The organism is Gardnerella greenwoodii 00703Dmash, assembly GCF_000263635.1.
Classification (GTDB): Bacteria; Actinomycetota; Actinomycetes; order Actinomycetales; family Bifidobacteriaceae; genus Bifidobacterium; species Bifidobacterium greenwoodii.
The window spans coordinates 1-115,343 of record NZ_ADEV01000003.1; the positions used below are offsets into that span (position 1 = coordinate 1).

Annotated in this window: 70 protein-coding genes, 3 tRNA genes, 2 pseudogenes and 1 riboswitch (1 of these 76 running past the window's edge); of the genes and pseudogenes, 13 read left to right on the forward strand and 62 right to left on the reverse strand. The window is 45.6% G+C overall.

The window, feature by feature from the left end:
• The 13 genes and pseudogenes from NG78_RS05745 to NG78_RS05690 form a co-directional block, all read right to left on the reverse strand.
• Positions 1 to 2,571: pseudogene (locus tag NG78_RS05745) on the reverse strand (GA module); the annotation flags it as partial.
• A gap of 107 nt (positions 2,572 to 2,678) precedes the next feature.
• On the reverse strand, positions 2,679 to 2,846 hold the full coding sequence (locus NG78_RS06150; protein WP_004136789.1) for a hypothetical protein: 168 nt from the start codon (positions 2,844 to 2,846) through the stop codon (positions 2,679 to 2,681).
• A 282-nt stretch (positions 2,847 to 3,128) separates the two neighbouring features.
• On the reverse strand, positions 3,129 to 4,805 hold the full coding sequence (gene ettA / locus NG78_RS05740) for an energy-dependent translational throttle protein EttA (protein ID WP_004133659.1): 1,677 nt from the start codon (positions 4,803 to 4,805) through the stop codon (positions 3,129 to 3,131).
• Between the two features lie 117 nt (positions 4,806 to 4,922).
• A complete protein-coding gene (locus tag NG78_RS05735; RefSeq protein ID WP_004133660.1) occupies positions 4,923 to 5,429 on the reverse strand; it encodes a DUF3180 domain-containing protein in 507 nt (168 codons plus the stop codon).
• Positions 5,429 to 6,838, reverse strand: a complete 1,410-nt coding sequence (locus NG78_RS05730) for a hypothetical protein (protein WP_004133662.1) — start codon at positions 6,836 to 6,838, stop codon at positions 5,429 to 5,431. Before NG78_RS05730 ends, NG78_RS05735 begins: the two co-directional genes overlap by 1 nt.
• Positions 6,839 to 7,032: 194 nt before the next feature.
• Complete coding sequence (gene ftsH, locus NG78_RS05725; RefSeq protein ID WP_004133664.1) at positions 7,033 to 9,177, reverse strand: ATP-dependent zinc metalloprotease FtsH; 2,145 nt, start codon at positions 9,175 to 9,177, stop codon at positions 7,033 to 7,035.
• A 90-nt stretch (positions 9,178 to 9,267) separates the two neighbouring features.
• Entirely contained in the window at positions 9,268 to 9,822 is a 555-nt protein-coding gene (gene hpt, locus NG78_RS05720; RefSeq protein ID WP_004133666.1) for a hypoxanthine phosphoribosyltransferase, read from the reverse strand.
• Positions 9,797 to 10,915, reverse strand: coding sequence for a tRNA lysidine(34) synthetase TilS (gene tilS / locus NG78_RS05715; protein WP_032837625.1), 1,119 nt, complete (start codon positions 10,913 to 10,915; stop codon positions 9,797 to 9,799). Before tilS ends, hpt begins: the two co-directional genes overlap by 26 nt.
• Positions 10,916 to 10,963: 48 nt before the next feature.
• On the reverse strand, positions 10,964 to 12,745 hold the full coding sequence (locus NG78_RS05710; protein WP_004133669.1) for a D-alanyl-D-alanine carboxypeptidase: 1,782 nt from the start codon (positions 12,743 to 12,745) through the stop codon (positions 10,964 to 10,966).
• A gap of 74 nt (positions 12,746 to 12,819) precedes the next feature.
• Positions 12,820 to 14,472, reverse strand: coding sequence for a hypothetical protein (locus tag NG78_RS05705; protein ID WP_004133672.1), 1,653 nt, complete (start codon positions 14,470 to 14,472; stop codon positions 12,820 to 12,822).
• 20 nt (positions 14,473 to 14,492) lie between these two features.
• Positions 14,493 to 15,404: an ABC transporter ATP-binding protein gene (locus NG78_RS05700; protein WP_004133673.1), complete on the reverse strand. Its 912-nt coding sequence runs from the start codon at positions 15,402 to 15,404 to the stop codon at positions 14,493 to 14,495.
• A gap of 469 nt (positions 15,405 to 15,873) precedes the next feature.
• Positions 15,874 to 17,100, reverse strand: a complete 1,227-nt coding sequence (locus NG78_RS05695; RefSeq protein WP_004133674.1) for a glycosyltransferase family 2 protein — start codon at positions 17,098 to 17,100, stop codon at positions 15,874 to 15,876.
• Positions 17,097 to 18,653: an AI-2E family transporter gene (locus NG78_RS05690; RefSeq protein ID WP_176605910.1), complete on the reverse strand. Its 1,557-nt coding sequence runs from the start codon at positions 18,651 to 18,653 to the stop codon at positions 17,097 to 17,099. Before NG78_RS05690 ends, NG78_RS05695 begins: the two co-directional genes overlap by 4 nt.
• Positions 18,654 to 18,884: 231 nt before the next feature.
• On the opposite strand from NG78_RS05690, the gene glnA reads away from it, so the two are divergent.
• On the forward strand, positions 18,885 to 20,321 hold the full coding sequence (glnA, locus tag NG78_RS05685; protein ID WP_004127691.1) for a type I glutamate--ammonia ligase: 1,437 nt from the start codon (positions 18,885 to 18,887) through the stop codon (positions 20,319 to 20,321).
• Positions 20,322 to 20,402: 81 nt separating this feature from the next.
• Here the strand turns inward: glnA and NG78_RS05680 are convergent, their stop codons facing one another.
• The 13 genes from NG78_RS05680 to NG78_RS05620 all read right to left on the reverse strand — a co-directional run bounded on the left by NG78_RS05680 (position 20,403) and on the right by NG78_RS05620 (position 45,404).
• Complete coding sequence (locus NG78_RS05680; protein WP_004133676.1) at positions 20,403 to 21,044, reverse strand: ABC transporter ATP-binding protein; 642 nt, start codon at positions 21,042 to 21,044, stop codon at positions 20,403 to 20,405.
• A gap of 106 nt (positions 21,045 to 21,150) precedes the next feature.
• Positions 21,151 to 22,470, reverse strand: coding sequence for an ABC transporter permease (locus NG78_RS05675; protein WP_004133677.1), 1,320 nt, complete (start codon positions 22,468 to 22,470; stop codon positions 21,151 to 21,153).
• A 78-nt stretch (positions 22,471 to 22,548) separates the two neighbouring features.
• Entirely contained in the window at positions 22,549 to 23,919 is a 1,371-nt protein-coding gene (locus tag NG78_RS05670) for an ABC transporter permease (RefSeq protein WP_004133678.1), read from the reverse strand.
• 148 nt (positions 23,920 to 24,067) lie between these two features.
• Positions 24,068 to 25,942: a hypothetical protein gene (locus tag NG78_RS05665; protein ID WP_004133680.1), complete on the reverse strand. Its 1,875-nt coding sequence runs from the start codon at positions 25,940 to 25,942 to the stop codon at positions 24,068 to 24,070.
• A 183-nt stretch (positions 25,943 to 26,125) separates the two neighbouring features.
• Positions 26,126 to 26,779, reverse strand: coding sequence for a peptide deformylase (locus NG78_RS05660; RefSeq protein ID WP_004127356.1), 654 nt, complete (start codon positions 26,777 to 26,779; stop codon positions 26,126 to 26,128).
• A 177-nt stretch (positions 26,780 to 26,956) separates the two neighbouring features.
• Positions 26,957 to 28,369, reverse strand: a complete 1,413-nt coding sequence (gene glmM, locus NG78_RS05655; protein WP_004133683.1) for a phosphoglucosamine mutase — start codon at positions 28,367 to 28,369, stop codon at positions 26,957 to 26,959.
• A gap of 109 nt (positions 28,370 to 28,478) precedes the next feature.
• Positions 28,479 to 31,094: an aminopeptidase N gene (gene pepN, locus NG78_RS05650; protein ID WP_004133684.1), complete on the reverse strand. Its 2,616-nt coding sequence runs from the start codon at positions 31,092 to 31,094 to the stop codon at positions 28,479 to 28,481.
• Between the two features lie 102 nt (positions 31,095 to 31,196).
• Complete coding sequence (locus NG78_RS05645) at positions 31,197 to 32,993, reverse strand: ribonuclease J (RefSeq protein ID WP_004133687.1); 1,797 nt, start codon at positions 32,991 to 32,993, stop codon at positions 31,197 to 31,199.
• A 90-nt stretch (positions 32,994 to 33,083) separates the two neighbouring features.
• Positions 33,084 to 34,529: an MFS transporter gene (locus tag NG78_RS05640; protein ID WP_004133688.1), complete on the reverse strand. Its 1,446-nt coding sequence runs from the start codon at positions 34,527 to 34,529 to the stop codon at positions 33,084 to 33,086.
• 108 nt (positions 34,530 to 34,637) lie between these two features.
• Positions 34,638 to 35,336 (reverse strand): GNAT family N-acetyltransferase, encoded by a 699-nt coding sequence (locus NG78_RS05635; RefSeq protein WP_004133689.1) that lies wholly within the window; start codon positions 35,334 to 35,336, stop codon positions 34,638 to 34,640.
• 187 nt (positions 35,337 to 35,523) lie between these two features.
• The gene (locus tag NG78_RS05630; protein WP_004133690.1) at positions 35,524 to 39,828 is read right to left on the reverse strand and encodes an ATP-dependent DNA helicase; all 4,305 of its coding nucleotides are present in this window, start codon (positions 39,826 to 39,828) and stop codon (positions 35,524 to 35,526) included.
• Positions 39,825 to 44,531, reverse strand: a complete 4,707-nt coding sequence (locus NG78_RS05625) for a PD-(D/E)XK nuclease family protein (RefSeq protein ID WP_004133691.1) — start codon at positions 44,529 to 44,531, stop codon at positions 39,825 to 39,827. Before NG78_RS05625 ends, NG78_RS05630 begins: the two co-directional genes overlap by 4 nt.
• A 45-nt stretch (positions 44,532 to 44,576) precedes the next feature.
• Positions 44,577 to 45,404, reverse strand: a complete 828-nt coding sequence (locus NG78_RS05620; RefSeq protein ID WP_004133692.1) for a Pr6Pr family membrane protein — start codon at positions 45,402 to 45,404, stop codon at positions 44,577 to 44,579.
• Positions 45,405 to 45,906: 502 nt separating this feature from the next.
• Positions 45,907 to 46,016: riboswitch (TPP riboswitch) on the forward strand.
• Positions 46,017 to 46,149: 133 nt separating this feature from the next.
• Between NG78_RS05620 and thiM the strand changes: the two genes are divergently transcribed.
• Positions 46,150 to 47,616 (forward strand): hydroxyethylthiazole kinase, encoded by a 1,467-nt coding sequence (gene thiM / locus NG78_RS05615; RefSeq protein WP_230454141.1) that lies wholly within the window; start codon positions 46,150 to 46,152, stop codon positions 47,614 to 47,616.
• 36 nt (positions 47,617 to 47,652) lie between these two features.
• Here the strand turns inward: thiM and NG78_RS05610 are convergent, their stop codons facing one another.
• From NG78_RS05610 to glf, 7 genes are all read right to left on the reverse strand, one after another.
• Entirely contained in the window at positions 47,653 to 49,017 is a 1,365-nt protein-coding gene (locus tag NG78_RS05610) for a PFL family protein (protein ID WP_004133696.1), read from the reverse strand.
• Between the two features lie 60 nt (positions 49,018 to 49,077).
• On the reverse strand, positions 49,078 to 49,404 hold the full coding sequence (locus NG78_RS0105780; protein ID WP_004133698.1) for an ACT domain-containing protein: 327 nt from the start codon (positions 49,402 to 49,404) through the stop codon (positions 49,078 to 49,080).
• Between the two features lie 89 nt (positions 49,405 to 49,493).
• Positions 49,494 to 50,507, reverse strand: a complete 1,014-nt coding sequence (locus NG78_RS05605) for a ribose-phosphate diphosphokinase (protein WP_004133700.1) — start codon at positions 50,505 to 50,507, stop codon at positions 49,494 to 49,496.
• 142 nt (positions 50,508 to 50,649) lie between these two features.
• Entirely contained in the window at positions 50,650 to 51,660 is a 1,011-nt protein-coding gene (locus tag NG78_RS05600; RefSeq protein ID WP_004133702.1) for a ribokinase, read from the reverse strand.
• Positions 51,661 to 51,702: 42 nt separating this feature from the next.
• Positions 51,703 to 52,701 carry a DMT family transporter gene (locus NG78_RS05595; RefSeq protein WP_004133703.1) on the reverse strand — a complete coding sequence of 333 codons (999 nt, stop codon included), beginning with the start codon at positions 52,699 to 52,701 and terminating at the stop codon, positions 51,703 to 51,705.
• Positions 52,702 to 52,864: 163 nt separating this feature from the next.
• Positions 52,865 to 52,949: transfer RNA gene (locus NG78_RS05590), tRNA-Ser, on the reverse strand.
• A 163-nt stretch (positions 52,950 to 53,112) separates the two neighbouring features.
• Entirely contained in the window at positions 53,113 to 54,345 is a 1,233-nt protein-coding gene (glf, locus tag NG78_RS05585) for a UDP-galactopyranose mutase (RefSeq protein ID WP_004133706.1), read from the reverse strand.
• 89 nt (positions 54,346 to 54,434) lie between these two features.
• On the opposite strand from glf, the gene NG78_RS05580 reads away from it, so the two are divergent.
• A complete protein-coding gene (locus NG78_RS05580; RefSeq protein WP_050543410.1) occupies positions 54,435 to 56,537 on the forward strand; it encodes a glycosyltransferase in 2,103 nt (700 codons plus the stop codon).
• A 97-nt stretch (positions 56,538 to 56,634) separates the two neighbouring features.
• Here the strand turns inward: NG78_RS05580 and NG78_RS05575 are convergent, their stop codons facing one another.
• Both NG78_RS05575 and NG78_RS05570 read right to left on the reverse strand, forming a co-directional pair.
• On the reverse strand, positions 56,635 to 57,921 hold the full coding sequence (locus tag NG78_RS05575) for an ABC transporter ATP-binding protein (protein ID WP_004133708.1): 1,287 nt from the start codon (positions 57,919 to 57,921) through the stop codon (positions 56,635 to 56,637).
• Between the two features lie 62 nt (positions 57,922 to 57,983).
• Complete coding sequence (locus NG78_RS05570) at positions 57,984 to 58,808, reverse strand: ABC transporter permease (RefSeq protein ID WP_004133710.1); 825 nt, start codon at positions 58,806 to 58,808, stop codon at positions 57,984 to 57,986.
• A gap of 181 nt (positions 58,809 to 58,989) precedes the next feature.
• Here NG78_RS05570 and NG78_RS05565 point away from each other — a divergent pair, with 181 nt between their 5' ends.
• A complete protein-coding gene (locus tag NG78_RS05565) occupies positions 58,990 to 61,377 on the forward strand; it encodes a glycosyltransferase family 2 protein (protein WP_032837627.1) in 2,388 nt (795 codons plus the stop codon).
• 76 nt (positions 61,378 to 61,453) lie between these two features.
• Here NG78_RS05565 and NG78_RS05560 read toward each other — a convergent pair whose 3' ends face one another.
• A complete protein-coding gene (locus NG78_RS05560; protein WP_004133714.1) occupies positions 61,454 to 62,587 on the reverse strand; it encodes a LicD family protein in 1,134 nt (377 codons plus the stop codon).
• A 268-nt stretch (positions 62,588 to 62,855) separates the two neighbouring features.
• Here NG78_RS05560 and NG78_RS05555 point away from each other — a divergent pair, with 268 nt between their 5' ends.
• Together NG78_RS05555 and NG78_RS0105785 are read left to right on the forward strand one after the other, a co-directional pair.
• Positions 62,856 to 64,646: an NTP transferase domain-containing protein gene (locus NG78_RS05555; protein ID WP_004133716.1), complete on the forward strand. Its 1,791-nt coding sequence runs from the start codon at positions 62,856 to 62,858 to the stop codon at positions 64,644 to 64,646.
• 19 nt (positions 64,647 to 64,665) lie between these two features.
• Entirely contained in the window at positions 64,666 to 65,664 is a 999-nt protein-coding gene (locus NG78_RS0105785; RefSeq protein WP_032837629.1) for an EamA family transporter, read from the forward strand.
• Here NG78_RS0105785 and NG78_RS05550 read toward each other — a convergent pair.
• Positions 65,599 to 67,275, reverse strand: a complete 1,677-nt coding sequence (locus NG78_RS05550) for a glycosyltransferase family 39 protein (RefSeq protein WP_004133719.1) — start codon at positions 67,273 to 67,275, stop codon at positions 65,599 to 65,601. The two genes, NG78_RS0105785 and NG78_RS05550, sit on opposite strands and share 66 nt — an antisense overlap.
• Before the next feature lie 93 nt (positions 67,276 to 67,368).
• Entirely contained in the window at positions 67,369 to 68,349 is a 981-nt protein-coding gene (locus NG78_RS05545) for a glycosyltransferase family 2 protein (RefSeq protein WP_004133721.1), read from the reverse strand.
• 129 nt (positions 68,350 to 68,478) lie between these two features.
• On the opposite strand from NG78_RS05545, the pseudogene NG78_RS06185 reads away from it, so the two are divergent.
• Positions 68,479 to 69,384: pseudogene (locus NG78_RS06185) on the forward strand (glycoside hydrolase family 25 protein); the annotation flags it as partial.
• Positions 69,385 to 69,620: 236 nt separating this feature from the next.
• Entirely contained in the window at positions 69,621 to 70,301 is a 681-nt protein-coding gene (locus NG78_RS06190) for an LGFP repeat-containing protein (RefSeq protein WP_230454139.1), read from the forward strand.
• A 344-nt stretch (positions 70,302 to 70,645) separates the two neighbouring features.
• Here NG78_RS06190 and NG78_RS05535 read toward each other — a convergent pair whose 3' ends face one another.
• Both NG78_RS05535 and NG78_RS05530 read right to left on the reverse strand, forming a co-directional pair.
• Positions 70,646 to 72,841, reverse strand: a complete 2,196-nt coding sequence (locus NG78_RS05535; protein WP_004133726.1) for a hypothetical protein — start codon at positions 72,839 to 72,841, stop codon at positions 70,646 to 70,648.
• A 120-nt stretch (positions 72,842 to 72,961) separates the two neighbouring features.
• Positions 72,962 to 73,035 (reverse strand) — tRNA-Gly (locus NG78_RS05530).
• 146 nt (positions 73,036 to 73,181) lie between these two features.
• Between NG78_RS05530 and NG78_RS05525 the strand changes: the two genes are divergently transcribed.
• Positions 73,182 to 73,772 (forward strand): holo-ACP synthase, encoded by a 591-nt coding sequence (locus NG78_RS05525; RefSeq protein ID WP_004133728.1) that lies wholly within the window; start codon positions 73,182 to 73,184, stop codon positions 73,770 to 73,772.
• 547 nt (positions 73,773 to 74,319) lie between these two features.
• Here NG78_RS05525 and NG78_RS05520 read toward each other — a convergent pair.
• The 3 genes from NG78_RS05520 to NG78_RS05510 form a co-directional block, all read right to left on the reverse strand.
• Entirely contained in the window at positions 74,320 to 83,865 is a 9,546-nt protein-coding gene (locus tag NG78_RS05520) for a type I polyketide synthase (RefSeq protein WP_004133730.1), read from the reverse strand.
• Positions 83,866 to 83,962: 97 nt separating this feature from the next.
• Positions 83,963 to 85,609 carry an acyl-CoA carboxylase subunit beta gene (locus tag NG78_RS05515; RefSeq protein WP_004133732.1) on the reverse strand — a complete coding sequence of 549 codons (1,647 nt, stop codon included), beginning with the start codon at positions 85,607 to 85,609 and terminating at the stop codon, positions 83,963 to 83,965.
• The gene (locus tag NG78_RS05510; RefSeq protein ID WP_004133735.1) at positions 85,606 to 87,546 is read right to left on the reverse strand and encodes an ATP-binding protein; all 1,941 of its coding nucleotides are present in this window, start codon (positions 87,544 to 87,546) and stop codon (positions 85,606 to 85,608) included. Before NG78_RS05510 ends, NG78_RS05515 begins: the two co-directional genes overlap by 4 nt.
• A gap of 219 nt (positions 87,547 to 87,765) precedes the next feature.
• On the opposite strand from NG78_RS05510, the gene NG78_RS05505 reads away from it, so the two are divergent.
• Positions 87,766 to 88,422, forward strand: a complete 657-nt coding sequence (locus NG78_RS05505) for a biotin transporter BioY (RefSeq protein WP_004133737.1) — start codon at positions 87,766 to 87,768, stop codon at positions 88,420 to 88,422.
• Positions 88,423 to 88,758: 336 nt separating this feature from the next.
• Here the strand turns inward: NG78_RS05505 and NG78_RS05500 are convergent, their stop codons facing one another.
• Positions 88,759 to 89,646: a biotin--[acetyl-CoA-carboxylase] ligase gene (locus NG78_RS05500; protein WP_004133739.1), complete on the reverse strand. Its 888-nt coding sequence runs from the start codon at positions 89,644 to 89,646 to the stop codon at positions 88,759 to 88,761.
• A 329-nt stretch (positions 89,647 to 89,975) separates the two neighbouring features.
• On the opposite strand from NG78_RS05500, the gene NG78_RS05495 reads away from it, so the two are divergent.
• Positions 89,976 to 92,120: a DUF6020 family protein gene (locus NG78_RS05495; RefSeq protein ID WP_004133744.1), complete on the forward strand. Its 2,145-nt coding sequence runs from the start codon at positions 89,976 to 89,978 to the stop codon at positions 92,118 to 92,120.
• Positions 92,083 to 93,468, forward strand: a complete 1,386-nt coding sequence (locus NG78_RS05490; RefSeq protein WP_004133746.1) for a PucR family transcriptional regulator — start codon at positions 92,083 to 92,085, stop codon at positions 93,466 to 93,468. The genes NG78_RS05495 and NG78_RS05490 overlap by 38 nt, the downstream gene beginning before the upstream one ends.
• Before the next feature lie 423 nt (positions 93,469 to 93,891).
• On the opposite strand, the gene NG78_RS05485 is transcribed toward NG78_RS05490, so the two are convergent.
• From NG78_RS05485 to NG78_RS05430, 12 genes are all read right to left on the reverse strand, one after another.
• Positions 93,892 to 95,055 (reverse strand): hypothetical protein, encoded by a 1,164-nt coding sequence (locus tag NG78_RS05485; protein ID WP_004133748.1) that lies wholly within the window; start codon positions 95,053 to 95,055, stop codon positions 93,892 to 93,894.
• A gap of 622 nt (positions 95,056 to 95,677) precedes the next feature.
• Complete coding sequence (rplA, locus tag NG78_RS05480) at positions 95,678 to 96,373, reverse strand: 50S ribosomal protein L1 (protein WP_004133752.1); 696 nt, start codon at positions 96,371 to 96,373, stop codon at positions 95,678 to 95,680.
• A 15-nt stretch (positions 96,374 to 96,388) separates the two neighbouring features.
• On the reverse strand, positions 96,389 to 96,820 hold the full coding sequence (gene rplK, locus NG78_RS05475; RefSeq protein WP_004118588.1) for a 50S ribosomal protein L11: 432 nt from the start codon (positions 96,818 to 96,820) through the stop codon (positions 96,389 to 96,391).
• Positions 96,821 to 97,108: 288 nt separating this feature from the next.
• Positions 97,109 to 97,966 carry a transcription termination/antitermination protein NusG gene (gene nusG, locus NG78_RS05470; RefSeq protein ID WP_004133755.1) on the reverse strand — a complete coding sequence of 286 codons (858 nt, stop codon included), beginning with the start codon at positions 97,964 to 97,966 and terminating at the stop codon, positions 97,109 to 97,111.
• A gap of 26 nt (positions 97,967 to 97,992) precedes the next feature.
• Entirely contained in the window at positions 97,993 to 98,220 is a 228-nt protein-coding gene (gene secE, locus NG78_RS05465; RefSeq protein ID WP_004128616.1) for a preprotein translocase subunit SecE, read from the reverse strand.
• A gap of 37 nt (positions 98,221 to 98,257) precedes the next feature.
• Positions 98,258 to 98,333, reverse strand: a tRNA-Trp gene (locus tag NG78_RS05460).
• 117 nt (positions 98,334 to 98,450) lie between these two features.
• Positions 98,451 to 99,689: a pyridoxal phosphate-dependent aminotransferase gene (locus tag NG78_RS05455; RefSeq protein WP_155114921.1), complete on the reverse strand. Its 1,239-nt coding sequence runs from the start codon at positions 99,687 to 99,689 to the stop codon at positions 98,451 to 98,453.
• Positions 99,690 to 99,866: 177 nt separating this feature from the next.
• A complete protein-coding gene (gene proB / locus NG78_RS05450; protein ID WP_004133760.1) occupies positions 99,867 to 101,012 on the reverse strand; it encodes a glutamate 5-kinase in 1,146 nt (381 codons plus the stop codon).
• Positions 101,013 to 101,033: 21 nt separating this feature from the next.
• On the reverse strand, positions 101,034 to 102,716 hold the full coding sequence (gene obgE / locus NG78_RS05445; protein ID WP_004133762.1) for a GTPase ObgE: 1,683 nt from the start codon (positions 102,714 to 102,716) through the stop codon (positions 101,034 to 101,036).
• A gap of 101 nt (positions 102,717 to 102,817) precedes the next feature.
• The gene (gene rpmA, locus NG78_RS05440; RefSeq protein WP_004133764.1) at positions 102,818 to 103,069 is read right to left on the reverse strand and encodes a 50S ribosomal protein L27; all 252 of its coding nucleotides are present in this window, start codon (positions 103,067 to 103,069) and stop codon (positions 102,818 to 102,820) included.
• A 33-nt stretch (positions 103,070 to 103,102) separates the two neighbouring features.
• Positions 103,103 to 103,411: a 50S ribosomal protein L21 gene (gene rplU / locus NG78_RS05435; RefSeq protein ID WP_004129104.1), complete on the reverse strand. Its 309-nt coding sequence runs from the start codon at positions 103,409 to 103,411 to the stop codon at positions 103,103 to 103,105.
• A gap of 190 nt (positions 103,412 to 103,601) precedes the next feature.
• A complete protein-coding gene (locus NG78_RS05430) occupies positions 103,602 to 106,811 on the reverse strand; it encodes an Rne/Rng family ribonuclease (RefSeq protein ID WP_004133766.1) in 3,210 nt (1,069 codons plus the stop codon).
• Positions 106,812 to 107,259: 448 nt separating this feature from the next.
• On the opposite strand from NG78_RS05430, the gene NG78_RS05425 reads away from it, so the two are divergent.
• A complete protein-coding gene (locus tag NG78_RS05425; protein WP_004133770.1) occupies positions 107,260 to 108,201 on the forward strand; it encodes an AEC family transporter in 942 nt (313 codons plus the stop codon).
• Between the two features lie 131 nt (positions 108,202 to 108,332).
• Here NG78_RS05425 and NG78_RS05420 read toward each other — a convergent pair whose 3' ends face one another.
• From NG78_RS05420 to NG78_RS05395, 6 genes are all read right to left on the reverse strand, one after another.
• Positions 108,333 to 109,775, reverse strand: a complete 1,443-nt coding sequence (locus NG78_RS05420) for a Maf family nucleotide pyrophosphatase (RefSeq protein ID WP_004133771.1) — start codon at positions 109,773 to 109,775, stop codon at positions 108,333 to 108,335.
• 33 nt (positions 109,776 to 109,808) lie between these two features.
• Entirely contained in the window at positions 109,809 to 110,774 is a 966-nt protein-coding gene (gene thrB / locus NG78_RS05415; RefSeq protein ID WP_004133772.1) for a homoserine kinase, read from the reverse strand.
• Positions 110,775 to 110,798: 24 nt separating this feature from the next.
• Positions 110,799 to 112,196, reverse strand: a complete 1,398-nt coding sequence (locus NG78_RS05410) for a homoserine dehydrogenase (RefSeq protein ID WP_004133773.1) — start codon at positions 112,194 to 112,196, stop codon at positions 110,799 to 110,801.
• Positions 112,197 to 112,261: 65 nt separating this feature from the next.
• Positions 112,262 to 113,263 carry a CPBP family intramembrane glutamic endopeptidase gene (locus NG78_RS05405; RefSeq protein WP_004133774.1) on the reverse strand — a complete coding sequence of 334 codons (1,002 nt, stop codon included), beginning with the start codon at positions 113,261 to 113,263 and terminating at the stop codon, positions 112,262 to 112,264.
• 50 nt (positions 113,264 to 113,313) lie between these two features.
• Positions 113,314 to 114,456 carry a D-alanine--D-alanine ligase family protein gene (locus NG78_RS05400; RefSeq protein WP_004133776.1) on the reverse strand — a complete coding sequence of 381 codons (1,143 nt, stop codon included), beginning with the start codon at positions 114,454 to 114,456 and terminating at the stop codon, positions 113,314 to 113,316.
• A gap of 77 nt (positions 114,457 to 114,533) precedes the next feature.
• Positions 114,534 to 115,343: the 3' portion of an NAD(P)H-dependent glycerol-3-phosphate dehydrogenase gene (locus NG78_RS05395; protein ID WP_004133777.1), read on the reverse strand. Its footprint extends 186 nt past the window's final position; 810 of the gene's 996 nt are visible here — the last part of the coding sequence; the start codon falls outside the window, past its right edge; the stop codon is at positions 114,534 to 114,536.

The window sequence follows — 115,343 nt, forward strand, 5'->3', positions numbered from 1 at the left end:
AAGCTCCAAGCAGGAAGTACCTGCCTTTGGAGTCCAACCCTTACCTGTTAGAGTTGCGATGTTTCCAACAGCGAAGGTAAGATTATCAATCTTATCAGTTGCGCTTGCCTTACTATCATCGTAATTGGCGTGCAAGAATTGCTTAACTGCAGCTTGGAAATCCTCATCAGGAATAGTATCTGGATTATCAACCCCGTACGGATTTGTATTGTACTTATACACAGCCTTTGTGGCGTCGGTAAGCTGGCGAATGAGCTTGCGAAGCTCCTTTTCGTCATTCATGCTGTCAATCTTGCTATCATTGAGCTGACCAGCATCTTTGATACCAGAACGCTCGAGATCATTGTTGCTCAGCTTGTCAGTATCACGCTTCTGTTGAAGCAAAGCTTTTGCTTGCTTCTTCAAGTCTTCAAGAGTTGTATCTTTCTGAGGCTTAGCAACATAAAGCTCACTAATTGGCACAGTAAACAAAACCTTAGGGCTATTGTCACCTGATTCATATCCATTAACACTTACAGTTCCATCGGAGTTAGATTTGATAGAGGTCACGCCAGCATTGCTATTTAGACCTTTTACATAACGCTGTAAGCCATTTGTATTTGCAACTGGCATATTGCTTCGATTAAGACTGTACGAGCCAGATTGAACATTAGCTACAAGCAAATTGGCATCATAATTCGCATTAATGAAGTTAACAAGCGCCTGCAAATGCTCTTGTGAGTTTGTACTATTTGGATTATCAACCTGAACAGGATTAATCTTATACCTATAATAAGGCATATTAGTTGGAGAATGAGGATTAGCGGTATCTGGCTGCTGAGTATTCTGATTACTAACCTTCTGCTTAAAGAACACGCTCATTGGATATACAGCGTCTTTGTATCCTTGAGCCTTAAAGGTAATGTAACCACTACCGTCTTTAACACTGTATTCAACACTTGTGATGTTTACTTTTGTGTCTGGGCTCTTAGAGTCTTTACCTTTCTCGCCAGTATACATAGATTTAACGCCATCAATCTGCTGTTTATTATTTGTTAAATCATCATCGGTCATATTAAACGGATTAAAATTAACCTGAGTAGGTGTCTTCGGCACATCAACCGTAAACATTTTTTCATCAGTAGGAGTTTGTGGTTCTGGAGTTTGCTTCTTCTTTTCCTTAAGGAACTGCCACGCGTCGATGGTGGTGGTGGAGCCATCTTTCCAGGTGATGGTTACGTCGCCGGTATCAGAAACCTTAACAGGTGCTTGGTTGCTGTTCTTTTCCTTTGACTCATCATAAGGAGTAATGCCAGTGTTGGCATCATCAAAAGCCTTGATAATTTGGTTTATTTCGTCTGTCTTAAGCTGCTTCAGATTATCAACAGTAATCGTGTCCGGCACAACGTAAGGAGCCCAATCGGCGATAGTTGCTCCCTGATACACGAGTTCAGAGGCAGGAATTTCAAGCTTTGAATCATCTTCGTACGTTACAACGAGCTTCGTGCCGTCATCGTTGAACTTAATCGAGTCATTGCCAGACTTCAGATGATCATTAAAGTCATTGTTGTTCTTATTCTTTTCCTTGAACGCCTTAAGAACAGTCTTCTTGTCCTCATCGGTGAGCTTATCCGGCTTCACCACAGGCGTGCGCTCAGGCATCTGTGGCTTATACTTATCGCTATCGGATTCGCCCTTTGCAACAAGAATGCTTGCAGGAATTGTGCGAGTCGTCTTGTCCTTAAAGGTAATAGTGGCAGAACCGTTATCATTTATAACAATGCCATCTTGATCGTCTTTAACTAATTTATCAAACAGAGTTTGAGCACCAGCTTCACCGCGGTTTGCATCCTCAATAGCCTGCTTAACTTTACCCTTTTCGCCATTGTTAAGCTTCTTAAGATTCTTAACAAGTGTCACATCAGGATACTTAAGCGTCAAATGATCTGCAATCTTTGGCGTATTGTGCTTTTGACCAGCCGCATAATGCCAATTACCAGCAAAACGATACACGCCAGCCGCAAAACGAAGCGGATGCTCATCGCGCTTTTCCCAAGCATCTTGAGTCATTTCTGCAACGTAGGTCATATCGTAGTAGCGCGTACCTGCAGACTCCCAGTCTACAAAAATGCCTTGCAAGCCGGCGGTTTCCTTCTGATAATCTTCCCACTGCTTTTCAGTATTACCGACTTTGTCGTACCCCTTGCTTCCTTTATCATCAAGGCCAAGCAGCTGCTTCCAACCCTTGCTGGCGAGCACTTTACTATCCTTAAAGTAGAAGTTGGAAATATTACTCCAGTCTTCCGGCTTATTGTAGGTCTTCTGCGAAACCTGGCCGTATCCTTTATTATTTGTAAACTTAAACTGCGAAGAACCAACTGGAGTAAATGGTTGCTTTTCCCCCTCTTTTGTCAGTTTTTCAACGCGCGTATAAGTAATATCCTGAACGTTCTGCAAGCCCTTTGGAACACCAAACCACCACATTGGGCGGAATCGCCAATCGTCGGCCGTGCCGTCCTTTTGGTTGCAATTAGAAAGATAATGAACGCGAACAAACTTGCCAAGCGGGTTTTTGCCTGTCGTACCGCCCACCTTAGCATTCTCAAGTGTGTCGTAATAATCCACCTCAATGTGGAAACGAGCTTCGCTATAACTTGCGTCTGTTTTATAACCGTAATAAATGTTGTTGCCAGTGCCGTCTACATAACCGTCAGCGTATGCAGGAGTAGAAACGAATACCCCCCCCCGAGCACCATAGCACCTGCAAGCATAGCTGCGCACACGCTCTTAGAAATAGGTGCATACTTAGCATTTTGAGCAGACTTTACTAAAGCAGCAAAATTATTCGCTTCATTAATCTTCTTCATTTTTTCTTCACTCCGTTTATTCGACTATCACTGCTTAATGCGTATTTCGGCAGCAGTAGAAAAATTAGCGTTTATAACAATAGTCTTCAACCGCAGTATAAATGCTTTGGTTATAACAGTTATAACATTGTTTATAACTTTTGATATAAGCCAAATGACTTAATACTGCGGTTGAAAATAGTACAGTGTGTATAATACTCAAAATTTTATACATTTCAAGTATTACAATTTTGTGACTTTCGTCACCTTATGCGCAAATCAGCAAATCAGCAAATCAACAAATCAGCGCGTAAGCTTCCTGTGCAAACGATGCGGACGAGCAGCTTCCTCACCCAAGCGCGCAATCTTGTTTTCTTCGTACGCTTGGAAGTTACCTTCGAACCAGTACCATTTTGCAGGATTCTCGTCGTCGCCTTCCCACGCAAGAATATGCGTAGCAACGCGGTCAAGGAACCAGCGATCGTGCGAAACAACCACCGCGCAGCCTGGGAACTCAATCAAAGCATTTTCCAAGCTTTCCAAAGTCTCAACATCCAAATCGTTCGTAGGCTCATCAAGAAGAAGCAAGTTTCCACCCTGCTTAAGAGTCAAAGCCAAGTTCAAACGGTTACGCTCACCGCCGGAAAGCACTCCCGTAAGCTTCTGCTGATCCGAACCCTTAAAACCAAAGCTTGCAACGTACGCGCGCGTAGGAATTTCAACTCCTGCAACCTCAATATAATCAAGGCCACCAGAAACAGCTTCCCACAAGTTCTTGTTTGGATCCAAGCCAGCGCGATTCTGGTCAACGTAAGAAATCTTCACCGTATCGCCAACAATAAGCTCGCCGCCGGAAAGCGGTTCCAAGCCCACAATCGTCTTAAACAGCGTAGACTTACCAACGCCGTTCGGGCCAATCACGCCAACAATACCGTTACGCGGTAAGGTAAACGACAAATCGTCGATTAGCACGCGGTCGCCAAAAGCCTTGTGAATATGCTTTGCTTCCAAAACTTGAGAACCCAAGCGTGGGCCTGCTGGAATCTGAATTTCGGAAAAGTCAAGCTTCTTAGAATTGCGTGCTTCCTGCTCCATTTGATCGTAGCGTTCCAAACGCGCCTTGTTCTTTGCTTGGCGAGCTTTCGGCGAACTACGCACCCAGTCAAGTTCGTTCTTCAAACGCTTGGCGAGCTTGGCATCCTTTAAGCCCTGAATCTCCATACGCTTGGCTTTGGTTTCCAAGTACGTGGAATAGTTGCCCTTGTATGGGTAAAGCTGGCCGCGATCAACTTCGCAAATCCACTCTGCAACATTGTCCATAAAGTAACGATCGTGCGTTACTGCAATAACAGCGCCTTCATACTTGTGCAAGAACTGTTCCAGCCACAAAATAGATTCCGCATCCAAGTGGTTTGTAGGCTCGTCCAAAAGAAGCAAGTCTGGAGCTTCAAGCAAAAGCTTGCACAATGCCACTCGACGCCTCTCACCACCAGAGCACACAGAAACGGGAGAATCCGGATCTGGGCATTGCAAAGCGTCCATAGCCTGCTCAAGTTGCGAGTCCAAATCCCAACCGTTTGCTGCATCAATCTCGGTTTGCAGCTTGCCCATTTCTTCCATTAAGGCATCAAAATCAGCGTCAGGATTTGCCATTTCTTCGCCGATTTGGTTAAAACGCGCTACTTTTTGCGCAATCTCACCAAATGCCATCTTAATATTTTCGCCAACTGTTTTAGTTTCGTCCAGCGGCGGCTCCTGCTGCAAAATACCTACCGTATAGCCCGGAGTCAAAGAAGCTTCGCCGTTGGTAACATTTTCCAAACCGGCCATAATTTTCAGCAGCGTAGACTTACCCATGCCGTTCGGGCCAACAACACCAATTTTTGCGCCCGGAAGGAAGCTTAAAGTAACGTCGTCGAGAATTACGCGATCTCCATAAGACTTACGCGCTTTAATCATCTGATAGATAAATTCAGCCAAAGTAATATACCATCCTTATAAACGTTGAAATTCCAGCGTTTACTGCTTTATTAAAAGCAATAAGTTATTGAGCGAAACTAAATAGCATTACGTAAAACTAAATAGTTATACGCAAAACTAGCAGGTTGCCGGCGTACGGTCAGACTTTTTTGTAGACTCCGCACCATCTTCTGGCGGCAACTGGCAAAGAAACTCGCCCAAAATGCCAACAAGCATATCTACAAAGCAAACAAATCCTGCAATAGAACACTCGCGCACAACAACCGAGTTATAAAACACCATTTCGCTGTGCGGCAAACTCATTAACAGCTGACCTATATACCAGCCAGCCAAAATAGCTCCAGCCATTCCCAATGACTTCGACAACATCAAAGCGGCAACAGCAAACTGCGGACTTGTGTGCTTATTGTTTTTCTTAGCTTTTTCACTAACACTTAAGTGAGTTTGCAAAGCCATAACAAATGTTGCAACACCGGCAACTACCATGATTGACACAACAACCCACGGCGCTCCGGCAAGAGACATAGCACTAGACTCTGTTGACGACACAAGAAATGCGCCTAGTACAAAGCCAAACAGCAGACCTAATACCAGATACCACCAAGGTGTACGATACGCTTTCATTAATAATCATCCCCTAAAAGCCATTGATCTGAGTATATACCAACAGTTTGAGTATCTAAAGCAAGAGCTAAAGAATACGAAAGCGGGTTGTGATCCAAAGCAGCGTCCGACTCAATTTGCATCCATGGCATAAGTTCAGGTGATTTAGGATCCACTGTTACCATTTCCGCAATTTCTTGTGGCAGCCCTTCCGGATTTATTGATTCAGTTTCCGTAGCAGGTGCTCCGTATGAACGAGAGCCTAGAACGCGAAGAGTTATTTTGTCTTTATCTGAACAAGAAACAATACGAACTAAACGCAACATTTCATACTCGTCGACAGTTGAGGAAAGAAGGAAAACGCAAGTGTAGTAGTCAGCATCAAGCGCATTTGCAACATATAACGCAGATATGCCGTCTACACGAGTTTTTCCATCTTGCTCAAGAAGTGCAACTATTTTCAGCATAGCAGAACGCGTAGCATGATTAGCGACACCCCTCATTGAGATTACCAAAGTTGTGCGCATTTGAAGCGGGTCTACGTCGAAAAATCGGTGTCTTTCTTCGCCCGCAGCCATTTCGTTTCCTGGATTATTTAATTGGTTTTCGTCCAGATTTTCGTACAGCTTTTCGTACAGCTTTTCGTACAGGTTTTCACCCAGGTTTTCGCAAGTATTTTCGCAAGTATTTTCGCCGTCATTCTCGCAAGTCTTCTCGCATGCATTTTCGCAAGAATTCTCAACTTTTTCAGCCTCGCCGTCAGCACTGCAAGACTTATTAGCAGCGTCACCTTCTGCAGAATTACCCATATAATCTTCAGCTGCAGCATTCGCAATATCTATAGCTGCTTGAGCCGCTGCAGCAGCTTCTGCATCTTCAATACGCTTATTTTCTTCTTCGTTCTGTTCTATAAGCTTACGGAAGTAGTCTGCATTCGGACTATCTTCTAAATCATCAATATCAACTTTTCCACTTCTAACAGCAACATGCGCAATACTTTCGGGAACTGCTCTGTTAGACATGTCGTACTCTCTTTTAGCAACACGATGCACAGTAATAGCAACGTCGTCAACTTCGCTTTGCAAGCCGTAGTAGTTGCTGCGAACCGAAGCGCGAACAGTAACATCTGCTTCCACAACCTGCCATGTGCGCATAACAGAATCCGCAACCTTATTAGTTATAAGCTCCAAGGCGATTGATGGATTATCTTCAATTTCATCATCGTGCTCGCACTGCCTTAACGAAAAAGCAAGACGATCCGTCAATTGAGGAATATCAATTGCGTGAGTATCGTTACCAGCAAACGCTCTGCTCAAATCAACTTTTAGAACCGCGTCAATGCGAATATTCGTGTATAAGCCAATAACAATGTCGTTAACATTAGGCCTCACACCGTTAAGCCGTATAAGGCTATAACTATTTTCTTCCACTGCTTTTCTCCCCGCCTATACGAGAAAGCGCACAATAGCAATATTTACGATTGCTGTTGTGCTGCTTTCTCAGTTTTAATATTCGATTTTTACTTTTTTGCTTTACTTTTGATTTGCGCTTTTGTTTTTGACTTTGTTTGCGCAAACCAGCGTTTTGTTACATTCTACTAGATGCAAAATGAAAATACCTAATTTTACTCAGATTTTCCTTCTACATTTCGTCTTAAACTTTCCGGAATTTCCACAGGCGGAATATCTGAATCCGGACGCTGGTCGTTAGAAAGCCAAAGAGTACGCTCCGGAGCCTTACGAATCTTACTAAAGATTTCCTTAAGCTCCTTCTCGTTAAGCGTTTCTTTTTCAAGAAGCTGACGAACAAGCTCGTCCAAAACGTCGCGATTATTGTTAATAATCTCCCACGCTTCAGTATGAGCAGTTTCAATAAGCTTATGAACTTCCTCATCAATAACTTCAGCCGTGCGGTTCGAGAACTTGCGTGGCTGCAAAGAGTCAAGAGATCCGGAAGCGTCATCGTCCGCATCCATCCACTTAACTGCTCCAAGCTTTGCAGAGAAACCAAACTCCACAACCATCTTTCGAGCAATAGCCGTAGCTTTTTCAATATCGTTAGAAGCTCCGGTTGTTGGATCGTGGAACACAACTTCTTCAGCAGTGCGTCCGCCCATAGCGTAAGCCATTTGATCAAGAAGCTCGTTGCGCGACTGCGAATAACGATCCGTAGTTGGCATAACAGCCGTGTAGCCAAGTGCGTGGCCTCGTGGCAAAATAGTCACCTTTGTAACAGGATCCGTATTGTGCAAAGCCGCTGCAACCAAAGCGTGACCACCCTCGTGGTAAGCGGTATTACGCAACTCGTCCAAAGCCATTCCCTTAGACTTTCTGCGAGGACCCGCCTGAACGCGGTCAATTGCCTCATCAATAGCGCGATTATCAATGTATTGCGCGCCTGAACGAGCACAAAGCAAAGCAGCTTCGTTAAGAACGTTAGCCAAATCTGCGCCCGTAAAACCAGGAGTGCGCACAGCAACCATATGAAGATCAACGTCTGGAACAAAAGGCTTGCCCTTTGCGTGAACCTTCAAAATTGCTTCGCGGCCTTCCAAATCAGGAGCCTCAACAGCCACCTGACGGTCAAAACGGCCAGGGCGAAGAAGTGCGGAATCGAGCACATCCGGACGGTTAGTTGCGGCAATAATAATCAAATTAGTGTCGTTGTCGAAGCCGTCCATTTCCACAAGAAGCTGATTAAGAGTCTGCTCGCGCTCATCGTGGCCGCCAGTCATGCCGCTTCCGCGACGACGACCAACAGCATCAATCTCATCAATAAAGATGATTGCAGGAGCATTCTTCTTAGCTTCGTCAAAAAGCTCACGAACACGAGACGCGCCCAAGCCTACGAACATTTCAACGAAGTCAGAACCTGCCATTGCGTAGAACGGCACTCCAGCTTCGCCTGCAATAGCGCGCGCAAGCAATGTTTTACCAGTTCCTGGAGGGCCGTAAAGAAGAACGCCTCGAGGAATACGCGCACCCAAAGCCTTGTAGCGCGAAGGATCCTTTAAGAAGTCCTTAATTTCCTCAACCTCTTCAACAGCAGCCTGCTCACCGGCAACATCTGCAAACTTAGTCTTAGGAGTTTGACCTTCAACAAGCTTTCCACGGCCGCGACCGCCGCCCATTCCAAGCATTCCGCCGCCGGCACCGCCAATGCGACTAAACATGAACCAAATCATGCCAAGGAAGAAAAGAATAGGCACAAGCGAAGTTACAAGATAGGAGAAAATTCCGGAAGATTGCAAGTTTGCAGTCCAACCATTAGACGGCTTGGCTTTTTCAACTTCCTGAATAATCGACTTGCCTTGAGCAATAGTGTAGTAGAATTGCACATCTTTGCCGTAATCATGCTTCTGCTTATCTCGCTTACTATACTTACTAAACTTTTTGTCGAGAGTAAGCTTCACAAGCTGCTTGTTATCAATAATTTCGGCATAGTTTGCTTTATGCGAGCGCAATAACTCAATACCGTCTTGGGTATCAATAGTTTGCGAACCTGTTTTTGCAAACATTTGGAAGCCGACTACAGCAAGAAGTACTAGCAGAACAATCCACGTCCATGGAGACTGCCAGATTGGGCGACGAGACTTATTGTTGCCGTCTTTGCCGTCTTTGCCGTCGTTATTGCCTTTATTATTGTTGTTACGCTGGCCGTTATTTCGCGAATTCCTAGGGTTTAGCGGGGTTAAGAACGGGTTATTTCCGTTATTTCCGCGCCCAGGGCCGCCCATTGGGCCTTGCGGTGTCATAGGAGAAGCGCCCATGTAATAAGGCTCCTTTCAAACTCCCTAATTTCTATAAAAATTCAGGTAAGAATTTTGAATAAAGAATAAAGTAAGCTCTATACACGAAGCTTAATCGCCATAAACTGATGGCTTTAATACTGCAATACTATTGAGATTGCGGTAACGCTCGTCGTAATCCATACCAAAGCCGACGACGAAAGCATCCGGAATTTCAAATCCCGTGTAGTCGATTTTAACGTCAACTTCGCGGCGAGCTGGTTTGCTTAGCAGCGCAAAAACTTTAACGCTGTTAGCTCCGCGACCCTTCAACTCGTTTACCAACCAATCGAGAGTTCGACCGGAATCAACAATATCTTCAACAATAAGAATATCTTTGCCACGAACATCCGTACTTAAATCTTCACGAACCTTAATCTGCCCGCTAGTTTGAGTACCACTGCCGTAGCTTGACAAACTCATAAAGTCCATTGGCGCATTAACGCTCAGCTCTTGAGAAAAAATAGCAAGCGTATTAACAGCGCCTTTAAGCACTGCTACGAGCAAAATATTACGATTTTTGTAATCTTCGCTCACTTGCTTTGCAACCTCACGAATACGCTTCATAAGGTCTTCGTGGCTGATTAATTCATAGTCAATGTCATCTCGTATATCTGCAACTTGCATGTTCACTATCTTGGCATAAACGAATGACGATGTTACGAGCGTGCCGCAACGCTTCATAATGATTCGGTAGCGAAATAGGCTTTTGTCCGTGCCAATTTACGCAAAGTTCGTCGATTGCTTTTATGTGACTTGCGCTAAAACGCAGTAAAAGCGCTGTTAAAGCTCTTGCTATAACACGACGGCGAATTGAAGGGTGATACTGGGATAATTTTTTTGCGTCCAAAACTATTTCTTGAGATTTTTCGTTAGATTGCAAAATAGTTTCGTAAGCTTCGTCTACTTTAGAATTTATGTAGTCAAGATCATCTTGAGCAAAATCGGCGCCTCTGGAAAGTATAGTAACCATATCTGCTTGTAAAAAGCGCGAAATATATGGCATAAGAGTGTGCCTAATCCTAGAGCGCAAAGGGTAATTTTCACAAAGCTCAAGATTTTGTGCAGACGTGTCTCCATTAGTAGGATCATCCCACCAAGAAATTCCCAAATCTTCGCAAATTCCAGTAGTTTGATTGCGTGTAAGCTCAATAAGAGGACGCGCGAAACGCACGTTTTGGCGCAAGGTTACAGCTTTCATACCAGCAACTGCTTCTAATCCTGCAGAATCTTTTAAGCCAATAAGAACTGTTTCTGCTTGATCGTTAGCAGTGTGAGCTAGTAGAACTACGGCTGCTTTCTGAATTTTTGCGACTTCAATAATAGCTTCGTAGCGCGCAAACCTTGCTGCAGATTCTTCACCTTCGCCAGAATCTTTTACTTGAACAGACTTAATAAAAACGTATTTTTCGTTTATTCCAGCCTGAATACAGCGTTTAGCAGCTTCGCCGGCAACTTGTGTTGAATTAGGTTGAATATGGTGGTCAACAATTACTACGCCGCAACGAAGCCCTCGAGATGCGCAAACAATTGCACTAAGCGCTGTAAGAGCGAGCGAATCCCTGCCTCCGGAGCAAGCAACAAGAACTAAAGGAGCATCGATTGCAGTCTCATGCGTGCCGTGCTCGTTAAAACACGAATCTTGGCTTTGAAGCGAAAGCTTGTCGAAGCAACGATTTATTGCGCCGATTCCTGCGCGCATACAAGACGAGTAAACCATATCGTCTAGTGTAGCGCGACTAATAGCAGAAAATCATCAAGAAAAATATTAGAGGTTTGGAAGCTGAGCCATGAACTTGTTAATTGCCACAAAAGCTCCCCAAAAATCGTAGGGTTGATTTGCAACAACAGCGAAAGTTAAAACGCCACCGCTTTTTCGAGATACGTTTCCAGACATGGAACTTACTTCGCTTAATGAACCTGTTTTTACGCGCAAAAGTCCTGCAGCAGACTCATCCGCCAAACGCTTCCTAGAAGTGCCAACTAAGCCCGGCAATGACAATCCTTCAGAAGAAGCAGCTCCCCCAGAATCTGCCTTAATATTTAGCACCTGAACTTTTGCCAAAGTTGTAACAAGAACATGAGATTTTGGAGACAATCCCGAGCAATCAGACATATGCAATCCGCGCGTGCTGATTTTAAGCTTATGCAATCCCTCTTCTACAGCCTGAACTGCACCCTCTGGAGAATTGCTTTTATGAGCCGCAATAGCAGTTAAACGGCCAAATTCTTCTGCCAAAGTGTTATCTGAAAGTCGAAGCATATAAGACATAACTTCATTAAGAGGCGCTGAAGAAACTTGCGCAAGAAGACGCGAATTTTCAGATATTAGCGGGCGCGTTTCGCTTACTTCAATTTCAGGATTTTGAGAATCTTCCGACTTATTTTCATCTTCGGAATTTTTGCTACTATTCGAGGAATTTTCAGTAGAATTTTCCGCATTTTTATCTGTTTTATCGGAATAATTTCGTACTTCAATTCCTTGCTTAATAAGCAGCCTTGCAAAAACTTGGCCTACGCTTAAAGCTGGATGCGGATCCGAAAGCGGAAAATCTGTTATTGCATCGGCATCAATACCAAGAACTTGAAGATCACGCTGACGAGCATCGTCAATAGCCATAGACGAAGTTTCGGCATAAAAACGGCGCTCAGTATCCGTTTCGTAAACAAGAGCAGGAGCGCGCTTTGCTCCAAATAGAGAATCGTCAAGCGAAAGAGAAACTTCGTGAATATTATCTAGCTTTAAGGCGGCTGCAGTTCTTTTAGCTAAAGTTGTTAAACCAGCCCTACCGTTTACGTGAGACCAATCGTTTTCGCCAACACCAAGAAGCATATCGCCATTGCCGCGAAGCACAATTTTGCGCAAGTTTGAGCCGGACTTTGATCCAGACTTTGAGCCGTGCGATTTAGCAGAATCTTTAGCTGATTTAGGCAGCAAAAATACTTGAGTATCAAGAGTTGAGCCCATATCCAACGTTCTTGAAGCAACGGCTGCAGTTAGGGTTTTAAGAGTTGACGCAGGCTCTCGAGGAGTATTCGCTTCGTGAGATGCAATCACACTTCCATTAGCATCCATAATTACTACAGAAGTATTATCGCTTATTGAAGGATCGGCAATTAAAGCGTCAATAAGCTTCTGAGATTGCTCGCGATCAATAGGCTTTCCGTAAGTTGCACCTTTTGCTAAAGAAGGAACACTAAGCAAAGAGCGCGGAGAAGACACAACAGTTGATTTGTGTTGCAAGCGCAAAGTTAACGGACCTGGCAAAATATCGCATACGTCAAGCGAAACGTATGTAACCATAACAATAAGGCTAAGTATTGCAGCCAAACTTGCAATAAGAAAACGCCAACGAGATGGATACCGGCTTCTTAAAACCATAGCAGCGTATTTGCTTGGTTTTTTAGAATCGATTGATTCCAACGAATCGATTGATTTTATGGAGTCACTTGATTTTAGAGAATCGATTGGTTCTGGCGAATCGCTTGATTTTGGCGTGCTCGCATTAGAAGCATTTAAGGCATCGTCTGAGCCTTTACTACTTTTCATGCGAGCACACCTTTAAATCGATTGCAAATACCGCGCTTAACTATACATTGCGCTTGCAACAAAGCGTGCGTAAGTTACGCAGTAATAGACGCGAATCTGCGCAAGTTTTCAACAATGCGAATCATGCGCTTATCCATTACTTTGCCGCCAAGAATCACGCCAACAACTAGAACAACCAAGCCGTTTACTATGAACAGAATGCTTGCAATCCACAAAAGATTCATGTTAATAGCCAAAAATGCCATAGCTGCAGCAATAGATGGAATCATGCATACTGCAGCAAGAAGCGTAAAACCTATTGGAGCAAGGGATCTAGCGCCTGCAGAACCTTGCGGCCTAGAAAATGGCTTTTCGATTGACGCTACAGGGTACATTGCAATGCACGAAGAAACTGAGCCAATACCTATGGAAGCAAAAGCTACTCCGATTGGTGAAAGAATCTGGAACATAACCGCATTTACACTTTGTTGAATATTTGCTACAAGGAAAAGGAAAACGTAAAATCCTACTCCAAGAAGAGCAAAATACACAACGCAAATCACGGACCAAACTATTGAATGCGCTAATCGATCGTTCACGCCTTTTACGCCAATAATCGCGTGCATAGTAAAAGCTGTGCCATCGTAAGCAATATTGTTTCCAACAACCATGCCAATCATCAAAGCAGCATACATAAGCCAGCCAGATACGCCTAAACCATCTGCCAAACCCTTAAAGCCTATGGAACCAGTAAGACTTGCAGTTGGAACTATCAGCATAAAAAGAGGCATAAGAAGCAAAAATAGCTGGCGCATATCTCTTCTCATAACGCTAATAATTCGTGCAATAATCGCACCGACTGTGTTGTCTGGAACTGCTGCAAATAAGCCAATTCCCTTAGTTTTAACAACTGTTTTTTGTTCACTGCGCAGTAGCTTAGGTTCTAATTTTGCACAGAACACGGAGATTGCAAAGCAAACAGCAATCGTTACAACGCAAATAAGGAAGCGAGTAGCAAGGGCAAGCCAATTTCCATTAATAGCATCGAGCGGCAAAGCCATAGCTGCACTTAATGGCGTAAAAGCAGATACAGAGCACAAACTTGAGCTGATCAAAATTTTATTTTGTGAACTACCATGCCCGTTCATTGATGCAACAAAAATCATGTACGCTATAAAAATAGCAAAGTAAAAAATGTTTCTTGAATGCTTGTTTATTAAAATAGTGTCTAAAAGTTCAATAAGCATTTTGCTTAAAGACACGATTGTTGCAACGTAAAGCGGAGCCGCGATTACGCTTACTAAAACTGGCACAATTCCAAAGCTTCGGTACGCTAAAGACCACAAAACAAGCGCGATTGTGCTGCTTATAGAAAGCGCTCCAAAAAGAGAGCCAAGAAGCATACCAGCTTGCTGCTTTACGTAAGGAATGCCGTAAAGCGCAAAACTACGCGACTTTAGTGTTGTGTCACTTCCAAACATAAACAGGTTTATAAAAAGCGTAAAAATTGACACAATAGACGCAACCATTATTGGAAGAGCTTGGAATTCCTGCCAATTTTTAGTATCTGGAAGCATGCCTGGATCAAGATACTTTCCTGCTTCCCAGCCTGCAAAGCCAAGAGCGCATATAAGCGCAAGTCCAAAAACAATTGCTATGCCAAAGCCGATTTTTTGCCAAATAGACTTTCGCATAACAGAAAAAGTAAGCGCCCAGCGAAGGCGAACCATTGTAAAAATCATAGACATGATTACTTACCGCCTTTCGCTCACGCGTTGTAATTACTTGCGATTGGTGTTGCGCTATTGCCGCCGTTAAGCCAGTCGATACGCGCAGCAGCGTGGCGTCCGCCAACAAGCTCCATAAAGCGATCTTCAAGATTCTTGCCTTGAGCCACCTCTTCAAGAGTTCCAGCAGCTGCAACATGACCTTCGTTAATAATTGCCACGTGCGAGCACATTTTTTCGACTAATTCCATAACGTGCGAAGAAATAATCACCGTTCCACCAGTAGAAACATATTCGGCCAGAATATCCTTCAAATTTGCGCTAGAAACAGGGTCCACTGCCTCAAAAGGCTCATCGAGCACAAGCACGCGCGGGCTGTGAATCATAGCTGTTGCAAGGCAAATCTTCTTAGTCATACCAGTTGAATAGTCAGAAACCATAGTGTTTGCAGCTTCTGTTAAGTCGAATGCAGAAAGCAGGTCGTTTGCGCGCTTTACGGATTCCGCGCGGCTCATATCGCGAAGCATGCCAGCGTAAGTTAAAAGCTGAAGGCCGGTAATAGTTTTAAAAATTTCGTCCGCTTGTGGCATTAAACCGATTGCGCGCTTAGCACTATTTACGTCACTCCAAACGTCGTTGCCAAAAATCGAAGCAGAGCCAGCATCTGGCATAAGCAAACCCGTAAGCATTTTAATCGTGGTAGTTTTACCAGCACCGTTAGGGCCAACCAATCCGTAGAAAGATCCTGCTGGAATGTCTAAGGAAAGATTATCTACAGCAACTTTTTTGCCGAAAGTCTTAACAAATCCGCGAATAGAAACCGCTGGAACTTCTTCGCTGTCAGCTGCGTAAGTGTTTGCGCCAAAAACTGGAATGCCCTCAGCAGAAGCATTTCCGGACGGATACTCAGACGGATACTCAGACAGATACTCAGACGAAACAGAATCTACCATAGAAACCTCGCAGTATACAGATAAACGCACGCATTGCGCCACATTATGCGCAATCGCACGTTTACACCAGGGCTTCTATTATCTCATACTCGCGATTTTTCAGCAATCCCCCCCCCTCATCACACCACCACCTGTTCCGTACGCTAACTCCAATGTACTAATATTCGCGTGGTGAGATTTGAGATTTTTCGCACTGAGAGAGGCGAACGTCAGAGCCGTAGGCTGCTGATTCGTCGAGCGAAGAAGAAAAATCGAAAAATCTCTGCGATGTGCACGGTTATTAACGAATTAGCATGCAGAGTTTGGGGGATTTCTTTACGAGCACTAAAAGAGGACTGAGAAGCTACATTCTTTAAAGATAGGCGAACACACTAAACGCCTTTAACAGCCAGAGCGCCCGAAGGACGGGACGTGCGAGGAGAGAAATCCCCCAAAACTCGCGCAACACTAGAGAATTTCATTCTTTCGCTCAGTGACCGGTGTGCTGAATCGGCTTCCACTCACTCTTGGAGAAAATAGCTTGGAACGCAATAGGCACGTACGAAAGCATAAAAATCGGGAAGCTAAGAGCGTACGCAAATAGCTCCTTATTCGTGGCCCCAAGCTTATCGTGCTCAACTAAAATCGTAAGCGACACGAACACCATCATTCCAAAAACGCTTGTAACAGTAGTGGTTATGAGGTTTAGCGAGGACTCTATTTGACTCGTCCACGTTACGAAGCCGAATGCGGCGAACACGAATCCCAAAATTAATCGTATAATCGCCAACACCATGAATGGGCAAAGCATAAGCGTAAAGTCCACGGAGGAAAAATCGCGTTCTCGAATACCGTGGCGAATAAGAGCGGCTCCGTAGTAGCGGAATACTTGCAAAAAGCCTTTACTCCAGCGAAGGCGCTGCCTCCAACTTTGTCTAAACGACACTGGCTGCTCGTCGTAAAGCACAGCCGAACCGCAGTAGCCAACCTTGTCTCCGTGAAGAATTGAATCCATTGTAAACTCAAGGTCTTCGGTAAGAAGATGGAATTTCCATCCGCGATTTCTGTGCATAATTTCGCGAGAGAACATGAAGCCGGTGCCGCCTGCGTGGCAGCTGGAGCCAAAAAGCATGCGAGAGTTGTTAGTAAAGCGCGACTCTCGAATAAACCAAAGCGCAGATCCGGAAGAAACCCAGTTGTCGGAAAGATTTACGGAATTTCGGTAGCTGGTTAAAATCTGGTAGCCAGCGTGGAAGCCTTTGTTCATCTCCTCAAAATAGTGAAGGTCGAGTTTATTGTCGGCGTCAAAAACGAAGTAAGCGTCGTAAACCTTATCCGCACCAATTTTCATAATGTGGTCAAGCAAATAGCTGAGCGCAAAACCTTTGCCAATATGCTCTTTATCGAAGCGCTCGATTACGTTGCATCCAGCGTCTCGCCCAACTTTGGCGGTTTCGTCTGTGCAGTTGTCGGCAACAAGCCAAATATCAATTAGATCATGCGGGTAGGTTTGCGTTTGAATACAGTGAATAAGATTTCCGATTACAGCTTCCTCATTTCGGGCAGAAATAAGAACTGCGTAATGCTTATCCATTGGAGCGTCTGGAAAAACAATAGGCTTAGCAAATAGCGACGCCACAGCGCACACGCCCTGGTAGGCAACGCTGCTTATGCCAATAATTATTACTAATACGTCAAATATTGATAGAAAAATCATCGCTTCCAACCGCTCCGTGGATTATTTTTTACGTTATTTTTTACGTTTTTAGTATTTTTTTCGCTACTAGCGCACTGCTGACTACTAGAGCGCTGCTCGCTACTAGCTCGCTGCTGTCGATTCGCGCGCTTGCGACTATTCAAAGCAAGGTCTTTATTTACTTGATCTAATATTTCGCGAGAAATCGGCATCGTTTCTAAAGCTTCAAGCTGATCTGAATCAGAAGAAGTTGCGTTATCGTTATTTGCATCTTCCGAATCAGCCACATACGCTTGCTTATACCAGTACAAAATATCTTCATTCATAGAAACGCGCGAACTCGTGCCCTTCATAACGCGCTGAACACTATCGCTTACAGGCTTCATAAAGTTGCATCTAATAGATTCAAAGCACCTTACCATAATCGACTTATGCTCAGGCTTTGGATCGTCCATAAGAGGCGAAGAAACCAGATAATACTGCTTAGTGCAAACCTTAAAAATCGCCTGCAAACTTGCAGTAACCGGCAAAGCCAAGAACGCTCCAAGAGCGCCAAAAACAGCGCCCAATATAAGAACAGAAAGAAACGCAACAGCAGGATTCAAATCCATAGTCTTTTCGGAAATCTTAGGAGAAATCACCATATTTTCAATCTGCTGATAAATCGTAATAAAAATTAACGTTGCAAGAGCTGCACCAAAACCTTTAGAACCCCAAGCAAAAAGAATCGGCAAAGCACCACCAAGATAAGTACCAACAGTTGGTACAAATTGCGAAACAATTCCACAGAACAAAGACAAAGGCAGCCAGTAAGGAACGCCCATTATTACGAGGAAAATTGCAGTTCCAGCTGCGTTGATTGCGGCTAAAATAATTCGCGAAAACAGGAAGCTGGAAATCTGCTCCTGTACAACCGACCAAATAAATAGGAATCTGCGCTGAGACTGAGGATTCATCCAGCGGCACATGCTTCTGCGCATTTTAGGGCCGGCTGCAGAAATGTAGTAAGTCACCATAAGAATTGTGAGCAAATCAAGCAAGAAGGTGAGCACACCCCACGTTGTATTCAAAGCTTGACCAGCAAAATCAACCACCCAAGAAGTTTGCACATGCTTCAAAATTTCCATACCAAGCTGCTCAATATTCGGCATTCTAAAACCAGTGGAATGAAGCACAAATCCAGCAAACTGATTGTATAAATCTGGCAAACCCAAAACCATAGAAACAGCCTGCTGAGCAAACAAATTACCAAACAAGCCCAAAAGTAAGCCAATAATAACAAGAAGACTTGTTAGCGTAAAACCGGAAGCAACACCACGACGCCAGCCGTGCTTAACTAATTTGATTACAAGAGGCTCCATTGCGAGCGCTATAAAAATTGAAACAATAACGTCGAAAACAATGAAGGAAATACTTCCCCATGCAAACCATAAGAAAATCGACAAAAAAGCAACAATTGCAACGTAAATAAGCGCGCGCCCAAGCCAGTCTGGCGGACGCCTATCGTCACCTTTTGCAGGGAAAAGCGAAGCTAAATCTAGCTTATTTCCGCCCTGCTCACTTTGATTATGCATTTCATGCTCACGCGGCGATTGCGACTGCGACTGCGATTGCGGCTCTTGATACGTCATACTCACTATTGTACTTGCGCGAACTGATGAACAGTATTTACGGCATGTAACGGCTCGTACACAAAAACAACAGCATGTAACACAAACGTAACGAGATAGTCGAGTCGCTGAAATCCAAAAATAAATCTAAAGTTCTAAACTCGTTAATGAGTTTTAAGAAAGGAATGTGTTTCCATGACCACTTTGCAAACGAAAGAAGACGCCGCAGCCCTTATTGAAAAGGAAGGCATCGAGTATGTTTCTGTGCGATTTACTGATTTGATTGGCGTGCAGCAGCATTTTACCGTTCCAGCCGACGAGTTCTTGCACAGCGCATTTACTGACGGAATGGCTTTTGACGGCTCCTCAATGCAGGGCTTCCAGGCTATTAACGAATCCGATATGAAGCTTATTCCGGATGTTGATACTGCTTATATTGATCCATTCCGCAAGCATAAGACTTTAAACGTTGCTTTTTCGATTGTGGACCCTGTAACAGACGAGCCTTATTCTAGGGATCCTCGTCAGGTTGCTATTAAAGCTGAAGCTTATTTGAAGGCTACCGGAATTGCAGATACCGCAAGCTTTGCGCCGGAAGCCGAGTTCTTTATTTTCGACAAGGTTCGTTTTGCAAACGACATGCAGCGTTCCTTCTACGAGGTTGATTCTAACGAAGCTCCTTGGAATTCGGGCATTGATACCGAAGACGATGGCAGCAACAACATTGGTTTTAAGAATCGCGTAAAGCACGGCTACTTCCCTGTTCCGCCTGTTGATCACAACCAAGATTTGCGCGACGACATGGTTTACAATCTTCAAAAGGTTGGTTTGATTCTTGAGCGCTCCCACCACGAAGTTGGCGGTGCAGGTCAGCAGGAAATCAACTACCGTTACAATACGCTTGTTCACGCTGGCGACGATTTGATGAAGTACAAGTATGTGGTTCACGAAACCGCTGCTTTGGCAGGCAAGGCTGCAACCTTTATGCCTAAGCCAATTGCTGGAGACAACGGCACCGGCATGCACTGCCATCAGTCGCTTTGGAAAGACGGCAAGCCATTGTTCTATGCGGAAACTGGTTATGCTCAGCTTTCCGATATTGCGCGCTGGTACATTGGCGGCTTGATTAAGCACGCTTCTTCCGTACTTGCATTTACGAATCCTTCGCTTAACTCTTACCATCGCCTGGTTCCAGGCTACGAAGCTCCAGTCAACTTGGTTTACTCTGCTCGTAACCGTTCTGCAGCTATTCGTATTCCTCTTGCTGGAGATGCTCCTGCTGCTAAGCGCATTGAGTTCCGCGCTCCTGATCCTTCTTGCAACCCATTCTTGGCATTCTCTGCTCAGCTGATGGCAGGCTTGGATGGCATTATGAACCACATTGAGCCTCCTGCCCCTGTTGATAAGGATTTGTACGAGCTTCCTCCAGAAGAGCACGATGGAATTAAGCAGGTTCCTTCTTCGCTTGGTGAGGCTTTGCAGGCTTTGGAAGAAGATCACGACTTCCTTATGCAAGGCGATGTGTTTACTAGCGATTTGATTGATACTTGGCTTGATTTGAAGCATGGTGAAATGGATATGGCTCGCTTGGCTCCAACGCCTTTGGAGTATGAGCTTTACTTCCACATCTGATTTGCAGCTAAGTTAAGATAAGCTAAGCTACTCTAACGAAAAGCCGGCCCTACGATTTCGCGGGGTCGGCTTTTTTATTAATCAAGCAGACTGTCGCGTCAGCTTCTTATTTTCTAGCACGTATTTCACATCAGCTTCAGACGCAACTTTCGAATCGTGCGTAACAACAATCACACATTTGCCATGCTCGCTAGCAAGATTCTTTAATATTGAAATAACTTCTTTAGTTGTTGCAGGGTCAAGGCTGCCCGTAGGCTCATCAGCCAAAATTACCGGCGCAGAAGATACCAAAGCTCGCCCAATTGCAACACGCTGCTGCTGTCCGCCGGAAAGTTGCGTAACATTGCGATTTACTTCTTCCTCCGTCAACCCAAGATCTACTAGAACTTGAGCGTCCGCACGCGAATTTACTAATCGCAAATTTTCTAATGGTGTCAAATAGTCAATAAGATTAAAATTCTGGAAAACAAGCGAGATATGCTTTTTGCGATGACCGCAATATCCTGTTTTTGCAATATTTTCACCGTTAAAAAGCACTTCTCCACTATACGGAGTATCTAATCCAGCTAAAAGCGAAAGCATAGTAGACTTTCCAGCTCCGGAAGCTCCCATAATGCTGTACATTTTGCCAGTTTCAAATTCCGCATTAACGTCATTTAGTACTGCAATATTTGCAGGTCCATAAGTGTACTTCACATTTTTTAATTGCAATAAATCCGACATAATAATCTCCTTATTCTTGCATTATTTAAATACGATTTGTGCGTTTGCATGATTTGCATGATTACGATTTCAGCAAAAAATGCGCATTTGCAACTAGATTTATCTGCTAACTCATAGCACTTAGTATTTGCCGAGGCTTCTTTATAAACATAGGTATTACAGAAATAATTAACGCCACTATTGAAATAAGCAAACCAATAACAAAAGCAATAAATGTTTGAGTCAAAGGCAATACTGCAACACCATCCGCAATAAATGACGAATTTGCACTATGCAAAATCGCAGAACCAATAACTCCAGAAAAAGCAGCACCCAAGCCCAGCGAAATAATAAATGACACAATGTTAAGTATCACTATTTCAACAAGCAATTGGCTAACTATTACTGCTTTCGACAATCCAATAGACATAAGTACGCCAATCTCGTGCATACGTGCCCTAACCCAGAACACTAGTACAAGTCCAAGCACTAAAACGCCAACGAAACTTAGCGCAACGAAAATCATTTGCACAAGTTGTTGTACAGAATTAACTGAGTTTATTACACCAGACAATTGCGAAGCATTCTGCTCTACATCCGCCCACTTTCCGGCAATAGTTTTAGACTGCCGTATTGCATTAGCTAATAAATCAGAACGCTCAACAACACAGCGCAGAACACTTCGCTTAGCAGAGCCAGCTAAAAACAAAGCCGAACTTAAGTCAGTAAATATGCGATTTTCTGAAGCATCCGAAGGAAGAGCTCCCTTAGTTTGCAATTTGCCGGCAAAAATGCCAACAACGCTAACTTTTACATTAAACCCCTGCTTAAGAGTTATAGTAGAGCCAATCTTAAGATTATTCTTCTTAGCAAAATCACGATGCACTATTGCTCTACCCGCAGAACGATTAGTAATATGCTCACCCTGCTCTAAACGGTACAATCCTTCTTGAAAACCTTGAGATAATCGAGAATCTGTTGTGCCAGTAATTCCGGCAGCATGAACCAAAACATCATCGTCTAGTCGAGGGCCCTGTAAGGGAAGCACAATTTGCTTTCCAACAGGCGTAGCTAAAACATCGCGCTCTTCCACTACAGTTTTTACGCCCGGAATCGCAGCAAATTTACGAATTTGACTAGAGTCAATTCCTTCATTCGCATCCAAATCTTGCGGAATTGGGGAATTAGACGTAGCAACAGAATTAGAATTTGCATTCATTTTCTCTGGAAGAGTTTCACCGCGCGTTTTTGCTCGTACAGTAAAACCTAAACCAATACTGGATTGAAGATGATTCCTAGCATCATCAACGGAAGCACTAATGCCAGCTTGCGAAACTAGCGCGCTTAAAACAAGAGTCATAATCAGCACAATTATTGCGTTGCGTCGAGGCTTGCGAAATATTGCAAGCCACGCTCTAGAGCATAGGGAAATTACATCAACACTCATAATCGCTCCCAATAAACTTTTATAAACTTGATAAACTTTGCGAAAATTTGCTAAAACTTGCTAAAAATACGCAATATTTTATTTTTGCAATCCAAGCAGTTCTCGAGGAGATTTGCACATAATTGGCAAATAAGACAGCACTACTACAGCAACAACTACAGCGCATACTATTGCAGAAACTCCAACAAAGCACTGTAAGTCTACTTGCACAATAAGTTTGTCCAAAGTTCTAGTTGCCAAAGTTGATTCAAGATTCCCGCCAGCTTGACCCATAGTGCTCAAATCATCAGCAGCAGCAGATTTTACGGATCCGAGAGCCGCAGCACTCATCCACGGAGCTATGATTCTTGCAAAAAAGTATCCAACAACTAGCGAAGGTATTGCAATAAGTAGAACCTCGCTAACGTACTGACAAACTATAGACAGCTTGCTGTTGCCAATCGCAGTAAATACACCAATCTCATGGCGCCGCTCATTCATCCACAACAAAAGCACCAATCCAAGCGCAATAATAGCGAAAGATATTACAGCAATAGTCGTAATAGTCATCATTGAATGAACGCCTTTAGCGACTCTCAATAAGCCAGCAACGAACTGATCATCACGAGTTAGTTGATAATTTTGCAAATCAATAGGCAATTTGGCGGCTTGCGCCATAATATTATCCGCATCCTCACCGCGCTTCACCCTAAAACTTGCGTCCTGATATATTTCTTTTCCTGGATTATATTTATACAATTCGCGCGTAGTCTGCAAATCTGTATACACAGTATTGGCAGTAAGTTCCGCCCTAGTTGCAACTTGTCGCTTATTTGCTCCCGAATAAATTCCAACAATACGAGTTTTTACAGTTGCGGTTGATTGCTTAATATTGTCGGCATCGTAAGGATTAGCGCGAAGTGTAAGAGTATCTCCTACATGTAATCCATTAGCTTTAGCGAGATCTTCATGAATAAGAGATGCATGAACATTGCTAGAGAGCAAATGCTTACCTTTAGATACGTTTATTGCTTTTGTTTTAAACGCATTAAGAGCAGTAGAATTATTTGTTCCCTCAATATTAACTGCATTTCCAAACTGCTGCTCGCGCTTTTGATCATAATCCTGAACGCCTGGAATTCTCGCAGCTTTGGCATTAACCAAATCAGCTGTTACATTTTGGCGAACTACGTACGATGCAACTCCCTGCAACTTTGCGATTGCTTGCACATCTTTAGGTTTTACAGTTCCAGCTCCTCTAGGAGTTCCAGGATTTACTTGCGGATTATTTGCAAGTACGAAACTAGATTCTGCTTGCGATTCAACTTTTCGCACTTCTTTATTAGCGGCACTCGAAACGGCAGAAATTGCAAATAATAATGTTGAAATAAGAAATAGAACAATGAAAACTATTAATGTTTTTATTCGTTTCCTCAGAATGTAGCGTATTGCACGAGAGATAAACGTCATCGACTACCTTTCCTCATTGAAAAAATAATTGTATATAGTATGAAAACATACAGTATGCCAGTATAACATATGCACACTTATAACTTCTATATGCAAAAAGCCGGCCCTACGATTTTGCGGGGTCGGCTTTTTGTTAGCTAAAGAAGCGTTAAGACATCATACTTCCTACTATTCCTGCAGTCATTACGTACAAAATTACGAAAATAACAACCACAGTAAATACGAAGATAATCCACATCCATCCGCGGTCCATCTTGCGCGTGTATCTCGAATGGCTTACAAACGAGAACGGTAGCAGCAACAACAAAATTGAAGCAAAGCTCTGCACAAAAATAGAAGGAACTGCTAATGTAACAACGCTTAGAAGCACTGCGCAAATCTGAATTGCAACTATAGGAATCATTTTGTGCGCAAACTGCATGTGCAAAATAGGAATAGGAATTTCGTCTCCGAACATTTTTGCACCCATAATCGCCACAGCGAAAGTTATATATGTGAAAAGAATCGACGACACAAGCTGAGCAATGAAGACGGAAATAGGAGGCATTCCGCTTGCAAAACTTGCTGACTGCGCAAACGAAGTTCCAAAATTGCCACCTGAGCTAATCAAGGAACTTAATGCAGTTACACCATAGTGCGCTGTTAAATATGACTGAATGCCAGACAGCAATGCGCTTACAGCAAAAACACAACCGGCGTATAACGTAGACACATTGTATTGGCGAGAAGGCTGCTTCAAAACATTCATAACCCAAACAAAGAAGTTAATTTCTTGTCCTTGATGCGGCTGATTTACAGGGTGACCAAATTGGCCTGGCATTGGATGCCCTGGCATAGGATGCGGCATAGGCTGACCTGGCATTGGACGGCCCGGCATTGGTTGGCCTGGGCGGCCCTGCATAGGATTGCCTGGCATAGGCTGACCCGGGCGACCCTGCATAGGTTGGCCTGGCATAGGCTGGCCAGGCATTGGTTGACCAGGCATTGGCTGGCCAGGCATTGGACGACCCTGCATAGGATTTGCTGGACGAGCTTGCATTGGCTGACCTGGCCTTCCCATAGGCTGGCCAGGCATCGGTTGACCTGGACGAGCCTGCATAGGATTTCCTGGCATAGGATTGCCCTGCATAGGATTTCCTGGCATAGGATTTCCAGGTGCAGGCTTACCATTCATAGGCTGACCCGGCATAGGCTGATGAATTTGCTGTTCGTTAGTTGGTTTAGCATCCGCCTTAGCAGGCTCATTTGGCTTAGCAGAAACTTCTGGTTTAGAGGAATCTTCCGGCTTAGCAGATTCTTCCGGCTTAGCAGATTCTTCCGTCTTAGCAGACTCTTCCGGCTTAGCGGAAACTTCTGGTTTCACATCTTCAACCGGCTTAGTTTCTTCCGGCTTAACTTCCTCAACCGGCTTGACTTCCTCAACCGGCTTAGTTTCTACTGGCTTAACTTCTTCAACCGGCTTATCAAGCTTATTTTCCGATTCTGCAACCAAATTTTGCAAGTTAGAAGCAGGCTCACTATTAGGCTGATTAAACTTCTGCGTCTGATCAACATTCATTGGATTAAGCTGAGTCGGAGCATGCATAGGACGCTGCACTGGGAACTGAGTAGTGTACTGCTCTTGAGCTTGCATAGGAGCATTAACAGGAGCATGAGCTGGCTGCTGCATTGGAGCCTGATTAGGGTGCTGCACAGGGAACTGCGTAGTGTACTGAGCCTGTGCTTGCTCTTGCATATTTCCCATCGGAGCCTGATTAGGAGCCTGCATTTGCGCATTCATATTCGCTTGCATCGGCATATTATTTGGCATATTCATAGGTGCGCGCATTGGCTGATTAGTTGGACGCATACCTTGAGGCATCTGTGCACCTTGTGGCATCTGCATGCCTGCACCTTGTGGCATCTGCATGCCTGCACCTTGCTGAGCTGGCGCACCTTGCGATGCCTCTAATTTATTACCGCATCCTTTGCAGAATTTTGCAGCATCAATATTTTGAGTACCGCATTTATTACATACTTTCACTCTTCAATCCTTCTTTAATAACGTAACAATCACGCGCGCATACCTTAAAAAGTAAAAACGCATACAAATATTCTATTACCACTATTGCAATGAACAAACTTAATATCGCAAATAATTTTCTAAAATATAAAAAACGATATTCTAGTTACGATTATTACAGAAGAATAAAAGAATAAAAAATATTCAGATTGCAAAACCGAGCGTACGAGCAGCAGCTACTGGAACTGCTTCATCCGCCCAATAATCTTCAAGATTTTCGTCGGTGGAAAGCGAACGCATTTCCGCGCGATCAATATAAAGTTCGCCGCGAAGATGATCAGTTTCGTGCTGGAAAATACGTGCAGGCCAACCGTGCAAACGCTCGGAATGTTGTTTGCCGTCTTCATCCTGCCAGGTTGCCTGAACGTCAAGCCAACGCTGGCGAACAGCCTGATAGCCAGAAACGCTTAAGCAGCCTTCGTAAAAACTGCGGGTTTGAGTGCCAATCGGCTCGTAGTGAGGGTTAATAATAGCACGGAATGGAAGCTCTGCAATGTCTCGAGGATCGTCTTCATCGTCACGAACATGATCTTCAATAACAGCAATCGCAAGACCTAAACCAATCTGTGGAGCAGCCAAACCTACGCCTGGAGCCTCCAACATTGTGCTATGCATTAACGAAATTAGCTTAGTAAGAGTTGCACGCGTAAGCTGGCCGTCATATGCCACAGTGCGCTGGCGCAAAACAGGCTCACCAGCCTGCACAATCGGCAAAATACCATCTTCTGTAGCGGAATCAAGCAAGCGCTCAACAGCGCGACTGAGCTTAGTATCGACACTTGCGTGATGCGTAAACATAGGACTCCTTTTCACCGTTTTAAGTAACGCGCACAGTAACGCGAAAATCTACAAAATTTGCATGCCGCGAGCAGAATTTGAAAGCCGCACTAAAGATATAAGTGTATCAAAATTATTTGCGCACTGCTAGAGCCTACTAAAATGTAAGCAAATAGCAGGCGCAAAAAATAAGTAAGCTTATAGCTTCAGATTATCAACCACAACTTGAGCTAGACGAGCGCAAACCTCATCCGCTTGAGCCTGAGTTGCAGCCTCGCACATAACGCGCACAAGAGGCTCAGTGCCGCTAGGGCGCAAAAGCACGCGACCAGTATCTCCCAAAAGTTTCGACTCTTTCTCCACTGCTGCAAGCACGGCTGCGTTAGTTTTGGAAGCCATTTTGTCTACATTTGGCACGTTTACAAGAGCCTGCGGAAGCTGAGGGAAGTCAGCTGCCATTTGCGAAAGTTTCTTGCCTGAACGCACAACTTCACGGCACAAAGTCAAAGCTGTAAGAGTGCCATCGCCAGTGGTTGCAAATTCGCGATTAATAACGTGACCAGACTGCTCGCCGCCGAGTGAATAATCGTGCTTAAGCATTTCTTCCAAAACGTAGCGATCGCCGACGTTTGTTTGAACGGTTGCAATACCCATATCTTTAAGAGCAAGCTTTAAGCCGAGATTGCTCATTACGGTTACAACAAGCGTATCGTGATTAAGCTTACCTTCAGCCTGCTTTGCGCGCGCAAGAATGCCCATAATCTGATCGCCATTAACCATATTGCCGTTCTCGTCAACAGCTAAGCAGCGGTCGGCGTCACCGTCAAAAGCCACGCCTAAATCAGCCTTAGAAGCTTTAACCATGGCTTGCAGCTGCTCAGGATGAGTCGAGCCTGCATGATCGTTAATATTGTAGCCGTCAGGAGAAGCGTTAATTACGATTACTTCCGCACCAGCACGGCGAAGAGCTTCAGGAGCAACAACGGAAGTAGCGCCGTTTGCGCAATCTGCCACAACTCGCAAACCCGCAAGCGGCTTTGGGCGCGTAGTAGAACCATTGCTTAAAGGCGCAACAGCAGAAACCAAGTGATCAATATAAAGATTTGTTGCGGTAGTAGTGTCATGGCTGACTCGACCAACACCAGCTCCTGTTGGACGCTCCCAATCTTGACCAAGAACAGCCTCAATCTCATCTTCCTTGCTATCTGGAAGCTTAAAACCGCCGCGCGCAAAGAATTTAATGCCGTTATCTGGCATAGGATTATGCGAGGCGGAAATAACAGCACCCATTTCAACGTTTAGCACGGAAGTTAAGAATGCAACTCCAGGAGTTGGGATAATTCCGGCATCGATAACATCAAAACCACCGGCGCTCATGCCTGCAGCGAGCGCAGAAGCTAGAAAATCTCCGGAAACGCGCGTATCTCTGCCAATAAGCGCGCGGCGACGAGCGTGAGAGGAAGGTTCGCTTTCATTAGAGCTAGATGCAACCGGCGCGTGCTTATCTCCTAAAACTCGAACTGCAGCATCACCCAAATCTAACGCAAGTTGCGCTGTTAAATCGCGATTTGCTAATCCACGCACGCCATCCGTACCAAACATCCTTGGCATAATAAAGCCTCTTTCGCAAAAATCACTTTCTTTGCGCGCAAGCAGACAACATTGCTTACTAGCGCGTCACACACTGCTTGCCATCTTACTCGTAGCATTACATGACGCGCTAGCGCAAGGAAGCGTTGTAGCGCTGCACTTTAAGCGTGCGGCGAGAAGAATCGAGACCGCCGAGCACCATGCGACGCAAAGCCTGATCCGCATCCTTATGCTCCTCAAGCCACTTTTCACCGCGCTCAACCAGTTCCTCAACCGGTGCATACACAGGATACAAGCCCTCAATCAAAGCCTCAGCCATATGGAATGTGCGATTCTTCCAAATCCACTCAACTTCCGCAAAGTAGCGCTCAACATAAGGCTTAACCAAATCGCCTTTAGCTGTGCTTGCAAAACCAGCAACCACAGCGCCCATCTGCATATTAGTCAAATCAAGATTGCGCAAAGCCTGTTCAAAAGCCCAATCCTTAGCTTCTGCAGTTGAGCGAGCTGCACGAGCCTGATATGCATACTCACGATTCTCAGTCGTGTCTCGCTTTTGAAGTTCAGCGTCAATTCCAGCTTCGTCCAAAGCGTTTACGCCTGCGAGCGCAATAAGAATACTCCAACGCAAGTCGTTGTCGATTTCCAAGCCCTCCAAGCTCACGGAACCGTCGAGCAAACCGCGGGCGACGCGCACAAACTCAGTATCTCCAACTTCGCCGTATCCAAGATAAGCCTTGAGCAACTGGAACTGTTCATCCGAGCCTGCGTTAGCCGCTAAAGCCAACTGCCACAATTCGTGAGCAACATGCTTTGCGACTTCTGCTTGACGCTCTGGAACTACGTAGTGGCTTGCAGTTACTTTTACTTGGCCAAGAGCATAGCGGAAAGTAGTTGATTCGCGCTCAGTTGCCAAAGCTTTAAGGCTTAATTCCACAAAGCGTTCTGCTGGGAATTCTGCGTCGCGAGTCATATCCCACAATGCGAGCCAAATAAGCGAGCGAGTCAAAGAATCCTTGAAACGATACAAATTTTCGGCAGCAAATTCAAGCGACTTTTCGTCGAAACGTAGCTTCGTGTAAGTTAAGTCGTCGTCGTTTACGAGGATAAGCGCAGGCCTTTGCAATCCGCGAGCCTCCACAACTTCCGTAACTTCGCCGTCTACGTCGAGTTCGATTCGCTTCGTGCGCTTAATTTCGCCAGTTTCTTCGTCCAAATCGTAGAAGCCAACAGCCAAGCGGTGTGCGCGCAAAACAGGATGCTCAGCCGACGCGCTCTGACGCAAACGCAAGGAAGCAATAGTGCCATCACCTGCTTCTTCAACTTCGGTAGAAATCGTGTTAATTCCAGCCTTTTCAAGCCACTGAGCACTCCACGCCTTCAAATCGCGGCCGCTTGTAAGCTCAAGTTCTTGAAGCAAATCAGCCAAAGTAGCGTTGCTGTAAGCATGCTTGCTCAAGTAATTGTGGATTCCTTCAAAGAACTTTTCGCGACCAACGTAAGCTACGAGCTGCTTCAAAACGGAAGCGCCCTTTGCATAAGTGATGCCGTCGAAGTTGACGGAAGTGTCGTTCAAATCGTTGATTGGAGCCACGATTGGGTGCGTTGTTGGAAGCTGATCTTGATTAAGCGCCCAGCTTTTTTCGCCGGAATTGAAAGTGCTCCAAGCGTCGTGCCATTCGGTTGCTTCAGCGGTTGCAAGAGTAGAAGTGAATTCTGCGAAGGATTCGTTAAGCCACAAGTCGTTCCACCACTTCATAGTTACGTAGTCACCGAACCACATGTGCGCAAGCTCGTGCAAAACGGTTACAACGCGGCGCTCAGCGTAAGCGTCCGTAACTTTGGATTCAAACACGTATTGGTCTCGAATGGTAACCATACCAATGTTTTCCATAGCTCCAGCGTTGTATTCTGGAACGTAAATCTGATCGTACTTTGCGTACGGGTATGGCACTCCCCAAGTCTTAGCGTAGAAGGCAAAGCCCTTCTTCGTAATATCGAACAAGTAGTCAACGTCTTTTGCAAAAGCGTCTTTAAGTGCTTGGCGGCAGTACATTGCCATTGGAACTACGCGACCGTCTTCGTTGTTGTAAGTTGTGTGCCACTGCGCGTAAGGGCCTGCGCAAATAGCAGTTAAGTAAGAACTCATTTTTGGAGTTGACTCAAATACCCAGCGCTTCATGCCTTCAACATCGCCATTTTCCAAAGTGCCATCTTCCGTCTTGCGACCTTCCAGCACGGTTTCGCTGGCAGCTGGCATGTTGGAAGTAACAATCCAGCTTTCTGGAGCGTCCACGCTAAAGTCAAAAACAGCCTTTAAATCTGGCTGATCAAACACAGCATAAACGCGGCGAGCATCCGGAACTTCGAACTGAGTATACAAATAAACGTTTCCGTCGGAAGGATCGACGCTTCTGTGTAAGCCCTCGCCCGTGTTGGAATACTGGCAGTTTGCTACAACTTCTACAGTATTGTGTTCGAGAAGATTTTCGAGCGCAATTCGGCTGTCTGCAAAAACTTTAGAAACGTCAAGAGCAGTGCCGTTTAACACCACGGATTCAACGCTGTTTGCAATCAAATCGAGGAAGCTTGACTCTCCAGCTTTAGCGTCGAACTCAATCTTTGTGCGCGACTTAAAATCGCGGCCGCCCTTTCCTAAATCAAGCGCAACATCGTAATGAATTGGCATTTGGATAGCGTCGAAACGTTCCGCAGCTTCTACGCGAGTCAGATTTGCTCCTGGCATATATACCTTCCTTATATTTTTCTTATTTTTGATTATATTTACGATTATTTTCAGCTATTTACGAATAATTGCGAATATTTTCTTTATTTTTGATATTTTTTATTATATTTGATTATTTTCTGCAATATCCGCAACTACCGGCACAAGCATTGGCTTCCTGCGCAAAGCGCGAGCAACCCAACTACCCAAAGTGCGTCGCATAATCTGCTGCAACTTATAAGTATCATGTTCACCGCGCATCATCGCATCCTGCAACTGCTCAACAATCTGGTGACGAACCTTCTCAAAATCAGCCTCGTCTTCAGCAACAGCGTTCAAGAATATCTTCGGACCAGAAACCACATTCGCATTGGCGGTATCAACCACAACAAAGCTCGACACAAAGCCTTCTGTGCCCAAAATTCTGCGCTTTTCAAGCTCTTCATCTGTAAGCTCACCCACAGAATCGCCATCAACATAAACGTATCCGCAAGGAACAGAACCAACGACTGCAGCGTTTCCGTGGTACAAATCAACCACGTCACCATCTTCTGCCAAAACAACATTCTTTGGATCAACGCCAGTTTTTACAGCAATCAATCCGTTTGCAACCAAGTGACGATGCTCGCCGTGAATTGGCATAGCGCACTTTGGTTTCACAATGTTGTACAAGTACAAAAGCTCGCCTTCGTTGCAGTGACCAGACACGTGAATTGCAGCGTTATCTTTGTTGATTACGCGAGCACCCAACTGCACAAGCTTGTTAATAACCTTATAAACTTCGTGCTCGTTTCCTGGAATAAGCGAGCTTGCAAGAATAACAGTGTCAAACTCATTAACAGTAATATCTCGGTGATTTCCGTCCGCAATACGCCCAAGAGCTGCCATTGGCTCTCCTTGAGAACCGGTGCACATGTACACGAGCTTGTCGTCTTGAACATCCTTGGCCTGCTTTAAATCCACAACCGTGTTTTCAGGAATATGCAAGTAACCAAGGTCTGCGGCAATAGACATATTGCGAACCATAGAACGGCCAACAAACACAACTTTTCTGCCAAACTTGTGAGCTGCGTCAACCACTTGCTGCACGCGATGCACATGACTTGAGAAGCTGGCAACAATAATTTTGCGCGTAGCTTCAGCAAAAGCGCGATCCAAAGCCGGGCCAATCGAGGTTTCAGGCTTCACAAATCCCGGAACTTCAGCGTTTGTGGAATCAGCCATAAGTAAATCAATACCCTGCTCGCCTAAACGCCCAAACTCAACTAAATCAGTAATACGATGGTCAAGAGGAAGCTGATCAAGCTTAATGTCGCCAGTATCAATCAAAGTTCCAGCAGGAGTTTTAACACAAACAGCAAGAGCATCCGGAATCGAATGCGTCACCGTAATAAACTCAAGATTAAACGGACCAACTTTCATCTTATCGCGGCCTTCAACGCGAGTAAGTTTCGGCTCAATATGATGCTCCTGGCACTTTGCTTCAACAAAAGCCAAAGTAAGCTTAGAGCCAATCAGCGGAATATCCGGTCGCATCTTAAGAAGATACGGCACGCCACCAATATGATCTTCGTGACCGTGCGTCAAAACTAAAGCTTCAACCTTATCAAGACGATCTTGAATATAGTGGAAATCAGGCAAAATCAAATCAACGCCCGGCTGCTCTTCTTCAGGAAATAGCACACCGCAATCAATAAGAAGTATGTGGCCGTTATATTCAATTACGTTCATATTTCGGCCGATTTCACCCAAACCGCCAAGAGGAACGATTCGCATTGAACCTTTGCGATATTTTGGTGGAGCAATAAGCGCTCCTTCACGCTGATCGTTCACTACAGGAGGCAGCGCATTTGCATTGCGACGCGAGGAATTACCCTTTTCTTTGCGGGTTTCTGTATTCTTTTTTAATTCAGTTGTCATATTCATCTCACTACATCTTGCGCTATTGCGCACTTCTTCCTAGTGTACCGTTAGGACTCAACTCAGCTTTTGCTTCTAAACCGACATAAACTACTCACACTTGCGCTGTTTAGGTCGTTTAAGCACAACCACAATAAACCAACCAAACGCGGCTATAGGAATTGCAACCAGCGTAGACATCCACGGAACCATCATTCCGCCGTGCGAATCCCATGCGTCAATTGCAGTACCTGCCGCCATCGACCCAAGAGATGCTCCTACCGCAGAAGCTGTCGGCAGCCACGAAAGACCTTCCGTAAGCGATTCTTCAGGTACAGTTGCCTTCACAATAAGATTTCCAGTTGCGAAAATTGGTGATACGCAAAGTCCAGAAAGCACCTCAAAAACGCTCATAAGCATAAGCCTGTCAATATTCAAGCTCATAAGCACGTAACCAATAGTCAGCACCGTCAAAAATACAATAAGATGCGACCAGTTAGATCCGCGGAATTTGTGCGAGCCGAAAATTATTGCGCCCACAAGAGATCCGCACGCAAAAAGTGCCAACTGCATACCAATAAAATGATCAAGACCTTGCGATTTCATTGCAGCCGTAACAGACACGTCAAACGCGCTAAAGCTCATGTTGAACACAACAAACATGAGCACAAGAGGAATAATTCCACGGTATAAAAGCACGTTTTTACCGCTCTTTTTTGCATGATGATTATGCAATTGTTTAAGACTGAATTTGTCAATAAACTTGCGCTTAGAATTTTGTTTTTGCGATTCTGATTCGTCTGCAGAGATTTCGCTTTCTTTTTGAGATGCAATCATAACGTCTACATCTTCGGCTGCAGCCGTTGGCACTTCCACGATTTTAAGCACTGCAGGCTGAGTATTTTTTAACGAAAAGAACCATGCTCCACCCAGTCCGCTCGCTAAAACTGGCACAAATAATTGAGAAACTGGGTGCACAGAAGTAGCCAGCCATGCGGCCAAAATAGGGCCTAGAATAAACACGATTTCGTCAATTCCAGACTCAAGCGCATACGCAACATTTAGCAACGAATCGTCATCTTCAGCGCGCAAAGTGTAGGCCCAGCGCGTACGCACTAACGCTCCAAAAGCAAATTGCGTAACTCCCATCGCAATCGCAAGAACAAAAAGCAGCGCTAGCGGAACTCTAAACAAGGCTGCAAACGCAAACGAAATCATTGCAATAACCTGTGCACTAAGCGCAATAACACCAACTTTTCGCTGACCAAATCTGTCAAAAAGTTTTGCATAAACTGGCGTTACTGCAGCCTGCGCAAGAACGTAGGATGCGGCCATTGCTCCAGCTACAGTCCAATTGTTATACAAATGGTTTAATGCCAAAACAATTCCCAAACCAATCATTGACATTGGCAAGCGCGCAATTGCCCCCGAAATGCAAAACGCTTTAGCGCCGCTCAATGAAAAAAGTCTAGAATATTTAGAAATTATTGAGGATTTCCCCATGTCTTCTTTAGACTTTGCTTTTTCTTTAGACTTTGCTGCCGCTTTAAACGACATAAATTTTATTACTCCTTTTTAATTACCCAACTGTTACTTTTACATTCACAAATAAACTCTCAAATAAACTTACAAATAAACTTACGAATAAGCTTCTCGAAGTTACGTTTACGCTCTAGTTTGAGATCTAGCGGTTGCCATTTTTGCACGCTTTGAACGAATCATTGGCTCACCAGAGTAAATGTACAAGTCATCTACCAAAGATTTCATATTCTTCGCTTCTAGCATATGATCCTCGCGCTTCCAAGAAGCATCTTTTCTAAGCCCGTGATAATCGTAAAAACTCACGTCACAAGCTGAATCTGTGTGCAAATAGTAGCGATTTACACCATTATTTCTAAGCAAATGCATTGTATGCTTCCACAATCCGCCGCCAACACCGTGACCGCGAGCATCTGGAGATACAAGGAAAAGCTCCAATTCTGCTTGAGTTAAATTATTAATATGCGATTTTGCTTCAAGTTTTGTTTCCAAAGCGCGCATGCCATGAGCTTCTTCTAAAGCGCGAGCATAATTTTTATCTGCGTTCGCTTTCATAAAAGAATCCTGCTCTAAAAGCATTTGGCTTACTTCTGGGAACAAAACTGGAGCGTCAAAAACGCGCGCCAAAAGCAATCCCATAAACTTTCCGTCGAGTTGTGCAATAGTACCGTGAGTTGAAGGCTTCAAATAGTGCAACACGCAGCGGCGAGAAAGGCTTAACGAAGCCTCTTTCCCAACTTGTTGCGAAATACCCCAAGTACGTTCGTATTCTTTTACGATTGCGTCAATATCGCTAAGTTTTACAGGACGGAACTCTACGTTCATAATTCTGATTCTTCCTTACTTCATACTCAAATCGATGTTGTGCGTATGCCCGCCCACACACACTGCACGAGGAATCTGCACGTTTTCGAAGTGATGCACGATGCGTTTCAATCGCGGCGCAAAATCTGGCACAGCAAACAAAAATTGCAGCAAATAAGTTGCGGCAAAATGATTGCAATAGCAACATTTATGCGTCATCATCATCGAGGGAAATTAACGTGCCAGAGTGTAACTCGGCAAGGATTTCATCTTTTGTTTTTGCTTCGGCATGAATTTCACGTTGTTTTTCATCCGATACGTTCACATAATAAAGGGTGGCATCGATAGCCTCGAGTGGAGCGTTCGTCATAAGCGAAAGAAGCAGACGATACCAGTCAAGCTGACCGAGTTTTAACGCAATATCTTGCGGATCAGTTGGTTTACGACCAGTTTTCCAATCAACTACTGTATACAATTTACTTGAATCTTCTGGATCTAAACCACCTGCAAAGATTGCGTCAATTTTGCCATTAATAATTTGATCGCCTAATTCTGGCACGTGTGCAACAATCGGCTGCTCTGCTGCTATAGGTCGACGATAAGCCCATTTTGAAGTAGCTAAACGTTTTTCCCAGATTAGTAATTTGTGTTCAGCTGATTTTTCAGCTTGCGCAGTTTTTTCGACTTGCGCAGTTTTTTCGATTTTTGCAAGTTTTTCAGAAATATTTTCAACAACATCATCTTGAGTGGAATTTTTATTCAAGCAACCCGCATTTACAAACTGCTCCGCCCAAGCATGGAATCTCGTACCCAAATCAGATGCAGGAGAAGCAGTCCGCGGAATAGGACGAATAATTGCCATCCACTCACTTCGCAAACGATTAGCTTCTTTCGCTTCGAAAGAGTTGTTATTTTCGTCAGCATTTTGATTAAATACTGCCCTGCGCTGCACAGCCGTAACATTTACATTTTCAACTTTTGAAAGCTGATCCGCCCTCTTTTTAAGCGCAACCGTATTGTGATACCAATCAATTTTCGGCATCAAATCTGCATCCTGCAACAAAGCTTCTGCCCTAGAAAGTAGCGAATTTTCGTCAAGCTTGTCACTTTCGCAAGACTTGTCAACTGCACCAGCCTTGTCAATTGCACCAATCTCAGCAATTTCAGAATATTCAGCGGACTTATTAAGCGCATCTCGCACATATTCACTTGACGCACTCGGCCAAGCTAATGGCTGATTATTGTTTTCGCTAGGAATTTCGCTAGGCTCACTAAATAATTCAGCAAACTGAGAAGCAGACTCGCCAATAGCATAACCAACTTCATCTAAATCAACTTTTACTTCGGAAACAGATCCGCAAGATTCTTGCATTTCTTTAAATACTTCATTCCAAAAAACAGAAGGCTTTTTTGAGCGCGAAGATGAAGTATTGGAAGCAGAACCAGCAGCAGAACCAGCAGCAGCAGCGTTTACTGCACCATCTTCACTATCTTCCCCATTAACATCCGCCGTCATAGCACTAGACTGACTGCACGTAAGCAAAGCCGCAAATTTCGCTCGCGTCAACGCCACATACATAAGATGCCTCTCATCAACGTGCAAAGCTCGTCCACGCTCCTCTACTTGCGAAAGAGGAAGAGTTCCGGTTTTCATTGCAGCATCGTAAATTTGACGCGCTTCTACAGGAATTGCTCCCTCTGGAACATCTTCACGCTCATAGAATTTTTCGGCTAAATCAAGCATTGCTTGCGCGCGAGAACCGTAGATTTCCGCATCGATTTTTTCAACGGTTTCCATATTTTTCAAAGATTCTTGCGGATTCATACTAACGCTCAAATCTGCATTGTGAGGAAATCGCGGCAAAATATCCGCATCGACTCTAATTGGCACAGGCACTTTTGATGCGATTTCAAGAGTTGCGTACGCGCTTTCAAAATACACGCCATCCTGCTTGGTTTGCTTTACGCGCAAACCATCTCCCTGACTACTTGGGAAAGCACCTTCGTTAAGCCCCACTATTGCAACAGCAGGCCATTCCAAACCCTTCGACTGGTGAATCGTCATCAAAACCACGTCTGCAGGCTCGTCAACTGAAGCAGGCTGATCGTCAATTTTGTCAATATTTTGGATCCAAGCAATAAATCCGCGCAAAGTAGGCTGCGTAAAATCACTCATTTCTTGCAAATACGCGTCAGCAAGCGAAGAAATTGCGTCAAGCGTGCTGTGCATATCGTTAAGAAGCGTTGAATTACTTGAATTTTCATTCATAAGCGCACGCGAAACAGCCACATCAATATCAATATTTAACGCTTCAACAGCAGTACGAACAACATCATGCAAACTTCCAGATTGAGCACGCTCCACAGCGTCAAGAACTTTGCCTGCGCGAAGAATTGCTGCATAAGCCTTCTTGCTGAGCATATTTTTAAGATGATTAAGCGTGTCTTTCGTAGAATTTTTTGCAAATACAGTAGAGTTAAACGCTTCAAACAGCACATCCGCAATAAACACTCCGCCGTGAACACTATTAGTTTGAGAGCCTTTAGACTGCTGTTCGCGCACAAGCTTCGCCCAAGATGCGCGCGGAGCTTTAGAATCCACTAAACCTGCTTGAGCCAAAGCGTTGAAAACATACTCAACGTTTTCATCGGTTGCAGCATTAGCTAAAGCCTCTAAATCGTCAGTACTAAGCGCAAATCGAGGCGTGGCAAGAAGTCGCATTAGCGCGGAAGTATTCGTGTGATCTGCAACAGCAGAAAGAAGAGCAAGAACGTCTTTTACTTCCGGTTTTTCAAGAAGAGCGGAATATCCAACAGTTAAAGTGCGCAAACCTGCTTTTTGCAAAGCTTCTTCATACATTGCAATATTGGTTTTGCTGCGAAATAGCACAGCGGCTCTCGCTTGTAAGTCAGAAGCTAGAATATTGTCGTTTTGCGCTAAAGCATTTTGTTTTACATATTTTACGAAGCGCACAACTGCTTCAATTTCTTGATATTGCGTAGGCATATTTAGCACGCTAACGCTGCCTTGCGGAGCATTTTCAAGATATTGAAGATTTTTGACTTCTACTTCCGAAGCCAACGAACTGCTTTTGCGAAGAGACGGCACACGCAATGGTTTTGTAATAGCGTTTGCCGCCTGCAAAATAAGCTTAGAATTGCGGCGCGTTTGAGTAAGAGAAAACTCGCTTGATTTGTCAATATTAAGCGCTTGCTGAAGTTTTCTAAAAGCACCCGAGCTTGCTCCTCTAAATGAGTAAATTGCTTGGAAAGGATCTCCAACTGCAGCAATATGTGTTTGCTGATTAACGAAAGAATCACCAACTGAAGTATTCTCACAACTATCATTACTCTCACTACTCTTACCGATTGCTACGCTTGAGTTATGGAACAGCGTTGCAATCAGCATTGCCTGCGTTGTGGAAGTATCCTGATACTCGTCCAACAAAACTTGACTGTACTGTCTTCGATATTGCGCCGCAATAGAAGGAAAATGCGTTACCAAACGGTATGCAGCAATCGTAAAATCGCTAAATTGAGCCATATTTGCGCTACGTTTTGCAGAATCAAAAGATAGAACTAAGTCGAGCAAAGCAGCACGCTTTTTAGCGGCTTCAAATAATTTATTACAAGAATCGTAACACGTATTTTTTAGCGTAATATTTAAGTATTCAACGTATTCTTTTCCGTAATTTTCGCATTTTTTGAAATATTTTTCGTCTGATTCTGTTTTTGCGCGACGCAATTTAACAGCGCTTGGCTTTTTGGCAACAATCTTAGTTGTTTCGGCTGAGCTCAGCGCTTTTTGCAAATGTTCAATCCACGCGTTATTCCAATTTTGAATTTCTAAAACAGCTGAAGAAGTGCTGTCTAAAGACTCACCCCTACTATTTAGACCAATCATCGAGCAGGAAATATCTGCAGCGAGCGCAAGAACGTCGTCAACCAAAGCATCAAATTTATACAATTTAACAATTTCCGGATGCTTATCAACATACTCGTTGACTAGAGGCTTAATTAGTTCACGCGCGCCAGCGTCGCTAAGAGGCTGAGTATTGTGATCAAAACCAACTAGCAAACCATATTGACGCACAATTGACTGAAAGAATGCGTCGTAAGTCATTACTTCTGGCTTCAAAAATGCGTTTGAAGAACTTAAAGAATTTGAAGATGACGCACTCGTACCAAAGCTTTGTTTGCTTACGTTTGCATGTTGACTTACGGCTTGCGCAACTCTTGCCAACAATTCCGACGCAGCTTTATTCGTAAACGTAAGTCCTAAAATGCTTTCTGGAGCAACACCGCGGTCAATAAGATCAATAACACGACGTGTCATAGTATAGGTTTTTCCGCTGCCAGCTCCAGCAACAATAATCATATTCTTGTTTGCGGGCGCTGTAATTGCTGCAGACTGTTCTGCACTATCCGTGTTTTTGCGAGGAGATTTTGCTAGAACGGCATCTTCACGAAGAGCTTTTTCGTGCAAAGATTTGTTATTCATTTCATCAATCATGATTGACGCACCTCGTATACGGTATCTATGCGACCTGCGCAAGCTGGGCAGACTTGTTTTGCACGGCAATATTTCAAATGCTGCGAAGTTGGATGCGCAATAATTTGCTTAGATCGAACTGCAGCAGCCGCGTAGAAAACGCGCGAAATCATAGTAAGAGACCATTTTGCAGTTTCACTTAAATACCGGAATGACTGCCAGGCTTGCTCAGTTACACCTTTCGGGCATGTTTTCATAATTTCTTCCAACTGCGGGCAATCCAACAATCTTGCCATATTTTTGAATCCGGCGCGACTTTCAAGCGGCTTATTGTTCAAAGCGTCAGCAATGCAAAGAGGCGGTTGATACAAGTTTTCTGCAACGCTGTGGTCTTGAGCCGGGTAATCGTTGTCAACTACGTGAAATAGCACACTTCTTGCAATTGTTGGCGCATTAGAGTCGGAAATAAGTGGATTTTCGTCTGCAAAAAGCAAAGCAAGCTGGTAGCAAACTAACTGCAAATCATTAAAAACTCCTGTTGAAGGAGGAACTTTTCCTGTCTTATAGTCAAGTAAGCGAATATTTTCTGAACCGTCCGCATTTTTTCGCTTTTCAAGTCGATCAATTCTGCCGTGAATATGCAATTGCAAATCTTCGCACGCACCATCCGGCCAACCGCCTATCAATGCTCCCATCAACTCGTAACAGTCGCGAACAGAAACGGTTTGCAAATTTGCAGCTTTAAAAGTATTGTTCAGCACGCGCGCAATGTCATCAAAACCAAAATGAGCGCTTGTTGGCATCTCACAGCAGGCTTCTAAAAGACTTCCAATGCTACTTTCTAAAGATTTTTCGCTTGGCGTAAGAGATTCAACAACGCCATCATCTGACTTTTTTGCGTCAAAATCGTAAGTTTCCTGACTAAAAGATGTAACGAAATATTGTGCAATCGTATGAAGAGCACGACTTATATTAGATTGCCTAGAAAGCGCAGAATACCGCTCTTTTGCATCTCGAATATCGGCAAGTTCGGGAGCAATACTTTCGTAATACTCCTCCATGCGATTTGCGATTTCGTTTATTCGGCTCACTTGCGCAGAATACTGAAAATCATCTACAGAAACTTCTTTAGATTCAACTTCCTTAACAGGCAATTCTTCAAGCACAGTGTCCATAAAATCGTAGTGCTTATTTTCACTAGCCCACCTTGCAGTTTCGTGAATTAACGTACCAAAATACGTTGCAGCACTTCCTGGCTGAGGACCTGCAAGTTGACGATTCAGTAATCCACACACCGGGCAAGCCCATAAACTGTCTACAGCAGAAGGAGACAAGCTCACCACAGTACTGTTAGATTTAGTAGAAATATTTTCTACAGAAGAATTTTCTGTAATTTCGCTCATAAAATCCCATTGACTACAATCGGCGCAATCAACTCCAGATTCTCGCAATAATCGCAATGCTTTAGCAGCGTCTAAAACTCCGCCATTTTCATTCGCATTATCGCAATTATTCTTACCGGCAGCATCTCGCACAAGTTTTGCACGCGCGGCACAAACCAATCCGCGAACATCCATATCTAAGCCTGCGAAAGGAATTTTAAAATCGGTAAAAGGCGTGCGTGAATTTTCGTTATTGTAGTAGCGCTCAGGCAAATAATAGTAAAGAAAATCGCTTGGAACAGCACTATCACTGTACTGCGCGCTAATATACAAACTTTCAGTAGCACGAGTAATAGATAGCAAAAAGCTACGCTGCTCGCCAGCAAAAACAGCGGATTTATCGTTTGCGGCAAGAAGATTTACAGATATAAATAGAGGCGAATTAGATAATTTATTAGTAGCATTCGCATTAAACTGCTGACTCATAGCTCGCTGCTTGGAATCCAACATAATACTTGCCAAACTTTCCGCGCCGAACATTGTGCTGCGCGAAGCAAGATTTGGCCACACACGCTGCTGCAAAGTTGGCATCCAAACAAGCGACCAATGCTTTCCTGCAGCACCTGCAGGAGTTGTAAGCGTTACAGCATCTGGCACAGGAGCGATTCGAGCTAAAGAATCTGCCTCAATTTCCATGCCACGAACCTGCGCTATAAAATCGCTAATATCAGCTGGAAGTGCAGAATTTTCGTCGTCAAAATCTAATGAAACGCTGCTATTTTGCAAATCTGCTTCAAAACCGTAACTTTTCTCATCGCTGTACGAAGAAACGTAGTCAAAAAGACGCATTGCAGCATCTAGGCGATCGTTTGCCCTATAGCCTTCACGATTGTGCTGCAAAGCCGTGCGCTGCCAACGTTCAGCAACATTGCAAACATTCCACGCTTCACCAAGAGCATATTTAGCGTTGCGTAAATCTGGGCGAGAGGCAAATTTCAAAGCCAAAGTTTGCACATTTTTCCAGATTTTTACAAAGGCTGCAACATTAGGATTTCGAGGAGCCATATTTTGCAAAATACTTAGCACTGTTGAATCAGACTGCTGGGAATCAGTATTGCAATGTGCTACATCTGCAAAACAAAGAAGATAGCACGCCTCTAGCGAAAGAGCACTCATATCTTCGTTAATATCGTCATCTAAATTGATAACTAAATTAACATTAGAATCACCATTAGAGCTGTTATTAGAGGCGTTATTCAGATTACTCCTAAATTCATCCCACGAATCCTTAAGCTTTCTTAAAGGAATATTTTGATTGCTAAGCGAATTATTTTCGTCTTTTTGCTCATCTAAAACCGCAGACAGAGAAGCCAAAGATCGCATAAGCGACTCAACATTTTTAAGCTGCGAAGGAGTTTCAAACTCGCAATCACCATAAGAATGATTGTTATAGTCGCGAGTGACATAGTCGCGAGAGCTACGAACTATTGACGCAATAGGACTTTCCATAATGCACTTAACGCGAGATTGAATCCAAAATGCTATATTTTTTAAACTTTTGCCGCGCTGAATTTTATACGAAATACAAGATACAAGATTCCCAGAAATGCAACGTTGAGCAAACTGAGCAAGCTCAATAAGAGCAAACAATCCTTGAACGAACGGCTCGTCCTTTAACGGTCGAGTTACTAGTGAATAACGCACTGGAACACCGTCCGCGCGAAGCTGCTCACCAAAAAGACGAACGGTGGAATTATCGTGCGCAATAAGCGCCATATCGCTCCACTTGCGACGATTTTTTACGTGAGCGTGTTTCATTTGCCAAATAACAGAATCTAATTCTTCACGCTGTGAACGATAAAGTGCAGTATTTACTGTTCCATCTTCATCTAACCGTAAATATTTTTGCGCATTTTGAGAATTCTGAAGATTTTGAGGTTGATTTTGAGTATTCTCTTGATTCTGCGCTTGAGGCTGATCTGTAAGCTGATCAGTAAGCTGATTCAACGGCTGCAATGGAAAAGCACCAACAAAAGCCGGCATTTTCCAAGGTCGATTTGGAAGCGCAACCGCAGTACTTAACTGCGAAGTCAAGGAAAGAGAGACGCGAGCAGCAAGCAAATCACGCATTGAAGGCGCTGAAATCTGATTTGAAGAAGAATCGGAAGTTAGCGCGGAAGAAACAGAAGAATCGGAAGAAATCGCATATTCCAGAGTTTGCTCAGCTGCATTAAACACACGCAAAGCAACCGAAATTGCATAATCCGGGTACGCTCCCCTAAATGTTTGAACGGACTCGTCCGGGTTGGCAATCAAAACCAAACGCGTCCCAAGATTCAGCAAAGTTTCCACAAAACTCAAGCCGGCAAGAGTAATATCTTGATAATCATCAACAACAAGAAGAGCTGGGATTTCTGAAGAATTTACGTTAGACGCTTCACCAAGCAAGCGAGCAGCTTTTGAACCTTCAACCAAAAGCTCAGAAGCATCCAAACGGAACGACCCTTTATAAGTGTCTGCAAGCATTTTGCGATACTCAGATCTAAGCGCAAAAACAAGACGCCACTGCGTGCTGCGACGGTCAGTCAGAAGAGAAGTTGGCAAAATATTTTCAGATTCTGCGGTAGATTTTGCAAAATCAAGAGAATCTAAAACAGACTGTTCGTCGGAAGAATCGTTAATTCCAAGCTCATCCAAACGCGCAAGCATATCTCTGAGCTGATGCATAAATGCGTTGCTAGTTTCAACATTACTATCTTCGTCGTTGCCGGTTTCAACGTTGCTGGTTTCAATGTTTCTGGTTTCAACGTTGCCGCCTGAGTCTTTAGAATTTAGCGAAGAATCAGAATCATTTCCAACGCCAGTTAAAGGCGAAACCCAAAGCGGAGTCCCAAAATAATCCTGAAAAAGCTGGCAAACATCGCAATCACCATTATCTCCCCTAAAAACATGCTCAATATGCTCGCGAACAACTTTGCGAAGAAGAGCATCCTGTTCAGCGCCATTAAGAAGCTTAGGATTAGGCTTATGCTGCAACTTACAATTGGCAGAAATAATACGAAAAGCAAGCGATTCCAACGTTCCAACCGGACGCGACTGCTCGCTTACTCCAATAGAACGAATAATAATATTGTCAATACTTGCAGCCAAATTTCTGTTTTGCACAGCCATTGCTGTTATGTTATGAGGCCAGCGCTGGTATCCCGCAATTGTTGCACGCACAGCAAACTGCGTTTTTCCAGTATTTGGAGCGCCACAAACTAGCAGCGTACTGGTTAAATTCCCAGCACAATTGCGTAACGTGCCATCAAATAGCGCTTGTAATGCAGAATCCTCACACATACGCTCAATTCTATCAATTGGGCAATAGTGGCGCTCAAGTTTTGACTAATTTTGCAAAACAGCGCGAGCGCGCGCATCTTTCAACGCAAGAAATACGCGGCCAACACCAATAAAAATAAGCGTAAACACAATAAGCAAGTAAGCAACTCCAACGCCTAAAGTAGTGGCGTTAAAAGTCTGAGGAGCAAAACCAAACCAGCCTGCAGGAGCGCCATAATTAAGGAAATTATAAGGCGCACGCATTGCGTGAACACCCCAACGAACACCCGCAAACTCACTGAGCATTGCAGCATAAGCAACATAAGCTAAAGGCGGAATCGTAGCAAAATAAATGTGTGCGCTGGTTGAACGGAAGCGATAGTCAAAAAGTATAAAATCTACGATTGCAAGAAGCGGAGCAATTGCGTGAACGCAAAGACTGCTGCAGCCGTTGCTCATATATGCACCAACAAAACCAAGCTTATTCGTAGGAGCTAAGAAGCAAAGATAAAGCGTAAATGTTACCGCAATGGCGATTGTCATCATGAATTTAAAAACGTACCAAGCGTTGGATTTTGAATCAAACCAAACCTCGAGTGACTCTTGAGAATCGGAAGAAGTGGCTGATTCTGCAGAATTAGTAGCTAAGCTGCGAGCGCGCATAAAAGAGGTAGTGTCTAGCACAAGAGAGCCGGCCAAAGCTACGCAAATCATAAGATTAGAAAGATTTGTAAAGTAAGTAAAAGTCATAAGACCTTGCCACGAAGCTGCCATTCCGTAAACAGACGCGATTATTGCAATTGCTCGAATTGCAGTGCGCGTGGCGTATTCATGCGCATCGAGAGGATTTGCGGCGGCTGCGGTTTGTTGCTCTAGCATGGAGTTGTTTGCCATGTTGACTCGCTTTCGTAACGTATGTTGATTAGGTAGTTTATAGCCTACTTACTTACCATATTTATGTTTACACTACCGGAAAGCAAAAATCTGTAGAAGAAGTTGCAAAAATGCGGCGAGATTTTTGTAGATACGTGCAAACGCCGGGAATTTTCCGGCAAATGTTTCCATGTAGCGCCGAAACGAAAACAAACGCCAGAGAAAAAACACGGCATTTGTAGTCAAACATAGTCGAAACGAAAACAAATGCCGGGTAAAATACACGGCAAATGCGCGACGACCTGCTTGAGCGCAGCACAGCGCGCGCGAAAGCAATTCGGAGCGGAAACTCGCTCAGGTTGGAAGTCCAGTGGACTTCCAACGCGAGTTTCGCAAGCGAGCGCTTAGACCGCGCGAGCGTCACTTACACACGCTCTAAGTCCACAATCTCGCGGTAAATAACCGCAGCGCTCAAGCAGAGCGTCGCGTAAAGAACGTAAGTCACGAACAAAAGATATAGTCGAAGGATGGTTCGGAGTGCGCAATCGCCGCAAAATCGCGGGCGGCGCTGAGATTACATCCGTAGGACCTGATCTAGATAGTGCTAGCGAAGGGAAACATTATGACAATAAGTAACGCTGCAGAAGCAAGCAATAGCTCACAAAAAACTTACGCAAACGAAACAAAAAACTGCGCATCTACTACTGAATCAGCTGCAACAGCAACAAAAGTAGACACACTATTTTCCGTGCGCGCTAGACGCCGAATGTTCCTTAACGACGTTCGCCAATGCATTGAACGCGTACGCGCCCAGCAGCCTCTTACACACTGCATAACAAACGTAATCGTACAAGACATAACCGCAAACGCACTTCTTGCCGCAGGAGCATCGCCAATTATGGTAACCGACCCGGAAGAAGCGCACGCACTCGCACAAATTGCCTCCGGCGTGCTAATAAACGTAGGCACATTCCATCAGCCTGAAACTTCCGAGTACATGCGCGCAGCCGTTGAAGGTTGCGAAAAAGCCGATACACCATGGGTGCTTGACCCGGTTGGCATTGGAGTGCCGGCACTTGCCCCACGCACACGCTTTATACACGAAATTATTAAGCATCACCCTACAGTTATTCGCGCGAACGCTTCCGAAATAATGGCTCTTGCCGGCAAAGAAAGCAACGGCAAAGGTGTGGATTCTCACGATAACGTGAACGATGCTCTTCAAGCCGCACGCGAATTAGCAAAAAAGTACGGCTCAGTAGTGGCAATTTCTGGCGAAAAAGACGCGATTTACGCTCACGGTTGCTTAGCTCGCGTAACCGGCGGACATAAAACTATGACTAAAGTTGTTGGCACAGGTTGCGCTTTGGGTGCGCTTGTTGCAGCATACGTTGGCGCAAATCCGGAACGTCCGCTTGCCGCAACAGTTGCAGCACACGTGCATGCTGCAGCCGCTGGAACTTGGGCAGCTCGCCAAACCACAGCTCCAGGCACTTTCCGAACGCTGTGGATGGATGCGCTTTCAACTCTTAGCGTAAACGACATGTTTAGTTTGACAAATATTGAGTTTACGGTTGAGCCAGTGGATTGGACTCTGTATTTGGTAACTGATCCGCGCATGGGAAATCGTCCGGAAGAAGAAGTTGCTGTTGAGGCAATTGAAGGCGGAGTTACAGTTGTGCAATTGCGCGATAAGTATTCCGACGACGCTGAGATTTCAGCTAAAGCCAAAAAGTTGCGTCATGCACTAATTGATTCCGGCCACGGAGACGTGCCTGTGTTTATTGACGATCACGTTGATTGCGCAGCTAAGCTTGGTTTCAACTTGCACGTTGGGCAAAAAGATACGCCGTTTGTTGAGGCGCGAAAGGCGATGCCGGCTGAGTGGATGGTTGGTCTTTCTTGCGCGCGGCCTGATTTGATGGAGAAAGCTTACCTAGAGTGCAAAGAAAACGACGTTCCACTGCCGGATGTGATTGGCATAGGTGCAGCTTTCGAGACGCATACCAAGGCTCACGACGTGCCTCCGCTTGGAGTTGAAGGCGTGAACGAAGTTGCGAAAGTTGCGCACTCTATGGGCGTAAAAACATTGGCAATTGGTGGAATCCATGAGAATACGGTGTTCCCTATTCGCAATCTTGAGCTTGACGGAGTTTGCACCGTGTCGGCGCTTATGTGCGCTGAGGATGCTGGAAAAGTAGCGCGCGAGCTTAAAAGCGTGATTACTAAATAATTACTTAGTGATTACTCAGTGATTACTGAGTAATCACTAATTCTTAAAGCTGTGCACTGGAGCTGGAATACGCCCGCCTCGCGTTACGAAAGCTTCGCAACTGGTCTGATTCACAGGAATAATAGGCGCATATCCCATTAAACCGCCGAAATTAGCCATCTGCCCAACGCCCTTGCCGATCACAGGAATAATGCGTACTGCAGTAGTTTTCTGATTGATCATTCCGATTGCGGATTCGTCAGCAATCATTCCAGAAATAGTAGCTGCGGACGTTTCTCCCGGAATAGCAATCATGTCAAGACCAACCGAGCACACGCAAGTCATTGCCTCAAGCTTTTCAATAGTCAAACAACCAGACTTTGCTGCAGCAATCATGTTCGCATCTTCAGAAACAGGTATGAACGCTCCGGAAAGACCACCAACATAGCTGCTGGCCATAATTCCGCCCTTTTTCACCTGATCGTTCAGCATTGCGAGTGCCGCAGTTGTGCCAGGAGCGCCAACCTGATCCAAACCAATCTTTTCGAGCACTTCACCAACGGAATCTCCAACTGCAGGCGTTGGCGCAAGCGACAAATCAATAATTCCAAACGGAACACCGAGTCTACGAGAAGCCTCCTGCGCAACCAATTGCCCAACTCGCGTAATCTTAAACGCCGTGCGCTTAATCGTTTCGCACAGAAAAGCAAAATCTTTGCCTTTAGCAGCATCGAGTGCGCTAGATACTACGCCTGGTCCGGAAACGCCAACGTTAATCACAGCATCGCCTTCAGTAACTCCGTGGAATCCGCCTGCCATAAACGGATTATCGTCCGGAGCGTTGCAAAAAGCCACGAATTTAACGCAACCGTAGGAGTCATTGGCGGCAGTCGCTTCAGCAATCTTTTTAATCGTGCGACCTAAAAGCTCCACGCAATCCATGTCAATTCCGGTGCGCGTTGAGCCAACATTCACAGACGAGCACACAATTTCCGTCTCACTTAAGGCTTGAGGAAGCGACTCAATAAGCATGCGGTCTGCTGCTGTCATCGACTTAGCAGGAAGAGCAGAATATCCGCCGATTAAATCAACTCCAACAGTGTGCGCTGCCCTGTCTAACGCGTGCGCAATTTGCACAAAATCTTCAGGCTTTTTACAAGCCGACGCTCCAACAAGCGAAATCGGCGTTACTGTAATTCGCTTATTTACGATTGGAATGCCATAATCGTGCGAAATATCGTTGCCAGTTTTTACGAGATCTTTTGCAAGACGCGTGATTTTTTCCTCAACTTTGCGGCACACATCCTGCAGGTTTTCGCAAGCGCAATCAAGCAGGTTGATTCCCATGGTGATTGTGCGAACGTCGAGCTGTTCTTGCTCAATCATCGAATTAGTTTCGCTTACTTCCATCAGGTTGAGCATGGCGTACTTCCTTACGTTTACTTAGATTGCTACGAATTTGCTACGATATTGCTACGAATTTTAGATTCTGTGCATTGCGGTGAAAATATTGCTACGCTGGCAGCGAATACGCACGCCGATTTCGTTACCGAGCGCTTCCAATCCGTCCGCAAACTCACCAAATTCACAGTCCATAGTTGACACGTCAACAATCATCATCATATTGAAGAATCCGTCAACAATAGTTTGAGAAATATTCAAAATATTGACGTTATGATTAGCTGCATGCGAAGTTACTTTTGCAATAATACCAACGGTATCGCAGCCAACAACTGTAATAATCGCCTTAAAATCGTCGCCTTTAGAAAGCGATTCCTGATTTTGTGCAATTGTAGTATTGGCGACCATATTTGCCTCCTGCTGTATTGCTGTGTGTATTTATCGCTTTATTAATTTATTACTGCGTTAATTTTGCATTAGCTTTTCACTAATTATTTTTATGCATAAATATTATGCTGCTTCATATCTTCCGGAAGCGCATTTCGAAGAGACACAAGAGATCCAGAACGGAACACGGAACGAATGCCAGCAGCAAGAAGAGGCGCAATCGAAAGAACCGTCATATTTTTAAGACGCTTTTCTTCCGGCACAGGAACGGTATCCGTAACAATAATTTCGCGCACACCCGCATCTTTCAAACGCTCAACAGCAGGACCGGAAAGCAAAGCATGAGTTGCAACCAAAGTCACAGACTTAGCACCAGACTCGCGCAAAGTGCGCACAGCTTCACAAATCGTGCCAGCAGTATCAATCATGTCGTCAACAACAATGCAGTCACGACCCTGAATATCACCAATAATTCCGTGAGCTTCAGCATGATTTGGACGAGTAATATCGCGCGTTTTGTGAATAAAAGCAAGAGGCAAATTGCCAAGTTTTGCAGCCCACTGTTCAGAAACTTTAATTCGCCCAGCATCAGGAGAAACAATAGTTGCGTTGTCTAGCTTCATAGAGTTACGCACATAATCAATAAGCACAGGCATAGCAGTTAAATGGTCAACCGGACCATCAAAGAAACCCTGCTCCTGAGTTGCGTGCATGTCAACAGTCAAAATACGAGTCGCGCCGGCAGCGCGGAACAAATCAAACATAAGTCGCGCCGTAATAGGCTCACGACCCTGATGCTTTTTATCCTGACGAGAATATCCAAAGAACGGAGCAACCACGTTAATGCTGCGAGCAGAAGCGCGACGCAACGAATCAACCATAAGCAGCTGTTCCATAATCCAATTATTAATAGGATTCGTGTGCGCTTGAAGCACAAACACATCCGCACCACGAACTGGCTGAGTAAAACGCACATACATTTCGCCGTTAGCAAAATCGTAGGCAGTAGTCTCAAGCACATCAATACCAAGATATTTTGCAGTTTCCGCAGCAAGTTCCGGATACGCACGACCGGTAACAAGCATCATCTGCTTTTTTGGATTGCCTTCAAGAATTGTTGACATGATTGCCTTCCCGTTTGCAAACTTGCATGTACAGTGACAGAGTCGCTTTTTATTCTAGCAGGTAACGCGCCGGATTAGACACAACCGGTGATTTACGCATAAATTACGCATAAATTAGGCAAATAATCAATTACTTAATTAACTACTTAGCAAAATACGCGCGAACTTCGTCTGCAGTTCCGTAAGAAGCCTGAGCACCAAAGCGAGTTGCAGCATACGCAGAAACATAGGATGCTAAAGCTGCAGCGTCTGGCAACGACATTGAAGCAGCCAAACCAGCCAAAATTGTACCCATAAACGCGTCTCCACAACCTGTAGTGTCTTGAGCATTAACACGCTGTGCAGAAATGCGGCAAACAGGATCTTCCTCAGCATACTGCAAAACAACAGAACCGTCGCCGCCCAAAGTCACAACAGCCTCGTCAAAACCAAAGTTGTGCATAACTTCAGCCGCATGATTCCAATCAAAACCATCCCAATTGCCATCTTCTGGCTCGTCAATCTTAAGCAACTGCGCCATCTCATGCTCGTTTACAAGCAAAATGTCGGCAGCATCAATCAGCTCCTTCGGCAAAGTGTCAACAAAAGGAGAATTGTTAAGCAAAACTTTTACGCCAGCCGCGTGAGCCATCTTCGCAGCAGCAGTAACAGTTTCCATTGGGCTTTCCAAGCAAAGCCCAAGCACTCTAGCGCTAGTCAAAGCGTCCTTAACGGACTCAACATACGAAACCGTAACGTGCGCATTAGAACCAGGCGCGTAAACAATCGTATTTTCGCCGCCCTTAGCATCAACCGTAATAACCGTAGCGCCGCTAGGAGTGTTGTCGACGCGCAAAATATTAGTGGTGTCAACGCCAGCATTGTTCAAAGAATTAAGCAAAAAGTCGGCATTCTTATCACTGCCAACTGCACCAAACATGCGCACGTGCGCGCCAATTTTTGCGGCAGAAACAGCCTGATTTCCGGACTTTCCTCCAGGAAGAACCTTAAGATCACCACCGTTAACTGTTTCGCCTGGCTTTGGAAGACGGTCGGCAACAATCGTGTAGTCGGCGTTCATTGAGCCGACCACCGCGATTGCAGAATTTGCACAGTCGGCGGCTTTCACTTTTTCTAATACATCCAGCGAGTCTAAAGTATCGTGGTAGCGCATCAAAATTCCTTTCTTTGTTTGGTTTTTATTTTATAACTTAAGTCAGTCAGTACGTTTGCACAGCAGAATCATCATAATGAAAATAAGACCGAAGCCCACAAAATCTGCCCACGAAAAAACAGCGCCTGTAAAAAGCACCGCCGTAATCGCAGCAGTAACCGGCTCGCTCGCACCAAGAAGAGTTCCTCGCACAGAGCCTACGCGCATAATACCTTCAAGAAACAGCCAGTAAGCTCCAAAAGTGCCGGCAACAACCGTAAAAGTAAACAGCAAAAGCGCGCGCCAATCAAGCGGCGGCATAGTTTCCCACGGACGCACGAACGGAAGCATAATCAGCCCCGAAATAATAAAAGTAATGCCGTTTACAGTAAGATTTCCCCATTTTGCAATCAACTTCACCGGCATAATCGCAAGCGCCGCCGTACTTGCAGCATCTGCTAAGCCCCAAAGCAAACCCATAATCGGCAAAGATAGCGAAGAAAGATTTCCGCCCGTTGCCATTAAAGCAGTTCCTGCAAAAGCGAGTACAACACCAATTGTTTCGCGGATAGTTGGAACGCGGCGCGTATGCAAACATGCGTAAACCAGCACGAACAGAAGATTAAGGCTTTGAAGCACAGTTGCAGTGCCGGAATTAGTCCAGTCGATTGTGCACAAGTACGAAACTTGCGTAAGAAGCACGCAAACTACGCCTGTAACCGCCATTGAAATCCACGTGCGACCAGATTTAATTGCTCCAGTAAGCTTTTTCGGAGTGCAAGCTGCTGCAGTGATGCTAAACAATATGCCTGCCGCAATTTGGCGAACGCACGCAATTTGCAGCGGAGATACGTGATACGTTGACATAAGGATTTTTGACACTGTTGCGTTTGCGCCCCAAAATGCGCCGCCTAAAAGAGTGAGCAGAATGCCAATAAGTATTGCGTTCGTTGAATGGTTGAATGCAGGATTAGGGCGATCCGGAGTGCTCGCTATTGCTTTTGCAGCGGATTTTGAAGTGTCGAAAGTTTTAGAGCCAGTTTGCAACGTAAGCTTTGACATATCAGATTCACCTCGCATCCCCAAAACAAGCGATTATGCAGCAATTATTGCACGCGCGCTCAACTAATACTCGGAGCGTATTACGTAACGTAGGTGCGCACAGCGTGCAACAATCGGAAAACAAAAAGCTCCCGACGCTAAATCAGCGTCAGAAGCTTAAGCGCGGAGAATACGAGATTCGAACTCGTGAGGCTGTTACACCAACACGCTTTCCAAGCGTGCGCCATAGACCACTAGGCGAATTCTCCAAACTGCTAACTTAGCAAGCAAATCACCCGCTAAGCAAACAACTTAAACAGAATACCACGAATCGCGGATATTGCAAATTAATACGCGCGTTGACACGCCGAAACAGCGGAAACAAACGCCGGAAAATTACACGGCAAATGTTTGCGGCGGTGAAAGTTGAGATTACTTAAGCAGCGGCGCTACTTGCGTTTCGTAAGCACGCAAAGCCATGTCGATTACGTTGTGCATGTCGTAATAGCTGTAAGTTCCCAAGCGACCACCGAAAACAGTGTTAGGCTCTGCAGCCGCAAGCTCCGCATAGCGCGCGTACAAGGCTTTGTCTGCCTCAGTATTCACAGGATAGTACGGCTCATCCTCGCGAGTTGCAGCTCGCGAATACTCCTGCCAAACCACAGTCTCTCCGGCTTTCACACTCTTTCCAGGCACAAAATCAGCTTCACCAGCCTCGCCACCAACTTCCTCACGCTCTGGATTAAAGTTCTTAAACTCAATCGCGCGCGTAAACGGCACGTCAGCATCCGAATAGTTCATAACTGGGCAGCCAAAGTGGTCACTTTCCTCGTAACGCACTTCCTTAAAGTCCACAGTCCTCCACTTCAATTCGCCGAGCGCATAGTCAAAATACCTATCAACCGGACCGGTATAAACTACCGGCACTCCAGCTTCCGCCAGCGCGCGCTTATTAAACGGCTGAGATTCGTCGAAGAAGTCTACGCCAAGCGAAACGTGGATTCGAGGATCGTCAATCATACGCTGCATCCAAGCCGTGTAGCCGTCCGTAGGTAAGCCTTCCCAAGTGTCTTTAAAGTAGCGATTATTGTAGTTGAATCGCACTGGCAAGCGCTTAATAATTCCAGCTGGCAGCTCGGAAGGATCCGTCTGCCACTGCTTTGCCGTGTAGTTTTTAATAAACGCTTCATAAAGCGGACGCCCAATTAAGCTAATGCCCTTATCGTTCAAATTTTGCGGATCTTTGCCAGCTAACTCCCCCGCTTGGCTTGCAATCAAAGCCTTTGCTTCCTCTGGCGTGTAGTGTGCGTGGAAGAACTGGTTAATTGTACCCAAGTTGATTGGCAGCGGATACACTTCGCCGTCGTGCGTTGCGTACACGCGATGTACGTAGTTAGTAAACGACGTAAAACGGTTCACATAATCCCACACGCGTTTGTTGCTTGTGTGGAAAAGATGCGCTCCGTACTTGTGAATTTCGATTCCTGTGCGCTCGTCAAAATACGAGTAAGCGTTTCCACCGATGTGATTTCGAACGTCAATAATTTCAACGCGAGCACCCGTATGCTCCACTGCTTGCTGAGCTACAGTTAAGCCAAACAAGCCCGCTCCAACAACTACTAAATCTGGGTAAGTTGTATTTTGAGAGGTTGCTGCTTGCGTCATATTATTTACCTTTCGTACTTTCAGTTTTTGCGCACAATACACTTTAAGAATAGGCTTAAGCGTATATATACGTATATATAATGTCTAATATGACTAAGGCAACGAGTGCAGAAACTAAAGAAACGCAAGAAATGCAAAATGTTAGCAGCGCAAATAGCAGCAACGAGGGCTGGGAAGTTGTAAATCGCGTTGTTTACCCGGTAAAAGACGCGGAAATTACTATGCCGCTTTACGTAATTCCGTGGCATCGCTCCTACTTGCAGCGCACTGTGCTCGATCCTCGCATGAACACGCGCGCAATCGATATAAATAATCTAAATCTCACTGATTTTAAAAAGCTTCTTGCAGACACTAGCAGCCACCTGACAAACGTTGAAACTCAAGGCGTTTGCACTGTTCTTTCGCGCAACTCACTTTGCGTTGATGCCGGAAAACACGTGTCTCTTTGCACTTTCTTTAACGCTTTTCCTGCAAGCTATTGGCAGCATTGGACGCGCGTAAAAACTGTTAAATTTACTGCTCTTGTTGAAGGCGAAGGCGAGTTGCAGCTTATGCGCTCGACCGGTCGCGGACTTACGTATCCGGTGCAAAAGTTTGAGTTTGATTCAGCTAAGCAGAAGACAGCGCAATCTGCTCAAATTATTAGCTACGAAATTCCTATGACAGGTCTTGCAGACGGCGGATATTTTTGGTTTGATGCGAAAGCAGGCGATTCTAGCCGCTTTACTGTTAGCAATGCTGAGTGGAGCGTGCCGTGCGCAAATAAAGTGCAATCAGGCAAAAAGTCGCAATCAAATAGCACTTTTTCTATTGCTATTACTACGTTTAATCGCCCTTCATACTGCCACAATCAGCTGAAGGCAATAGCAGAAAACAAAGCACTTCGCTCGCGACTTGACACAATTTATTGCACAGATCAGGGCACGGATTTAGTTAAAAATCAGCCTGGATTTGACGAAACAAGCGAAAATCTTGGCAGTCAGCTTACCTACATTCAGCAGGCTAATTTAGGCGGTTCCGGCGGATTCTCGCGCGGCATGTTTGAAACGCTTAAAGCCGGCAAAAGCAGCTACACTATGCTTCTTGACGACGATGCAATCAGCGAAACCGAGTGCATTCTTCGCGCGCTTCAGTTTGCTGACTACACAATTAAGCCAGCTATTATTGGCGGCGGAATGCTTCACTTGGACAATCGCACGGTGCTTTACACTCAAGGCGAGCGTTTTACACGCAACAATGTGTGGATGAAGCCTTCGCAGAATCTTGATTACAATCATGATTTTGCTGCGATTACTTTGCAGGATTGCCCAGAGCGTCACCAGCGAATTGACACGGATTACAACGGTTGGTGGATGAGTCTTATTCCTACTGCGATTATGAAGGAAATTGGGCTTTCATTGCCTGTGTTTATTAAATTTGACGACACTGAATATTCGATTAGAGCGCTTGAGCACGGGTATCACACGATTTGCCTGCCGGGAGTGGCGGTTTGGCATCAGGCTTGGCACGATAAAGATCCTTCTCGCACTTGGGAAGAGTACTTCTTCCAGCGCAATCGTTGGATTTGTGGATTGCTTCATTGCACTCAGCCAAGCTTGCGTTTTGCGATTGAAATGCTTAGAAGCGACTTAGCTTCCGGCTTAAAACTTGCGTATTCTGCTATGCAATTGCATCATATGGGATTGCAGGATATTTTGCTAGGGCCTCAATATATTGTTGATTCGATGCCGCAAAAGCTTGGCGAGGTTCGTAAAGCGCGCCAAGCCTTTAGTGATACGCAGCCTGTAAGTGACGAAGCGCTTATTAGTGAGGTTTTGCGCGAGCACGTAAGTCCGTTTACTGCGCACGACGCTAAGGCTTTGCGTAAAGCGCAGAAGCGCGCTACGATTAAGGCTTTGTTTGCGCACGAAAAGCATGCGAAGAATCCTCGTCCGGAAGTTGCGATTCCAGCGCAAGACGTTTCTTGGCCTTCGTTTGTGGGAGTTAATACTGCAATTGTTACGGCTCCAGATGGCACTACGCTGAATCTTTTCCAGCGAGATAGCAAGTTATTCCGTAAAATGTTGCGCGCGGACGTATTTTTGGCGTTAAAAATGTTGCGTAAGTGGAAGAAGCTTTCGAGAGAGTATCGCAGCTACGATATGGCGAGCGTTGAAAGTTGGGAGCAGATCTTCCGAGCCGCTAATAAGTAACAGTGACATCAGAAACATTTGCCGGTAATTTTCCGGCAAATGTGGTCAAATGCAGCCAAAACGACCACAAACGCCGGAAAAATACACGGCAAATGTTTCACGAAACCTGCTTAATCGTCATCGCGCGATCGCTTAGCAAAGCATAGTCGCGATTTCGACTATCTCTAATCACAAACGTACAAGCGTTAGCATCCACTGCCACAGCAAGCAAATCCGTGTAATCATCCTCAGTTGGGCTAGGCGTACGCAAGGAAGTAAAAAGCGTAAACTCGCCATTATTAAACAAATTTAACGGCATTTCAAAATTCACTATTTGATGCCCGCGCTTCTGCATTTTCAGCACTTTAGAGCCGGTATCGTAAGTAATTCCGCCGCGACGAATGTCGTGCAAAGCAATCGCCAAGTAAAAATCACCTGGCTCATCGTACTGATATTCCACAGCAAAACGGAAAGTATCGCTGCTCTTGTAAATCTTGTCTTCTAAAGCATAGGTTCTAAGCAGTGGGCACTTTGCATTCAAGCCCTGCGCATACTGCCCCTTACCTAGCTTCTCGCCAAGCTTATTCTGCTTTTCGCGCTCTGCCTCAATATTTGCCAAAGTGTACTGATCTGCCACGGACTCAGTGTTTCCAATCGCCGCAACTTCCCCATCGCTAATCATCATTGCGCGCGTGCAATATCGCTTTACAGCATTCATATCGTGCGTAACAAGAATAACGGTTTTAGTTGGATCTTTGCGAATATCTGTAAAGAACGCATCGCACTTGCGCTGGAAAGCTTCGTCGCCAACGGCCAAAACTTCGTCAAGAACTAAAATATCTCCCTGCGCTTTAATTGCCACAGAAAACGCCAAGCGAACTTGCATTCCAGAAGAGTAATTCTTTAATTTTTGATCCATAAAGTCTTCAAGCTCGGCAAATTCCACAATATCGTCGTACATTGCGTCAATTTCTGCGCGAGTAAAGCCGAGCAGCGCTCCGTTAAGATACACGTTTTCGCGGCCGGTAAGCTCCGGGTTAAAGCCCACTCCAAGCTCAATAAACGGCACGAGCTTGCCTTTTACTTTTACGCTTCCAGTATTTGGATAGTAGATTTGCGAAATAATTTTTAAGAGGGTTGATTTGCCGCCGCCGTTTCGTCCGACTATGCCAAAGAATTCGCCGCGATGCACGTTAAAGCTTATGTCTTTAAGAACGTTTTGGATTTTGTAGCCTTTAATACCTTTAGTAAGATTTATAAACGCTTGCTTTAAGCCTGTTGCTTGCTCGGTTGGTAGCTTAAAATATTTTCCTACGTGATTGACCGATAAAACAATATCGTCTTCGCGCACAGCATCTTGCGCCGCTTCTTTCGCTTCCGCCGCTTCTTCCTGCAACTTACTCATAAACTCCACTTCCCCATCGTAACTTTCATAAATATCGTAAAATTTTTCGTAAATTTAGTATGCTACATAATTTCTACGAAAGTGCGACTATTTTTTCGGAATATATACACTCCAAGCCACACTATTAGCACGGTAAGCAAAAGCGGCACGCAAGACATCCACGAGAATCCAAATTCACTCCACACAGTTGGCTGCGTTTCTGGAGCCAACATATTGTGTCGCATATCTTGAATACATTGCGCTATAGGATTAAGCAGCTCAAGTTTTGCAAGAACCGCAAAAATGCCGCCCTTATTAATCACGTAACTAAGCGGATAAATAATTGGCATTCCGTAAAACAGCAGCTGCTGAGCTACTTCCCAAATATGCAAAATATCGCGGAAGAACACATACATAGTAGACATTATTAGTGCCATTCCGATTGCAATTGCATAAAGCTGAATCAAACTTATTGGAAGCAGAATCACTCTCCACGTAAAATGCACTCCGCCAATAATCGCAAAAATAAGCACGACTACTAAGTTGATTAAGAAGCTTATTAAAGATCCAACCGTTGCCGAAACCACCACAATGTAGTTTGGGAAATGGATTTTGCGCAGCAAATCGCCGCGATCAACAAGCGAGCGCAATCCAATCGAAGTGGATTCTTGCACAAACTGCCACGCGCTAATTCCCATCAAAAGAACCACAGGGTATGTTGGCGTGCCGTCTGTCATTCGCAAAAACTTGCCAAAAATAAGGTACATAACGCAAAACATCATCAACGGCTTCAACGCCGACCACGCTACACCCAAGAAAGAGCCTTGGTAGCGCAGCTTAAAATCGGTTTTTACTAAACCGCGAAGCACGATATTTGCATACGCGTACTTTTTACGACAACGAGCCATGAGATTTTTCACGCTCTTAATAATATCAGTTATGTTGTAATTGAAATGATACTTTAGCCAAAACGAGCTTATTGACGAAACGAGCTTATAGCTGAAAATAGGCTTTAGTTAAGACGATTGCGCGCCACATTTGAATACGCTAAATCAACACTAATAAACCACTTATGCTAACATCGTACGTATGCCGAAAGTATCGATTATTGTTCCAATTTATAACGTTGAAGCCTTTTTACCAGAATGTTTAGAGTCTATTAAAAATCAAACTTTTAAAGATTGGGAATGTTTGATGTTTTCGGATGGAAGCAAAGATGGTTCCATCGATATTATGAAGTCTTTTGCCAAAGAAGACAGTCGCTTTGTGGTAATTGAAAAAGAAAACGAGGGCTACGGAGCTACTTGCAATCGCGGTTTGGAACGCGCTAAAGGCGAGTGGATTAGCATTATTGAGCCGGATGATTTTATTGATCCGCATATGTATGAGCGTTTGCTAAGTAATGTTGAGATTGCTGGAAAAAATTCTGGCGAAAACGGCGAAACCGGCGAAACCCTCGATATTATCAAAGGTGGATACTGGCTTTTTTACGACGGCAAAGATGGCTATAAGTCGGCTGTAGAAACTCCAAACTTGTGCTATTTCATGCCTGAGCATCGCACTATTTTTAATCTTGGCGAATTTGCTGAGCCTTTTTATCATCATCCTTCTATTTGGTCCGCGCTTTACCGAAAAGATTTTCTTAACGGCAATAACCGCAATCACGAAATCATACGTTTTAAGCCGATTCCTGGAGCCGGCTGGACGGATAATCCTTTCTTTGCGCAAACAATGGTTTTGGCGAATAAAATCTGCTGGAATCCTGGAAAGTACTACTATTATCGTCAAACTAATCCGGGCGCATCTAGCCTATTGAAAGATTTCCATCTTCCTTTCGACCGTTTGCGAGATATGCGCGAGTTTCTTAGTAAGCAGAATGTTTCTCGCGAAATTTTGCACGCTTTTTATTCGCGCGAATTTGATTACGTAAACTCCTTGATTACAGAGTTTGGTTTTGACGATAAGAATCCAGAAATCCGCAAGCTTATTTATGAAGTTTTTAGTTCCATGGATTCAAAAGAAGTTTTCCTTATGGCATCACGCCTTAAGCCAGAATTTATGGATTATTACATGGATTTCCTCGGCTCGTCCTACGAAGTTAAGCCACAAAAAGCAGAGGCGAATCCTAAGCTTTCGCTCGTAATATTTACGCATAATGCTCATTCTTGGATTGTTGATTCGCTTAAAGCTTGCAGCTCAATAAGCGGTATTCCTTGCGAATTTATTATTGTTGACTCTCATTCAAACGACAGTACGCTTGCAATTGCCCAAAAGTTTACTAGCAAAGATAAGCGTTTTACAATTCAGTCGCATGAAGATACAGCAAGTATTAAAGATATGCTTGCTAAAGCAATTTCGAGCGTGCGCGGCACATACACAATGTTTATGCCTTCAAGCTACATAATTAACGAAAAAGTGATATGCGAAGCACTAAATCAGGTGCAGTATTATAACGAAATTTGTGCAAAAGATAATGAAACCGCGGCTAAAGACGCTAGTAAAACAGCCAGCGTCGACCTCGCTTTCTTCAACAATAAAAGCAAACACAGCGATTATTTGATTGATTGTGCGTTAAAAAATAGCGCAAAAACTAAAGAATCTAATATTTTGCAGCAGCAGTTTATTATGCCAACAAATTCGGAAGATGCTAATAAAGACGTAAGTTACGGTCTTTATAAAGCTAGCGATATTTCGGAACTTTTGTTAGACAGCTGCTACAGTTACGGCTGGCAAAAGATTTGGCGAACCGACTTTTTGAAAGCTTCTAAAGCTGAAGCTGGAGAACACGATTTGCCTTCAACTTTAATGACTTTTACAACTCGCGCAGCATTAAAAGCACAGAAAATACTGTATTGCGATTTGTCTAAAACTTACGAAGATGCTTATGGAAGATTCAGCGTTGGAGCTGACGAAGGATTCGAAAACCTTCACCGCACTAATATTCCAGAAAACTTCTGGCTTTCTATTGAGCATCACGCTACTCAAGATGAAGCACCTCTTGAAGTTGATTCTGTGATTGAAACCGGAGAATGGCTTAAAAGCGAAGGCTTGCTTGATCAGTACAATCGCGGATACGTAAATTCGCTTGTGAACAGTTTTGTTCACGACTGCCATACGCGAGTAACGTCTGAATCTTTGGCAGATATTATTCACAATAAGCTTCAGACAGTGCTGCAAATTATGGATTATGATCAAATTTCTAAGAATTTGCCAAGCTACTTCTACGACGAGCTTTCGTATAACGAATTCCAAAAGTTGCAACTAAATACCGCTTCACGCACTTTGTGGCTTAAAGAGCGCATGCTTAAATTTGAGCGCAAAAGCAATACGTATAAGCAGGAAATTAGCAGTATTCGCACTTCTGCACGCTACGTTATTGGCGAGAAAATCGTGACGGCAGCAAAAAAGATAACTCTTCCTGTGTTTATTGCAAAATTGCAGAAAAAGTTCCGTCTTATGAGGCGAAATAGCAAATAATTTACTAAAGATAAGTGCAAGTGCGCGCGTACTTGCGTACACACCTACTTGCGTACCTACTTACGCATGTAAGAGTTTACTTAGCTGCGTAAGGATTTGTTGCTATATCTTCCTCAATCGCATTTATAATGCACTGATTCTCAAGGCAATCGCGGCTAACATGCTGGAAGTGTGAGAACATGTCTGCTGGAAGCTGATAAATATTTCCGTAATAACCGTACAGAACTTTTTGCGCATCATTTGGCACGCATACCGAAGAATCTTCAAATTGATCTTGCTTTAGCGGGAACATGTTTTTGCAGCTAACCATGTATATGGATTCTGCATCAACATTATCAATACCGTAAATAACACCATAAGTTTCATTAGTTGAAGATTTAGAAATAATGTTTTCTTTTTGCGCAATTTCGCGATACTTTGTAAAAATACTTTCGATTTCGCTAGTAAACTTAGCACCGTCTTCACGATACCCGCCTTTAAGCCACTCATCATAGAATGGCTGCGAGCGCAAATCATCCTGCAAAGTTTTACGAATATCAATAAATCTGCGCCTAATCTGCTCATTGTACTCAGGCAAATAATCGTAGAAGAAAATATCTATAAAGCTAGGATTTTCAGGATTTTTGTAGCGCAAACGCAACTGCCTGCAGCATACGTAAGGATCAAAAACAAGAACTGCACGGTAGCGTTTCGACAATTTCTCATCATTTTTAAGAAGATTGAGTAAGGTATCAATATCTTCTCTAATCATTCCAAGATCAACATCATCATCCCACGGAATAAATCCGCGATGGCGAACAACACCAAGCAAAGTTCCAAAATCAGCCCAATATTGCAAATTATGTTCGCGCGCAATTTCGGCAAACTCATTTAAAAGACTAGCGCAACCGCGTTGAATAAGTCGCACGGAACCTGTTGCTTTAGGAAGCGAATAGTAAAAACGCTTACGCGCGTCCAAATCGCTTTCATTATCACGCCTGTAATTAGACCAACCTAAAAGTGACGAATGCTCACGATTCGTAAGCATATCAACGTGCAGCATACGCTGATTTTCTAGTATATGTACCAGCTGACCGTCGAGAATTTCCTGCATGCGAGTTAAGCGAGTCTGCAAATCGCCAACTTGTGCGCGAAGATCTCTTATTGAACGCTTAGAGGAAGGACAACGGTCAATAAGCCCACGGAATAATCTACGAAATACGGACGCCATAATTCACACCTTCTGTATGTTTCTCCACATTTACTCTCGATAAGTCATATGGTTATTCATTATATACGCTTTGTTGTTTGCGAGCGACCTATTCTTTACAACGCTGAGTAGTTTTGGCTGGATTTTTTGCGTAAAGGCGGCATAAACTACTCACTTCTGAGTAGTTTTGGTCGTATTTAGATGCACGCTGTTCAAAATAAAGATTTAATAGCTATTTTTGAACGCTTGTTATATAATGAACAAAACACCAATCACAAGTGAGATGCGCATGGCTATTAATCACAACGAATTTAGGCTACTTACTGCCCTACTAAATAACACCAACAACTCCCAGCAAATAAGTCAGCGAGATATTGCCACGCGCGCAGGCATTTCGCTCGGAACCGTCAATTCTTCAATCAAAAGCGCAGAAAATAAGCATCTTATTAAAGCGGAAGAAACGTTGCAAATTACACCTAAAGGTCTTGCTGAACTTGAGCCGCACAAAGTTAAAAACGCTATTATTATGGCCGCAGGATTTTCGTCAAGATTCTCACCAGTTTCGTACGAAACTCCAAAAGGCTTGCTTACAGTAAAAGGCGAAGTTCTTATTGAGCGCCAAATCAAGCAACTTCACGAAGCTGGGATTAACGATATAACTGTTGTTGTTGGCTACAAACAGGAGCAGTTTTTCTACTTAGAAGACGCTTTTAACGTAAAAATCGTGCCAAATAGCGAATACAACACTCGCAATAATAACAGTTCGCTTATGGCTGTAGCGAACCAGTTATCTAACACTTATATTTGCTCATCCGACAACTATTTTGACGAAAATCCCTTTGAAAAATACGTTTGGAAAGCTTATTATTCCGCACAATTCCAGCAGGGTTACACTAAAGAATGGTGCATGACTTGCGGAGCACATAATCGCATTACAAAAGTTACGATTGGCGGAAGTAACGCTTGGTACATGATTGGTCACGTGTATTTCGACACCGAATTTTCTAAGCGATTTGTGCAAATTCTTCGCAAAGAATACGATTTGCCGCAAACTGCAGGAAAACTTTGGGAAGATATTTTTATTGAACATATTGACGAGCTAGATATGCAAATGCGCAAATACGATCCGCCAATTATTCACGAATTTGATTCTATTGACGAGTTGCGCGAATTTGATCCGCTTTTCCTAGAAAATATTGATAGCGCAATTTTTGATCATATTACTAAAACGCTTAATTGCAAGAAATCCGATATTTATAACGTGTATCCACTAAAAAATGGTCTCACTAATTTATCTTGCCATTTTTCAGTTGGAAAAAGCGAGTACGTTTATAGACATCCTGGCGTTGGCACAGACGTGCTTATTAATCGAAAGGCGGAAGTTGAAGCTTTAAATCTTGCTAAGCAGATTGGTTTAGACGGCACTTTTATTGCAGCAGACGAAACTGTTGGCTGGAAGATTTCGCACTTTTTGCCCGATTGCAAAACAGCTAATATGCACAATTTGAAAGAGCTTAAAGAGGGATTGGCTTTAGTGCGCTTATTACACGAAAGCAACAGAAAGATGCTTAGAACTTTCGATTTTTACTTAGAATCTCAACGTTACATAAGCGAATTAAATAATAGAAAAGTTACGATTCCGCAAAAAATTATTGATCTGGGATTGAGCGCAAAAAAGCTTCACGAATTAGTAGTATCTAAGGATCCACAAAACTACTGTCCTTGCCATAACGATGTTTTGGGAGCAAATATTTTAATCGACAAACAAAATCGATACCATCTTATTGATTGGGAATATGCCGGAATGTCTGATTATGCGCAAGATTTTGGCACGTTATGCGTTTCGGACGAATTTAGCGATACTGAAATAAACGAAGCTATGCCTATTTATTTAGCACACGCTCCGTCAACTCAAGAAAAGCGTCATTTGCTGGCTTTTGTGGGATTTGCAGGATGGTGTTGGCATTTGTGGTCGCTTGTTAAAGAAGCGGAAGGTGAAAACATAGGAACTTGCATGTATACCTACTACCGGTACGCAAAACGCTATATTAATGAAGCTCTTAAAATGTACGAAAATTAAAACACGAAATTAGGTACTTATGAAATACGCGTTTTTAAGCGGATTCCTTTGGGGAATTGACACTGCCCTACTTGCAGTTTTAACCACATTTCTTAGCTATAACAGCAGCACTAATTCAGTAATATTCGTTGGTATTCTTGGAGCTCTACTCCACGACGCTGTATGTGCAATTTTTATGTGGGTTTACATAAGTACTCGAAAAAAATGGCATAAAACGCTTGAAATACTAAATAAACCACGGATTCTGGCACTTATTATCGTAGGATCTTTACTTGGCGGACCACTCGGCATGAGCGGATACGTTTTAGCAGCAAGCAATATAGGAGCTGGATACGCTGCTGCAATTTCCGCCTTCTACCCTGCAGTTGGAACCGTACTTTCTGCGCTAATACTTCGCGAGCGATTAAGTGCGTCAAAATATGCAGCTTTTGCGTTAGCTCTTATTGCGGTTTCTGCTTTAGGATACTTTTCTTGCGCTCAAGATGCTCAATCTTACGTAAATTCAAACACAATACTTGGTTTAGCCGGAGCAATTTTAAGCGTAGTTGGTTGGGGAAGCGAAGCGGTTGTGTGCGCTTGGGCTACGCGCCAAAAAAGCATAGACGACGAAATAATACTTCATATTCGCCAAACTACATCCGCATTTGCTTACGTTATTATTGCGATTATTGCCATTGTTTCTAGTATATTTGTCTCTTCTACAGGCGCTTCTACAGGCACTTCTGCAGTCACTTCTACAGGATTAGAATCCTATATTTTACTAAACACAAGCTCGCTTCAAGCTTTCAAAATAGCAGGAATGGCGATTATTGTCGGCCTTCTTGGAGTGAGCTCGTACCTTTGCTATTACCGCGGTATTGCGAAAGTTGGAGCATCGCGCGCAATGGCTGCAAACGTTACTTACGCAGCTTGGAGCATGATAGTAACAGCAATAATCTCATGCACAATGCCGTCAGTTTTGGCTTGGATTTGCTGCATTACTATTATGTGCAGCACGGTTTTCGTAGCACGTCAGTAACATATCAAAGCCGCGAGCTGCAAACGGAATCATAAGCAAATACGCAGGAAGAATATACTGCGACTGCGCTTCCCAAACAATGTACAAAACTGCCATTCCTAGCACTATAACAAGCGGAGTCAAAAGCGGAGTCAAGTATTCGTAAGAAAATTCGCAAGAAATCTTAGACAAAGAAGAAGGCGACTTTCTTTTACGCAACAATACGCACAAAAATACTGCTGTAAACGCAACAAGCATAAATTGAAGAGCATCTAGGAAAGTAAAAACAACCATATTTAACTTTCCAGAATAAAGCGAGCGCAAAGCAGGATTCATTTTGCGATCAATTAAAACCTGCCTGTACGGACCGTTCCACTTCCAACTGCTTGCAAGCAAAGATTCGTAAGTTGGTTCAAGCCACTCTCCCGCAAACTTTTTAGTAAAGAAAGTCGCTATTTGCTTAGGATTTTTTAAGAAGAAATTAATATTTTTGCGTAAAAATTCAGTAGATTCCTTCTTTATAGTCTCTTTATTATAGGTTGCAACGTCAAAGCTAGTTGGGTATCCGTTATACCAGCCAGGATTATTTGGACCGCCTTTTCTGGCAGGATCCGTTGCCATTGCAAGCCAAACTGTAGAAGGCAAACCATCTTTTGCACTGTGACCAAAAGAATTAGCTGCATCTGCAACCGTAACATTACTTAAAGCAAAGAACGCGATTGCAAGCAGCACACAAACAGCATGCTCCCACTTTTTAGAACGCAAAGCAGACACAATCCACACAACAATCATGCCAAGTAAGCAATAAACCATAGTCGACTTAAGCAATATTGCAAAGAATATGCAAATCAACGATTGCATTGCATCACGCCAACTGCCGCCACGAATATTTTTTGCGTGGAAAATAAGCGCTCCAAACACAAACGGCAAGCAAAGAGTATTGCCGTAAGCAAAAGTCGCGTAAAAAATCATAGGCAAAAATGCTGCGTAAAAAAGCAAAGAAAGAATCGTCACATTTTTATTGCGGAATAATAAATTCACGTAGTACGCAATAAGAACGCCAGTAATAGCAGCACATAGTACATTCAAAACTTCAAACGCAGTGTATGCGTTAGATCCAAAAACGATTACCAAAAATCGCATAAGGCAAAGAAGCGGGAATTGGAATGGGAAGCGAGTCAAGTAGCCGCCCGGGCACACAATCCAAGATAATTCCGAAGTGTCAACTCCACAAACTACAGGAGTTCTATTAGGATCTGCATAATATTGCGCTGCACTAAACAGGTAGACTGGATCCCACTCCGGCCATGCGTGAGTAACATGTACCCAAATTAAACCTGCCACAAAAACATAAGCAAAAACAGCGGCCGCAACGTAGCGTACACGAAGCTTATTAATAAGCTCACGTTTTCGTAAAAGCGCAATAATAAAGAATACTGCTGCACTTATAACAATTACGAATGGAGCTTGGAACCATAAAAATTCAAGAGTGTAGTCGCCTGGTAAAAGATGAGCTGAAATAACTAGATTAAGCAAAGATAATGCGCTGAAAAATACTGCAGCACACCACAGTGCGGCAGCGCTAAAAAAGCGCCCAAGCGTTACGCTTATATGCTGCAAACACTTAACCATACTTTCAAACCCCTTTAAAAGATTACTTTTACAAAGTGCCTTTACAAAGATTATTTATAAAGATCGTATTTACAAAATTATATTTATATTTATTTACAAAGATTGCTCAATATAGTAGCGCGGACGATGCTTTGATTCCAAATAAATCTTGCCAATATAACTTCCAAGAATACCCATGGAAATCATAAGGAATCCGCCAATAAACCATATTGAGCACATAAGCGAAGACCAACCAACAGCAGTGTGATTAGTAAACAGCGACGCAATTACGTAAATAAACATTGCAAAGCCAATAACAATAGAAAGCAATCCCATATACGTAACTAATTTCAGCGGCTTAACAGAAAACGACGTAATTCCCTCTAAAGCAAAGGAAATCATCTTTTTCAAAGGATATTTAGAAACGCCAGCCGTTCTTACTCCACGCTCGTAATAAACTTTTCCGGTTTTAAAACCGAGCATTGGCACAATTCCGCGCAAGAATAAGTTGACTTCACTGTACTCAGAAAGAGCTTCCAACGCAATCGAACTCATTAAACGGTAATCCGCATGATTTGGCACAACTTCTGCACCCATTGAGGCGAAAATCTTATAAAAAGCCAATGCCGTATTGCGCTTAAACCAAGTGTCTTTTTTGCGCGAAGAGCGAACGCCGTACACAATTTCGCAACCATCTTGCGTAAACTTTTTAAGCATTTCGTCAACAGCGTTTACGTCATCTTGCAAATCTGAATCCATAGAAATTGCGGCGTCACAACCTTGCTCGCGCGCATACATAAGACCCGCATACAGCGCATTTTGGTGGCCGCGATTATGTGCAAGCTTTACTCCGCCAAAAAGTGAAGGATTTTTGCGATTAAACGAGGCGATTAAATTCCATGTGGAATCTTTTGAACCATCGTCAACAAAAATTACGCGACTGTACGAATGAATAAGTTTCTGATTCATAAGATTAGTCATCTTATTTTGAAGAACCGCAGCCGTTTTAGAAAGACCTTCTTCCTCGTTAAAGCAAGGTACAACAATGTACAAAATTGGCACACTTTCACGCGTGCTGTTTAACGAAGTATTCATAATCTAACAATCTCCAGAAACTGTATTTACAAGTAGACAGTATAGTCTAGTACAAGAATCTAAAGTCACATATAGAAATAAAAAACGATATTTCTGTTGATTTTGCGCCAATTTTATGGTGCTGTTGCTATGGTAGTAGCAGATAAACACGTAAAAAACATGTCTGGAGGACTCGTGGGACAGATTATCGTGCGTGTATTAGCTGGATTAGCTTCGATTGCTACCGCATTTACTATGAACGTTGTAGCACCTAAGCAGACCTCATTGCCTACTGGCGCTTTGAAAAATAACGTTGTAAATCCTATATTGCAACCTCATGCTTCTGGCGTTGTGCGTCAAACATCGCTTTCTGAAAATGAATATGGCGCTCATTGGGAAGATTCCGATGGTTCACCTGCGTTTATTGACGGAACCGGTGACGCATTCGTTAAAAACGCCAAGGGTGTTATTGACGTTTCTGAGCATCAGCATTTAATTGATTGGGATGCTGTAAAAGATTCTGGCGTAGATGGTGCGATTATTAGAATTAGCTACGGTTGGGATAACGGATACGACAAGCAGGCTTTGCGCAATATTAGCGAGTGCAAGCGTCTTGGTATTCCATTTGGCATTTACATGTATTCTTACGCAGAAAAGCCGGAAGATGGTGCAGCTGAAGGCGCGGATATTGTCAATCTTTTGAAGGGCGCTGGAGTAAGTCCTGAAGATTTGACTTACCCGGTTTACTACGACTTGGAAAGGTGGAGCTGGAGCGGCCACCAACCACCAACCTCACCTTACGTTTACCAGGATATTGTGGCTTCGTGGTGGAATCAGCTGGTTTCTGCAGGCTACCATAAGCTCGGCGTTTACTCTTATGCAAATTATTTAAAGGGACCATTAAATTCTCAGTATATTCACGAGCGCACAAGCTGGGTTGCCAGCTACGGTTCTCGCGTAGGCTTCCCTATTTCTACAGCTTTGCGAGGATGGCAGTACACTTCCAACGGAAGCGTTGACGGAATTGAAGGTCGCGTTGATTTGAACGCATTCGGCATGGCTGATGGCGGCGAAATTAACGGTGTTTCTGAGTTTGGTAACACGATTACTAATACCAGCGCGAATTCTTCGCAAGATGTTGGAGACGGCTGGAAAGTAAGCAAGAAGGCAAATCGCCGAGATCTTTGGACCAACGGAGATAAAAGCTTTATTCTTCAGTACGAATTGCGCGACTCCTACTACAGTCACGGCGGATACGCTCGCCTTGGCGCTCCTGTTGCAGACGAAGAAACTTGGGCGGCGGCTGGTGGCGTCAACGCTGCAAGAACGGCGACGTTATTACGCAGGGTCGAGATAAGAAGTACGTGATTCAGTACGAATTGCGCGACTCCTACTACAAGCACGGCGGATTCACTCGTCTAGGCGCTCCTATTTCCGACGAGGAAAACTTGGGCGCAGGCTGGTGGCGTCAGCACTGCCAGCACGGCGATGTGTTTACGCAAGGCCGAGATAAGAAGTACGTAATCCAGTACGAATTGCGCGACTCCTACTATAAGCACGGAAGCTATTCGCGACTTGGCTCGCCTATTTCCGACGAGGAAAACATGGGTGGCGGCTGGTGGCGTCAGCACTGCAAGCACGGTGACGTCTGGACGCATGGCAGAGACATTAAGTACGTGATTCAGTTTGAGTTACTCGACTCTTACCAAGGACATCGTGGTGCTGCTTGGCTTGGCGCTCCTGTTGCCGAAGAGGAAAACATGGGCGGCGGCTGGTGGCGTCAGCGTTGCCAGAATGGTGACGTTTGGACGCATGGTAAGGATAAGAAGTTTGTTCTTATGTTCAATCTTCGTAAAGATTACTACGCTCGCGGCGGCTTCGAAAAGCTCGGTGCTCCTGTTGAAGATGAGCATTATGACAGCAATGGTATTTGGCGTCAGTCTTGCCAGAAGGCTACATTGCAAGCTAAGTAATTAAGCCTACTAATCTCTACTAATATCTAAAGTGGCCGGTGTGCTAAACAGCATGCCGGCCATTTTTATATAGTTTGTTTTGCATTTTGTTTACTGTGGCGCGAGTTTTATTTTCGATATTCTTTAGTATCGTCTATGAGTTTTGTAACTGATTTAGTTTTTTGGTTTTGACGAGGCTAGAAAATTTGTGTTTGCGCTTATAGCGCTCGTACACTTTGCGTGTACTCGCTGCTGAGCTTGCGTTGAAAGCACACTGTGCTTTCAACTTGAGCAAGCTCACGCTCCGAGTTGCCTTCGCGCGCTACGCTTTAAGCGCTCCGGCAGGTCGTCGCGCAATACTAAAATCAGCGACCAATCGTAAATAAATCACTCCACTTAAGGAATAAATCAGGGTTTACGTTTTGTATATCTGCAGCCGGCTCAGTATGATTACTGAATACTAATAAACCAACTATTACAATAGTTGCCGCGGAACAAAGCACAGCCGGAATATACAAATGCAAAGACGATTGCTCAGCAATTGCGCAATCTTTTTCAAAAGTAATATCAGTATCTTTGCTATAAGGCTTAACTCTGTGAAGCATGCTCATTATTGCAATCAAAATGAATATAATAATCGAATCGCAATAGTAGCGGTACAAATTGCCGCCTAAACAGTAGTTAAGATACAGCAGCAAGAAGGATGCTACTAATCCAACAACCGTCATAATATACTCAATTTTTTGCATAAACTTGCGTCGCATCGTGAACAGCCACCAGAAAAGCGGAATCATCATAAGACCGAAAATCATATGCGTGTAGAAAGAGTTTCCATAACCCTGATTATTTGCCCAGGGTATAGAAATATATGGGAAATTTTCCGAAATATTAAAAGGTTTTAAGAAATAATTAAGGAAAATATCGCGAATCTTAGTAGGATCAAAAGATTTACTATTAAATCGCAAATCGAAATTAGTAAGCTGCTCTTCATTTCCAAAATTAAAGAAAGACTTAAAGCGCAAGTAGTTATAAGTTAATATTCCAGCTACGCCTATAATCGCAGGAACAAGGAAGCTTGAAGCAGCCGCAACGCGATTTAAAATACTTCGCTTTGCGTCAAATAGTAGCGCAATAAACAGCGGCGCTATAAAAGCAACAACAGGAATGCAAGCGTTTGGCCTAGATCCACACTGTAAAGCAAGACTTATGCCAGCGAGCGCAAAAAGCGCATACCCCGCGCGCGGATGAGTTGCGTAAAGTCGCACAGCTTTAAGAGAAGCGTATACGAATAAGATCCCAAACAGTATTGCGCTAAGAAGCGGCATATAGTAAAGAGACGCTGAAGATTGCAAGTAGAAAATTAAGCACCCAAATGGGAAGGCTGCTGCAGTAAGCAGAAACAGGCAGTAATTAGCACGTATTGCAAAGAATTCAACGACTTCTCTAAGAAGCGCAAACATAGACGGAATAATCGCAAACGCAAATATTGTAACAACTAATATTGCGGAAGGAACTGCATGTGGGAAGAGCAGATTAAAAGGCAAGTAAGTGAGAAGGAACGGCACTATGCCAAAGTAGCAGTAGTAATGATTGTTGTGGAACACAACATCCCAAGGTATGGATGCTCCTTTAGAGCCCAAATCCATGCGCTCGCCCCAGCTAAACGGGTTTGCAGATTCTACTAATTCTTTAGGCGGCTGCTGAAGAAGAGCCAAAGAGTTTGATTTCCAAGCTTTAAGCTGCTCGGTGTACGGATTTCCGTTGACGCGATCGTATAAGTCAGATGGGAACGGCACTCGTATGCCGTGACCGCGGTACACAACAAAGCACAGGTAGAGCGAGAATCCCATAAGCATTGCGCACACTGCCCAAAAAACTATATTTTGCGCAAGATTGTGGCGGTCGTAATTAAGCAAATACCACTTTTTCTTGTATACCAAGAATATAAGCGAGCTTGCAACGAAAAGTATTGCCCACATTCCAAAATTTACATGCAGCGCAAAAGGCGGATTCACCGTAACAGCTTTGAGCGTAAAAGGAGCTCCTGTTTGATTAAAATGCAGCTTAGCTTTGTACGCAGTTCCGTGACTTTCAAAACGAAGAACTCTAGTATTGTGCTTTCCGGTAGACATTTGGAAAGAATCCGCTAGAGTGTACGCGTTTGGAGCTATGCCGAAGTCTTCAATTTCTAGAGTGCCAGTGACGAAAATTGACGGTTTTTCTTGCTGCAACTCGATTTTTAAAGCTTTAGTATTTTCGTTAATTCCGCTTAATATTACGTCTGCTCCCGAATTTGGGATAGAAATGGAATTGCCGATAATTCGCGCTTGTTCTCTGTTATTTTTTTCGCCGGTTTGCTCGTTGTAACTGCTTAAATCCGGTATGATTGCTTTGCTTAAAACAAGAGGTTTTTGCGCGTAATTACGTGAGTTGTACGCAAGGTACAGGTTGCTGAAAAATGCGATTGCAATAAGACCAGTTATTACAAATATTGTTACAAACGGTAATATTTTTCGTATTGCGTCATTTTTTTCTAAAAATTTTTCTAAAAATTTTTGCAATTCCGTATTCCTAATCAACTATAAATTCTTTATACCCTTTGATATGCAAGTATATTGCAAACGCATGATGGATGAGGAGAAATAGTAGAAAATAGCGAAATAATACGCGCAATTAAAAAGTGGAGCGGACGACGGGAATCGAACCCGCGTAATCAGTTTGGAAGACTGAGACTCTACCATTGAGCTACGTCCGCAAAATAGCAACTTGTTCAAGTATACAGAAACTTATGACATAGAGCAAGTTTGCGTTTGTGCGGCGATATGATTAAGTAAAAAGGGATATGTACTCAGAAAAAAGGGTACATATCAGTTTGTGAGCGCAGATTAGTAAGGAGAGCGCATGATTGCAGGATTAGGTCACGATGTGGTGAATGTTGCGCAATTTGCTGAGCAGATGCGCGATGGTGACGGATGGCGCAAGCTATTTTCCGTGCGCGAACTTCGGCAGTGCAGCTTGCTCGCGGAATCTAAGCACGACGACGAAGCTCTGCATATTGCGGCGCGTTGGGCAGGAAAGGAAGCCGTTATTAAGGCGTGGTGCGAGGCGTTGGCTGACTGCAATACCGACTACCCCTATACTCTCGATAACATGCCGTGGCCTGAAATTGAGATTCTTGACGATTCGCATGGCTGCCCGCGCGTGGAGCTTGCGCAAGAAGTGCAGAATAAGCTTTACGAATCAGTTTCACGATTAGTTTCACAAAAAGTTTCGCCAAAACTTTCGGATTTGACTAATACTACGAATCTTACGGAACTTGCGGAGCTTATGGAAACGTCGAAGATTGCGGAAGAGCCGCAGCTTACGGATCTTCCAGATTCGCATAGAGATATTCGTAACGCAATTTGCTGGCATATCTCGCTAACTCATGACGGATCAGTGCAGAACAATACGGCAGTCGCCTCCGCTGTTGCCATACTCGAAATCATGTAGGCACAAACGCCGGAAATTCTCTCGCAAATGTTCCTGTAGCTTTGCAGTATTACTATGCTGACGCTGATTACTTGTTGATTAGAGAACACTAGCATCATTGCTTCTGCACACATCACACCAGGCACTCCTACCTACGCACCCACACATAGCTTAATTTCGCGTCATTCAGTCGTGTGAATATTCGCGTGGTAGAGATTTGAGATTTTTCGCACTGAGCGAGGCGAACGTCAGAGCCGAAGGCTGCTGATTCGCCGAGTGAAGAAGAAAAATCGAAAAATCTCTGCGATTAGCACGGTTATTAACGAATTAGCATGCAGAGTTTGGGGGATTTCTTTACGAGCACTAAAAGAGGACTGAGAAGCTACATTCTTTAAGAAAGGCGAACACACTAAACGCCTTTAACAGCCAGAGCGCCCGAAGGACGGGACGTGCGAGGAAAGAAATCCCCCAAAACTCGCGCCACGCTATGATCACGAAAGTAGGTTAGAGCGCAAACGCCGAGGAAAATTCCCCGGCGTTTGTAGTCAAAACCAGCTAAAGCAGCAGCTCAGCAGTAGTAGCCATTCGCGTTAAGGCGAGCTTCAGGATTAAGCAGCATCGCCTTTTCTGCTTCGTGACCGTCATAGCGAGTGCCATCCGGCAGGCGCGTACCATCCTTGAGCAAGTGGCGATTTTCCACTGGCTCAAACAGTGGCGCGTGACCCATCATGCCTTCCTCAATCCTTCTCTGGCCGGCCGCCAAGCGAGCGTTTGCACGCTTGCGCCACTCCTCCAGCGCCTCAGCACCAGCGCTAGCAGCCACAGCAGCCTCGAAAGCACCAGGGTGAACCAAAGCTACGAATCCGCTCACGTGGCCAAAGCCTAGCGAAGTTGCGAGCGCAGCCTTCACAGTTCCTGCACCAATACGCATCGGCTCACGCAACCAAACCATGTGGTCGTCTCGCGAAAGCTTAGGATCCACGCAATCAAGCGACACATTCGCTGGAATTACGCCAGTTCTAAACAGTTGCGTCAAACCGTTGATTTGGAAGATGCACGCGCCGCCCTTTGCGTGGCCGGTTAGCGTCTTTTGGCTGATTACGAACAGTGGATTTCCGTCAGTGCGTCCGATTGCGTGCGCAAGAGTATTGTGCAGCTCGGATTCGTTCGGATCGTTTGCATTCGTAGACGTATCGTGCTTAGAAACCACGGTAATATCGTCCGGAGTAACGCCGAGAGCTGCCAAATCGCGCACGAGCTTAGACTTAGCACCGCCCATGCCTGCAGCCAACGCACCCAAGCCCGGGGCAGGTATGGAAGTATGGATGCCATCAGCGTAGGAGTGAATGAAACCAACAACTCCCGCAACCGGCAAGCCGAGCTTCAGCGCAATATCTCCGCGTGTAACCAAAATCGTACCTCCGCCTTGCGCCTCAAGGAAGCCGCCGCGTCTGCGATCGTTCGCACGAGAGAAGAATCGAGGATTTATGCCCTTAGCATACATTTCCTCACTATTGGCAGTTGCGTTCATGTTGCCGAAGCCGACCACAGATTCCACGCCAATATCGTCGATTGCGCCAGTTACTACGAAGTCCGCTTTGCCGAGCGCAATCTTATCAACGCCTTCTTCAAGCGAAACCGCTGCAGTTGCGCAAGCCGACACAGGCTGAACCATGTTTCCGTAGCCGCCAATGTAGGTTTGCATTACGTGCGCTGCCACAACGTTTGGAAGCGCTTCTTGCAGCACGTCGGTTGGGATTTCGTGGTTAAGGAAGCGATCCAAGTACAGTTTTCGCATTGAGCTCATGCCGCCAAAACCGGTGCCTTGCGTAGAAGCAACCAGCGATGGATGCACAGACTGCAAAATCTCCGAAGGCGTGAAACCGGCGGAAATATAAGCATCCACGGTTGTGACGATATTCCACAACGCAATCGTGTCAACGCTTCCAACCATCGAAGCTGGAATTCCCCACTTCAGCGGATCGAAGCCCTTAGGGAATTGTCCGCCGACAGTTCTGGTCATTGCAGCCCTGCGCGGCACGCGAATCATAGAACCTGCCTTGCGAGTAACTGTCCATTCGCCAGATTCTGCATCGCGAGCAATTGCAGTATGCGCTTCGTCGAGAGCCACGTATTCGCGCGCAATTGTTTCTGTTGGCACGCTGAAGCTCACGTCGTGATCGAGGAAGATTTCTGCTTCTTCTTCGTTTGCTCCGTCCTTGTAGTCGCCGCCCATTCCTGTTTCGAATGGTCGAATACCGGAGCGCGCAACTACTTCATCGCGATATTTCTCCGCAATATCTTCTTCTGGAACAAGCGTGCCTTCAGCATCGTACCAGCCTGGCTTTGGCGAGTCCTGCCAAGTAAGCAAGCCCATATTCCAAGCCAATTCCAGCACTGCGTCTGCAGAAAGATCTACGGAACCATCTTCCTTAATTCCAAGTTCTGCTTCGAAACGAGTACGTCCGGAACCCCATGGTCCAAGCTCGCCGACGGAGACGATTACGATTTCGTCTTCTGGACGCGCTGTTACGCTCTTCCAATCAGACAAGTTGACTTGCGGCTGAGTTGGCACGTAAGGAGTTGGAAGTGCTTTGTTGGTTGATTTAGCAGTTGATTTAGCAGAAGATTCAGCAGTTTCTTCAGCAGATTCCGCAGCTTCTTCTGCAGCTTCCGCACGCTTTTGATCTTCCAAAGCTTCTGCACGAAGCGCATTCAAATCAAGCGGCTCCTTGCCTAATCCACCCGTAAGATCAACATCCAAAGGCTCGATTGCAGCCTGTTCGCGAGCTTCGCGAGTGCACAAATCAAGCAAACGATCAGCCATTTCTTGCGTAGAGTAGGTAGTTAATCCGTGACGCTCAACCACAGCCACAAGCGGATCATTTCCGCCCATTAAGCCGGTTCCGCGCACCCAACCAATCTTTGGATGCGCAAACGTCACGCGATCCGACCACACGCTTTCCGCGTGCGCACGGCTCACAATCGCATCAAACGCGCTCTTAACTTCGCCGTAAGCACCGTCGCCGCCGAACATACCGCGGTTTGGAGAGCCAGGTAACACAACGTGCATACGATGTTGCACATCCGTATCTGCTCCAATTTGCGCAAATCCAGCAATTGCACGCTCCACGCCCCAAAGCATTAAGCGCGATTGCGATTCAAACAGCGAACCGGAATCAGCCAAAGTGCCGTGAACTGGAGGCGCTGCGAACGGGAAGAACATGCTCGGCTCGTAAGCTGGCTTCAAAATAGTAGTGGTTGCGCCGCTAACTTTCTTCGAAACCGTGCCAACCCACTTCACAAGCGCGTCAACATCGCGGTAACTAGACAAGTTTGCTGGCACAAGCCAAAGCTTCGCACCCATTGAAGCATATCCGCGATACGCTTTCTTTGCCCAAGACTTTACGCTCGGCTTGAAGCTATGCGAAGTTGCAACAACAGTCGCGCCACCTGCAAGCAAGCCTGTTACTACGCGAGCTGCGATTGAGTTTGGTGCAACGCCTGTTACAACCGCAACTTCTCCCGCAAAACGAGTTGCGTAAGCTGCGTCGGAATCGTAATTGTGAGAAAGCTTAGTACGTGCGTCGCGCGCAATACCAGCAAGTATTGTGGAAAGATTTTCCAATCCGCGCGATTTTGCAAGACCAGCAAACCACTCAGCTTCCGAAGCTACAGCCTCACCTGCGCTCAAGAAACTACCGAATCGACTTGCAATTGCCGAAACTTTATCTGCTTGAGCATCCTCATTCTTTACAGCATGCTCGTAGTACAAGCGCGCAACATCCTCGCGAGCAGAAGCCCAACGGTCGTCGAAAAGAATCGCCTTTCGCTCATCAAATCGAGGCTCAACCTGCTTTGGCCAATCCGAACCAAGCTCTGCTTCAACAGCAGCTACAACAGCCGCATTTTCGTCGGATTCAGTTTCTGCTTGAGGAGCTTCAACACCAAGCTTTGCAAGCACAAACTTAGCGGTTGCAGCAAGCACGCCGTCAGCTCCAACAACCTGCTGAGCAAAAGCGTCAAGAGCTGCGGAATCAACCACAGCACCGCCGGCACTACCGGCAGCACCAGGCTGAGAAACACTAACGCCGTGAGCTTGAGCAACCTGCTGTATAGCTGCGTCGATTAAAGCGTCGGCTGCAGCAGTATTCTTTGCAGGATCCGTAGAAAGTTGCGCAAGATTTTCGCCGCGCACGCTTGCACCTTCGCGAGTTTGCAAAACCAAAGCCGCAAGCACGTGTGCACGCCAGCCTTCGCCAAGCTGCCAGACTTCCGAAATTCGCTTGTCGATTTGCGCAGGCTTCACACCAGCAGCACCGAAAAGCGCGCGCAAACGTTCGCGAACAATGTCGGAAAGCACGGCACCAAAAGCCTTATAGCGCGGAGCAACCGAATCCACAAGCTTTCGCAATGCGCTCATTGGAGCTTCTGCAGCACCGTCCACACTTGCCACGCCAAGCTCGGAGCTAATATCCATAAGCAGCTGGTTTCTGCGGGAAGATACGCCGTTTGTTAGCGTGTCGGTTGTGTCTGCATCGCCAATTTGGTCGAGGCGAATTTTTGCACTATAGGCGATTAGCATTGAGATTGCGTCGGATGCTTTAAATGGCAAGTCTGCTACAGGACCGCTTGCTGCTGCGTTAGCTGCAGGAGCAGCAGATACAGGAGCAGCAGATGCAGCATTTGCGGCGGAAGCTGCAGGAGATGCAGGTGCAGAAGTTGCAGCAGGAGCAGCTTCAGTCGTGCTATCTTCCTCATCAAACACTTCCGGCACAAGCGAATCAGTATCTGTCATATAAACGCGACCCTCGTCTCGGCCAACGTTGTAAACAGTCACCTTTTCGCCACTAAACTCCGGCAAAGCAAGAGTTTTAGCACCAAGATTTGCCAAAGTTGGAGCGTTTCCTAAACCAACTTCCACGTATTCTTCAACGCCAAGACCGCCGCGAGCGCGATCAGCAAACATAAGAGCCTGCGTTTCAATCCAGCGAACTGGGGATGCAAACTGCCACGAAAGCAACTCTGTAAGAAGCAGTCGGCCGAGCTTCTGCTCATCGTCAGCGTAAGACTTCCAGGTTGCTTCGTCTTCCAAAGCTGCTTCAATTCGCTCGGATGGCACAACGTCCAAAATCTTCTGCGCAAACTCGCGAGTAAGCTCAAACGGGCATGCCACAAGGTTTGGAATATAGCGGTCCACAAGCACAGAGTAGTCAATATGCTTTGGCAGAAGCGAATCGAGCTTATCGCGGAATTCCGGCACGCCCTTTCGAAGAATTCGAGAATGGAACGGCACGTCAATTCCAGGAACAAGCATGAACGGCGGCTTTCCACCATACTCTTTCGCACGCTTAGAAGCGTCCGCTTGCAAAGCCTTCAGGCCCTTAATCGTTCCAGCAATTGCGTACTGTTGGCCAGCCAAATTGTAGTTTACAATCTGCAAGAATTCGCCGGTAGCTTTGGAAATTCCTTCAACGTAAGCGTTTACGCCTTCGTCTCCAACACCAAACTGGTTTGGTCGAAGTGCGCCCATGCGATAGTTCGAGCGGCCTTTTTCGTCGCGCTCAATCAAATGATGCATAGTAGATCCACGGTGGAACACCAATTCGAGCACAGTTTCAAGAGGAATAATCTGAGCGAAGGAGCTTAAAGCGTTGTATTCGCCAAGCGAGTGGCCGGCAAAGTAGGCTGGCCAAATATCGCATCCAGCTTCACGCAAACGCGCGGTTTGCGCAAAAGCGACTGTTGCGAGCGCAACTTGCGTAAATTGCGTCAAATTCAGCAGTCCTTCAGGGTGACGATATGTTACGCCGTGAGCTGTAAGTTCCTTTGGATTATCTCGCACGACGGCAAGAATTGAGAACCCAAGCTTTTCGCGAGTAAGCTTATCTGCCCTCTCCCAAGTTTCGCGCACAGCCGGCGACTTTGCACGCTCATCCAGCGACATTCCTTGCTTTTGAATACCCTGACCTGGGTATACGAATGCTGCGCGTGGAGCGCGAGTAAGTGCGCTTGCTTTAGACACGATTTGTCCATCAACTCGGCACGTAACTTCCAAAGCGAGTCCGCCGCGGCGAACTTTACCAACGCGCTCAACTGTGATTTCTACTTCGTCATCCAGCTGAACCATGCCATACATGTTGTAAGACCAGCCGATTAGCTCGTAGCGAGCGCCCTTTGCGTCAACTGCTTGAGCCACATGCTGAGCGGTTGCAGAAAGCCACATTCCATGCACGAGCGGCGCGGAAAGTCCGGAAATTGCAGCTCCCCTAGCAGAAGTGTGGATAGGGTTAAAATCTCCAGAAGTACGCGCGAAAGCGGTCATATTATGAGGCGCGCGAACGACTACTCTGCGCAAAGCTCTGCGAGGAGTATCTTCAATTTCATAACCGTGCAATCCTTCTGCGTCACCATATTCGGCAGCAGGTTCCGGAAGAGCGTTACTAAAGCTGCGTCCGCGAATAGCAAAACGCTCGGTTTCGTGCGCAAGTCGCGTTCCGTCAGCAGCAGTGTGCACAACGTGAATTGTTACAACGCGTCCGGAAGCGGATTCTTTATAAGCTTCCGCCCATCCGAGCAAGTTGATTCTCTTGTCAACATACTTGCGCAAATCTTCAGCATCAACGTCAAGCTCAACCAGGTGATCTAAATGAACCGCGTTAAGCAAGCCCTCAATAATCGGGTATCCGTCAACCATTACAGAGCCTAAAGCTGAGTAAATTGTTGGCCAAGCAGGACCAACCAACGCATCCGGCACAATATGCGATGCAAGTAAACCATCCGGCAAGCGGCTAGCCGTAGCCGATTCGTGGTCAATTCCAAGATTACGAGAGAAAGTATAAGCTGAACGAACCAAACCAAATGGCGACTCAGCATAACCTTCTTTAATCAAATCTTCCGGCAATTTTGCTTGAGCACCACTTTGATCAACCTTTGGCATAGCGTCGAGCACATCGCCTGTAATTGCAGTATTTCCAATGCCTGCGGTTGCTGCAAGCATTTCGTACACGTGCTTTGGCAAGCGCTCGCGGTCAACTACTGGAATACTTCCAGCGCGGCTTGCGTCAACAGTAAGCGGAATTACAATATCTCGAACTGCATGCTTGCGTTTTGATGAATTTGCAGCATTTTTAGCAACATTCTGCGCTTCTTGATTTTCTTGATTATCCCAGAAAGTATCTAGCTTAATATCTAAATCGAGAGAAATTACGTCGTTATTTGTAGAAGTTACAGTAATTACGTAATTTTCGTCACCAAAAGCGCTTCCATAAGCTGGATTTGCAGTTACGTGACCAACCCAAGAAATATTCGGGCAAGCACGAACGTAAGCTTCTACGTTTGCAGCCGCCGCAATTTGGCTGAATGCAGTCTGATTTGCGCTATTTTCTGCACGATTTTCTGCACGCTTATTAGCACCTTCTGCACGATTAAGCATTGCTGCTTCAAATCGACCAAGAATATCCGCAATCGGCTCATCCATAGTCGTAATTCCAGCCACAGAAATAGGACCTGGAATTACGCGCACAGCATCTGCCGAGTAGCGCGAATCTTCCGACTGCCAAAGCTGATCTTGACCCCACCAACGAAGCAAATCGTTGTCAATAACCGGCACGAAAGGCATTGGCTTCGGGTATTCGCGCACCAAAGTTGGGAACCATGCGGCATCCATTGGCACGACGTTCATCTCACGAGCTTGAGGCAACGCTTGCAAAAGTGCGTCTAAAGCAGCTTGCGGCTTTTCGCTAACTTGTGCGCGAGAAGGCAAAATCGACGTAAACTCGCCGGAATCTTGGCTTACTAATCGCGCTTCAATTCGCTGCAACAAGTGCAGATAGCGGTCTGCATAAGTAGGATCCACCCACGGGTATGCCAAATCAAGGAAACGCTGAGCAAACTGAGCGTAAGTCATGTTTTCAACGTCACCAAAATATGGTTTTGCAGTTGAGTTAAGTGCCGCAATTACTTCGTCGCGGCGAGTTTCAAGCTCTTCCGGATGCTTCATCATGTGAACAAGCAAGCGTCCGCAGCGTGCAGAAGCGTTTTCAAGCTCGTAAATATCCGCGTGCAAATGGCTTAAGCCACTAGTCACACCGCCAACAACTTTTCCAGAAGGAACCCAACGCTCGCCCATTGGTGCGAACGGATCGTCGTCAAAACCTTCAACGCTTGAAGCTTTTGGCATTACAATTCCAGGCGTTTCAACAAGCATGCGCTTTACTTCAGGACTTGTATGCGCCTCTTTTGCTGTCATTGCAGCCGTGCCAATCATCACAGCATCAACTGGCATATTTGGCAAACCGTATTCATTTGCCCATTCGCCAGAAATGTAGTCTGCAGCACGCTCAGGAGTGCCAATACCGCCACCTGCAACAAGCACCAAATTATTGCATTCACGCACTTGTGCGTAAGTTGTCATAAGCAAATCGTCCAAAGACTCCCACGAATGGTGGCCGCCTGCAGCACCGCCTTCAACCTGCACAATAATCGTGGCAGGAGCAACCGCCTTAGCAATTCGCACAACTTGACGAATTTGCTCAACTGTTCCCGGCTTAAAAGTTACGTAAGGGAATCCGTCTTTTTGCAAAGACGCTACTAATTCCTTAGCTTCGTCAAGTTCTGGAATGCCAGCAGAAATAACTACGCCATCAATTGGAGCACCCGACTGCCTCTTTTTTGGCACGATTCGCTTCGAACCAAATTGCAAATTCCACAGGTAGCGGTCCATAAACATTGCGTTAAATTCAATAGTTGCGCCTTCACGAAGCTGATTTTCAAGCGACTTCATATGACGATCGAAAACTTCCGCAGTTACTTGACCGCCGCCAGCAAGCTCAGCCCAGTAGCCTGCATTCGCTGCTGCAGCAACGATTTCTGGCTCTACTGTTGTTGGAGTCATGCCAGCAAGAATCACAGGCGCTTTGCCGGTAAGCTTGCTAAATTTAGTGAGCACTTTGCGTCCGGAAGGAGTGTTGATTACTCGAGGCGCAAAATCAGCCCAGCAGCCGGTGCGCTGTGGCTCAGAATCCGAGTCTGAAGTTGAAAGCTCGGCGCGAGAGCGCATTGTAGCCGCTTCCACAACTCCAGCGCCCGTACCTTGCACAAGCACGCCTGTAAGCTTTCCAAGCACTTCGCTAGGACCCATATCTAAAATCCAAAGCGAACGCGCATCGTTTCTAGCCAAAACTTCGCCAATTTGCGCAGCCCAATCAACAGGAGTTACAAGCACTGCATCCGCTAATTCGCGCGCAACTGTAGTGTTCAAACCGGCCTCGCTCGCCCACTCTACTACCTGCTCAACTGCAGGCTGAAGCATTGAAGAATGGAATGGCACTGTAACGTCTAAGTATTCAGCAACCGGAGCAAAAACAGCACCGCCGCGAACTTTCATTTCGCGCAATTTTTGTGAGCGCTTCGTTTCTTTTTGCGCTTCGTTTGCCACAGATTCCATATCTTCTGGGTAGCCTGCAATAACCACGTGATTGTAAGCGTTTTTAACAGCAATTGAGATTTCTCCTCGCGTGCGCTCTGCGCGGGAAATCAACGCTTCTGCCTGCTTTTTGGTAACTCCTTTAAGCGAGAGCATTGGAGTGCGCTCACCGTCGCCGGTAATTTCAAGCATGCGAGATTCGCGGTCTCCTGCAGCACCAATTAAGTATGCGATTGCAAGAAGTTCTTCGATTTGCGCGCGAGCTTTTTGCCAAGATTTTGCTTTTAGACGCGCTTTTACCATTTCTGCTGCGATTACGCCTTGAGAATGGCCCAAAACTGCGCAAGGCTTGTTTACTTCAAAGTTGTATCCAAGATTTGTTAAGTCGCGCACAGCACCCAGTTGCGCTAAGCTAATTCCCGGCACGCTAAGAATAGCGTTTGCAGCGTTAATATGCTTATTTTCAAGCGCGTCGAAAACATTTATGTCTCCGCCGGCGTTTGCTAAAAGTTCAGCGTAAATTGGTGCAAGCAAAGCTTTTGCGCCAGCCTCATACTCGTGAAGCTCGGCGTTTAGCTCCTCGTCTTTGCCGAGTTCTTTAAGAGAATCAACCCAAGGAGTTGATTGGCCCGCAAAAGTTAAAGCGTGTGGATTATTAGCGAGTTGGTCGAAAAAGTAGGTGTTCATAATATTTCCTTCTCGTCGATTTGAATAAGTTTTATAAATTTTTATAAGTTTTATAAGTTTTGCGATTTCTGTAATTTATGCAGATTTCTTTAGATTTCTACATTGGCTGATTTCCGTGATGCTTGCCAGTTCTGGAAACCCGCTTTTTACTTCGCAAAAGCTTCAGCGAGCCGGCAATCATATCGCGAGTCTGCTCCGGATCGATCATTGCATCAATCTGACCAGTTTCCAGCGAAAGATTTGCGTTCACAGTAGTCGCTTCGTATTCGTCAACCAGCTGCTTTCTAAGAGCCGCAACATCCTGTCCGCGCTCTTTAGCTTTTTGCAAATCCTTGCGGTGAATAATATTCACAGCACCTTGCGCACCCAAAACTGCAATCTGGCTGGTTGGCCACGCGTAATTCACGTCCGCACCCATCGACTTCGAGCCCATAACAATGTAAGCTCCACCGAAAGCCTTGCGCAAAATCACCGTAACCAGTGGCACTTGCGCATTCGCATAAGCGTAAATCACCTTTGCGCCTCGGCGAATAATTCCGGCATGCTCCTGATCCGAACCAGGCTTGTAACCAGGGGTGTCAACCAAAGTCACAACCGGCAAATTAAACGCATCGCACAATCGCACAAATCGCGCAACTTTTTCGGAAGAATTTACGTCCAAAATACCAGCGTTCACCTTCGGCTGATTTGCCACAATTCCAACCGGATGCCCCTCAATGCAAGCAAAACCAACCACTGCAGAAGCAGCGTACAATTCTTGCACTTGCACAAACTCGCCGTAGTCAACAATTCGGCGAATCACGTCGAGCACATCGTAAGGCTGACGATCGTTATCTGGCACAATACTTGCCAACTCTCGCGCAGTTTCGCGGTCCGCACGCGTTGCAGCGTAGGCAAAAGTTGGAGGATCAACCTCACAGCTAGATGGCAAATAAGCCAAAACTGTGCGCGCGTAGTCAATTGCGTCCGCTTCATCTTCACCCAAATAGTGAGCAACGCCGGAAGTTGCGTTATGCACAAGGCCGCCGCCCAAATCGTCCATGCTAATAGCCTCGCCGGTTGCAGCTTTAACAACATCCGGGCCAGTTACGAACATGTTTGAGTGCTCGCGAGTCATAATAATCAAATCCGTCAACGCAGGGCAATACACAGCACCGCCAGCGCAAGGTCCAAGAATAATGGAGATTTGTGGAATTAAGCCGCTCGCTTCGCAAGTTTTTTTGAAGATGCGACCGTATTGCATAAGCGCGCTAACGCCTTCCTGAATGCGAGCGCCGCCGGAATCAATTACGGCAACAACTGGCACGCGAAGTTCAACAGCCATGTCTAAAAGATGGCAGATTTTCTCGCCTTCCGCTTTGCCAAGAGTTCCGCCGCGCACAGAAAAGTCTTGTGCGTAAACGGCAACTTTTCTGCCATAAACTTCGCCAAAACCGGTGATTACAGCGCATCCGGCAACATCGTTATTAATGTCACCGCCGTTAAAGCGGCCGATTTCCACGAAGGAACCTGTGTCAAAAAGCAGGTCAAGTCGCTCGCGAGCAGTGCTTTTGCCTTTTGCGTGCTGACGCTCTAAAGCTTTTTGTTCTGCGTCACGAGCAAGTTGCGCTGCGTGCTGAACGGCAGCCTTGCCGCGACGAGGCTGCAAGTTTGCTGCGTCAGAATTATTCACACTTTTCTCCGAAATTTCAGAAGTTTCAGCAGTTTTATAAGTTTCAGACTTTTCTTTTGCTAAAGTGCTCATTTCTGCTCTCCTTGCGGCTTTTCAGCGCTTTTTTCGGAAGATTTTTCGTAGGATTTATCTGCACTTTTTTCTGCGCTTTTATCTGCGCTCTTATCTGCGCTTTTATCTCCAGCAAGATCAATCGTCACAAGCTTTGCGCCAGATTCAACGCCGTCACCAGGCCCAACAAAAATGCCAGTAACCGTTCCCGCAGCCGGAGCGTAAACGTAATTTTCCATCTTCATAGACTCAAGCACCACAAGCAAATCACCCTTAGCAACCTGCTGGCCTTCAGCAACATTCACGCGCGTAATAACAGCTTGCATAGGGGCTGCAATTACGCCTGGAATCTGCTTTTGTTCTTCAGATTTGTGAGTGCTACCGCGCAAAGAACGTCCGCGCAAAGGCTGTGAAGCCCTAGAAACGCTACGAACTCTAGCCGAACCGGTCAAATTATCAACAATATCTTGCGGAATCGTAAGCTTTACGCGCTTATTATCAACCTCAATAATGAAGGATTCCATTGCAGGCTGCTTATTTTCGGATTCATCCGCAGACTTTCCAGAAACAAGCGAAGCCGGCTGCCCACCCAAAGAAGCTGCAGGAACACGGTTCAAATACTTGCGTTCCATCCACTTAGTAGACACGTCAAAACTGTGATTTTCCGCCGTAAACTCAGGGTCGTTAAAAATCTGCTCAAAAAGTTTCGCCGGAGTTGGCACGCCCTCAATACAAAGTTCCTTCAAAGCGCGACGCACGCGAGCAACAGCAGTTTCGCGACTTTGCGCAGTAATAATAAGCTTGCCCATCATGGAATCGAATTTTGGAGAAATATTGTCTCCAACTTCAACACCAAAGTCGACTCGAATACCAGGGCCGGAAGGCCACTTTATTTTCGTTAAAGTGCCGGAACTTGGAGTCAAATTCGTAGCGGGATCTTCCGAAGTAATGCGAAGCTCGAAGCTGTGTCCGCGAGGCTCTGGATCTTTAGTCAACTCGCCGCCGTCAGCAATATTGAGCTGCTCTCGCACCAAATCAAGTCCGCTAACTTCCTCACTAACCGTGTGCTCAACTTGCAATCGCGGATTAACTTCCAAGAAGTAGACTTTATGCTGAGAAGTCACCATATATTCGCACGTGCCAAGACCAACGTAGTCAACAGCTTCAAATAGGTTACGAGAATATCTGTAAAGCTGATCTTTTTCATCGTCAGTCAAGAACGGTGCCGGAGCTTCCTCAACCAGCTTCTGGTTTCGGCGCTGCACCGAGCAATCGCGCGTGGAATATACGGTGAAATTTCCGTGAGCGTCGCGGCCGCACTGCGTTTCAACGTGGCGAGCTTTGTCAATAAAACGCTCAATAAAATATTCGTCTAAGTCGCCGCCCTGCAAAGCGTCGTGATTCATGTAAAAGCCGCGCAACTCGTCGTCGTTACGAACAACTGTAATGCCGCGTCCGCCGCCGCCATCCGTGCGCTTCATCATCACTGGATAGCCGTGAGTTTGCGCAAAAGTTAAAAGTTCTCGAATATCTTTTACAGGCTCCGAAATTCCTGGAACTGGCGGCACTTTCGCGCGAACTGCCACGCGACGAGCCGTAATCTTATCTCCCAAATCAATAAGCGCTTCCGGGCGCGGACCAATCCAAATAACCCCAGCATCGTTGACTTTCTTAGCAAAAGACGCAACTTCCGAAAGGAAACCATAGCCAGGGTGCACAGCATCCGTGCCGCTTCTTTTAATAATGTCAAGAATTGCATCTTCGTTTAAATAAGTGTCGCGATACGTGTCTCCGGAAAGTGCGTACGCTTCGTCTGCCATTTCTACAAACTGCGCGTTTCGATCAGTAGGCGCATAAATTGCAACGGTAGAAATGCCCATTTCGTGAGCCGTGCGAATAACTCGCAAGGCGATTTCACCGCGGTTTGCGATGAGGATTTTTTTGATATTCGTAACCATACGTTACAAGATATTAGAAAAGTCGCGTTTGCGTATGAGCCGACATACACAAAAGCTAGAGCAAAATTTTGTACACTTCTCCAATGCACATGATTTTTGTGGCACGTAATGTGATTAGCGAAACGGAAAACAGCCGGCAAAGGCTTAAGTCTTGAGTAGCAAATTACTTAAGTTGCAAACTACTCAAAGCATGCCGGCAATAACCAAAAGAAGGTTTTCATGACTAACATGAATCAAAATAATGCAGCAACAACTGCAACCGCAACATCTAATGCAACCGTTAGTAAAGTAAAGGCAGCCGCAACCTGGCTTGCTAAGCCGGTTCTTCTAACCGCGCTTTTGGCACTTTCTACTATGGCAGGCGCAATTTATTTGCCTATTACTCCTGTGCCAATTACGTTGCAGACTCTTGTTTTGTGCATTATTGGTTTGACTTTGAGCTGGCGCAAGGGCGTTGCTTCCGTTGTAATGTATTTGGCTTTGGGCGCTGCAGGTTTGCCTGTGTTCGCTGGATTTAAGGGCGGCTGGGCCGTATTCGTAGGTCCTACTGCTGGCTTCCTCGTTGGCTTTATTTTTGGCGTTGCTGCAACTGCCGCTTTGAAGCGCGTATTCGACGTTGCTCTTGACGCAATGATGCCGGAACGCTCGTTTAAGAAGACTTTCGCACGCTTCTGCACCTACTCAGTTGCTTCCATAATCGGCACGATTGTGATTTACGCATTCGGCATTTTTGGTCAGAGCTTACTTACCGGCATGCCACTTTCTACTGCTGCAGCAACCTTAATTATCTTCATGATTGGAGATTTGATTAAGGCTTTTGTTGCGAGCGCGGCTTGCTCCGGCTTGTACAATGCACTTAACAAAAAGCGCGCGTAACGAATAAATCTAAATACTCTAAACGGGAACATTTGTCGGAAAATCTCCGGCAAATGTTTCCACAAAACACAAAAACGACAACAAACGCCGGGAAAAAACTCCGGCAAATGTGGTCAAATACGTCCAAAACGACAACAAACGCCGGAAAATAATACGGCAAATGTTTCACTACTACGGTCTTCAGACACGCGCGCAGTAACTCATCTGCGCTAGTGTCTCAAAACAAGCAAAATGAGACACTAGCGCAGAACGACGACTGCACGAATGTCCGAAAACAACCAACCATAGACACGCGCGCAGAAAGCAAGTCATCGCGTCTGCTTTCTTTAAATCTCACTATTCATACGCAACGGCCTGCACATCGCCGCTTTTTACCACAATCTCCTCGCCGGAATCTTTGCGAATCGTAAGAGACGCATCTTCCCCAACGCGCACAGCCGTTCCGGTCACCACGCTTCCATCAACCGGATGCACATTCACTTTGCGCCCAAGCGTCCAACACACATCGCTTAGCTCTTTAAGCAAACCGGCGCAATTACTTGGATAATCACGCATAAAATCGCATAATCTCGCTCGCAATCCAGTGACGATCTTCGCAGCAATCACATCGCGCAATTCCGTAGCTTCCGGCAGCCCGCTCATGTGCATTTGCAGCGAAGTTGCCATCTTAATCGGCAATACTTCTTGCGGCACGTGCAAATTCAATCCGATTCCAAAAACTACTCCAACAACATCATCCTTGCTTGGATCAGCCACAATTTCCGTTAAGATTCCGCCTTCTTTGCAGTCGTGCAAAAATACGTCGTTTGGCCATTTAAGCTTAAGCGCACACGCATCCGCATGAATTGGCGAACTCTTATATTCTCGGAACGTTTCCAGCAGAGCATCTCGCGCCGAAAGCCCTGCAATTATTGGCAGCCAGCCGTTTCGACCTTCGTCCATAACAATCGTTTTTGGCAGCAAAGTTACAAAAGATACTAGGAAACTTTCCCCAGGCCTACTCACCCACGCGCGTCCAAGCCTGCCGCGACCAGCCGTTTGCTCGTCTGCTACAATCGCAAATATTGTTGGTTTTCCATCATCTCGAGCGATTATTTCGCCTTTTTGTATGATTTCGCGCGCAATATTTTGCGTAGAATCCGTAATTGCGAAATATTTTACTAAATCTGCTACATTTGATGTGCGCGGCATCAATGCCACACTTTGCGAAGAAAAAGTAGTCATAGGTATAATTTACATCAGATTATATGCTTATGCTTTGGTGCGTCGGAATGTACAGACAAGCCAGATTTAATAAGCATATGTGCAGTTTTATTAAATTTTTTAAGCAGGTGTTGATTATGAATAGCGCACGTAACGCACGTAGCACAGATAACGCACGTAGCACGCGTAGCGAATCCTGCGAATCTGCCAAAACGACAACAAACGCCGGAAAATTACACGGCAAATGTGGTCAAAAACATTCAGAACAGAAACAAACGCTGGAAAATAATACGGCAAATGTGGTCAAAAACATTCAAAGCGACAACAATTGCCGGAAAATAATACGGCAAATGTTTCCGAATAACGCCGAAGCGACAACAAACGCCGGAAAACTACACGGAAAATGTTTCCGCATAGCATGCGCTGCACTTTCCACCATACTTTGCTTTATTCTTGCACTTTGCACAAGCCTCGGCCCAATCTTTCGCAACAAAGATATTAAGGTTCATTTAGGTTCTATTACTGATTTTTCTTGGATCAATGCGCTAATTTTTATTGCCGCGTTAGCAATATACGCGATTATTTTGTGGACGATTGTTTATTACGGCAAGCATGCGGCTTTTCCTAAGCAATACAGCCGTTTTGGGGCGTGGATTAAGTCGATTTTTAGAAAAAAGCACAAGAATAACGCAGAGAAAACAGATAAAACTGTCGAAAAAGCTGACGAAAAAACCGACGAAACCAAAAGCAAAAACACAGCCAATCACAAAATCAAAAAGCACCGCGCATCCGCAATCTGCCGCCTAATTCGCAACATTTCTAAGCGTTTTTATAACGCAGCGCTTTGGTTTATTAAGCATTCCACACGAAACCGCCGCAATCTTTTCCTCACTTTCTTCCTAGGTTGGCTTTGGGCTCCAGTCACTTTGCTTGCCGCGTACGGCGCCGATATCTGCTCGCAAATTCGCGAGTACAGTTGGGCTTGGAATCAGGTTACCGGCTTAAATCAGCCCTATATTGGCTTCTTTAGCTTCGTTCCAATGGACATTTACCCCACAGCTCACTACCTTTGGCCTTCGAAGCCAACGTATTTAACCGATCAGCACAACATTGTGCTAACCGTTATTTACGGTGCTACAACCGCAGTTTCACGATATTTTACCGATTCCAACGATGCCGGAATTATACTTTTAGCTTTTATACAGTTTGTATTTGCAGCTTGGTGCGTTGCAGCGAGCGCGAATCGCTTCTTAAATAGACCTTGGTTAAAAATTGTGCAAGCACAACAATCGCAACAATCGCAGCAATCCCAGCAATCGCAGCAAACCCCAACGTTCGCAAGATTTGCCGTCTTACTAATGTTCTTGCTAAGCCCGCTTGTTGTGTGCTCCACAATTGCGCTCACAAAATCGCCACTTTTTGCCTTCGCATTCCTGTGGTGGTTCGGCATAAATTATGAACTCAGCAGCGAATATTCAATCTCCAGCAAAACTACACAAAACTACACAAAACCCAATTGGCACACCGTTTTAGAGCTTCTTATTTCTGTATGCGTCATGCTTATTGCCGCAAAATATGCATGGTATATTCTACTTATACAATGCGTGCTTCTGCTTATATTCATGCGCAAACGTTGGCGTCTGTGGCTCTGCACTATTTTGCTTCCAACAATTATTATTCACGGCGCTCTGCTGCTTCTTATTTCTAGTGGCGCAATTATTAATGGCGATCCTATTGAAAGCCGCGGCGTGCAATTGCAGCAAATCGCGCGCATTGCAAAACTCGACCCACACAGCATTCCTAAAAGCGCAAAACGCATTATTGCACCTATTTTTAACCTAGATCAAACCGCCGAAGCGTACAAGCCTTACGATGCCGACCCTGTAAAATCTTCCGGTTTGCAGTCAAAGAAGGTAAGTTACCGCTGGCGCTACGTTAGTCGTGAAAATATTAGTAAATTAAATATTGCATGGTGGCAAATGGTAACGCATAGTCCGCTTGTGGCAACGGACGCTTTTCTTGCGAAATCTTACGGCTATTTCGATATTTTTGACCGCCCATACGTTGGTCCAGAATACTATATTGACACGGATAATATTCGCAATTCAGATTGGATTCGCTACTGGAATCCTCAGTTCCGCACAGATTTTGCAGATTTCATAAGCACTTGGAGCGATATTCCAGTTATTGGATGGCCTATTCACGGAAATACTTTTGTGATTGCAACGCTGCTGATTGGGGTTGCGGAAATTATTCTTCGCCGCTGGCGCACGGTTTTGTGGCATATGCCTTTGGCTTTGCTTATTGGAGTAATGATTTTGGCACCTGCGAATAATTTTGAGCGTCACATGCTGCCTATTGCTTTTGCTTTCTGCTTTGTGGTTCTTACTTTTTGGAGAGATACTTCTACTCGCACGCGCTATAATAGTAAAGAATGTTTAGAGTTAAAGGCACAAGATGGACGAGAAGCATACACAGCAGTTTGCGCAAAATAGCAGCGAGCGCGCTTCACTTGTACCTTCTGAAGATTTTGATTTTCTCTCGCTTTTAGCCGGCGTGCAATCTTACGAAACTAATCAGGCTGAAGCTAACCAAGCTGAAACTAGCCAAGCTGAAGCTAATAATGCTGAATTTAGCCAGGCTGAAACCAATCATACTGAAAATAATCAGTATGAAAATAATCGTCCCGAAAATGCTGCTGCGGAAGCCAAATCTAATGAAGAAAAGCACCGTCACCATTTGTGGCATAGGCTTTCTGCAAATCAAAAAGATAATAAAAACAAAGACGCTAAAAGCAAAGACGCAAAAAGCAAAGATAATAGCAAAGATACTCAATCTTCCGCAAACTCCGCCCCGCATTTTACTCCCCTACCGAGCGCTCCTAAACCCACTGATTTTGGCATTTTTGACACTCGCGACGGCCAGATTTTCGACTCAGCTATGCGCCTTCGCCTGCACACTTTAATTGCAACTTGCTTAATGAACGGCATTTGCGATTCTAGAATTAACGCTTTTATGCATTTACTTCAGTGGCCCGACTTTCCAAAAATAGTTATTATTGCCGGAACTTTTGGCAAGGAAATCACTCCGGACGACGGTCCAAATCGAAAACCAGCTCCCGTAGCTCCTGCCGACAACACGGATGCCTTACGTCGCAATATTTGGCCGCAACTCGGAAGCTGCAACGCCTACGACGCTATTGTTGAGCGCGTTCAAAGTAGCGCATTGCAACGCATTTCTAAAGCCTGGCAAGCAACTAAGTCTTTTGCTAAAACTACTAACAATTCCGCTGCTTTAAACACTAACGATTCCGCTACTTTTGCAACACCTTCGCATATTATTCTGCTTGCCGTGCGCCAAGAGCCTACCGAACAAGCTTTAGAGAAGATTTGCAGCGTGTTTGCTCCTTCTAAAAAGCCTATTTGCGTAAGTAGTTTAGTTGAAGGAGTTAGTGAGATTTCTTCCGAGCTTACCGCAACTCTTGCGTCGATTGCTGTTGCACCGGCCGTTAAACATTTGCCGCAGATTATTCACACGGATGACGTGCTTCCAGAGCGCGCGCTTATTGGCGATTCTACTGCGTTTAACACTTTGTATAACAAGGTGTATCAAAGCCTTGCGCCGTATAGTAATGATGATCCTACTCTTGAAACAATTGATATGTTCTTGCGTTTTGGCGGCGCGTTAGATCAGACTGCGCACGAGCTGAATGTGCATCCAAATACTGTGAGATACCGTTTGCGCAAGGTTGCGCAGACTACAGGTTGGGATGCGACTGATCCGCGCGCAGCTTACGTGCTGCAAACGGCAATTACTATTGGTAGAATTCGCGATTCGCACTAAAGCAATGCACGCATAAGCAATGGCGCGCGAAAATAAAAGCGCGCGGAAACAAAGTCACGCGAAAATAAAGCATGTAAAAAAAAATAAAGTCGCGCGGAAACAAATCATAAAGAAAAGGCTTGGAGATAGCACCCCTACAGTGCCAAGCCCAAGCCCTTTAAAAACCGGATCGTTTTCCCTAATAAACAGAACCGGCCTACACTCAACAGTTACGCTGACGAACCGCACATAATCACACTGTAAAGAAAGAGATTTGGCAAAACAGTAGAATCATGCAAAAGCCCGAAAGCAAACCCGCTGCAAAAACATAAAGCACTTGCAGCACGTTGAGTGAAAGATTTAACAAGTGAGCGCACCATACTCACATACAGTGCGCTCACAAACAAATCATTAAACGATCAGCACACTTAGTGTGCTAACAGCTTAGTGACGGATCTTGCGAAGAGCAACACCCATGCCAGCAAGCACGGAAGCAGCAACAGCAGCCAAAGCTACAACAGCACCGGTCTTAGCCAATGGAGCAGCCTTCTTAGCATCAGCCTTCTTGTCAGCCTTCTTGTCGGCCTTAGCACCCTTGAGAGCCTTCAAGACATCCTTGGCGCCAGTATCGCAGCTCAAATCGCGAGCGTGATCATTAGCGGAATCCAAGATAGCTTCAGCGCGAGTGCGGTTGTGATGAGCAACCTCAAGCAAGCCCTTAGCCTGAGCAATCTTACCCTTGATTACCTTAGCTGCATCCCAATCCTCAGCAGCCTTAGCATCCTTGTAATCCTCGTTAAGCTCTGCAAGGATATCCTTCACAGCAGCCTCAACGTGGCCGTAGTGCTTTACAGCCTTCTGGAGCTGACGACGAAGCTTACCCAAGTAAGCGCAGTTGTCGCCACCGAAGTTCTTAATGATGTTAGCCCAACCGGACTGCTTCAAACCGAACTCGAGCTTGTCGAGAAGAGCATCGTAAGCAGCAATGTTGGTGATACCCTTCTTGATAAGTTCAGCGGTCAAACCCTTGTAGTTGGTGTAAAGAGTGCTGGTACCGAATGGGGAAACCATGGTAGCGCCAGATGGTTCATCGCCACCCTTCAAAAGATTAATAAGATCAAGCTTCTTATCATCCTTTGGAGTGGTTGGGGTGGTTGGGGTGGTTGGGGTGGTGCTAGATGGCTTACCAGCATTAATCACATCATTATCAGAATCAACCTTATTCTGAGCATTAGTGACATCGTTCTGAGCCTTAGTGACAGCTTCCTTCTTAGCCTTGGTTACTCCCTGAGCAGCTTCGTAAGCAGTCTTAGCATCAGCCTTCTTAGCTTCCTCGGCGTTATCGTAAGCAACCTTCTTAGCCTGCTCATCAGCCTCAGCAGTCTTCAATTCCTTCTGAGCCTTCTCGAGAGCCTTCTTAGCATCATCGAGAGTCTTCTGATCCTGCTTGAGAGCCTCCTTAGCCTGCTCAACCTTAGCAGCATTAACATCCTGCACGAGCAATGGGCTAAAATCAGGATCTTGAGCCATTGCTGGAGCAGCAAAAGCCAAGCCAGAAACGAGGGTGGCGCCAGCAGCGAGTGCGGCGATAGCCTTCTTGTTAAACATAATATTTTCCTTTCTTCTTCTCCTTCGTGCTAGGTACACGAAGAAAAATTTGCTATGCAGCTCCAAGCGGAGCTACACACGCCTGTCAAACTAGGACTGACCGGCGCTTGCTATTTAACATACCCCCCCCCCGTTCGCAAAAGTCAAGAGCAAAAACAAGCGTCCAACAAAGAAAATATCATCAAAATTACAAAAATATTCCAGTAAAAGCTCGTAAAACCATAAAAAATACGCTAAACAGCACTGTTTAATCGTAAAAAATACTATTTCACGATTTTCAAAGATTTTTCTCAGAAAACTCTCAGGAAACTCGCGGCAGCTCCCCCACACCGCCCGCAAAGCCTTGAAAAACCGCCATTCCTAAACGACACGCCGACGCCACGCGCACCCCCGTACGCCCCGTGCGCCCCACGCGCCGCGAACTACATCGTCACCTATTCGTTACTAACGCAGTCTACATACTGCACCAACAACGCTAAATCACATTTATTCGTTACTAACGCAGAAACGCAGCGACGCAAGTAACAAAAAACGCTGAAAACGTAACTCAAAAAGAGCACATTTTCAGCGTTTAAGCCTTAGCGCTTAATTATATTGCGCGCAAAATTACGCAGGCAATAAATCAGGCAGCGATGCTTGCAATATCCACTGGAACACCAGGAGCCATTGTGGAAGTCACAGTTACCTTAGTAATGTAACGACCCTTAATGGTTGTTGGCTTCAAACGGCGGACTTCGTCTGCAACAGCCTTGAAGTTCTCTTCAAGAGCCTTGGCATCGAAGGAAAGCTTGCCGAAGAGGAAGGACAGGTTGCCCTGGCGATCCACGCGGAACTCAATCTTGCCGCCCTTAATGTCTGCAACAGCCTTGGCAACATCCATCGTCACGGTGCCAGTCTTTGGGTTTGGCATCAAGCTACGAGGACCGAGAACACGACCCAAGCGGCCAACCTTACCCATCATGTCTGGGGTTGCAACAACGGCATCGAAGTCAAGGAAGCCACCGGCAACCTTTTCAATAAGCTCGTCATCACCAACGATGTCGGCGCCAGCTTCCTGAGCCTCAGTAGCCTTTGGACCGCGAGCGAACACCAAAACCTTAGCGGTTTTACCGGTGCCGTTTGGCAAGTTCACAACGCCACGAACCAACTGATCAGCCTTACGTGGATCCACATTAAGGCGCATAACAGCTTCAACAGACTCGTCGAAAGCGTGCTTTGGCATGCTCTTCAACAAAGCGATAGCTTCAGCTGGGGTGTAAAGATTATTGCGGTCGATCTTTTCAGCCGCTTCACGATACTTCTTAGAACGCTTCACCATTTTCTCCACTCACTTTCAGTCGGTAACGGTAATACCCATCGAGCGAGCAGTGCCCGCGATAATCTTCATACCGGCCTCGACGTCACGTGCGGAGAGGTCAGGCATCTTGATTTCAGCGATTTCGCGCACCTGAGCCTTAGTCACAGAACCAACCTTGTGAGTCAATGGATTCTCGGTGCCCTTCTGAATGCCAGCAGCCTTAAGCAACAAAGCAGCGGCTGGTGGGGTCTTCAAAATGAAGGTGAAGGAACGATCTTCGTAAACAGTGATTTCAACTGGTACGATCTGACCCATCTTGTCCTTCGTCTGGTCGTTATAGGCCTTGCAGAAGTCCATGATGTTCACGCCGTGGGAACCCAATGCTGGACCCAGTGGTGGGGCTGGATTTGCTTTACCAGCCTGAATCTCGAGCTTAATAAGCGCGGAGACTTTCTTTTTCGGAGCCATAATATGGTTCTTCTTTCTTGTACAAGCGGTTCAAACGGTTGCTGCAAACGCTGATATAAAGCCGTTTTGCAGCTTCCTCCCGCATCTTGTATTGCTGTGCTGTGCTAGCGGATTACTCCTCCAGTCACAAGCCTTCCTATTATGCCACATCTTCGCGACACGCTGCATTACAACAGCTGCAACTATTTTTGCTCAATCAACAAAAACCGGAGTGCAAATTAACGCACCCCGGTTTGTGTTATAAAAACTTAAAGCTATAGGCTTAAGATTTCAGATTAAGCTTTCGGCTCAAACAATCGGCTCAACCTGGTTGAAACCAAGCTCCACAGGAGTTTCACGGCCGAAGATAGAAACCAAAACAGTAAGCTTCTGAGTTGTAGGCTCAACGTCCGAAACCACAGCAGCCATAGTAGAGAATGGACCGTCGGTAACAGTAACCTGATCGCCAACCTTGTAAGCAACTTCAACCTTGCGCTTACGTGCGGCAGCCGGCTTATCTCCAGCATTCTTCAAAGCTTCGGAAGCAATCATTGGAGCCATCATTGCCACAACTTCCTTGCGGCTCAATGGAGCTGGCTCTCTAGAAGGCCCAACGAAACCGGTAACGCCTTCGGTTTCGCGCACAATGCGACGAGCGTTTTCATCCGGCCACATGCGAATGAGCACATAACCTGGCACGCGCACGCGGGTAATAACTTTCTTACCCTTTTCCGTATGCTTTTCAACTTCTTCCATTGGAACTTCAATCTGGAAAATCTTATCTTCCAAACCAAAGTTCTGCACACGAGATTCAACGTTAGTCTTTACGCGCTTCTCATAGCCAGAGTAAGTGTGAAGCACATACCACTTGCCTTCCAAAGTGCGCAGCTTCTTAGAAAACTCAGCTACAGCAATTGCGCCGGCATCAGTTGGGTCGTCTTCAGTAGATTCAGAATCAGTTGATTCGGCATCAGTTGCGCCAGCTTCAGCTTCCGCGTTATCTGCGTCAAGAGACGCAACAGCAGCTTCAGCGGCAGCGGCATCGTCAGAAGAATCAGCAGCATCAGAAGCATCGTTAACTGGAGCTGCATCTACGGCTTCAACATCTTCTACAGCATTTGCAACTTCTACAGCTTCTGCTTCTTCGGGATTGAACTCATCAGTCATATTTTATACACCTTCAAAATTTCAACTCAGCCGAACAACCACATTACGAACTTGCCTAAGCCAAGATCCATGCAGGTTACGAAAGCCATTAAGAACACAACGAATATGAACACAGCTATAGACCAAGCGAACAACTCTTTGCCGTGAGGAGCAACAACCTTGCGCGTTTCGTCGATAGTTTGCTTGACGAACATGCCAATGCGCATGAACAAGTTCGGCTTTACTGCTTTCTTAGTGCTGCGTGCCTGTGCCATGCCTTATTCCTTCGTGTAGAATTTGTGAACTAAAAACTGGCAGGGACGGCGGGACTCGAACCCACAACCTACGGTTTTGGAGACCGTTGCGCTACCAATTGCGCCACATCCCTATGGTGAACTTGCTTATCATACCCCAAAAGGTGCGACATAGCAAAACCGCCAGATAGCTATGTTATCTCATGGGCATGATTTCGCGATTAATAGCATTTAGCGAGTGTCGTATAAAGCTAAGCCTCAACCCACTTTTTCATGCGACGCATACCTTCTGCAAGCTGATCGTCCGCGAGCGCGCAAGAAAATCGCAAATAACCTGGAGCCCCAAAAGCTTCACCAGGAACGGCAGCAACATGCGCTTCATCAAGCAACATTTCCGCGAATCGCGAAGAAGTATGCGGAACTTCACGTTTTTCTCCAAGAGGACGCTCAAGAAGCGCCTCAACGTTAGCAAAAGCGTAAAAAGCGCCGTGAGGAAGCGGGCAGGTAACGCCGTCAATATTATTCAACGCTTCCACAATTGCCTTGCGACGAGCGTCAAAAGATTCGCGCATTGTGGAAACCACGTCTAAAGATCCGCCAACTGCAGCAATTGCGGCTCGTTGCGAAATATTAGAAACGTTAGAAGTCATGTGACTTTGCAGCTTTACAGCAGCTTTTGCAACATCCGCAGGCGCAACCATCCAACCAACTCGCCATCCTGGCATTGCGTAAGTCTTTGCAACACCGTTTAAAATCAACAGCTGATTTCTAACTTCTGGAACCTCAACGCCAATGTAAGAAGTTGAAATTCCGTCGTAATGAAGATGCTCGTAGATTTCGTCGGAAAGCACCCAAATATGGTGTTTTACGGCCCACTGGCCGATTGCGCGAATAGTTTGCGCGCTCCAAATAGCGCCCGTAGGATTCGACGGCGAAGTTACAATAATTGCGCGAGTGCGTGGGGTGCGTGCGGCTTCAAGCGCATCAATATCTGGCTCAAAACCGCGTTCTGCGCCTGCCAAAACCGGCACAGGCACGCCGCCTGCAAGCTTTACGGCCTCAGGGTAGCTAGTCCAATATGGGGCTGGAATAATAACTTCATCGCCATCATTTAAAAGAATTTGGCAAGCTTCGTAAACGGCTTGCTTTCCGCCGTTTGTTACTACGACTTGATTTGGTGAGACTTCGTAGCCAGAATCGCGCTTAACTTTGCGGGCGATTGCCTCTCTAAGCTCCGGCAGACCGGCAGTAGCGGTGTATCGGTAGTTGCGAGGGTCTTTGCAGGCAGCAGCTGCGGCTTCAACAATGTAGGAAGGAGTAGGGAAATCTGGCTCGCCTGCGCCGAAACTTACTACGTCAACGCCGGAAGCTTTCATAGCTTTTGCTTTGCCGTCGACTGCAAGCGTTGCGCTTGGGGCGACTTTGTTAATGCGATTGCTTAATACGCGCCAATCTTCTTGTGCGGAAGTATCTACCATATTCTCTGCCATGGTTTCTAGTGTAACCGCAAGCCGCGAAACGACAAATCTGCCGCAAATCTCCGGAGTTTGTTGCCGTTTCGGAAGCATTTGACCACATTTGCCGGAAAATTCCCGGAGTTTGTTGCCGTTTCAGACGCATTTGACCACATTTGCCGGAAAATTCCCGGCAAATGTAGCTGCAGCTAATTACACAAGCACAAGATTGTCGCGATGCACCACCGGATGCGCATACTGCCTGCCAAGCGACTCCTCAAGCTCGTCGCTCGTGCGCCCCATAATCTCCGGAATCTCCTCAGCATCAAAAGCCACTAAACCTTTCGCCAAGTGATTTCCCTGCTCGTCGTCAATCCACACCGGATCCGTTGCCGAAAACTCGCCGCGCACACCCACAATACCGGCCGCAAGAAGGCTCGCACGTCCGCCGCGCACAGCTTTAGCAGCACCAGAATCAACCACTAAAGTTCCGTGCGGATTAGACGCAAACCCAATCCAAAGTCGCCTAGAAGAATCGCGCGTATGAACCGGAGCAAACGCAGTTCCAACGGCATCTCCAGCAAGAGCAGGACCTGCGTTTCTAGCACAAGTAAGCACGGTTGGAATACCCGAAACTGCCGCCACATGCGCGGCTTCCAGCTTCGTCACCATACCCCCAGTACCTACACCCGAAACGCTTGCACCAACTTTCACTTCTTCTAAAGCGCGCGTCACATCTGGCACAAAGCTCACTCGTTTTGCGCCAGGCTCGCTAGGCGGCGCAGTATAAAGCGAATCTACATCTGTAAGCAGCACAAGCGCTTCTGCACGCACAATATTCGCAACTAATGCTGCAAGTCTGTCGTTGTCACCGAATCGAATTTCGTTGCTAGAAAGCGCATCGTTTTCGTTTACGATTGGAATTACGCCAAGTTCAAGAAGCCGCAGCATTGTGCGCTGAGCGTTACGGTAGCGAGACGGCGAAATAGTAACGTCCGCTGTTAGCAGCATCTGCCCTACTCTGAAACCAAATTGCGAAAATGCTGCTTCATATTGTGCCATAAGCAAGCCTTGACCAACTGAAGCCGTGGCCTGCTGAGTTGGCACATCTTTTGGACGCTCCGCAAAACCAAGTAGCCCAAAGCCTGCGGCAATTGCGCCAGAAGACACAAGAACAATTCGAGCACCTTGCATTTGCGCGTGACTAATTGCAGAAACAAGAGCGCGCAACTTTTGCACATCCAGCTGCCCAGACGCGTCCGTAAGCGAGCTTGAGCCTACTTTTACAACGATTGTGCGCGCCTCGCGGATTGAACGCCGAACCCCGTCTTCGGTAAGTTCAATTTCCGGATTGCTCATATGATTTACCCCTTGATTTCGTTAGTTTTCCTGCTCTTCACCGCGCCCAAATAAGCTATTTTCGTCATGGCGATCGTCGTCCACAGAAGGATCCGCCCAGTGGCCCGACTTTCGCTCAGCCATCATCGCTTCTCGAACCGCAGATTTAGCGTCCATCATGCTGTGATAATCGCGTCGACGCTCTGCATTCGTGCGCCTTGCGCCGCGAGGATCGTTCGCTTCAAGTCGCAAATCTTTACCACGCGCACCCAAGTTAGCTCCGTCCAATCCTTCCGCACCGGCTGCAATGCTTGGATCCCAGTCGAAGCAAACCATGTGATTGCCAGTGCCAATGCGAATTTCATCTCCCGGACGCGCGCCCTTCTTGCGCAATTCATCCTCAACGCCAAGCTTTGCCAAACGATCCGCCAAGTAGCCTACGGCTTCGTCGTTGTCAAAATTCGTTTGCATAACCCAGCGCTCAGGCTTGGTGCCGGTTACAGTGAACCAAAAATCGCCGTTTCTGTCTTCTTCGCGCTTAATTTCAAAGTCCGAACTGTTTCCGCGACCATCATCGCGACGCCTGCGCAAAGTCGAAGCAGGCTGCTCAAGAGGCTGAATAACAACGCGCTCTTCTTCGCGAGCCGCTTCCTCGGCAGCGAGCTTCTCACGCATCTTTTCAACCAGTCTACCAAGCGCAAAACCAAGCTCTTTCAAGCCTTCGTGAGATGCTGTAGAAATCTCAAATACAGTCAATCCCATTTTCTCAAACTCGCCACGCACAAAATCAGCCAATTCCTTAGCTTCAGGAACGTCGACTTTGTTAAGAATAATAATTCGCGGACGCTCCGGAATTGGGATTGCACCCAACGGAAGCTCAAGTTTGTTAGCGTATTGCGAAAGCTCATGTTCAAGAGCGTGATAGTCGCTAATTGGGTCGCGATTTGGCTCAAGAGTTGCGCAATCAATTACGTGCGCAATAATTTCCGTGCGCTCAATATGGCGCAAAAACTCAAGACCCAAGCCCTTTCCTTCGGATGCTCCTGGAATCAAACCTGGCACATCTGCAATTGTGTAGCGATAATTTCCGAAACTTACTACGCCAAGATTTGGCACCAAAGTAGTAAACGGATAGTCAGCAATTTTTGGTTTTGCTGCGCTAATTGATGCGACTAGGCTTGATTTTCCTGCAGATGGGAAGCCGACTAAAGCTACGTCTGCAATGGATTTGAGTTCCAAAATTACGTCGCGCTCTTCGCCCGGCTCGCCCAAAAGAGCAAAACCTGGAGCACGTCGTACCTTATTTGCCAAAGCTGCGTTGCCAAGACCGCCGGCACCGCCTTGAGCTACAACGAATTTATCTCCAACATGACGCAAATCCGCCAAAACTTCACCCGGACGCTTAGAAGCTCCAGCTGCGCCTTTGGCTGTGAAAACAACAGTTCCAACAGGCACAGGAAGCACCAAATCAGCGCCTTTTGAACCGTCTTTAGTGTCGCCTAAGCCCATCGTGCCATTCTCTGCTGTGCGATGAGGCATAAAACGGTAGTCGAGTAAGCTATTTGCGTTACGATCAGCTACAAAAATAACTGAACCGCCGTCGCCACCATTGCCGCCGTTTGGACCTGCCAATGGCTTGTACTTTTCGCGACGGACTCCGGCGGAACCATTGCCGCCGTCGCCACCCTTCACGTGCACTGTTACGCGATCTACAAAATCACTCATACTGCTACCTTACTCGAAGCTAAACACTTAAATTCGCGGAAACAAATCAAGAACAAAAAAGCCGCACCGAATTGGGTGCGGCTCGAAGACTAATCTGTCACTCAGGCGGTAACAACGTCAACAACCTTGCGGTCGCGACGAATACCGAACTTCACATTGCCGTCCGTCAAAGCGTACAGCGTGTGATCCTTGCCCAAAGCAACATTCTGACCGGCGTGGAACTTAGTGCCGCGCTGACGAACAATAATGTTGCCAGCCACAACAGCTTCACCGCCGAACTTCTTCACACCAAGATATTGCGCTTGCGAGTCGCGACCGTTGCGCGAGCTAGACGCACCCTTCTTATGTGCCATCTCACTGTCCTTTCAGGTTTATAACACCGTCAATCAGGCGATGGCCGTGATCTTGACGAGAGTCAACTTCTGGCGATGACCCTTGCGACGAGCCACACCAGTCTTGTTCTTAAACTTCATAATGCTAATCTTTGGACCCTTGGCTTCGTCGTTCAAGACTTCTGCCTTCACTGTGATCTTAGCAAGATCCTTGGCGCTTAAGGTCACCTTAGCACCGTCAACAACGAGCGCGACCGGGAATTCCACGGTATCGCCCTTCTTCGCATCGAGACGGTTCACGAGAATGGCGTCGCCAACCTCGACCTTCTCTTGATGGCCACCGGCCTTCACAATCGCGTACATAATTCGTTCCTTAGCTCAATTGAAAGCTTACTTCTGTCTTGCGCACAGCAAAATGCGCGCGGCAAGACACCGACTATCAAAAATACACCCACCCATGTACTAACGTCAAGTGGTTAGTTTCATGGGGCAATGCAGACAATATTCAATATTGTACTCAAGGCATATACTTAATAGATTATCCTTAAGATTATTAATACTCCGTAGGCTCTCTATATTCCGTATATTCTTCAGTTTTTGCAGGTTCAGAAGATTCAGTAGATTCAGTAGATTCTACAGATTCAGTAGATTCCGCATTTTCCGCGAGATTAGCAGTTTCTTTAGTTTCAATTACTTCCGCATTTTCCGCACTTTCCGCAGATTCTACATTTTCCGTATTTCCATCATTTCCAGAATTTCCAGCAGATTCTGTAGATTCACTAATTGCGGACGCTGCAGCAATACGCGCAAGCTTAGCACGCACTTCAGCGCTAGAACCCTGCTGCTTTTGAGGTTCTGGAGCAACAGTAGAAGTTCCATGACCATACTTGTTCGTTTTCACAAACGGATCGCCACCCTTAAGCGCATAAGGGTCGGCATATTCTGAAGAAACCGTCGGCTCATCGTGCAGAATAAATCCACGACCCTTGCACGTTGGGCATTCCTCCGAGAAGGCTTCAACCAAACCCTGTCCAACACGCTTACGCGTCATTTGCACAAGACCAAGCGAAGTAACTTCAGCAACCTGATGCTTAGTTCTATCGCGCGCCAAGCACTCAAGCAGTCTTCGCAACACCAAATCACGGTTGGCTGGCATAACCATGTCTACATAATCAATCATTACCATGCCGCCAATATCGCGCAAACGCAACTGTCGCGCAATTTCTTCGGAAGCTTCCAAATTACAGCGAGTAACCGTTTCTTCCAAAGACTTACCGCGTCCAATAAAACGACCAGTATTAACGTCAATAGTAGTCATAGCTTCAGTTCGATCAATAACAATCGAGCCACCCGACTGCAAGTAAACCTGACGCTCCATGCCCTTTCGAAGCTGGCTATCAATCTGCCACTTGTCGAAAATATCTTTGCCTTCATGCTCAGCAGGATCCCAATACTCAACCTTGCTCAACAAATCAGGTGCCATCATTTCAAGATATTCATTAATGCGCTGGTGCACGCCCTCGCCTTCAACAATAAGCTTCTGGAAGTCATCGTTGAAAATATCTCGAACAACACGAATAGCCACATCCGGCTCGCCTTGAAGCAGCTTAGGACGCTTGCCGTGCAAATACTCCTCGCGCTTCGCTTCAATACGATCCCACTGCTTAACAAGCGATTCAAGATCCTTTTGAATTGCCTCTTCGCTTGCACCCTCAGCAGCAGTACGAATAATAATGCCCATATCTTTTGGAGCAATCTTAGAAACAATAGCGCGCAAACGCGAGCGCTCACGATCTGAAAGCTTGCGACTTACGCCCGTCATTCCGCCAGAAGGAACAAGCACAAGGAAACGACCAGCAAGAGTTACTTGCGAAGTTAGTCGCGCACCCTTGTGACCAATCGGATCCTTAGTAACCTGCACAAGCACAGGATCTCCGGACTTAAAAGCAAGCTCAATTCTGCGAGGCTGGCCTTCCAAACGCGTCATATCCCAGTTGACTTCGCCAGCATAAAGCACGCCATTTCGAGCCTGACCAATATCCACAAATGCAGCTTCCATACTTGGAAGAACGTTTTGAATACGACCAAGATAAATATTGCCAACAGTTGCAACTTCTTGAATATCGGAAACGTAGTGTTCAACAAGAATATTGTCTTCGATAACAGAAATTTGCGTGTGACGATCGCGCTCGCGAACCACCATCAAACGATCAACATTTTCGCGACGAGCAAGGAAATCCTGCTCCATAATTAAGTTTTGACGCGCGCGCTCACGGCGATTGTCACGACGGCGCTGACGCTTTGCTTCAAGTCTAGTAGAGCCCTCAATATCTGTGATTTCGTCAATATACTGCTGCTTGCGAGAGCGCCTAGAAGATAAATCGTCACTACTTAAGCGAGAAGAAGCAAATGAATCATCCGAGGAAGACAACGACGACTGCGAAGACTGCGATTGCGACGAAGCTGCGGAATCATCCGAAGACTTAGAGCGGCGACGACGGCGACGACGCGTGTACAGCGTTTCTTCTTCGTCTTGAGCGCGAAGTTCTTCTGGATCTGGGATTAAATCGCGATCTTCCTGAGGTACTTCGTCAAGATTTTCGCGCGAAGAACGACGACGGCGACGACGACGCGTTATCATTCCCTCATCGTCATCTTCATCAAAAATGCTGCTTGACGAGTCGCGAATACGACGGCGACGACGCAAGCCAGCATCCTGATCATCATCTTGACCATCATCATTACTGTCTTGATTATCATCTCGAATGTCGTTGCGATCGCTGCGGTCGTCGCTATTGCTGCGATTCCTTCGATTGCGAAGATTTCCTCGATTGCTGCGATCGCTTCTGTTGCCGCGATCGTCGCTATCGTCTCCATCTAAAATATCGCTAACATCAAGAGTTTCATCGATTTTAGTATCAATAGGCGCATAAACAATATCGTCATACGCAAGATCCTCTTCAATTTGCTCGACTTCGGCAGCAGCTCGGCGCTCAACCGCGTTAAGACGACGCGAGCGGCGAGAACGTTGGCTTTTTTGAGAAGATTCATTGCGATTGCGATTATTGCGACGGCTTTGACGCTCATTCGCACTGTTTTCAGATTCGTCTTCAAAATCCGATTGAGAATCAGAACGCGCGTCCGCGCGAGAATTTGCGCGCGAATCAGAGCGAGAATCAGAGCGAGAATCCGCGCGGGAAGACGAATGTGAATCCGCGCGAGAATCATCGCTGGAATCTGCGCGCAAACGTTCGCTTTCATTCCCACTATTAACATGAGCAGGCAAAACAGGCTCTTGGAATAGCAAAGAAGTGATAGGGCGCGATGGCGTGTGACTTTCAGCGTTACTTTCAACGTTACTTTCAGCGTTATTGTAGACTCGGCCGCCAAGATTGCTTTCGGAGCGGCCTTCAACGTTATTAGAGCGAGCAGCAGCGCGATTATTATCGCGACTATTAGTGCGTGTGCTGACATTTGTGCGATTATTATCACCGCTATCAACACCACTATCGAAAATCTTCGTGCTCGACTCTTCTACCTTCAATTCCATTGCTTCTCCGGCGGCACCAGCACCACGCGTCACACGACGACCGCGGCGACGACGCACAACTCCAGCAGAAGCAGCGGAACCAGCAGCTATACCTGCAGCAGAAGCGCCAACAAACGACGCATCTTTAGCATCTTTAGCATCTTTAGCTGCAACCGGATTTTTAGACACAGTTATACTATTTTCAGCTTCAGATTCATTGAAGCGTTCTCTCATTATTCTGGGCACTATGCTCCTCACGAAACGCTGCAATCGCCTCGCATCCCTGGCTTTAAGATGAACACGCACACACGCGAGCCACCCCAAGGCTCTCTACAAAGTCTAATTGCGCGACGGCGGACGCCAGCCTCGGAAAAACACTCACGAGGGGATCGACGCCATCAATCGCTCGGCGGCTTGCAGTGCCACCGTTCTCTAGTATGCCATATTGCCGAGTCAAATATCTAATTTACTGAATATTAAAATTTACAACGTTGCTTTTAAGCCAAAAGCAGAAAAACTACACACGCGCTACTATCTGCACTAATGCAAATCGTTTGCGCACTCGCAAAAGTTGCATATCGCTCCTATAGTTGCAGCAGAGGTTTGTACGAATATATTTGCGCACTACTTAATATTTGGAATAATATTTGGAATAATTTGCGATACCCTTGGGAGGCACGAAATGGGCTTAATCAGCGCTATGCAAGGCTTTTGCGTAATCGGCATTGTGATTCTTGCCGGCTATATTACCGCTCGCCTTCACATTGGCGGCTCTCAAGCTCAAATGGTGCTAAATCGAGTAAGTTTCTTCGTTTCAAGCCCTTGCTTAATGTTCGCAATTCTTTCTAAAGAGCCTATTTTTGAGATTTTTCATTCTTCGATTTTTGTTGCGTTCTTTTCTGCAATGATTGTTGGACTTGCGTTCATATTGCTTAACCGCATATTTTTCCACCTTCCTGCAGCCGACTGCACAATTGGCGCGCTTAATTCGCTTTACTTAAATTCCAATAATATCGGCTTGCCAGTTGCCACTTATATTCTTGGAAATCCTGCACTCGTAGCGCCAATTTTGGTTATGCAACAGGCCGTTTTTACTCCTGTTGGCTTGACGGTTCTTGACATCACGACTACCGGCAAATTCTCGCTTAAGCGTATTGCTCAGCAGCCTTTGAAGCAGCCGCTTTTAATTGGATCTCTTGGCGGAATTGTGATTTCTGCGATTTCCGCAAAAGTTGGCTATTCCCCTGTTCCGAATTTTTTGTACGATCCTATTAAAATGATTGGCAATTCCGCAGTCCCTATGATTTTGATGGCTTTCGGTATGTCGCTTTACGGAAGTAGACCTTTGCAGAAGGATTCAAATCGCGCTGCGATTGCAACAGTTGCGGTGCTGAAAAATTTGATTATGCCAATTATTGCGTTTTTGCTGGCTTACTTTGTGATGGGTTTTCGCGGGGCGACTTTGTACGCGTGCGTTGTGCTTGCGGCGCTTCCAACAGGCCAAAACGTCTACAATTATGCGGCTAGATACGGCGTTGGCTTAAGTTTCGCTCGCGACGGCATACTGTTTTCTACAGTCACCAGCCCGATTTGCATAGCTGTAATCGCCGCCATTTTGGGGTAACTAATTCTCGCACATTCGTAGCATTTGCAACAAGAAATTTGCCTTTCGCAAGTTGGAAGTCTACTTCCAGATTCCGCAAAACTAACTCATACCTGGAAGTCTACTTCCAAATTGAAGCTACCTTTGCGCACCTACCTTTGCGCAGCAAGCGCATCAAGCCGCGCGCGGAAAGACGGCCAATCAGTGCGCATTGCCGTAAGCAGCTTTAGCTTCGGCACGTCGTCAATCGGCACCCACTTAATTTCCATACTCTCGTCGTCGTGCGCGCAAGGATCCACACTATGCCCTAGCTTTTCAAACGCAAAAACCGTTGTATAGCACCAGTTTCCGTGATCTTCACGGTAAGCTCCAACAACCTCAATATCTTCCGAAGTAATATTCGCTTCTTCAAACGACTCGCGCAACGCTCCCTCAATTGCACTTTCGCCGTCGGAAATTGCTCCGCCCGGAATGCCCCAAGTACCGCCTTCCGCACTCCAAAGCGCGCGATGCTGCATAACAACGTGCGTCACGCGCCCGGTCGCCTCATCTCGCCTAGCAAGCAGCACTCCAGCAGCACCGTTATGACCCCAGTGCCTTCGCCCACAATTGCACTGCACCCAGCCATCCCCCGGCTGATGCACATTTTCTTTAGGAACTTCTGTGGAAGTCGGATCGTTCTTCGCACCAACTTCTTCCAAGGTATTCTTATTCCACAAATCTGGCCACGCGTATCCAAGCTCGGCAACCATATTGCGAAGAAGAGGCAAGCTGATTCCAAGAACTCCGTGCGGATCTCCCTGAATTCCCTCAATAAAAGCTCCGCCGAATCCTTCTAGCGTAAAGGATCCCGCAACTTCCAGCGGCTCGCCAGTTTCTACGTACGCGCGAATTTCAGCGTCGCTCATTTGCGAAAAAGTTACGCTTGCGTGGCTTGTTTTGCACACAAATTTGCCAGTTTTTGCGTCGATTAAGCAGTGACCAGTCCACAATTGTCCTGTTTTGCCACTCATATTCTTTATTCGCTCAAAAGCAATTTCGGGCGTGTGTGGCTTTCCGTAGCATTCTCCATCGAGCAGGAACATGGAATCGCAGCCAACAATCAGTACACCGCTACAATCATTAGAAGATTTATTTGTATATGCAAAATCGTGAATATCGAAAGTTTTTGTAGGAACAGTTACGCCTGAAAAGTCGCGAGTTTGCGCGGTATCTACGTTATGCGTTACGTCTGCTTGAGAGTCGCTTGCTAAAGCGTTGCTAGAAGATTCACCAATTTCAGAAGATTCAGATCCCGCAGTTTCAGCTTCAGCTTCCAGCGGATACCCCACAACCAAATCGCCACTAGCCGAAGCAGCAGAATCTGCCACACGCTTCCATGACTCATATACAGCCTTAGCCTTCGCGCACGCCAAAATCGAAACGCGTTGCTCAGCGCTCAACTCTTCAACGTTTGTTCCGCGCTCACTAGCCGCATAGCGCAAAGCCGCCGGCTCATCCACTTCACTCTCGTGAATCACAGGGATCACGCCGGCCGCCGCCAAAACCGCTCTACGCGCAGGCGACTTTGAAGCCAAAATCAACGTAACTGCCATACTTTACTCTTCCTTTTTATACCTTCGCACAGCCTATTCGCGAGTTATTTCTACGCCCGTAGAGTTAACCGGTACGTGCAAAACGCGCCAGCCATCGCGCGAAAGCCACGGCTCCGCAATTTTGTCGATTTGCTCGTTTGCGAGCGCACTGTTTCCTGCATAAAATACAGCAACACAAGAACCTGCTCCCGAAATCGCGGCCGCAAAACCGGCATCTCGAAGCGATTTCACCAAATCCCATGAATCCTGCATAAGATTCGCGCGATACGGTTGATGAAGAGTGTCTTGAGTTGCCTCAAACAGCAGTTCATTTCTAGAAAGATTTGATTTTACAGCATCGCAAGATTCGCTATTTAGTTCACCAAACGCAACCGGAAGCATTGCAGCTCGAGACACGTTAAATATTGCGTCACCATACGGCACTTTTTCTGGAAGAGCTTGACGCGCTTTTTCTGTAGACAGCTTAAAATCAGGCACAAAAATAGAAACGGAAATGTCTTTTGAAACCTTATATTGCACCGTGTGAAACTCTTGCGAATCCTTCCAACTCATTGTCAATCCGCCAAAAACTGCGGGAGCAACGTTATCTGGATGGCCTTCAATTGCGGCCGAAATCTCAAAAATTGCCTCACGATCAATATTGCCTTCGTGCGCAAAACTCCATGCCGCTGCTACTCCTGCCACGATTGCGCTGGCGGAAGATCCCATTCCGCGCGCTTGTGGGATTTGATTATGCGCTTCAAGAGTAAATTTCAAGTTTGGCAATCCAAAAATTTCGCAAGCTTTACGAAATGCTTTTACAACCAAATTATTTTCGTCGCGCGGAAGAGTATTTTCGCCTTCTCCGTGAATTATTACGCGAACATCTTGCGACTCATCTAGTGTAAACACCAACGAATCAGCGTAGTCAAGCGCAATTCCTGCAGTATCAAACCCGGATCCAAGATTTGCGCTGGTTGCTGGAACTCTAACTGACACGCTGTTGCATACTGGTTTCATTTCGCACCTTTTTCGTTAGAGCGTTTACTTAATAATTCGCAAAGCAAGCGGCTTGCCCAACACAAAATCTAAATCTTGCAAATCCTTACAAATAGATTGCACAGTAGCTTTAGAACATTCGCGCACAAGAACGCGCATACTTCCAGGCCCGCCAAGACCGCACTGTGGGCAATCCGACTCCCCTTCAGCCTGCGCGTATTGCGCTTCACAAGCCGAAGCCAAACGCTCAGCCTTAACGCCATAATCTGCAAAAACATCCATAACTTCGCTGCGCAAAGCCAAAGAAGTGTCTTCCATGTTGCAACGAATCACAAAATCAGCACAAGTCTGCTCGCTAGAAGCCGGCACATACTTGTTATACATTGGCACACCAAAGCCGGAGCATCCGCGCACAATATTTCTAGCTGCGCTAACAACATCTCCCACAACAGCGCTGGCAGTTGGAGCGCCGCCGGCACCGCGTCCGTAGAACATTAAGTCGTCTGCAGCTTGAGCCTTAACAAATACAGCGTTAAAACTACCGTGAACCGATGCCAAAGGATGTTCCGCACCAACAAGCGCCGGATACACGCTAACACTCACTCCGTCATCTGCACTTGACTCGCCGTCACAGCCGTCTCCGCCATCACCGCCATCACCGTGCCTCTCAACTGCCGCAAGCAGCTTAATCACACGATTTTCTGCGCTCGCCACCGCAATATCTTCAGCCGTAATCGCGCTAATTCCTTCAACAGAAACGTCGTCAATGCTTACTGGCATTTGGAATGCAAGAGTTGCAAGAATAGCAGCCTTATTCGCAGCGTCGAATCCTTCAACATCTCCGGTTGGATCCGCTTCCGCGTAGCCTTTTTCTTGAGCTGCGCGCAAAGCAGAGTCAAAATCGAGTCCGCGCACTGTCATTTCGTCAAGAATATAGTTTGTAGTGCCGTTTACTATGCCAAAAATTTGCGTAATTTCGTCCCCAATAAGAGACTCTCGAAGCGGACGAAGAATAGGGATCGCGCCTGCAACAGACGCTTCAAAGTACAAGTCAACTCCGTGACTTTCAGCACATTCGTATAATTCCGGACCAAACTTTGCAAGCAGCGCTTTATTAGCTGTTACAACGGATTTTCCGTGGCTCAGCGCTCTTTTTACAAAGGTATGCGCCGGCTCAAGTCCGCCAATAAGCTCGACTATAATATCAATGTCTTCGCGAGTACATAAAGAGGCGGTGTCTGTAGTTAGCAAATCGCGCTTAATCCAAGGCACATTAACTTCCGCTGGGCGTAAGCATGCAACTGCTGCAAGCTCAATTTCAGCCCCAGTTCGCTTCTTAAGCTCATTGAACTGTTCAACTATTAGTCGCGCTGTTTGAGACCCAACAGTTCCAGCCCCGAGTAGTCCTACGCGAATAGTTTTAGTAGACTGATTGCTTTGCATGACTTTCGCCTCCTTCGTTGATTTATTTTATATTTTATTTTTATGCGATTATTTTTTACTCGCTTTTACACAAATAACATTAGCAAATTAAGAAGTATTGAAATAATCAAAAATGCTATTACTCCAACAGTTCCGTACAATGCTTTGTTGCCAGCTTTATTCGGAAGTTCTTGCGGAGTATTGAAGAATACAAGATACTTGCGGCGGCGAACTAGCAAAACCACGCCTACTATAAGCATGGCAATCATAAACATCCCATAAATTCCAGCTAGAATAAAACCGGTTGGCAGGCTAGTTAATTCCTGACGAGACATCTTTTCTACGTCAATCATATTTCCGCTTGCATCAACCAGCTGCTTTTCCAACCACATTGCAACTATGCTTCCTTGGAAATTCACAATCATATGAAGGAATATGCTGTAGCTCAACTTGGACGTGCGAATATAAATGTAGCCAAAAACAAGTCCGAGTCCAAATGCGTAGAAGAATTGGAAAATGTTCATATGGAAAAGCGCGAAAGCAAGTGCAGAAAATACAATAGCTCGCTTTTCTCCGTACGCGCGCAAACGAGAAAGCAGCTGTTTTCTAAAAAGCCATTCTTCCACAATTGGCGCAAGAATTACCACGAATATGAAGGTTTCCCACATATTTCCCGCTGCAATAGTGTCTGATACGCGATTTTCTGCTTTGCCGCCGCTAAGAACTGTTGCTAGGAAAATGCCAACTATATTACCAATGTACATAATCGGTATGCACACAGCAAAGAATCCGCCAAATTGGCTAAATTTCATAGAGAATTGTTTGGTTTTTGCCGCAGGAACAGTGCGCATAATAAGCATTGCGATTGGCAAAGCGACTAAATACTGCGAAATATCCGACACAAGTAATGTGTTAAGAGAGTCACTTAGCATGCTCTTAGGCACAAACTGTGAAGAAAGAACTCCAAGAACATAGGCAACAGCAATCCAAACTACTAGGAATACGCATAAAGACATGCCAATAGTTCCTTGACGTTTGCGCGCTAACAAATAAGTGTCGTCGCGCCATGAATTTTGCAAATCTTGCATACTTATTCCTTTTTGTTGCTGCTTTTGTTGCTGTTTTACAGTTGATTAAATTATTTCAAAACGCCTTCAATAAGCTTTGTGATTAAATCGCTGTAGCTTATTCCGGTTGCTTCCCAAGCTTTTGGATACATGGAAATTGGCGTAAATCCAGGCATCGTGTTGATTTCGTTAAGAATTACGCGACCATCTTTAGTTACAAAAGAATCCACGCGACTTAATCCACGCCCATCTGCCGCTTTGAACGCTGCAAGCGCCGTTTTGCGAACGCGCTCTAAAGTTTCCGCTGGCAAGTTTGCTGGAACTTCAACGTGCGAAGCTGCGGAATCCATGTATTTGCTGTCAAAATCGTAGAACTGGTCTTCACCAGCCTCGCGCTTGTCGAGCACAACTTCTCCAGGCCAGCTTGCTTTCGGTTCTTCGCCGTCGCGAGCTGCAAGAACCGCGCACTCAATTTCTCGCGCGTCAATTCCTTGCTCCACCAATACTCGCCAATCGTGCTCTGAAGCCTCAAAAATAGCTTCTGCTAAGGCTTTAGCATCGCGCGATTCAACTTTTGTAACTCCAAAACTAGATCCTGCGCGGCTTGGCTTTACAAAAAGCGGATACTCGAGTTTTGCTGCTTCAACTTGAGCAAGAATTTCGTTTGCATATGAATCAAAGCGATTTTCCGCGTCGCTTGCAAACTTGCGCGCATCAAGTGCAATTCCAGGAGCAACATTAATTCCGGCAGCTTTAAACAGTTGCTTTGCATAGTATTTATCCATGCACGCAGCCGAAGCCAACACTCCGCAACCAACGTATGGAACTTGCATCATTTCTAGCAAGCCTTGCAAAGTGCCATCTTCACCGTTTGGACCGTGAAGAACTGGGAAAACTGCGTCAATATGACCCAAACTTGTAAGTGTACCGTCATTTTCGCGGGCTAAAAATCCGTCTGCGCCTTTGGCAGGGTCTAGCACAACATCGCGCGTTCCAGCAGTTTTTGTTATTACCGGAAGCTCTCCTTCTTCCATGCGGAAGTTTCGCGGATCTTCGCCGCCAACAATCCACTCGCCCTGTTTTGTTATAGCAATGCGCACAATTTCGAATCGACTTTCGTCAACCGCACTTAAAACGCCAGCAGCCGATATACACGAAATCGAATGTTCGTCTGCTTTACCGCCGTACAAAAATGCCACACGCTTTTTTGCCATTATTTTCCCTTAGATTATTTTTGATTATTCTGAATTATTTTGTATTATTCTGGATTATTTTCAAAAACGCTTTGTTTTTACTCTTCGCAAACGTCGTCGTCGAAAAGCATTGCGAGCATTTCTTGGCAGGAGATTCCTTCTTCCAGCACGCGAGCCATTGCACTTGCAAGAGGCGTTTCAACGCCCAAACGCTTGCCCATTGCCACAACTGCGCTTGTAGTTGGAACGCCTTCTGCAACGCCATTGCTTACGGCGGTTGCCTCTTCAACGCTCATACCTTTACCAAGATTTGCGCCGAAAGTATAGTTGCGACTTAGTGGAGATCCGCAAGTTGCAACTAAATCACCAAAGCCTGCAAGACCTGCAAAAGTGCGAGAATCTGCGCCTTCCGCAACACCCAAAGCAGTCAACTCTGCAAGACCGCGCGTTTCAATCATAGCTGCAGTGTTTTCGCCGTATCCTGCGCCTCGAGCCATACCAACTGCGAGCGCAACCACGTTTTTAAGCGAGCCGCACATTTCTACGCCGATTACGTCGGTTGATACGAATGCTTTAAAGTAGCTGTTTGAGCATGCTTTTGCAACTACTTCTGCCTGAGATTTTTCTGCGCAAGCAACTACTGCTGCAGCCGGGTGGCGAGATGCAACTTCCTTGCTTAAGTTTGGTCCGGAAAGTGCAGCAAAACGGTTACGAGGCAAGTTCAATGCTTCGCACACGACTTCATCCATGCGCTTTCCTGTTGTGCGCTCAATGCCTTTCATAAGCGAAACAACAATCGCGTTTTGCGGAATAAGCCCCACAAATTCTGCTAACGCAACGCGAGCAAATTGTGCCGCAATAGCCACAACTACAATATCCGCGTTCGCAACAGCTTCTGCGCGATCCCC

Excerpts from the sequence above, each read along its gene's own strand:
- NG78_RS05605 (WP_004133700.1), bottom strand. The coding sequence starts at position 50,507 with ATGTCAACAATTCTTGAAGGCAATCCAAAAAAGCAGATGATGCTTGTT.
- rpmA (WP_004133764.1), bottom strand. The coding sequence starts at position 103,069 with ATGGCACATAAGAAGGGTGCGTCTAGCTCGCGCAACGGTCGCGACTCG.
- rplU (WP_004129104.1), bottom strand. The coding sequence starts at position 103,411 with ATGTACGCGATTGTGAAGGCCGGTGGCCATCAAGAGAAGGTCGAGGTT.
- NG78_RS05525 (WP_004133728.1), top strand. The coding sequence starts at position 73,182 with ATGATTGCAGGATTAGGTCACGATGTGGTGAATGTTGCGCAATTTGCT.
- NG78_RS05695 (WP_004133674.1), bottom strand. The coding sequence starts at position 17,100 with ATGATTTTTCTATCAATATTTGACGTATTAGTAATAATTATTGGCATA.
- NG78_RS05510 (WP_004133735.1), bottom strand. The coding sequence starts at position 87,546 with ATGGTTACGAATATCAAAAAAATCCTCATCGCAAACCGCGGTGAAATC.
- NG78_RS05610 (WP_004133696.1), bottom strand. The coding sequence starts at position 49,017 with ATGCTCAACCTGATGGAAGTAAGCGAAACTAATTCGATGATTGAGCAA.
- pepN (WP_004133684.1), bottom strand. The coding sequence starts at position 31,094 with ATGCCAGGAGCAAATCTGACTCGCGTAGAAGCTGCGGAACGTTTCGAC.
- glmM (WP_004133683.1), bottom strand. The coding sequence starts at position 28,369 with ATGCCAAGGATGTTTGGTACGGATGGCGTGCGTGGATTAGCAAATCGC.
- NG78_RS05505 (WP_004133737.1), top strand. The coding sequence starts at position 87,766 with ATGACTAACATGAATCAAAATAATGCAGCAACAACTGCAACCGCAACA.
- NG78_RS05560 (WP_004133714.1), bottom strand. The coding sequence starts at position 62,587 with ATGGCGTCCGTATTTCGTAGATTATTCCGTGGGCTTATTGACCGTTGT.
- glf (WP_004133706.1), bottom strand. The coding sequence starts at position 54,345 with ATGACGCAAGCAGCAACCTCTCAAAATACAACTTACCCAGATTTAGTA.
- obgE (WP_004133762.1), bottom strand. The coding sequence starts at position 102,716 with ATGAGTGATTTTGTAGATCGCGTAACAGTGCACGTGAAGGGTGGCGAC.
- NG78_RS05710 (WP_004133669.1), bottom strand. The coding sequence starts at position 12,745 with ATGAAAAGTAGTAAAGGCTCAGACGATGCCTTAAATGCTTCTAATGCG.
- NG78_RS05595 (WP_004133703.1), bottom strand. The coding sequence starts at position 52,701 with ATGTCAAAGCTTACGTTGCAAACTGGCTCTAAAACTTTCGACACTTCA.
- NG78_RS05680 (WP_004133676.1), bottom strand. The coding sequence starts at position 21,044 with ATGTCGGATTTATTGCAATTAAAAAATGTGAAGTACACTTATGGACCT.
- NG78_RS0105785 (WP_032837629.1), top strand. The coding sequence starts at position 64,666 with ATGAAATACGCGTTTTTAAGCGGATTCCTTTGGGGAATTGACACTGCC.
- NG78_RS05735 (WP_004133660.1), bottom strand. The coding sequence starts at position 5,429 with ATGAAAGCGTATCGTACACCTTGGTGGTATCTGGTATTAGGTCTGCTG.
- NG78_RS05600 (WP_004133702.1), bottom strand. The coding sequence starts at position 51,660 with ATGCGCTACCACGATACTTTAGACTCGCTGGATGTATTAGAAAAAGTG.
- NG78_RS05635 (WP_004133689.1), bottom strand. The coding sequence starts at position 35,336 with ATGAACGTAGAGTTCCGTCCTGTAAAACTTAGCGATATTGACGCAATC.
- NG78_RS05430 (WP_004133766.1), bottom strand. The coding sequence starts at position 106,811 with ATGAGAGAACGCTTCAATGAATCTGAAGCTGAAAATAGTATAACTGTG.
- NG78_RS05580 (WP_050543410.1), top strand. The coding sequence starts at position 54,435 with ATGACTAAGGCAACGAGTGCAGAAACTAAAGAAACGCAAGAAATGCAA.
- NG78_RS05520 (WP_004133730.1), bottom strand. The coding sequence starts at position 83,865 with ATGAACACCTACTTTTTCGACCAACTCGCTAATAATCCACACGCTTTA.
- NG78_RS05670 (WP_004133678.1), bottom strand. The coding sequence starts at position 23,919 with ATGACGTTTATCTCTCGTGCAATACGCTACATTCTGAGGAAACGAATA.
- NG78_RS0105780 (WP_004133698.1), bottom strand. The coding sequence starts at position 49,404 with ATGGTCGCCAATACTACAATTGCACAAAATCAGGAATCGCTTTCTAAA.
- NG78_RS05485 (WP_004133748.1), bottom strand. The coding sequence starts at position 95,055 with ATGTTTAACAAGAAGGCTATCGCCGCACTCGCTGCTGGCGCCACCCTC.
- NG78_RS05400 (WP_004133776.1), bottom strand. The coding sequence starts at position 114,456 with ATGGCAAAAAAGCGTGTGGCATTTTTGTACGGCGGTAAAGCAGACGAA.
- NG78_RS05620 (WP_004133692.1), bottom strand. The coding sequence starts at position 45,404 with ATGGCAAACAACTCCATGCTAGAGCAACAAACCGCAGCCGCCGCAAAT.
- NG78_RS05425 (WP_004133770.1), top strand. The coding sequence starts at position 107,260 with ATGGGCTTAATCAGCGCTATGCAAGGCTTTTGCGTAATCGGCATTGTG.
- NG78_RS05675 (WP_004133677.1), bottom strand. The coding sequence starts at position 22,470 with ATGAGTGTTGATGTAATTTCCCTATGCTCTAGAGCGTGGCTTGCAATA.
- thrB (WP_004133772.1), bottom strand. The coding sequence starts at position 110,774 with ATGAAACCAGTATGCAACAGCGTGTCAGTTAGAGTTCCAGCAACCAGC.
- NG78_RS05420 (WP_004133771.1), bottom strand. The coding sequence starts at position 109,775 with ATGGCAGTTACGTTGATTTTGGCTTCAAAGTCGCCTGCGCGTAGAGCG.
- hpt (WP_004133666.1), bottom strand. The coding sequence starts at position 9,822 with ATGCAAGTTGCAGATATACGAGATGACATTGACTATGAATTAATCAGC.
- secE (WP_004128616.1), bottom strand. The coding sequence starts at position 98,220 with ATGGCACAGGCACGCAGCACTAAGAAAGCAGTAAAGCCGAACTTGTTC.
- rplA (WP_004133752.1), bottom strand. The coding sequence starts at position 96,373 with ATGGTGAAGCGTTCTAAGAAGTATCGTGAAGCGGCTGAAAAGATCGAC.
- NG78_RS05405 (WP_004133774.1), bottom strand. The coding sequence starts at position 113,263 with ATGCAAGATTTGCAAAATTCATGGCGCGACGACACTTATTTGTTAGCG.
- nusG (WP_004133755.1), bottom strand. The coding sequence starts at position 97,966 with ATGACTGATGAGTTCAATCCCGAAGAAGCAGAAGCTGTAGAAGTTGCA.
- glnA (WP_004127691.1), top strand. The coding sequence starts at position 18,885 with ATGACCACTTTGCAAACGAAAGAAGACGCCGCAGCCCTTATTGAAAAG.
- NG78_RS05410 (WP_004133773.1), bottom strand. The coding sequence starts at position 112,196 with ATGCAAAGCAATCAGTCTACTAAAACTATTCGCGTAGGACTACTCGGG.
- NG78_RS05455 (WP_155114921.1), bottom strand. The coding sequence starts at position 99,689 with ATGGCAGAGAATATGGTAGATACTTCCGCACAAGAAGATTGGCGCGTA.
- proB (WP_004133760.1), bottom strand. The coding sequence starts at position 101,012 with ATGAGCAATCCGGAAATTGAACTTACCGAAGACGGGGTTCGGCGTTCA.
- NG78_RS05515 (WP_004133732.1), bottom strand. The coding sequence starts at position 85,609 with ATGAGCACTTTAGCAAAAGAAAAGTCTGAAACTTATAAAACTGCTGAA.
- NG78_RS05490 (WP_004133746.1), top strand. The coding sequence starts at position 92,083 with ATGGACGAGAAGCATACACAGCAGTTTGCGCAAAATAGCAGCGAGCGC.
- NG78_RS05555 (WP_004133716.1), top strand. The coding sequence starts at position 62,856 with ATGGCTATTAATCACAACGAATTTAGGCTACTTACTGCCCTACTAAAT.
- NG78_RS05545 (WP_004133721.1), bottom strand. The coding sequence starts at position 68,349 with ATGAATACTTCGTTAAACAGCACGCGTGAAAGTGTGCCAATTTTGTAC.
- NG78_RS05645 (WP_004133687.1), bottom strand. The coding sequence starts at position 32,993 with ATGACAACTGAATTAAAAAAGAATACAGAAACCCGCAAAGAAAAGGGT.
- NG78_RS05565 (WP_032837627.1), top strand. The coding sequence starts at position 58,990 with ATGCCGAAAGTATCGATTATTGTTCCAATTTATAACGTTGAAGCCTTT.
- NG78_RS05630 (WP_004133690.1), bottom strand. The coding sequence starts at position 39,828 with ATGATTGATGAAATGAATAACAAATCTTTGCACGAAAAAGCTCTTCGT.
- ftsH (WP_004133664.1), bottom strand. The coding sequence starts at position 9,177 with ATGGGCGCTTCTCCTATGACACCGCAAGGCCCAATGGGCGGCCCTGGG.
- NG78_RS05575 (WP_004133708.1), bottom strand. The coding sequence starts at position 57,921 with ATGAGTAAGTTGCAGGAAGAAGCGGCGGAAGCGAAAGAAGCGGCGCAA.
- NG78_RS05550 (WP_004133719.1), bottom strand. The coding sequence starts at position 67,275 with ATGGTTAAGTGTTTGCAGCATATAAGCGTAACGCTTGGGCGCTTTTTT.
- NG78_RS05500 (WP_004133739.1), bottom strand. The coding sequence starts at position 89,646 with ATGACTACTTTTTCTTCGCAAAGTGTGGCATTGATGCCGCGCACATCA.
- thiM (WP_230454141.1), top strand. The coding sequence starts at position 46,150 with ATGTTCCTTAACGACGTTCGCCAATGCATTGAACGCGTACGCGCCCAG.
- NG78_RS05705 (WP_004133672.1), bottom strand. The coding sequence starts at position 14,472 with ATGTCTATGATTTTTACAATGGTTCGCCTTCGCTGGGCGCTTACTTTT.
- NG78_RS05495 (WP_004133744.1), top strand. The coding sequence starts at position 89,976 with ATGTTTCCGAATAACGCCGAAGCGACAACAAACGCCGGAAAACTACAC.
- NG78_RS05690 (WP_176605910.1), bottom strand. The coding sequence starts at position 18,653 with ATGCATAATCAAAGTGAGCAGGGCGGAAATAAGCTAGATTTAGCTTCG.
- NG78_RS05570 (WP_004133710.1), bottom strand. The coding sequence starts at position 58,808 with ATGGCTCGTTGTCGTAAAAAGTACGCGTATGCAAATATCGTGCTTCGC.
- NG78_RS05700 (WP_004133673.1), bottom strand. The coding sequence starts at position 15,404 with ATGGTAGATTCTGTTTCGTCTGAGTATCTGTCTGAGTATCCGTCTGAG.
- NG78_RS05660 (WP_004127356.1), bottom strand. The coding sequence starts at position 26,779 with ATGTTTACGCATCACGCAAGTGTCGATACTAAGCTCAGTCGCGCTGTT.
- tilS (WP_032837625.1), bottom strand. The coding sequence starts at position 10,915 with ATGGTTTACTCGTCTTGTATGCGCGCAGGAATCGGCGCAATAAATCGT.
- rplK (WP_004118588.1), bottom strand. The coding sequence starts at position 96,820 with ATGGCTCCGAAAAAGAAAGTCTCCGCGCTTATTAAGCTCGAGATTCAG.
- NG78_RS05640 (WP_004133688.1), bottom strand. The coding sequence starts at position 34,529 with ATGTCGTTTAAAGCGGCAGCAAAGTCTAAAGAAAAAGCAAAGTCTAAA.
- NG78_RS06150 (WP_004136789.1), bottom strand. The coding sequence starts at position 2,846 with ATGAAGAAGATTAATGAAGCGAATAATTTTGCTGCTTTAGTAAAGTCT.
- NG78_RS05625 (WP_004133691.1), bottom strand. The coding sequence starts at position 44,531 with ATGTGTGAGGATTCTGCATTACAAGCGCTATTTGATGGCACGTTACGC.